We start from the raw sequence: 115,343 nt of genomic DNA on the forward strand, positions 1-115,343 counted from the left end.
CATAAAAAAATTCTTGTCCTTGGTTTAGCAAAAAGCGGGGTAACAGCTGCAACGCTCTTACATAAGCTTGGTGCGTTCGTAACCGTAAATGATAAAAAACCATTATCAGAAAATCCAGAGGCTCAAGGGTTATTAGAACAAGGTATTAAAGTGATTTGCGGTGAACATCCTGTAGAACTTCTTGATGAAGGTTTCGAACTTATTGTCAAAAATCCAGGTATTCCTTACCAAAACCCAATCATTGAAGGAGCAGTGGAGAAAGGGATTCCAGTATTAACAGAGGTCGAGCTTGCTTACCAAATATCAGAAGCTCCTTTCATTGGGATAACCGGAACAAATGGGAAAACAACTACGACAACACTTATTTATAAAATGTTGAATGAAGGCAAGAAGAACCCATTAATTGCGGGTAATATAGGAACCGTAGCCTCTGGAGTAGCGGAAGAAGCTGTTGCTGAAAATAATATTGTGATCGAATTATCTTCTTTTCAGTTAATGGGAATTCAAACGTTTAATCCAAAGATAGCCATTATAACAAATCTATATGATGCACATTTGGATTATCATGGCTCAAAAGAAGAGTATCACAAGGCTAAGGCGAATATTACTAAAAATCAGACTGAAGCAGAATATTTTATTTATAATGCAGAGCAGCAGGAAGTACGTGAAATTGCGGAACATTCTAAAGCGACTATTATTCCGTTCTCAACGAAGAGAATCCTGAGTGAAGGAGCCTATATTCGAGAGGGCTGGGTTTGTTTTAATGGAGAAAATGTTATGAAAGTGGCTGAAATTGCCCTTCCAGGTGTTCATAATCTTGAAAATATACTATCGGCAATAGCTGCAGCTAAATTGACAGGTGTTAGCAATGAAGCAATTCAGACTGTTCTTAGAACATTTACTGGGGTAAAACACAGACTTCAGTATGTGACAGAAATTGCTGACAGAAAGTTTTATAACGATTCAAAGGCCACGAATATTTTAGCGACGATAAATGCATTACAGGCATTCAAGGCTCCCATTATTCTATTAGCTGGGGGACTCGACCGTGGAAATGAATTTGATGAACTACTGCCATATTTGAAAAATGTAAAAGCATTAATTACCTTCGGTCAAACCTCTTCCAAAATTAACAGGGTTGGATCAGAAGCAGGAATAAAACAAATTAACAATGTCGATAATGTTGAAAAGGCCGTGCCGGTTGCATTTGAATTATCAGAACCAGGCGACGTTATTTTGTTATCTCCTGCATGTGCAAGCTGGGATCAATATAAAACTTTTGAAGTCAGGGGAGACATTTTTATCGAAGCGGTGCATAAGCTTAAGTAAGGGCAGCTTGTCCAACGAAAAGCGAAAGCTTCTATTCGCTTGAGCTGGACAACAACTGATGCCCTAAAACTTGCTACTCGAGGTGTTAGGTGTGCCGACAAAAAGAACAACTCCTGATTTTATATTATTAATTGTTACATTTACATTATTAGCAGTAGGACTTATTATGGTTTATAGTGCGAGTGCAGTCTGGGCGGAGTATAAATTCGATGACTCCTTCTTCTTCGCAAAAAGACAAACACTTTTTGCGGGAGTCGGGATTGCCGCCATGTTTTTTATTATGAACATTAATTATTGGACTTGGAGAGAGTGGTCAAAGGTCATATTAATAACCTGCTTTGTGTTACTTCTCTTAGTGCTCATTCCTGGGGTTGGAAATGTTAGAAATGGATCGCGAAGCTGGATTGGTGTCGGAGCATTTTCAATACAGCCATCAGAGTTTATGAAGCTCGCAATGATTGCCTTTTTAGCTAAATTTCTTTCTGAGAGGCAGAAATTAATCACTTCTTTTCGTCAAGGGCTGGTCCCTTCATTAGGTCTTGCTTTTGTAGCCTTTGCTCTAATTATGCTCCAGCCTGATCTAGGGACTGGAACAGTAATGATTGGAACGTGTGTGGTCATGATCTTTATTGCAGGAGCTCGTGTAGGACACTTTGCTTTATTAGGATTAGTAGGTTTGGCAGGCTTTGTGGGTTTGGTGGCTTCAGCACCATATAGAATGAAAAGGATCACTTCTTTTTTAGACCCTTGGCAGGACCCGTTAGGAAGTGGATTCCAAATTATCCAATCGCTTTATGCGATTGGTCCTGGTGGATTATTTGGTCTAGGTCTTGGCGAAAGCAGGCAAAAGTTTTTTTACTTACCTGAACCGCAGACAGATTTTATATTTGCGATTCTGTCTGAAGAACTAGGCTTTATTGGAGGATCCTTTATCATTCTTTTATTTGCCTTGTTATTATGGAGGGGAATACGTATTGCCCTTGGTGCTCCGGATTTATACGGCAGCTTTTTGGCGGTCGGTATTATATCAATGGTTGCCATACAAGTTATGATTAACATCGGCGTAGTTACTGGTTTAATGCCTGTTACCGGAATTACCCTGCCGTTTTTAAGTTATGGCGGTTCTTCTCTAACATTAATGTTAATGGCAATAGGTGTTCTCTTAAATATAAGCCGTTATTCTCGATACTAACATACCCTGTTCCTGAGCAGGGTCTTTTTATTTAATTCCTTGTTTTGTTTACAATTAGATAACATTCTTTTTTCAATCCTTAACTTCTGTTAATTTTATAGTAAGATAGGATAAGAAATTAGCGTAAAGCATTTTTTAGTTTGGGGTGGACATATGAAGATAGTAGTAAGCGGCGGTGGGACTGGGGGACATATTTATCCAGCTCTTGCTCTCATTAGGGAAATACAAAAAGAAAACAAAAATGCTGAGTTTTTATACATAGGAACAAAGAATGGGTTGGAAAGTACAATTGTTCCTCGTGAGAAGATACCATTTAAATCGATTCATATTACTGGATTCAAAAGAAAATTATCCTTAGATAATATTAAAACCGTTTTGAGATTTTTAAAAGGTGCCAGAGACAGTAAAAAAATGTTAAAAGAATTCAAACCTGATATTGTGATTGGAACTGGCGGTTATGTATGCGGTCCTGTTGTGTATGCTGCAGCAAAATTAAGGATTCCAACGATTGTCCATGAGCAGAATAGTGTACCAGGGCTGACAAATAAATTTTTAAGTCGGTATGTAGATAAGATTGCCATTTGTTTCGAGGAGGCAAAAGAATATTTTCCAAAGGATAAAGTGGTGTTTACTGGGAACCCGCGTGCATCGGAAGTGAATGGCAAAGATGGAATAAGAGGAAGATTATCAGCTGGATTGAGTACAACTATGCCGGCAGTATTAATTTTTGGCGGCAGCCGTGGTGCCAGACCTATAAATGATGCAGTTGTTAAGGCACTCTCGGAATTTGGTGAAAAGCCCTATCAAGTTCTGTATGTTACAGGTGATGTTCATTTTAAAGATGTGCAAAATGAAGTAGAACTTGTCGGGAATCCTAAAAATGTGGTCATTAAACCCTTTATTCATAACATGCCGGAGGTTTTATCGGGTATTGACTTGGTGGTCTCACGCGCAGGGGCAACAACCCTTGCGGAAATCACTTCATTAGGTATTCCAAGTATTCTTGTTCCAAGTCCGTATGTGACGAATAACCATCAAGAAAAAAATGCCCGATCACTCAGTGATCATGGTGCAGCAGAATTACTCTTAGAAAAAGACTTAAATAACAAAAGTCTCATACAGCAAATAGATAAAATATTGTTAGATAATGAGTACTTACAGACGATGAGGGCACGGGCGAAAAAATTAGGTGTACCTGACTCAGCCGGGCGATTATATAAACTAATGAAACAGCTTGTGCAAGAAAAACAAAAGTAGCCCAAACTCATTTTTTGCATAAACTGAAACTATACGTTTGTTTTGAAAGATAGGGTGATAGGAATGGACGGATTATTTACAGAAATTCAAGATTTAAATATTGGCAAGGTGAAGAGAAATGAACTGCTATCCCAGCATACGACCATGAAGATCGGAGGTCCTGCTGACATTTTTATTGAGCCATCTTCTTTGGAAAATATCCAAAAAGTAATGACTTTCCTTAAGGAGCGGCAAATCCCATGGAGGGCAATTGGCAGAGGGTCAAATTTACTTGTTTCTGATAAAGGGATGGAGGGTGTAGTAATTAAATTAGGTTCAGGATTAGATCATTTAACTATAAATGATTCTACAATTACAGTTGGTGGCGGTCATTCTTTAGTAAGCTTATCTACCATGATATCGAAAAAAGGGTTATCAGGACTTGAATTTGCCAGTGGTATCCCTGGGTCTGTCGGTGGAGCAGTATATATGAATGCAGGTGCACACGGTTCAGATATCAGTAAGATTTTAACCAAGGCGCACATACTATTTGAAGACGGCTCCATTGAATGGTTATCTAATAGTGAAATGGAGTTCACATATAGGACCTCCGTCCTTCAAAAGAAGCGTCCCGGAATTGTTTTAGAAGCAGAATTCCAACTGACAACAGGTGATAGGACTGCAATTGTTGCTCAAATGCAAAAAAACAAAGATTACCGTAAAGAGACGCAGCCATGGAACTTCCCGTGTGCAGGAAGCATTTTCCGAAATCCCCTTCCAAATTACGCAGGAAAACTTATAGAAGCTGCAGGACTAAAAGGTTTTCAAATGGGTGGTGCAAAAATATCTGAAATGCACGGGAATTTTATTGTGAATGCTGGTAATGCGACAGCTAAGGATGTTCTAGATTTAATTCAATATATAAAAGAGACGATAATGAATTTATATGGAATTAAAATGGAAACCGAGGTAGAAATTATTGGCCGCGAGTAAAAAGAAATAGTCGTACCAATTACAAATTTTGTGATATAATTACAAATTATAAATATGGGAAAAAACTGAGAAAATGAATGACGGCATGATTTTCGTGCCGTTGTTTTACTTTTAGTTAGAAAAAGCTGATAGTTTTTAATTGGTTTTCTTTTTGGACATGCAAAGCGTTATTCTTAATGGAGGGAAGTGTATGGATAAAGGTAAGATTGTCGCTCTTGAGGATCGAATTCCAAAGCTGAAAGAGCAAAGACGGCGTAAAGCTAACAAAAGGCTGATTATTCTCTTATTTTTGTTCTTTACTATGATTGCCGTTGTCGCATATGTACAGTCACCATTAAGTCATGTTAAAAAGATTACTATTATAGGAAATGAATTGTTGCCAACAGATGAGATTATTGAAATAACAAAACTATCAAAAACTACAAACATTTGGAGTGTAAAGAAAGATACAATTTCGTTAACTCTTGAAAAAATGAACGTTATTAAACAAGCAAAAGTGACCATAAAGTGGCCTAACACGGTATTAATTGAAATCGAAGAACGTAATAAAATTGCCTATTTAGCATCTGATGACTCCTATTACCCCGTCATGGAAAACGGAAAGGTTCTTAAGGATAGGAAATTTACTGAACTACCTGTAAATGCACCAATCCTCTTTAAATTTAAAGATGGTGCAGTTCTTAAAGAGATGGTTGCCTCACTCGATGAACTGCCTAATGAGGTTCTTAATGCTATCTCTGAAATTCACTATACTCCGAAAAAAACTGACCGATATCATATTTCTTTATATATGAATGATGGTTTTGAAGTAAGTGCTACTTTACGAAGCTTTTCGGAAAAAATGGAACATTATCCTTCAATCATAAGTCAATTAGATCCGACCATTAAGGGGGTTATCGATTTAGAGGTAGGTTCCTATTTTAAGGCCTTTGAATTGGAAGCGGACGAATCGGAGGAATTGGAAATTGAAGATGATAAAGGTGAAGGGTAAGCATGTTATTTTATCCCTAGTATGCCTTGTTCTTGGGTTTATGATTGCATTTTCCTATCATTATACTCAAAAAGAACTAGATAAAAAAAACACGAAATTATCCAGTGATCAATTTGACAAAACGATTAATCTTAGAAATCAACTTATTGAATTAGAAGAACTAAATCGTAAACTTCAAAAGGAATTAAACCAAAAGCAAGGTAAGGTTCAAGAGAACGAAAAAGATCTTTCAAAAGAAGCAGAAGCCTATTCCACCCTTGCTGAAGACGCCGAAAAATACCGAATGTTCCTAGGCAAGGTTAAGGTTAAGGGAAAAGGAGTAAGCGTTCAGCTTTCAGATGGTGCGTATGATCCTAATGAAGTTAATATAAATAACTATTTAGTACATGAACACCATGTATTTAAAGTTATTAATGAACTTTACATCTCAGGTGCAGCAGCGATTGCCATTAACGGTCAGAGATTAACTAGCCATTCCTATATTATTTGTAACGGACCCGTAATTACAGTTGATGGCATTCAACATCCAGCGCCATTTGTGATTACTGCAATTGGTGACCCAAAGGTATTAACTGCTGCCTTAAACCTTACTGGCGGTGTTAAAGACCAAATCGTTAATGATAATATTGTTTTTACATTAGAAGAAAAAAGCGAAATCATCCTAAATCCAATATTGGGACAGTCATAATAAATGTTGAATATGTCCACATGAAAAAATGAATATAAAAGGTAAGGTGAAAAGGGTGGACAAGCATAAAAAAAATTATAGCTTTATAGCTATCTCTGCAGTAATAGGTTTTATGATTGCCATCCAATTTCAAACAGTAAAAAAACCTGTTGAACGTGATACTCGTGATTTGTGGCAGCTTCGTGAGGCTATACTCCGAGAGAAAGAATTACAGTCTGGGTTATTAACTGAAATTCGATCAATTGAGGAAAAATTATTAGCCTATGAATCTAAGCAAAAACAGAGTAAAGAACAGGCATTACGTGATACCATTCAAGAGTTGAAAAATGAGGCAGGTATGACCAACGTTACAGCTCCAGGATTAATATTGGTCATTGAACCAATAATGGAGGAAATTCAAATTGGTGTAGAGATAACTAAGGCAGTGTCCCCTGAACTTCTAAAAAGATTATTAAATGAGTTGAATATGTACGACGCGAAATATGTATCGGTTGATGGACAGCGAATTATTAATACAACGGTCATTAGAGATATAAATAATGAAACAACAATTGATGGCCATGCATTATCAAGCTTACCGATTGAAGTTAAAATAGGCGTTGATAATATGGAAACTGCTGAAAAATTATACAATCAAATGAAGGTATCTAAGGCTGCGGAAGAATTCTTTATTGAAAACCTAAAATTAACTATAACGGAGCCAAATTCTGCAATTACGATTCCCGCATATGATAATCCTATCCGGATTCGATATTTAGAGCCGTTGAATACGAATGAAGGAGGGAATACCTAATGTGGCTTCCATTACTAGGTTTAATTGTCGGAATCCTTCTTGGTCTATTGACAGATATTAGGATTCCTGAGGAGTATTCAAATTATCTGTCGATTGCCGTTTTGGCAGCACTTGATACACTATTCGGCGGAATAAGGGCACACTTGCAGAATATTTACGATGAAAAAGTATTCGTTTCTGGATTCTTTTTTAATATTATACTTGCAGCAAGTTTAGCTTTTCTAGGCGTTCATCTTGGTGTAGACTTGTATTTAGCAGCCGTGTTTGCCTTTGGTGTCCGCTTATTTCAAAATATTGCAGTTATTAGGCGAATATTATTGACAAAATGGTCAAAGTCAAAAGAAAAGTTAGAAAAAAATTGATTTTTTTAAAGGGAATTATTTAGTTGTGACGAATAATTTTATAAGATATAGGTATGTAAGTACTTTTATATTATATCTTATAAAAAATAATTGTTGTTCGACTGAAGGAATTGCTAAGGAGGTGCCAAAGAATGAACAGCAATGAAATATATGTAAGTCTTGACATCGGTACATCCAGTGTAAAAGTAATCATTGGTGAAATTGTCAACGACTCGATAAATATAATTGGTGTTGGAAACGTTAAGTCTGAAGGACTTCGTAAAGGATCTATCATTGACATTAATGATACCGTTCATTCTATCAAACGTGCTATAGAAGAAGCTGAAAGAATGATAGGAATGGAAATAAGACAAGTGATAGTTGGAATTTCCGGCAATCAGGTTGCTCTTGAACCTTGTCGCGGAATTGTAGGAGTTTCCAGTCAAAATCGTGAAATTACAAATGAAGATGTTCGGCGTGTTATAGACGAGGCACAAGTTGTTTCTATTTCTCAGGATAGAGAAATTATTGGGGTTATCCGCAAACAATTCATCCTTGATGGCAAGGATGAAATTAATAACCCATGTGGTATGATAGGTGTCCGTTTAGAAGTAGAAGGAACTCTTATCACTGGTTCCAACGCTATCATTACAAATACATTGAGATGTGTTGAGCGTGCCGGTTTAGAAATTACTGATATTATTTTGCAGCCTCTTGCAGCTGGTGAATATGCACTTTCGAAAGACGAGAAAAACCTAGGCGTTGCTTTAATCGACCTAGGAGGCGGCTCAACAACCATTGCCTATTTTGAAGAAGGATTCTTGGCCGCAACAAGTGTAATACCAGTAGGCGGTGATCTTATTACAAATGACCTATCTAAAGTATTACATACTTCAACTGAGGATGCCGAAAAAATTAAAGTCAAATATGGACATGCTTTTTACGATGATGCCTCAGAAGATGAGTTCTTTAGTGTTCCAATTATCGGAAGCGATCAGCATCAGCAATTTAATCAATTATATGTGTCTGAAATTATAGAAGCGCGTATGGAAGAAATTTTTGAATTGATTGCTCATGAATTAAAACGAATGGGGATAAATGATTTACCTGGAGGGTTTGTATTTACAGGCGGTACCGCAAATATGCAAGGCATATTAGAATTAGCTCAAACGATTTTTCAAAGTCCAGTTCGCAAAGCCGTTCCCAACTATATTGGAGTAAGAGAGCCTCAGTATACAACTGCGGTTGGTTTAATTAAATATGCTTACAAGAATGCTAGATTACCAGGTGGAACATTCGTCGCTTCAGCACCTGTAACCGAACCAATCGAGAAGAAAGTACAAAAACAACAACAACAACAGCCAAAAGCAAAACCAGAAAAACATCCGGAAGATAAGATGTCAACAAAAGTAAAAAAATTCCTTGGTCTCTTTTTCGAATAGACAAATACGAAAAGGATTATCGACGAATTAGGAGGATTTGTCATGTTAGAGTTTGATACAAATTTAGATTCTCTTGCTACAATTAAAGTAATTGGGGTTGGCGGCGGTGGAAACAACGCAGTAAATCGTATGATCGAACATGGTGTTCAAGGAGTAGAATTTATCGCGGTAAATACCGATGCACAGGCATTAAACCTTTCAAAAGCAGAAGTAAAAATGCAAATTGGCTCAAAGTTAACAAGAGGACTTGGTGCTGGGGCTAATCCTGAAGTAGGGAAGAAAGCGGCAGAAGAAAGTAAAGAACAATTAGAAGACGCATTACGCGGTGCGGATATGGTGTTTGTAACTGCAGGTATGGGCGGAGGAACAGGAACAGGAGCTGCTCCTGTTATTGCACAAATTGCCCGAGATTTAGGTGCCTTAACTGTTGGGGTTGTAACTCGTCCATTTACATTTGAAGGTAAAAAGCGTTCTAACCAAGCTGCAGGTGGTATTGGTGCAATGAAAGAAGCAGTGGATACATTGATTGTGATCCCGAATGACCGTCTTCTTGAAATTGTAGATAAAAGTACTCCAATGCTCGAAGCTTTCCGTGAAGCTGACAATGTACTTCGTCAAGGGGTTCAGGGTATTTCTGACTTAATCGCGGTTCCGGGACTTATTAACTTAGACTTTGCTGACGTGAAGACGATTATGTCAAATAAAGGTTCTGCATTGATGGGAATCGGAATGGCAACCGGAGAAAATCGTGCAACTGAAGCAGCTAAAAAAGCGATAAGTTCTCCATTGTTAGAAACGTCTATTGACGGTGCACAAGGAGTTCTGATGAATATCACGGGCGGCAGTAATTTAAGTTTATATGAAGTTCAAGAAGCGGCGGATATCGTGGCGACTGCTTCTGACCAAGAAGTAAATATGATTTTTGGTTCTGTAATTAATGAAAACCATAAGGATGAAATTATTGTTACCGTTATTGCCACGGGTTTCAATGAAGAAGTCATCCAGCCAAAGGCAGCTCGTCCAGCGTTTGGACAAACAAAACCACAATTGAGTGCTGTAAAGCGAGAACCAAAGCGTGAAGAAACTCCACAAGAACCTGTTCGTCATAACAATGCTCCTCAAGAAGAAACACTAGATATACCAACCTTCCTACGCAACAGAAACCGTAGAAGATAATAACAAAAAAGACATGGTCCGAAAGGGCCATGTTTTTTTGTTTAAATTTTATTAGACAAAATACGTTGTTTATAGTGAAAATTTCTGTTTTTTTGATTACAGAAAGTGACACACTTTAGCCAATAAAGTAGGTTATACTTTTTTCTAAACAGAATAATAGAAAAGATTGGTAATACACCCTAATGTTAAATCCATGAGCTAGTAAATCGCTGGAGACATTAAAAGGGGGAAGCTGGTTGTCTGTATATTTAGATGTGATTTGGGCCCTTAATCTGTTATTTGATAGCCTTCTCCTGTATCTATCAGCCATTTTTTTAAAGAGACAAATTCGTATTTGGAGGATAATAGCAGGCGGTCTTATTGGTTCCTTAATTATATTATTGTCGTTTACTCCCATACATACCTACTCAAACCATCCGATTTCAAAGTTACTATTCTCGGTGGCTATGGTATTAGTTGTATTTGGTTATAAGCGACTAAGCTTTTTCATTAAGGCATTAATGACTCTTTACGTAACGACGTTTCTTATTGGAGGATCATTGATAGGAGCCCATTATTTTGTTCAATTTGATTCGGAAATGTCAACAAAAGTAATGATTGCAAGTGTTACTGGCTTTGGTGATCCAATCAGCTGGCTATTTGTTTTAGTAGGTTTTCCGGTTGCTTGGCATTTCTCTAAGCGGAATATAGAGAGCATGGAAATGACCAAGATTCAATTTGACCAGATTGTTAATGTCACCTTAATAATAAATAACGAATCTTTTACTTTTAAGGGGTTAGTCGACAGCGGTAATCAGCTTTATGACCCATTATCAAAACTTCCTGTTATGTTTGTCTCCATAAAGAATATGCTCGAAGGCATGGCCGAACCAATTATAAAAATGGCAGGTGATCCAGAATCTCTGATTCTAGGAAATCAAGAGTTTCCCGTTGATTGGCAAAATAAACTAAGGATTGTCCCCTGCCGGGTGGTAGGACAAGAGCACCAGCTTATCGTTGCTGTAAAGCCTGACTCAATTAATATTCATACAAAAGGAGAAAGCTACTTATGCGAAAAAGGCCTCGTGTCGTTTACTATGCAGCAATTATCTGCTGATGATGCTTTTCAATGCATCGTTCATCCAAAAATGCTCACCGGTCCTAAGCAGGATAATGGTTCGGTGAAAGTAAGCTAATATTACTATACTCAGAAAAAAGATATTTTAGAAGGAGGAACTTGCATGAAAAAATGGAGACTTCGCTTATCCTACTACTGGTATAAGATACTGATTAAATTAGGAATAAAAAGTGATGAAGTTTATTATATTGGCGGCAGCGAAGCCTTACCGCCTCCTTTAAGTAAGGATGAAGAAGAACTGCTTTTGAATAAGCTTCCTGGTGGTGATAAGGCTGCCAGATCGATTTTAATTGAACGTAATCTCAGGCTTGTTGTCTATATCGCCAGAAAGTTTGAAAATACCGGTATTAATATTGAGGATTTAATTAGTATTGGAACCATTGGTTTAATTAAAGCGGTGAATACTTTTAATCCGGAGAAAAAAATTAAACTTGCTACATATGCTTCTAGATGTATTGAAAATGAAATTCTAATGTACTTGCGCAGAAACAATAAAATTAGATCAGAAGTTTCCTTTGATGAACCATTAAATATCGATTGGGACGGTAATGAATTATTATTATCGGATGTTTTAGGGACTGAGGACGATATTATTACAAAAGATTTAGAAGCAAATGTTGATAGAAAATTACTAACCAAGGCGTTACACCAATTGTCAGATAGGGAAAAGCAAATTATGGAGCTGCGCTTTGGGTTAACCAATGGGGAAGAAAAGACACAAAAGGATGTAGCCGATATGCTAGGTATATCTCAATCCTATATATCACGCCTTGAAAAAAGGATTATTAAAAGACTGAGAAAAGAATTTAATAAAATGGTTTGATTTAACAAAAAAGAATTTTTTTCAATTAAAAAAAGTCCTTTGAAACTAAGGAAGTAATCGTATTTTTCGGCAATCTCAGGCCAATTCCTAAAAAAGTACAAGTGCATATTTTTCCTTTCCTAGGAGATACTGTTTTTTGTACAGCAACTCCTATGAGGAGGGAAAAGGGATTGACTCGAAATAAAGTTGAAATTTGTGGCGTAGATACATCAAAGCTTCCTGTATTAAAAAATGAAGAGATGAGATTACTCTTCAAGCAAATGCAAGAGGGCGATATTACAGCACGAGAAAAACTCGTCAATGGAAATTTACGACTCGTTCTTAGTGTCATTCAGCGGTTTAACAACCGCGGCGAGTTTGTTGATGATCTGTTTCAGGTTGGCTGTATTGGACTTATGAAATCGATTGATAACTTTGATTTAAGTCAAAACGTTAAGTTTTCCACTTATGCCGTACCAATGATTATTGGCGAAATACGCAGGTACCTGCGCGACAACAATCCTATTCGCGTCTCTAGGTCCTTAAGAGATATCGCCTATAAGGCTCTTCAAGTAAGGGAACGATTAATGAGTGAAACTTCACGGGAACCAACTGCTGAGGAGATTGCAAAGGTATTAGAAGTCCCCCACGAAGAGATAGTTTTCGCATTAGATGCGATTCAAGATCCAGTATCATTGTTTGAACCGATCTATAACGATGGTGGTGATCCTATCTATGTGATGGACCAATTAAGTGATGAAAGAAATAAAGATATTCACTGGATTGAAGAGATTGCCTTAAAAGAAGGAATGCGCCGTTTGAATGAGCGGGAAAAGTTAATTTTAAGAAAACGATTCTTCCAGGGAAAAACGCAAATGGAAGTGGCTGACGAGATTGGGATTTCACAAGCTCAGGTATCGCGTTTAGAAAAAGCCGCAATCAAACAAATGAATAAAAATATCCAGAGTTAAGCTGTCCAATGGGCGGCTTTTTTTCTGTTATTTACAGATATATTGATGAAACAAATCATATATATTCAATAGGATAAAAAGGCAGGAGTGAGAGATATGGTGAAAATTTCAGAATTTCAGATTAAAGATGTCGTGAATGTGGCAGATGGCAAAAAGTTGGGGAATATAGGTGATATCGAAATTAATCTTACAACAGGGAAAATTGAAGCAGTCATCGTCACCGGCAATGGCAAGGTTTTGGGCTTTTTTGGCAGAGAAGAAGATATCGTGATTCCTTGGAAAAATATAATTAAAATTGGTCAAGATGTAATTCTGGTACGATTCAAGGCTATTGAGGAAAGGCCTGCAGAAGAGATGGAAGTATAGATCTTAGCATTATCCACGGTGACCATTTAATCGTTTCATGGTAAACTAGATAAAAACAAATGAGGTTGAGTATGGAACCCTTTGCATATGAAAATCAATCATATTTTTCAATTAAAAATTGGATGGAACAATATCCCGGGCTTGTTGCTGGGTTAACAACCAAAAAAGGCGGCTGTAGTACAGGGATTTATGAAAGTTTTAATCTCGGCTTTCATGTTGGGGATCAGCTTGAAGCTGTTTGTTCTAACCGGAATCATTTAGCTAGCCTTATCCAATTTCCGCTCAATTCCTGGGTAGGTGCTGAACAGACTCATGATACGGTAATTAGAAGAATTACCTTGAATGACCGTGATAAAGGTTCAGATTCATACGACAATGCATTTAAAGGGACCGATGGATTTTATACCAATGAAGAGGGAATCTTATTAACCCTTTGCTATGCGGATTGTGTCCCTCTTTTTTTTATTTCCCCTAAACACAGAATGATTGGTGCAGCACATGCGGGGTGGAAGGGAACGGTCAACGAGATTGCACGGAAGATGGTAGAGAAATGGGGAGAGGAAGGAATACCTCCCGATCAAATATTTGCTGTAATGGGCCCATCTATCTGTAAAAAATGTTATATTGTTAATGATTATGTAATTAATTTTGTAGAAAAGACTCTAGTAGATGTCGAAAAAAAACCCTATAATACAATAAAAGACGGTCAATATACATTAGACTTGCGGGAACTAAATAAAATTATTCTTCTGAAGTCCGGTGTCCCGGAAAAAAATATTCAGGTGACTAATTTATGTTCTAGTTGTAATCAATCAGAATTTTTTTCTCACCGCCGTGATCAAGGTAAAACGGGAAGAATGTTAAGTTTTATTGGATGGAAGGAGACCTCTGAATGAAGGTTGCAGATAATCTCATACATATCAGTCAGCAAATTAGTAATGCATGTCATAAGGTAAATCGGACTCCTGATGAAGTGAAACTGATTGCCGTTACTAAATATGTCAGTATAAATAGAGCTAGTGAAGCATTAGAGGCTGGTATAATAAATCTAGGTGAAAACCGAGATGACGGGCTTCTAAAAAAGTGGGAAGTTTTAGGGGACAAGCCTAAATGGCATTTTATCGGGACCCTGCAGACGCGCAAAGTTAAAAATATTATCGATAAGGTAGAATATATTCACTCTTTAGATCGAATTTCTTTAGCAGAGGAAATTAACAAACGTGCAGTGAAAAAGATGAAATGCCTTGTCCAAGTGAATGTCTCTCAGGAAGAATCAAAGCACGGCTTAGACCCTGTGGCTGTATTAGATTTTATAAAAGACCTAAAAGGATATGAGAATCTTAGCATTGAAGGCTTAATGACAATGGCTCCTCTAACGGATGATGAAGAGCAGCTTCGTAACTGTTTTCGAAAGCTTAGAGAGCTCCGTGACCAAATAAAAAATTGTAATCTTAAATATGCCCCATGTAATGAGCTTTCCATGGGGATGTCAAATGATTTTGAAATTGCGATTGAAGAAGGAGCAACGATGATTAGAATCGGAACTGCACTGGTAGGTGCAGCTGGGGAGGAGGAATAAAATGACGATTAAATCGAAATTAAAAACATTTTTCTTTTTAGATGATGATTACGATGATAATAATCAAGATGACTATGAAAAGGTTGAACCTATAAAGCCTCAAAAACAGTCGACGAAACCCCAAAATGTTGTTAGTTTACAAAGTGTCCAAAAGTCTTCAAAAGTAATTTTAGTTGAACCGAGAGTATATGCAGAGGCACAGGATATCACCGACCATTTAAAAAACCGTCGTGCAGTTGTTGTAAATCTTCAACGGATTAACCATGAGGAAGGAAGGCAAATTGTCGATTTTTTAAGTGGAGCAGTCTATGCAATAGGTGGAGACATTCAGAAAATTGGATCGAGTATTTTTTTATGTACTCCTGATAATGTTGAAATTTCTGGTAATATTTCCGAATTAGTAAAGGATCAAGAACTTCAAGATACGAGGTGGTAAAAAGAGATGGATATTATCTTTAATGTTTTAATCCAATTACTTGGAATATATAAATGGATGCTGATTATCTATATCCTTTTATCATGGTTCCCTAATATGAGAGACTCTCAAATCGGAACAATCCTTGGGAAATTATGTGAGCCATTTCTAGAACCTTTTAGAAAAATCATTCCACCTTTTGGTATGATGGATCTTTCTCCTTTAGCGGCTTTCTTTGTTTTATCTTTTGCTCCGCATGGCTTAAGAGTACTGCAAAATTTAATTTCTTAATTTAACCTATCCGGTCTGAGGAGTTAAACATGAATATTTATCAGCATTTTCGCCTGGAGGAACGGGAATTTATTGATTTAGTATTACATTGGAAAGATTATGTTGATTCAAGCTATACAGCTAAGCTTACCGATTTTCTTGATCCACGAGAGCAGCATATTTTAAAGGTCTTAATAGGTGAGACTGGAACTATAAAGTATCAGCTTTTTGGCGGGATACCTGGAAGTGAAAGAAAAAGAGCATTAATCATGCCGGACTACTTGACTCCCAATGAAGAAGAATTTCAGATTAATCTCTTTGAAATCGACTATCCTATTAAATTTGTTACAATCGAACACCCCCAAGTTCTAGGTTCACTTATGTCCCTTGGATTAAAACGAGGGAAATTTGGCGACATCTTAATGAAAGATGGACAAGTTCAATTTTTCGCCGCAGCCGAAATTAGTGAGTATGTTAAAAACAACTTAGAATCTATTGGTAAAGCTTCTATCAGATTAAAAGGGCTGAAACTGGATGAAGCAATCACGACCAATGATTTATGGATGGAGCAGGTCACTACTGTTTCATCATTAAGGCTCGATACAATTATTTCTGGTATTCATAATATCTCAAGACAAAAATCACAGCTTTTTATTCAACAAGGATTAGTAAAAGTAAACTGGACATCCATCGAGAACGTCTCCTTTGAATGTGGAGAAGGTGATTTATTGTCAGTTAGAGGCTATGGCAGAGTGAAAATTTTGTCTATTGAAGGAAAAACAAAAAAAGACAAGTGGCGAATTGTTGTCGGAAAACAAAAATAATTTTTCTTCCTTGCAGGATTTCCGAAAACATTGTCGAATATTTGCTTTATACATTATATACATACAGAAGAAAGATTCTTGGAGGTGGCATCATGCCGTTAACGCCGTTAGATATTCACAATAAAGAATTTAATAAAGGTTTCCGTGGTTACGATGAAGACGAGGTAAATGAATTTTTAGATCAAGTGATTAAGGATTATGAATTAGTCCTCCGTGAAAAAAAAGAACTGGAAGAAAAAATAAATGAAATGAAGGACCGTCTAGGTCACTTTGTAAATATTGAAGAAACCTTAAATAAGTCAATTGTCATTGCTCAAGAGGCAGGAGAAGATGTAAAACGAAATGCACAAAAGGAAGCGAAACTCATCATTAAGGAAGCTGAAAAAAATGCTGACCGTATCGTAAACGAGTCGCTTTCAAAAGCTAGAAAAATTGCTCTTGAGATTGAGGATTTAAAAAAGCAATCAAAAGTGTTCCGTACACGTTTTAAAATGTTGATAGAAGCTCAGCTGGATATGCTTAATACAGATGACTGGGATCATTTATTAGAATATGAAGTGGATGCAACTGAATTAAAAATCCACGAAGAAGAAGATTCCTTAGCTTGACGAATTGATATTATTTCGCATATAATTTTTTAACAGATAAATAAAAAAATGGTAATGACAATGAGAGGGACAGTACAATTTTCATAAACTTTTGATAGCGAGCCGGGGAGGGTGGAAGCCTGGGAAAAGTGGGAAATTGGAAGATCACCCTTGAGTCCCAGGCTGAAACTCTTTTTAAAAGAAGAATAAGTTATGGCGGGTTATTCACGTTACGAATCTTAAAGAGGATAGTACGATTTACGTTCTATCTATCAGGGTGGTACCGCGGGAATAAAACCTTCTCGTCCCTTTTTTGGGATGAGAGGGTTTTTTTATTTGTCTATTGTCAATTCTGTTTATGATGAGTATTACAGGAGGAATAAGAAATGGAATATAAAGATACGTTATTAATGCCAAAGACTGAATTTCCAATGCGTGGAAATCTTCCTCAAAGAGAACCTGAAATACAGGCAAAGTGGGAAGAAATGAATATTTACAAAAAGGTTCAGGAGCGTACTGCAGGACGTCCAATGTTTGTGCTCCATGATGGACCTCCATATGCAAATGGCGATATTCATATGGGTCACGCCCTAAACAAAGTATTAAAGGACATGATTGTTCGCTTTAAATCGATGAGTGGCTTTAATGCACCATATGTTCCAGGCTGGGATACACATGGTTTGCCAATCGAGCAGGCTTTAACAAATAAGGGCGTAAAGCGCAAAGAGATGACTGTAGCTGAATTCCGTCAGCTCTGTACAAAATATGCGCTTGAACAAGTTAGTAATCAGCGTGAACAATTTAAACGCATCGGTGTACGTGGTGATTGGGAAAACCCATATATCACACTTAATCCGGAATATGAGGCACAGCAGATTAAAGTTTTTGGAGAAATGGCGAAAAAAGGCTATATATATAAAGGTCTTAAGCCTGTATATTGGTCCCCGTCCAGTGAATCAGCTCTTGCTGAAGCTGAAATTGAATATCAAGATAAAAAGTCACCTTCCATTTATGTAGGCTTTAAAGTAAAAGATGGAAAAGGTGTTCTTGATACGGACGTCCAAATTGTGATCTGGACGACTACACCTTGGACCATTCCGGCTAACTTAGGAATTTCAGTTCACCCAGACCTAACTTATGTAGTCGTTGAAACGAATGGAAACAAATACTTAGTTGCAGAAGCTCTTTTAGAAGCAGTAACAAAGGAAGTAGGCTGGGAAGATGTTTCTGTTGTTCAAAAAGTAAAAGGAAATGAACTAGAACATATCCTTGCAGCACATCCATTATATGGCCGTGACTCTTTAGTAATGCTAGGTGAGCATGTTACAACAGATGCTGGAACAGGCTGTGTTCATACAGCTCCTGGACACGGTGAGGATGACTTCCATGTTGGTCAAAAGTATGGACTTGAAGTACTTTGCCCAGTAGATGATAAAGGTGTAATGACTAGAGAAGCACAAGGTTTCGAAGGATTATTTTACGATACGGCAAATAAGCCTATTGCGCAAAGCTTAGAAGAAGCAGGAGCTCTCTTAAAGCTTTCATTTATTACACACTCTTACCCACATGATTGGAGAACAAAAAAGCCTGTAATTTTTAGAGCTACAGCGCAATGGTTCGCATCGATAAAGGACTTCAGAGACGACCTGCTCGAAGCAGTTAAAGAAACAAAGTGGGTACCAGCATGGGGTGAAACACGACTATTTAATATGGTTCGTGACCGCGGAGATTGGTGTATCTCACGCCAACGTGTATGGGGAGTTCCAATCCCAGTGTTTTATGCTGAAAATGGAGAAGAAATCATTACAGATGAAACAATTGAACACGTTTCAGGCTTGTTCCGTGAATTCGGTTCAAATATTTGGTTTGAGCGGGAAGCAAAAGACCTTCTGCCGGAAGGCTTTTCACATCCTGGAAGCCCTGATGGATTGTTTACGAAAGAAACAGATATCATGGATGTTTGGTTTGATTCAGGTTCATCTCACCAAGCTGTTCTCCTAGAAAGAGAAGACTTAGTACGACCAGCAGATTTATATCTTGAAGGTTCAGATCAATATCGCGGCTGGTTTAACTCTTCACTATCAACTGCTGTTGCAGTAACAGGGAAAGCTCCTTATAAAGGTGTACTCAGCCATGGATTTGCCCTGGATGGTGAAGGCAGGAAAATGAGTAAATCATTAGGAAACGTTGTTATTCCTGAGAAAGTAATGAAACAATTAGGAGCAGATATTCTAAGGCTTTGGGTGGCTTCTGTTGATTATCAATCAGATGTTCGTGTATCCGATGCTATCCTAAAGCAGGTTGCAGAGGTTTATCGAAAAATCCGGAATACCTTCCGTTTCTTGCTTGGTAACTTGGCGGACTTTAATCCTGCAAGTGATCGGGTTGAATATGAAAACCTTCGTGAAGTTGATCAATTTATGCTTGTAAAATTAAATAAGCTGATTAAATATTCTTTAAATGCTTATGAAAATTACGAGTTCGCAGGAATTTACCATGCAGTTAATAATTTCTGTACCCTTGATTTAAGTGCATTCTATCTTGATTTTGCTAAGGATGTTCTTTATATTGAGTCGGTTAACAATCCCGAGCGACGTGCGATTCAAACAGTTCTTTACGATTCGTTAGTTGCATTAACAAAGTTAGTTACTCCAATTCTTCCTCATACTGCAGACGAGGTTTGGACATTTATTCCTGCAGTAACTGAAGAAAGTGTACAATTAACGGATATGCCGGAATATCAGGAACTTAAGAATGCAGCTGCATTGGAAGAAAAATGGACTGCATTTATGAACCTTCGTGATGATGTATTAAAAGCGCTTGAAGAAGCTCGAAATCAAAAGGTTATTGGTAAATCATTAACTGCAAAGGTTTCATTATATGTGAATGAAAATACGAAAGCCTTATTAGACTCTATTCAAGAGAATGTACAGCAATTATTTATCATCTCTGGATTTGAAGTCGCAGGAAGCTATGATCAAGCACCAGAAAATGCAATTAAATTGGATACAGCTGCCATTGTTGTTACTAAAGCCGAAGGCGAAACGTGTGAACGCTGCTGGGTTGTAACACCTGAAGTTGGAAAAGACACTGAGCACCCTACACTTTGCCCGCGTTGTGCAGAAGTAGTGAAAGGAAACTATACGCACTTAGCTTAATAGCAATTCCCCATGATTAATTCATGGGGTTTTTTCATTTTTTAACCTATTCCGTTAATTGTTGTTTTGGTTGTCAAATGTTTTCCCGGGTCATCTCAATTTATAGAGAGATAATATAACAAATGACTTAACGGAGGTTACAACTATGAATGCAATGCAGGAAGAGCTGTTTTGGGAACTCCGTAAAACACAATTAGAAATTTTAAAATCATTGAAAAATAAACAGAAAAATGATTGGATTGTTACCGTTTTAGAGGAAGAATTGGCGGATATTACCTCTGCCATTCAAAAGCTTGAGGATGGTAATTTTGGACAGTGTGAATTTTCAGGTGAACCGATACCTGATAATCTTTTGAAAATTATGCCTACAATAAAAACAGCAAAGGATACTGAGATTTTGGAGCATTTTTGTCGGAAACCAATTAATTCCTCCATTTTCTAGCGTTACGTTGTTGTTTCTCTGAAGATTATGCTAAAATGCTAAGGAGTAAAGTCAACGCGTGAGATGGAGGTATTCCTTAGTGTTTTATTATTTAATCGCAATTTTTATTATTATACTAGACCAAGTCACAAAGTGGATGATTGTCACAAAAATGTATCTTGGTGAAAGTATCCCAATTATCGAGGATTTTTTGTATATTACTTCTCACCGAAATCGGGGAGCAGCATGGGGGATATTACAAGGACAGATGTGGTTCTTTTATGTGATTACCGCTATAGTAATCATTGCGATCATTTACTACATGCAAAAAGAAGCAAAAGGTAAGTGGCTGCTTGGTGTTTCCTTAGCATTTATGTTAGGCGGCGCTATAGGTAATTTTATCGACCGCTTGCTTCGCAAAGAAGTTGTTGATTTTATTCATACGTATATTTTGAATTATAACTTCCCAGTATTTAATATTGCCGATTCGGCTTTAGTCATTGGCGTAGTATTATTAATGATTCAGATGCTGCGTGATGAGCGTGAAACAAAGGAGAAATCATATGGAGAAAATGGTACACACCATTCTTGAACCTGAAAAGGGAGACCGAATTGATAAAGTTATTTCTACTTTAGATGAAGAATGGTCAAGAACTCAGGTTCAGCAATGGATTAAAGAAGGTAATGTCCTAGTAAATGGACAAAAAATCAAAACAAATTACAAATGTAATATCAATGATGAAATCGAGATTACGATCCCAGACCCAGAATTACTTGATGTAATTCCGGAAGAAATGGATTTAGATATTTATTTCGAAGATAAAGACGTTTTAGTGGTTAACAAACCAAGCGGGATGGTGGTTCATCCAGCACCTGGACATTTAACAGGAACACTTGTTAATGGATTAATGGCCCATTGCAAAGATTTATCCGGAATAAATGGTGTTTTAAGACCTGGTATCGTTCATCGTATCGATAAAGACACCTCTGGTCTTTTAATGGTCGCTAAAAATGATATGGCCCATGAAAAACTTGTTAACCAATTAGTGGAAAAGACCGTTACTCGGAAGTATAGAGCCGTTGTACATGGAGTAATTCCGCACGATTTTGGAACAATCGATGCACCGCTTGGAAGAGATACAAAAGATCGGCAAAGTATGACCGTGGTGGATAATGGGAAGCATGCAGTTACTCATTTCCATGTGATTGAGCGGTTTAAGGATTTTACGTTTGTGGAGTGTCAACTGGAGACAGGCAGGACTCACCAAATTCGTGTTCATATGAAATACATTGGCTATCCGCTTGCGGGTGACCCAAAGTATGGTCCAAAGAAAACATTGGACATTAATGGACAAGCATTGCATGCAGGAATCCTTGGATTTAACCACCCTAGAACAGACGAATACATGGAATTCGAAGCACCGCTGCCTAAAGAATTTGAAGAGGTATTAGAGCAATTACGAAATAATCATTGACATATTTGTCGAATTAAAGTACGATAACAACAGTTGAATATGCCTTTAAAACAGTCCAGTGAGGCTGAGAAGGAAACGGATAATTAGATGGGATACCTATGCCCATACTAACAAACTCGTCTACCTCTCACCTCAAGGTGAGAGGTTTTTTTATTAATAGCAGGCGGGTGAGATAAGTGAATCAAAAAGCAGTAGTATTAGACGCACAAGCGATCGGAAGAGCATTAACAAGGATTGCCCACCAAATCATTGAAAAAAATAAAGGGATTGAAAATTGTGTACTAGTAGGTATCCGGACCAGAGGAATATTCATTGCAGAAAGACTAGCTGCAAAAATTGAAGAAATTGAAGGTAAACCGATACCTGTAGGTGAATTGGACATAACCCTTTACCGTGACGATTTAACCAAAAAGACCGATGATCAGGAACCACTTGTAAAGGGTTCAGATATTCCGGTTGAATTAAAAGATAAAAAAGTAATACTTGTTGATGATGTCTTATATACGGGCAGAACCGTTAGAGCAGGACTGGACGCAGTAATGGACCTTGGCCGTCCCTCAACGATACAACTGGCTGTACTGGTTGACCGCGGACACCGCGAGCTGCCAATTCGAGCAGATTATGTTGGTAAAAACATTCCAACTTCCAGCAATGAAAAGGTCGTTGTTGAATTACAAGATGTCGATAAGGTTGACCAAGTAAGTATCTTTGAAAATTAAATAGTTACCCTTTTAATTGCAGTCCAGTGAGGCTGACAAAGGGGAAAATGCCATCATTAAAGCTAAACTGGCATTTCCATACCCTCTTTGTACACTCATGGACAAAGAGGGTTTTTTATTAGAAAACACAGGCATAATAATAGAAAAATTGTGGAGGAGAAAAAATTGAACAACAAACCCATCCTAGACATAAAACAAATACCAAATCCTGCGCAATGGCTTACTTTAAGCTTACAACATTTATTCGCAATGTTTGGAGCGACCATTCTAGTTCCATATCTTGTTGGGTTGAGTCCAGCAATTGCATTAATATCAAGTGGATTAGGAACACTCGCTTTCCTCATGATTACAAAATGGCAGGTTCCAGCATACCTTGGTTCCTCGTTTGCATTTATTGCTCCAGTGATTGCGGCAAAAGCAACAGCCGGTCCAGGGGGTGCCATGATTGGTTCATTCCTTGCGGGTCTTGTTTACGGAATTGTAGCGCTGATCATAAGTAAAGCAGGACATCGTTGGATTATGAATCTGCTGCCACCGATTGTAGTCGGTCCAGTTATAATCGTAATCGGTTTAGCGCTCGCAGGAACAGCAGTTAGTATGGCAATGAATAATCCTGCAGGAGAATATAGCTTGATTCATTTCTCCGCTGCTTTAGTAACTTTAGCGGCAACCATTATCTGTACCATATACATGCGCGGCATGTTAAGTATTATCCCGATCTTGGCAGGTATAGTGATAGGATACCTATACTCCTTTGCAATCGGCATAGTTGATTTTAAGCCAGTATTAGAAGCAAGTTGGTTTGAAATGCCTGAATTCATCATTCCGTTTGTAAGCTACGAAGTAAAAATAACATGGGACTTAGCGCTCCTAATGGTGCCAGTCGCAATCGTAACGCTTTCTGAACATATTGGCCACCAGCTTGTACTAAGTAAAGTGGTTGGACGAGATTATATTAAAGAACCTGGTTTACACCGCTCTATTTTGGGTGATGGAACAGCGACAATCATTTCAGCTTTGATCGGCGGACCTCCAAAAACAACGTACGGAGAGAATATCGGTGTCCTTGCAATCACTCGAGTTTACAGTGTGTATGTCATAGCAGGTGCAGCTGTTCTCGCAACGATCTTTGGATTTATCGGAAAAATAACAGCATTAATCAGTACAATCCCAACTCCTGTTATGGGAGGCGTCTCCATTCTACTTTTTGGAATCATTGCTTCATCCGGTTTACGTATGCTTGTTGACAGTAAAATTGATTTTGGTAACAATCGGAACTTGGTGATATCATCGGTCATTCTTGTCATGGGAATTGGCGGTGCCTTTATAAAAGTATCAGAATCCTTCCAGATTCAAGGTATGGCATTTGCTGCAATTGCCGGAGTTCTTTTACACCTAGTCCTGCCTGGTAAAGAACCAGTTAATGAAGATATGTTTGAACAGACTGTAGAAAAAGATAAACACAAAACTGCATAAGGATAATCAACCTTTTAAAAGTAGTTCAGAGAGGCTATAAGGGTGTAATACTGAGTCATCATAATGTGTCCACACATCATGAACTTGGTTAGTTTTATTGCACCCTGATCCATGATGGTCAGGGTCTTTTTTTACAAAAAAAAGAGATGGGGGAATAGCATGTTGAATCACTTGCTAACCACAAATGAGCTTAAAGTTGAAGAGATATATCAAATTTTAACAGAGGCACAGCAATTTGCTGATGGAATGAAGTGGAGTCCAGAAACACAAATGTTTTCTGCTAACTTATTTTTTGAGGCAAGTACAAGGACTAAATCGAGTTTTGAAGTGGCTGAGAGACGTTTAGGGCTAAAGGTCATTCCATTTGAAGTCCAAACTTCAAGTGTTCAAAAGGGAGAAACACTTTACGATACCGTAAAAACACTTGAATCAATTGGCGTTAATACCGTTGTTATTCGCCATGGGCAGGATCGTTACTTTGATGAACTCGTTGAAAAAGTAAATATCCCAATCATTAATGGAGGTGATGGCTGTGGTCATCATCCTACACAATCTCTTTTAGATCTCTTAACCATTTATCAGGAGTTTGGCACTTTTACCGGCTTGAAAATAGCCATCATTGGTGACATTAGGCACAGCCGAGTAGCACGTTCAAATGCCGATACCCTGACCAGATTAGGAGCAGAAGTTATTTTCTCAGGACCAATTGAATGGTTTGACCATCACAGTCTGAGTGCTCTAAGATTTAGACCAATTGATGAGGCAATAGAGGAGGCTGATGTGGTTATGCTCCTGCGCGTTCAGCATGAACGCCATCAAAAAAAGGGAAGCTACACAGCAGCAGATTATCATAGACAGTTTGGGCTTACATTAGAAAGAGAGAAGATGATGAAGTCTGACAGTATCATTATGCACCCTGCACCAGTAAATCGAAATGTTGAGATATCTGATAGCTTAGTAGAATGCAAACGATCAAGAATCTTCAAGCAAATGGAAAATGGTGTATTTGTAAGAATGGCTGTATTAAAGAGGTCACTAGAAACCTTAAAAGGAGTGTATGGAAATGAAACTACTTATTCAGAACGCCAGTTACATAGCATTTAATGGCGAAAAGAAACTGGCCGACATTTTAATAAAAGATGGAAAAATTGTAAAGATTGATAAAAAGATAGAAACAGCGGCAGATCGAACAATTAATGCGGAAGGAATGCTCGTTGCTCCAGGATTTATCGATTTGCACGTTCATCTTCGTGAGCCAGGAGGCGAGAAGAAAGAAACGATTGCAACCGGTACGCTCGCAGCAGCAAGAGGCGGCTATACCACACTTGCGGCAATGCCAAATACTAGACCTGTACCAGATTCAGTCGAACAAATGGAATGGGTGCAAAACAGAATTCAAGAAACGGCAAGCGTCCGTGTTTTGCCTTATGCTTCCATCACAGTCAGACAGCTTGGCAGGGATTTAACAGATTTTGAGGGATTAAAGAATGCTGGAGCTTTCGCGTTTACAGATGATGGTGTCGGTGTCCAATCTGCAGATATGATGTTAAAGGCAATGAAGAAGGCAGCGGCAGCTGGTATGGCTATTGTTGCCCATTGTGAAGAAGACACTCTTATCAATAAGGGCTGTGTGCATGAAGGTTCTTTTTCTGAAAAGAATGGATTAAATGGAATTCCATCTGTATGTGAGTCCGTCCAGATTGCAAGGGATGTGCTGCTTGCAGAGGCGGCAGGATGTCATTATCACGTTTGCCATGTCAGTACAAAAGAATCGGTTCGAGTGATTCGCGACGCAAAAAAAGCAGGGATTAAAGTCACTGCTGAAGTTACACCACACCATTTACTATTAACTCAAGATGATATCCCAGATAGCCTGGATCCAAATTATAAAATGAATCCACCGCTCCGTGATCATGCGGACCGAGAGGCATTACTTGAAGGACTATTGGACGGCACGATTGATTTTATTGCAACTGATCATGCACCACATACTAGTGAAGAAAAAAATGAGGGAATAGAGCTTGCTCCTTTCGGAATTGTCGGGTTAGAAACTGCTTTTCCGCTGCTTTATACACATTTTGTCTTAAAGAACATCATGACTCTTGAACAGTTAATTGGTTTTATGACTAAAAAACCTGCAGAAACATTTTCTCTTCCATTTGGAACCATTGAAGTGGGAGCACCTGCAGACATCGTATTATTAAATCTGGAAGAAGAAAGAGTAATTGATCCACAGGAATTTCTATCTAAAGGGAAAAACACACCATTTACTGGCTGGAATTGTAAGGGCTGGCCAGAAATGACGATTGCAAGCGGGCAAGTAGTTTGGGAAAAAGGACGTGTTATAGTATGAAAGCACAACTTATCTTAGAAGATGGAACAGTTTTTATCGGCGACGGTTTTGGAAGTCATATGGATACAATCGGAGAAGTCGTCTTTAATACAGGAATGACAGGCTATCAAGAAATACTTTCAGACCCATCTTATTGTGGGCAAATTGTTATGCTGACGTACCCGTTGATTGGAAACTACGGAATCAATCGAGACGATTTTGAGACCATTATCCCTGCAGTGAAAGGCTTTATTGTCAAGGAAGCTGCAGAATTCCCTTCCAATTGGAGAAGTGAATTTACGATTGATGAGTACTTTAAAATGAAAAATATCCCTGGAATTGCAGGTATAGATACACGTAAATTAACAAGAATTATTCGTCAATATGGAACATTAAAAGGAGCCATTTGCTCGATTGAAAGTGATCCAAGTGAAGTAATTAGTAAACTAAGACAGACGAAGCTGCCGATTGACCAAGTGAGAAGAGTCTCCACAAAAAATTCTTATCCAAGTCCAGGTAGAGGAAAAAGAATTGTGCTTGTTGATTTCGGAATGAAACACGGCATTTTACGAGAATTAAATAAACGCAATTGTGATGTCGTTGTGGTTCCATACCATACAACTGCGGATGAAATCCTGCAATTACGACCAGATGGAATTATGCTTTCCAACGGACCTGGGGATCCAAAGGATGTCCCAGAAGCGATTCATATGATTAAACAGCTATTAGGCTTAGTACCGATATTTGGTATCTGCCTTGGACACCAATTATTTGCATTAGCATGTGGGGCAAATACAGTCAAAATGAAATTCGGTCATCGAGGTTCTAACCATCCTGTTAAAGATTTAAAAACAGGGAAAATCGCAATTACAGCACAAAACCATGGATTTACGGTTGAAGAAAAGTCATTACAGAATACTAAACTGGCAGTTACCCATATCGCCTTAAATGATGGAACAGTCGAAGGTTTAAAGCATTTAGAATATCCTGCATTTACTGTTCAATACCACCCAGAAGCGTCACCAGGACCTGAAGACGCCAACCATTTATTCGATCAGTTTCTTGCGATGATTGAAGATCAAAAACAGGAGGTTTCCACAACATGCCAAAACGTACTGATATAAACTCCATTTTAGTGATTGGTTCAGGACCGATTGTTATCGGCCAGGCAGCAGAATTTGATTATGCAGGCACCCAGGCGTGTATTGCTCTTAAAGAAGAAGGCTATCGTGTTATTCTTGTAAACTCAAATCCGGCAACCATTATGACAGATACTGAGATTGCGGATGCTGTTTATATTGAACCATTAACAGAGGAATTTGTTAGCAGAATCATTCGAAAAGAACGCCCAGACGCCCTTCTTGCCACTCTTGGCGGTCAAACAGGTCTAAACTTAGCTGTTGAGTTATCAAAATCAGGAGTTTTAGAAGAGTGTGAAGTTGAGATCTTAGGAACAAAGTTATCCGCGATTGAACAAGCTGAGGACCGTGATTTATTCCGAACACTAATGAATGAACTTGGGGAACCTGTTCCAGACAGTGAAATCATCCATGAATTAGCCGAAGCCCATGCATTTGTTGATAAAATCGGATTTCCAGTGATTGTCCGCCCTGCTTACACGCTTGGTGGTACAGGCGGCGGTATCTGTCATAACCGAGAAGAGTTGGACGAAATTGTAACGAGCGGTTTAAAGCACAGCCCGGTAACTCAATGTTTACTTGAGAAAAGTATTGCCGGTTATAAAGAAATCGAATATGAAGTAATGCGTGATGGAAATGACAATGCTATTGTCGTCTGTAACATGGAAAACATCGATCCTGTTGGCGTACACACAGGTGACTCGATTGTCGTGGCACCAAGTCAAACGTTAAGCGATAGGGAATATCAGCTATTAAGAAATGTTTCTCTTAAAATTATTCGTGCGCTAGGAATAGAAGGCGGTTGTAATGTTCAGCTCGCACTCGACCCTTATAGCTTTAACTACTACATCATCGAAGTAAATCCAAGGGTCAGCCGTTCTTCTGCACTTGCTTCGAAAGCAACAGGTTATCCAATTGCTAAACTTGCAGCAAAAATTGCAGTAGGTTTAACACTGGACGAAATGCTTAATCCTGTAACAGGAAAAACTTATGCAAGCTTTGAACCGGCTCTAGACTACATCGTTACGAAAATTCCGAGGTGGCCATTTGATAAATTTGAATCAGGCAATCGTTCACTAGGAACGCAAATGAAAGCAACTGGCGAAGTAATGGCGATTGGAAGAACTTTTGAGGAATCATTATTAAAAGCAATCCGCTCGTTAGAAGCTGGTGTTTACCATTTCGAATTAAATGGAGCAGAAGAGATTAGTAATGAATTACTAGAAAAACGAATTTGTAAAGCCGGAGATGAGAGGCTGTTTTACATTGCAGAAGCACTGAAAAGAGGTATTACAGTAGAAACTATTCATCAATGGAGCCAAATTGACTTATTTTTCTTAAATAAGTTCCAGGGAATTATCGAATTAGAAGCAAAACTTGCTTCTAACCAAATGGATATGGATATTCTTAAGGAAGCCAAACAAAAGGGGTTCTCTGATAAAACAATTGCAAAACTATGGAATCAAAAAGAACAGGATATTTACCACCTACGCAAAGACTTTGGAATGGTTCCTGTTTATAAAATGGTAGATACGTGTGCCGCTGAATTTGAGTCAGAAACACCTTACTACTATGGAACATACGAGGAAGAAAATGAATCGATTGTAACTGACAGACAAAGTGTCATTGTTCTTGGTTCCGGTCCAATCCGTATCGGCCAAGGTATTGAATTTGATTACGCTACGGTTCATTCTGTTAAAGCGATAAAAGAAGCAGGCTATGAAGCCATTATTATTAACAATAATCCTGAAACGGTTTCAACTGATTTCAGTATCTCTGATAAGCTTTATTTTGAACCACTAACGATTGAGGATGTAATGAGTATTATTGATTTAGAAAAACCACTGGGTGTTGTCGTTCAATTTGGCGGGCAAACTGCCATTAACCTAGCTGCAAAATTACAGGAAAATGGGGTAAAGATTCTTGGAACAAGCCTAGAGGATTTGGATCGTGCAGAAAACAGGGATAAATTTGAGCAAGCACTTGTAGAGCTTGATATTCCAATGCCGCTCGGAAAAACTGCATTATCCGTTTCTGAAGCTGTTGGAATTGCAAATGAAATTGGCTACCCAGTCCTAGTGCGCCCTTCTTATGTACTCGGCGGCAGAGCAATGGAAATCGTCTATCGTCAAGAAGAACTGCTTCATTATATGGAAAATGCGGTTAAAATCAATCCAGAACATCCAGTTTTGATTGACCGCTACTTAACTGGAAAAGAAATCGAAGTAGACGCCATTTGCGACGGTGAAAATGTGTTAATACCTGGAATTATGGAACATATTGAACGTGCAGGGGTACATTCCGGGGATTCTATAGCAGTTTATCCGCCGCAGACACTTTCAGAAGGAATCAAAAAAACGCTGGTTGAATACACCGAAAAAATGGCTAAGGGCCTAAACATTGTTGGACTGTTGAATATTCAGTATGTAATCTCAAAGGATGAGGTATATGTCCTTGAAGTCAATCCACGTTCAAGTCGTACGGTTCCATTCTTAAGTAAAATCACGAATGTTCCAATGGCTAAAATTGCAACAAAAGCAATTTTAGGAGTATCCATTGTAGAACAAGGCTACTCACCTGGAATCGTCCCTGAGAAGAATGGAGTTTATGTAAAAGTTCCAGTTTTCTCGTTTGCAAAGTTGAGAAGCGTTGACATTACGCTTGGACCGGAAATGAAATCAACCGGTGAAGTAATGGGAAAAGATAGTACCCTTGAGAAAGCACTTTATAAAGGACTAATTGCCTCAGGTATGAATATCCAAAAATTCGGTACTGTATTGTTTACAGTCGCGGATAAAGATAAACAAGAATCATTAAAGCTTGCTAAACGATTTGCTGCAAATGGCTACCGTATTATGGCAACTAGCGGAACAGCTGCAGTTCTTCAATCTGCTGGCCTGCCGGTTAAGGTAATTGGAAAGATTGGCTCTGAAGGCAAGACACTGTTAGACGTTATTCATAATGGGGAAGCCCAACTGATTGTCAACACACTTACAAAAGGTAAACAGCCTGAACGTGATGGCTTTAGAATCCGCCGTGAAGCAGTTGAAAACGGAGTGCCGTGCTTAACATCATTAGATACAGCTGATGCCATTCTTAAAGTTATCGAATCAATGAATTTTTCAGCAGAAGCAATGGCAGCAGAAGAGAAGGAGGTTGTTTTTGCTTGATAAAAAAGGAATTATGCAAAATCATCTCCCAGAAAGAAATTGCAAAAGATATTTTTGAACTAACGGTGGAAGCAAATTTTGTGAATGAGATTCATGCACCTGGACAGTTCGTGCATATTCGAGTTGCGAAGGGATTAGATCCTCTATTGCGACGACCAATCAGTATCTCTTCATTTGATAAAAAGAATTCACAATTTACAATGATTTATCGCAAGGAAGGAAAAGGGACTACGTTGCTTGCTGAAAATGGTCCGGGAATGCTGCTAGACATTCTCGGTCCTTTAGGCAATGGATTTCCTGTCAATGAAGTCAATACAGGTCAAACCGCACTGCTTGTTGGCGGCGGGATCGGTGTTCCCCCTTTATATGAACTTTCTAAGCAGTTGACAGCTAGAGGAGTAAAGGTTATTCATGTTCTTGGTTTCCAGACAGAGTCTGCTGTTTTTTATGAAGATGAGTTTTTAGAATACGGAGATACTTATATTACAACTGTGGACGGTTCATACGGAAAAAAAGGTTTTGTTACGGATATTATTAAAGATTTACAGTTTGATTGCCTATATACATGCGGGCCTACTCCCATGCTGAAAGCAATTGAAAATGGGTATTCAAATAAAAAAGTGTTTCTATCATTAGAAGAGAGAATGGGCTGCGGGGTAGGAGCTTGCTTTGCTTGTGTTTGTAAAACAAGCAATGAGCATGAAGATGTCTCCTATAAAAAAGTCTGCAGTGATGGTCCAGTTTTCCGTGCCGGGGAGGTAGTAATATGAGCAAATTAAACATACAGTTGCCTGGTTTAAGCCTAAAAAACCCAATTATGCCTGCTTCGGGGTGCTTTGGATTTGGAAGAGAATATAGTCAATTTTATGACTTAAGTAAACTTGGTGCGATTATGATTAAAGCTACTACGGTGGAACCTCGATTTGGGAATCCAACACCGAGAGTGGCGGAAACATCCTCAGGAATGCTTAATGCAATTGGTCTGCAAAATCCTGGCTTGGAAAAAGTGTTAAGCAATGAGCTTCCATGGTTATCGCAGTATGATGTCCCGATTATTGCCAACGTTGCAGGATCATTGGAAGAAGATTACATCGAGGTGGCAGAACACATCTCGAAAGCTTCTAATGTTCATGCCTTAGAATTGAATATTTCCTGCCCAAATGTAAAAACAGGAGGAATCGCTTTCGGTACCATTCCAGAGGTCGCAAAGCAGTTAACTCGGAAAGTAAAAGAAGTCTCCGAAGTTCCGGTTTATGTCAAGCTTTCACCGAATGTAACCAATATTGTAGAAATGGCCAAAGCAGTTGAAGATGGTGGAGCGGATGGCTTAACGATGATCAACACGCTAGTTGGAATGCGATTGGATTTAAAAACAGGTAAGCCAATCTTAGCTAATCGTACTGGCGGTCTATCCGGACCTGCTATTAAACCAGTCGCTTTACGGATGATTTATGAAGTGAGTCAGGCAGTAAATATCCCAATCATTGGTATGGGTGGTATTGAGTCTGCAGAAGATGTAATTGAATTCTATTATGCCGGGGCAAGTGCCGTTGCGGTCGGTACAGCAAATTTTGTGGACCCATTTGTGTGTCCAACAATTATTGATGAATTGCCATTGTTATTAGACCAATTAGGCTATGAACACATCAGTGAATGCAGGGGAAGGAGCTGGCAGGAGCATGGACAACTCGCTTATCATCGCGCTTGATTTTGCGAATCGTAAAGAGGTAGAGCAGTTTTTACAGCCGTTTAATGGAGAGCAGCTGTTTGTAAAAGTGGGGATGGAGCTTTTTTATCAGGAAGGTCCTGAAATTGTACATTATTTAAAAGGAAATGGTCATCGTATTTTTCTAGATTTAAAGCTACATGACATTCCTAATACCGTAAAGAGTGCGATGAAGGGTCTTGCAAGGTTAGAATGTGACCTAGTTAACGTCCACGCTGCGGGAGGCAAAGAGATGATGCAAGCTGCGATCGAAGGATTGGATGAAGGAACTGCTGCGGGACGTAAGCGTCCAGCGTGTATAGCAGTTACGCAGCTTACCAGTACATCTGAAGAACAAATGAACAATGAACAGCTCATTTCTGGTTCACTTGAACAATCTGTTCTTCATTATGCCTCATTAGCAAAAGAAGCTGGTTTAGATGGAGTTGTTTGCTCGGCGTGGGAAGCTGTATCAATTCGTGAGACCCTCGGGAATAAATTTTACACAGTTACACCTGGAATACGGATGGCAGAAGATAGTACAGGAGACCAAAAACGGGTTGCCACACCTGAGTTCGCAAAAAATGCCGGAGTTACCTCAATTGTCGTAGGACGTTCAATTACAAGATCAACGGACCCAGTGAACAGCTATAAAAAATGGATGGAAGCATGGAGGAGTGTACAAGTATGAAAAAATTAATCGCAGAAAAATTATTAACCATCAATGCAGTTGCATTAAAACCAAACGAACCATTTACTTGGACATCTGGATTACGTTCGCCTATTTATTGCGACAACCGCTTAACGCTTTCGTATCCTGAAGTAAGAAGAGAGATTGCAAAAGGGCTGCAATCCATTATTCTAGATAAATTTCCTTCTGCAGATGTAATTGCTGGTACAGCAACAGCGGGTATTCCACATGCTGCTTGGGTTAGTGAGTTATTAAACTTACCCATGTGTTACGTTCGGTCAAGTGCAAAAGGTCATGGCAAGGGTAATCAAATCGAAGGTAATGTTGAAAAAGGTCAAAGGGTCGTCGTTGTTGAGGATTTAATATCTACTGGCGGCAGTGTAATAACAGCGGTTCAAGCATTAAGAGAGGCTGGTTGTGAAGTGCTAGGCGTTGTGTCCATTTTTACATATGGGCTTGATAAAGGAAAGGAAGCATTCGCACAAGAAGAGATTAATAGTGAATCACTTACAGATTTCACGAACCTAGTCGAGGTTGCCATTGAAAAGGGCTATATTAGTAAAAATGATCAAGAGAGTTTACTTTCTTGGAGTAAAGCCCCTTCAGAATGGAGCAAAAGGTTTGAATAATGAAAATAGCCCCGGAAATCCGGGACTTTTTTATTTTTTCTTAAGTTTAAGAACGAGTTCCTCTTGTGGTGTTACATACACTGTCTGTTGATTATCATAGATAACAAAACCCGGCTTTGCACCACTGGGTTTTTTTACATGCCGAACTTTTGTGAAATCAACGGGTACTGAGCTTGAGTTTCGAGCTTTACTATAATATGCAGCTAAGTTCGCGGCTTCATGGATAGTTTCTTCAGATGGTTCTTTGCTGCGAATCACAACATGTGATCCAGGTATGTCCTTTGTATGAAGCCAAATTTCATCTCTAGCTGCCAGTTTATTGGTTAAATAATCATTCTGTTTATTATTTTTACCTACAATCAACTCGGTACCATCAGAAGAAAGAAAATAGTCAAGAATAGGCTTGGCGTTGTTAACTTTCTTCGCATTTCGTCTTTGGCGGTCGCGGATATATCCCCCATCCACCAGTTCCTCGCGTATTTCCTGAATGTCCTTAGGAGAGGCTGATTGCACCTGCTGAAGTAAATTTTCAAAATAAAGGACTTCCTCCCGGGCCTTTTCAATTTGTTCGATTACAATGGAAATAGAGTTTTTCGCCTTCTGATATTTAGAAAAATATTTTTGCGCATTTTCCGATGGTGTTTTCCGCGGGTCCAATGGTATTGCAACGGTGCCGCCCATTTCATCGTAATAATTAACTACTAGGATTTCTTTCATCCCTTTTTTTGCAGCATAGAGATTTGCCGTTAACAGTTCACCGAAACGCTGGAGCTGGTCTGCTTTCTCAGCTTCTTTTAAAGTGCTCTCTAATTTATCGATTTTTTTCTCGTTTTTTTCTTTTTCATTAATAATTAACCTCTCAATATCATTTCCTTGCTGCTTTACCCTGTCTCGTTCAGCTTTGCCAAAATAAAAGCGGTCAAGCATCTCGCTCAAGGTGGAAAAGCTTTTCACTTCCCCTTTTATATGTTCAAGCGGGAAGAGGTAAAACACTTCCTTATTGCCTGTTGCCATGATAGAAGGAACTAGCTCTCCGCTCTTGATTCGCTGTATCATTTGAATAAATGCAGTTGGTAATGTTGCCCGGTTAGCAATGCCGCTTTGGAAAATAACTTCTTTCGCAAATAGTGGTGAGGTGCCAGCAAAGTGCTCAACAATTTGCTTATCAAGCTTTCCGCTATTAAAATCAATTTTCCTTAATATATCTTCAGTACTAGCCGCAAAGGGGTTTTGCTTATTTTGCGCAGGCGGGTAAATATATGTCTGCCCTGGAAGAATCGCTCTGTGACTGTTTACCGCAAACGACACGTGCTTAACACTATCGAGAATGATATTCCTTGTTTTATCAACGACTACAATATTACTGTGTCTTCCCATTATTTCAATGATTAACTGTTTATAGCTGACATCACCAATTTCATTTCTGCCTTTGACTTCGAAAATAATCATCCGATCATTTTCTACCTGATATACATCCTCTAATATATAGCCCTCAATATGCTTTCTAAGCAGCATACAGAACATTGGCGGTTCGCTGGGATTTTCGTATGCTTCATTAGTAAGTTGTACACGTGCGTAGCTGGGGTGAGCGGAAAATAATAATTTTTGGTTCACTCCATTAGCACGGATTGTGAGAATTACTTCATTTTTATAGGGCTGATGTACTTTGTTTATTCTTCCGCCTTTTAGAGTGCGCGTAAGTTCATCAACCATTGCTTTTGTAAATAAACCATCGAATGACATGGAAAACATCCTTTACTTCAAACATATTTGTTCCCTTAGTATAGCTCACAATGTTAGATTATGTCTCATATTAATATGTTCATATCGTAATCATAACTTGTCTAATTATCATAGCATTTTTTTGGACGAGGCTGAATAAGCTTTCTTTAGAGTAGTCTAAGAAAAATCAAGGGGGAAGTGAGATGGTCGGATGAAATTCCATGAGATGGAGATAAATCAAGTAGAAAAGGTCTTAGATACCGACTTTTCTTCTGGGTTATCACCAGAGGCAGTTAAGAAACGAATAGCTCAACATGGGCTTAATGAATTGCAGGAAGGGGAAAAGCAGTCTGCTTTACTCTTATTTTTTAGTCAGTTTAAAGACTTTATGGTCTTAGTGCTGCTCGCAGCCACGCTTTTATCAGGATTACTTGGTGAATATATTGATGCAATTGCCATTATTGCAATTGTCATTATTAATGGTTTCCTTGGATTTTTTCAAGAAAGAAGAGCAGAGAAATCATTGCAGGCGCTAAAGGAATTATCCGCACCGCAAGTTTCCGTATTACGTGAAGGAAAGTGGATAAAAATCCCATCAAAAGAAATTGTTCCAGGGGATATCATTAAATTTTCAAGCGGAGATAGAATAGGTGCTGATGTAAGGGTAATAGAATCGAAAAGCCTAGAAATCGAAGAGTCGGCCCTTACTGGGGAATCGGTACCAGTTTCTAAACATATAGATCGGTTAAAAACAGTAAACCCTGGGATTGGTGATATGGAAAATATCGCCTTCATGGGCACTATGATTACTAGGGGGAGCGGCGTAGGTGTTGTAATTGCAACAGGGATGAAAACAGCGATGGGGCAAATTGCCGATTTACTTCAAAATGCAGAGGCACAGGAAACACCACTGCAGCGCCGTTTAGAGCAGCTTGGTAAAATTTTGATTACAGTAGCTTTATTGTTAACTGTTCTTGTAGTTGCGATTGGTGTTTTACAGGGACATGAACTTTATACAATGTTTTTAGCAGGTGTATCCCTTGCAGTAGCCGCTATTCCTGAGGGGTTACCAGCAATTGTAACGGTTGCATTGTCTCTTGGAGTTCAAAAAATGATAAAGAAAAATGCAATCGTTAGAAAGCTGCCGGCAGTAGAAACCCTTGGCTGTGCGTCGGTTATTTGTTCGGACAAAACGGGAACCATGACTCAAAACAAAATGACCGTAACTCATTTATGGAGTGGTGGAAACACTTGGACAGTAGATGGTGTGGGATATCAACCTCGCGGTGATTTTTATCGTAATAATACTCGTGTACATCCTAAAGACGAGAAAGCCTTGCAGCAAATGCTTGTCTTTGGAATGATATGCAATCATTCAGAATTAGTCATCAAAGATGAAGATTATATTCTTGACGGAGATCCAACAGAGGGTGCATTGCTCGTTAGTGCCATGAAAGCGGGATTAGATCGTACAAATTTATTAGATGAATTTACGATAGTAAAGGAATTTCCGTTTGACTCGGCGAGAAAAATGATGAGTATGCATGTTAAAGACAAGCAAGGCAGAAATTTTATTGTAACAAAAGGAGCTCCCGATGTAATTATTGGTAAGAGTGAATCGATCCTCTGGGATGGGAAGACACAATACCTTGGACAAAACATTCAGAGCCAGGTCCAAGAAGCTATCAATAACCTGGCTTCAAAAGCACTTAGAACCATTGCGATTGCCTTTAAACCTATTCCGGCAAATACAGTTATCCTTAGTGAAAAGGAAGCAGAGAATAAATTAACCTTTATTGGTGTTCAAGGTATGATTGACCCGCCTAGACCAGAGGTTAAAGACGCCGTGAAGGAATGTAAAGAAGCAGGAATCAAAACAGTCATGATTACAGGAGACCATGTGATAACCGCTAAAGCGATTGCGGCACAGCTCGGGATCTTAGCAAAAAAGAGTTTAGTTCTAGATGGAAATGCTTTATCAAATATGTCCGTCGACGAGCTCGAGGAAGTAGTAGACGATGTATCTGTATTTGCCCGTGTCTCACCAGAACATAAATTAAAGATTGTTAAGGCTTTACAAAATAGAGGTCATATTGTGGCAATGACCGGTGATGGCGTAAATGACGCACCAGCTATTAAAGCAGCTGATATCGGTGTGGCTATGGGGATTACAGGAACGGATGTGGCGAAAGAAGCTTCTTCACTTGTTCTCTTAGATGATAATTTTGCAACGATCAAGTCAGCCATTGAAGAAGGAAGAAATATATATGAAAATATTCGAAAGTTTGTTCGATACTTATTGGCATCTAATGTAGGCGAGATTCTGGTAATGTTATTCGCAATGATCTTAGCACTGCCACTTCCATTAGTTCCAATTCAAATTCTTTGGGTAAACTTAGTAACCGATGGACTGCCGGCCATGGCACTAGGCTTGGACCGTCCTGAAGAGGATGTAATGAAGCGTAGACCACGCAGTCCAAATGAAGGTGTATTTGCTCGAGGGTTAGGCTGGAAAGTGGTTTCACGGGGTTTTCTCATTGGAACCGTCACCTTATTAGCCTTTATGATTGTTTATAAACAAAATCCTGAAAATCTACAATATGCACAAACGATTGCCTTCGCAACACTCGTGTTAGCTCAGCTTATTCATGTATTTGATTGTAGAAGTGAAAAGTCTGTATTATCTAGAAATCCTTTTGGGAACCAATACCTTGTATGGGCCGTTGTGTCATCCTTAGCCTTAATGATTGCGGTAATATATTACCCGCCATTCCAGCCGATTTTTCATACTCTCCCAATCTTAGCAAAAGACTGGCTGTTAATTATCGGTCTATCATCCATACCAACTTTTTTACTAGCTGGATCATTTTTGTTAAGAAAAACAAAATAAAGTGTGTTATAATCCAAAAGGTAGTAGAGAAGACTCTATTACCTTTTGTTAATTTCCGCAAAAATAAACGATATACTTTACATAGTAGGTTAACCGCTCATCTTCAGAAGATTGGAGTGTCCTTAATGGTTATAAGTATGACGGGCTTTGGGAGGAGCAGTATTTCCTCAGCCTCATTTTCAGTAAATGTGGAAGTAAAAACAGTCAACCATCGTTTTAGTGAAATAAATGTTCGGATGCCAAGACAATTATTAAAGGTAGAAGATAAGATTAAGAAAAAATTGAATCAGCACCTTCGACGCGGCAGAGCTGAAGTATATATCATGATAGAAGGGGAAGGTGCAGTTACTCGGAAAATTCAGGTTGATTGGAAGTTACTCGAAGAGTATTATCTGTTTATTAAAGAAGCACGTGATAAATTCAATATTGAAGGTAAAGTTTTACTTCAGGACTTATTGACACGTAACGAATTTTTACATATCGAAGAAACTGAAGCAGGAAATGAAGAATTGGAAGACTTAGTACTTAGTGCTACAGAAGAAGCAGTTTTACTATGTAAGCAAATGCGAGTAATAGAAGGAGAAGAACTGCAAAAAGATTTGCTCACCTCTTTACTACAATTAGATGAAAATATTGATCGGTTAAAGGAACACGCCCCTCTAGTTGTCTCAGCGTACAAAGAACGCTTATTGAAGAGAATTGAGGAATTAGTACAAGGACAAATTGACGAAAGCCGTGTATTAACTGAAGTGGCGATTTTTGCTGATAAAATTGATATTAATGAGGAATTAACAAGGTTAAATAGCCACGTACAGCAATTTAGGCAAACTTTAAATGAGATTGAGCCAATTGGAAGAAAACTTGATTTTCTCGTGCAGGAGATGAATAGGGAAGCAAACACAATCGGTTCAAAGGCAAATGATTCAACGATTACTAAAAAAGTAGTTGAAATAAAAAGTTTACTTGAGAAACTGAAGGAACAAGTTCAAAATATTGAATAAAAGGTTTAGAAAATGGTTGACTAGACCAAAATATATTATTGATGATTGGATGATAATCATGTCGATTAAATTGATTAATATTGGTTTTGGAAATATCGTATCTGCCAATCGGATAATTTCAATTGTAAGCCCTGAATCTGCTCCAATAAAAAGGATTATCCAAGATGCCCGTGATCGGGGTTCTTTGATTGACGCTACATATGGAAGACGTACACGTGCGGTAATTGTCATGGATAGTGACCATGTTATATTATCGGCCGTACAGCCTGAAACGGTTGCCCATCGTTTGAGCGACCGTGATGAAATTTTAGATGAAGGGTAGGATTTTAGAAAATGCAGGAAAAAGGATTACTTATCGTATTTTCTGGTCCATCCGGTGTCGGAAAAGGAACGGTTAGAAAAGAAATATTTTCTCATCCGGACACGGCCTTTGAATACTCCATATCTGCAACAACCCGTGCGCCTCGCCCAGGGGAAATAAATGGTGTTGATTATTTTTTTAAGTCACGGCAAGAATTCGAAGAATTAATTCAACAAGGTAAACTATTAGAGTATGCAGAGTTCGTTGGCAATTACTACGGCACACCTGTAGATTATGTTCGTGAAACCTTAGACGCTGGGAAAGATGTTTTCTTAGAAATTGAGGTTAAGGGAGCAAGACAGGTTAGAGAAAAGTTTCCAGAAGGATTATTTATTTTCTTAATGCCGCCTAGTCTTTCTGAATTAAAGAATCGGATTGTTACCAGAGGTACTGAAACAGAAGAGTTGATCAACAATCGGATGTTATCAGCGCGTGAAGAAATTGAAATGATGGAATTATATGATTATGTAGTAGAAAATGATCAGGTAGAATTAGCTTGTGAACGTGTAAAAGCAATTGTTGTGGCAGAGCATTGCCGCAGAGAACGCGTAGAACACCGATATAAAAAATTACTGGAGGTTGAATAAATGTTATATCCTTCGATTGATTCATTACTTAATAAAATTGACTCAAAATACTCACTCGTTTCTGTTGCAGCAAAGCGTGCTCGTTCTATGCAGCAAACACGTGACGAAAGATTACCTAAATATGTTTCTTATAAACATGTAGGAAAAGCATTAGAGGAAATCTACAGCGGTGAGCTGACATATCGAATTCCAAAAAAATCAGAAACAGGTGCTGTCTACGGTAAAGATAGCAATATAGGCAAGTAATAAATGAGAAGGTCTGACGGCAGGATGTCAGCCTTTTTTGTTTTTTGTCGAAATACGGTTGAAAAAGATGAAAAAATAAGGTGTTTCTAGCATAATAAAAGAATAGATACTTGTGGATTAGAAGTGAGGGATACGTTGATGTTGGATAAGAAGATTTTATTATGTGTGTCAGGTGGAATTGCGGTATATAAAGCAGCAGCGCTAACAAGCAAACTGGTCCAAGCTGGTGCTAAGGTCAAAGTAATACTTAGTGACTCTGCTATAAAATTTGTTTCTCCGTTAACTTTTCAAGCGTTATCCCGAAATGATGTGTATACCGATACATTTGATGAAAAAAATCCCAATGTGATTGCGCACATCGATTTAGCGGATTGGGCGGATTTAATACTTATTGCACCAGCAACAGCCAATACGATCGGAAAGCTGGCAAATGGAATTGCTGATAATATGATTACCACCACCTTACTTGCTGCAACTGCTCCAGTATGGATAGCACCTGCGATGAATGTACATATGTATGACCATCCAGCAGTGAACAAGAACATATCAAAATTGGCTGCATTTGGTTACCAATTTATTGAACCAAGTGAAGGCTATTTAGCTTGTGGGTATGTAGGCAAGGGCCGTTTAGAGGAACCAGAGAAAATGGTTGAACTAATTAAACTGCATTTTACAAACAAAAGCTCGCTGAAGTTAAAAGGGAAAACGGTACTAATTACTGCTGGCCCAACACGAGAAAAGATCGATCCTGTTCGTTTTATTACGAACCATTCTACAGGAAAAATGGGATACGCTCTTGCAGAAGCAGCGAAGAAAGAAGGCGCAAAAGTACTTTTAGTTTCTGGACCGGTCCATTTAACTCCTCCGCCAGGTGTGGATATAGTTAAGATTGAGAGTGCAAACGAGATGTATCATGCAGTCATGAATCACTTTGAGGAGGCTGATATTATTATAAAAACAGCTGCAGTAGCTGATTACACTCCTAAAGTCTCTTACGAGCATAAAATGAAAAAGCAGCCAGGGGACAAAGTGATTGAACTTGAAAGAACGAAAGATATTTTATTTGAGCTTGGCACAAAGAAAAAAAAGCAGATTCTAATAGGATTTGCTGCGGAAACAGAGAATGTCGAAGAATATGCAGTGAAAAAATTAAAAGCCAAAAATGCTGATATGATTGTAGCTAATAATGTTAAGTCAGAAGGTGCAGGGTTTGGCAGGGATACAAACATAGTGACACTTTTTAAGCGTGACGGAACCAAAATTGAATTACCTTTAATGTCAAAGCTTGAGGTTGCACACAAAATTATCGATGAAATAGTTGTATTGCCAAAGGATTTGGGATCAAATGAAAGTTGCTAGTGTTATTGTTGATGTACCCTCAAAACAAACCGATAGGGAGTTTGATTATTTAATACCAGCCCATTGGCTTGAGACTATTAAGCCTGGAATGAGGGTAATTGTCCCATTTGGTCCAAGGAACATTCAAGGGTTTGTTACCGAGATAAAAGCAGAATCAGAATTTAAGAAACTTCGTGAAATTAATGAACCGATGGATTTAGAACCTGTCCTAAATGAAGAATTACTTGATCTTGGTAATTGGCTGACTGAAAATACCTTGTGTTTTAAGATTTATGCCTTCCAGGCAATGCTCCCGGCTGCATTAAAAGCGAAATATGAGAAAAAGGTTATGCTTTCCGAAGGAGTTCACCTAAATCAATTACCTGTTCAACTTCAAGAGGCATTTAAACATGAAGAAGCTATTAATTGGGATGAGGCATTAAAGAATGGTCTTGTTCCCATCCTTCAAAGAGAAGCTGCTAATGGTTTGTTAGAAGTTATTTATGTAGTGAAAGAAAAACTAAAGAAAAAGCAATTAAAGTATGTTATCCCGAAGCTTTCCTCAGGAGAACTGGAAGCTGCCCATGATAGCCTGCCGCAAAAAGCAGACAAACAAAAAGTAGTATTAAAGTATTTTGTTGAGCACAGTGATCCGGTGGAATTAAGGCAATTGTTATCACAATTAAATATTTCCGCGTCAACAGTAAAAGCACTTGTTCAAAAGGGGTTTCTTGCCGAACAAGACATGGAAGTTTACCGTGATCCCTATGAAAATCGGACTTTTTCACGCACTGAACCGCTGCCCTTAACAGAGGACCAGCAGCGGGCAATGGTTCCTATACTAGATAGTATTGAAAAAAAACTCCATGAGGTTTTTCTGCTTTATGGGGTAACTGGCAGCGGGAAAACTGAAATTTATTTACAAACCATTCAGGATGTCATTGAAAAGGGGAGAGAAGCAATTGTACTTGTACCAGAAATTGCTTTAACTCCTCAAATGGTAAATCGCTTTAAAGGCCGTTTTGGGAATTTAGTGGCGGTATTACACAGCGGATTGTCAGCCGGTGAAAAATATGATGAATGGCGGAAGATACAACGTAAAGAGGTCAGAGTGGTTGTTGGTGCAAGGTCAGCGATCTTTGCTCCTTTTGAAAACTTGGGAATCATCATTATTGATGAGGAACATGAAACAAGCTATAAGCAGGAAGAAATGCCACGCTACCATGCTAGAGATGTGGCCATTGAAAGAGCCAAAAAAAATAACTGCCCGGTTGTGCTTGGCAGTGCAACTCCAGCCCTCGAGTCATTTGCTAGAGCACAAAAGGGGGTTTATACACTACTATCTCTGCCAAACCGAATGAATAAGAGAGCACTGCCAGCAGTAGAAATTATTGATATGCGTGAAGAACTGCGAGCGGGCAATCGCTCCATGTTCTCTAGAAAATTGTTTGAACTATTAAAAGAAAGAATTGATAGAAAAGAGCAGTCTGTTTTATTTTTAAACAAACGCGGTCACTCATCATTTGTTATGTGCAGGGATTGCGGGTATGTAATGAATTGTCCTAATTGCGATATCTCCTTGACTTATCATAAGGTTAAGGAACAAATGAAATGCCATTATTGCGGGTATGAAAGCTATGTACCAAGTCAGTGTCCAGAGTGTTCGAGTGATTACATTCGCTATTTTGGTACGGGAACACAAAAGGTTGAAGATGAACTCGGGAAAATACTTCCCGAAGCCAGAGTAATTCGCATGGACGTTGATACGACAGGACAAAAGGGAGCTCATGAAAGACTTTTAAAAGAATTTCATGAAGGAAAAGCAGATATCTTATTAGGTACGCAAATGATTGCCAAAGGACTCGATTTTCCAAATATTACGCTTGTGGGCGTGCTCTCCGCGGATACGATGCTCCATTTGCCTGACTTCCGTTCCTCTGAAAAAACCTTTCAGCTTTTAACTCAAGTTAGCGGCAGGGCAGGACGCCATGAATTACCAGGGGAAGTTATTATCCAAACTTACACTCCGGAGCACTATAGTGTAGAGCTGGCTGGGATACAAGATTATGATCGGTTTTACCACAGGGAAATGTTGATGAGAAAAGCTCATCATTACCCGCCATTTTATTATTTGGCCTTAATAACGATTAGTCATGAAAACTTGATGAATGTCGTTTCATCAACGGAAAAAATCGCTGCTTTTGTCAGGTCGCGCCTATCCAATCATGCAGTGGTTCTAGGGCCGGCTGCGTCACCTATTCCGCGGATTAATAACCGATACCGCTATCATTGCCTAATAAAATATAAGCGTGAACCGGAGCTTAACAAAACACTAAAAGCGATACTCGACCAATATCAAGCAGACCCGAAAAGCGGGTTACTCGTTTCAATAGACGTAAACCCATTTATTTTAATGTAAGACACACAAATATCACTGATATAGAAGGTTATGATATATTAATTTGGGTGAAAATGTTTAGTAATAAATATAGATAAGGCTGTGTTAAAGTAGACTGTTGCTTTTAGAATCTGTTGATTGGAGCGGAAGGCGCTCGACTCCTGCGGGATGTACGAGCTGAGTGAGACCCCGCAGGTCGGTACGACCGAGGAGGCTCACGGGCGAGCCCGCGGAAAGCGTAGCGCCTGGAGCGCAAATCAACAGCCTAGTCTAACACAGCCAAAGATAAAAATCGGACAACTACGATTTAGATGGAGGAACACCTTTGGCTATACGAAAGATTGTTATGTACCCTGCTGAGGTACTTGAGAAAAAATGCAGACCTGTAGAGAAATTTGACAAAAAACTCGCTAAATTACTTGATGATATGTATGACACCATGATTGAGCATGATGGCGTTGGTCTAGCTGCCCCACAAATTGGGATAGACGAACAAATTGCAATCGTTGATATTGATGATGAATCAGGTACGATTGAGATGATTAATCCTCGTATCATCAATATATCAGGAGAACAAACCGGTCCAGAAGGGTGTTTAAGCTTCCCAGACCTTTTTGGGGAAGTTACAAGACCCAATTATGTAAAAATCGAGGCATTTAACCGAAAAGGAAAAAAATACACGCTCGAAGCAGAGGAATTTCTTGCCCGGGCGATACAACATGAAATAGATCATTTAAACGGGGTATTATTCACATCTAAAGTAAGCCGATATCTCGAAGAAGATGAGTTAAAAGGAGTAGAAAGTGAATGACGAGAATCGTTTTTATGGGTACCCCAGACTTTTCTGTACCCGTGTTGCAAAGAATTATAGATGACGGATATGAGGTTATTGGTGTGGTGACACAGCCAGATCGACCTGTTGGCAGAAAAAAAGTACTAACACCTCCGCCTGTTAAAGTCGAAGCATTAAAGCATGGAATTCCGGTCTATCAACCTGAAAAAATTCGTCAAACAGAAGAATTGGAAAAAATCCTTTCTTTAAAGCCCGATTTAATAATTACAGCCGCTTTTGGACAAATATTACCGAAAGAAATATTAAATGCACCAGAACATGGCTGTATTAACGTCCATGCCTCGCTGCTTCCAGAACTTCGAGGAGGTGCCCCCATACATTATGCCTTAATCCAAGGTAAAAAGAAAACAGGGATCACCATTATGTATATGGTTGAAAAGCTGGACGCAGGGGACATATTAACTCAAGTAGAAGTAGATATTTCAGAAGAAGATAATGTAGGCAGCCTTCATACAAAACTAAGCAAGGCTGGGGCAGACTTATTATCGGAAACACTCCCAAAATTACTTAAAAAAAAATTAACACCTATTCCACAGGATAATGAGAAAGCCACATTTGCTTATAATATTAAGCGAGAACAGGAAAAGATTGACTGGTCCAAAACTGGAGCAGAAATCTATAATCATATTCGCGGCCTAAACCCTTGGCCAGTTGCTTTTACAACTCTCAACGGTCAAATATTAAAAATCTGGAGTTCGGAAAAGGTCACTGATTCAAAAAGTGAGGTGCCGGGAACGATCTTAAAAAACGAACCTGATGGTATAACGGTATCCACAGGTGATGAAACAGCTATTAAGATTAAAGAATTGCAGCCTTCTGGAAAAACAAAAATGACATGCGAAGAGTTTTACAGAGGCGCAGGAGCGAAAATCTTAGTAGGCCGCAGACTAGGAGATTAAAATGAAGAATAAAAAGAAAAATGTACGTGAAGCGGCAGTTGAGTTACTCGAAACCATTGAAAAGAACCAATCCTACAGTAACCTGCTGCTGAATAGTACCATTGAAAAAAATAATATTCCCTCTATCGATATCGGTCTGTTAACAGAGTTAACATATGGAACATTACAGAGAAGGATGGCATTAGATTACTATTTAAAGCCCTTTATAAAAAATAGTAAAAAGTTGGAGAATTGGGTGAGCCAGCTATTAAGGATAACACTCTATCAAATGGTATACCTTGATAAAATTCCAGATAGAGCTGCTATTTTTGAAGCAGTAGAAATCGCCAAAAAGCGTGGTCATAAAGGTATTGCCGGGATGGTTAATGGTGTACTTAGAAGTATTCAGCGTGAGGGACTTCCATCTTTAGATGAAGTGAATAATCCAATTGAAAAGCTATCTATTGAAACCAGCCACCCAGAATGGCTCGTAAAGAGGTGGGTTAATCAATTTGGTTTTGATCGAACGAAAGAAATGTGTGAGGTCAATCTAACCGCTCCACTGCAGACAGCGAGAGTAAATCTAACAAAAACGACTGTCCGTGAAGTAATTGAAGATCTTGACGAAGAAGGGTTTCTAGTTGAAAAAAGTCCTATTATTCCTGAAGCAATCAGGGCGTTAAGAGGAAATTTAGCTTTATCCAGTGCATTTAAAAAGGGCAAGATTACGATACAAGACGAAAGTTCTATGCTGACTGCCTATGCATTAGCTCCGCGTGAAAATGAATTAATTTTAGATGCCTGTGCTGCTCCAGGAGGGAAAACCACGCATATCGCTGAAACAATGAAATTAACTGGCGGTGTCATTTCCATTGATTTACATGAACATAAAGTAAAGTTAATCAATGAAAATGCTAAAAGGTTAGGTTTGGGCAATATAAGGACAATCGCAATGGATTCACGCAATGCGGGAGAACAATTTCAGGATGAATATTTTGACAGGATTCTCCTCGACGCTCCATGTTCAGGACTTGGTGTTATGAGAAGGAAACCGGACATGAAGTATACCAAGAAAGAACAAGATCTTTATCAATTAAGTACCATTCAACAAAATTTACTAAACTCCGTATCATCTTTGGTGAAAAAAGGTGGAATTCTTGTCTACAGTACGTGTACAGTAGATAAAGAAGAAAATGAAGGTACTGTCCTAAAATTTTTACAAGAGCATCCTGAATTTGAGACAGATGCTTCATTAAAAAATCGAATGCCTGAGGCAATCCAGTCTCTGGTAACAGATGGTTTTTTACAAATACTTCCCCAAGACATAGGCTCCGACGGTTTCTTTATCGCAGCTTTAAGAAAGAAGGTGTAACAGTTGGAACAATTAAATACAACTGAGAACAATACAACATTGGATATGAAAAAAACTTCAATTTATTCCCTGCAGCTTCATGAGCTAAAGGATTGGCTGACAAACAATGGTGAAAAGCCTTTCAGGGCAGAGCAAATCTATGACTGGCTGTATAAAAAAAGAATAACTTCGTTTGAAGATATGAATAATTTATCAAAAAGTTTACGTGAAAAGCTTTCTGAGAGTTTTCAAATCACCACATTAAAAACGGTAATTAAACAATCTTCCTCGGATGGTACCATTAAGTTTCTGTTTGAACTGCACGATGGATACTCTATAGAAACAGTCTTAATGCGCCATGATTATGGTAATTCGGTGTGTGTAACCACACAAGTCGGCTGTCGAATCGGGTGTACCTTTTGTGCCTCTACTCTTGGCGGGCTAAAGCGCCATTTAGAAGCTGGTGAGATTGTTGCACAGGTAGTAACCGTACAGCAGGCTCTTGACGAAACAGAAGAACGTGTCAGTTCAGTAGTTATTATGGGTATTGGTGAACCTTTTGATAATTATGATAATATGATGTCGTTTCTAAAAATTATTAATCATGAAAAAGGATTAACGATTGGTGCGCGTCATATAACAGTATCTACTAGCGGTATCGTTCCAAAAATTTATCAGTTCGCAGATGAAAATATGCAAATTAATTTTGCGATTTCACTTCATGCACCTAACACTGAATTAAGGTCTCGATTAATGCCTATCAACAGAGCATATAAACTAGATGAATTAATGAAATCTGTACGGTACTATATCGATAAGACGGGACGTCGAATTAGTTTTGAATATGGTCTTTTTGGCGGCGTTAACGATTCTGTTGAACATGCGGAAGAATTAGCCTCCTTGTTAAAAGGTCTAAAATGCCATGTTAATCTAATTCCTGTTAATTATGTTCCAGAAAGGGACTATGTACGTACCCCTAAGGATAAGATTTTTGCCTTCGAAAAAACACTTAAAAATCGCGGGATTAATGTAACCATTCGCCGGGAGCAAGGTCACGACATTGACGCAGCATGTGGACAACTTCGTGCAAAGGAGCGAAAAGAAGAGACGAGGTGACAGCGTTGAAAGCTGTGTATAAGACGGATGTAGGGAGAATTCGAAAGAATAACGAAGATAGTGTTGGTATATTCTTAAATCGGGACGGGCAGCGCCTTGCCATTGTAGCTGATGGTATGGGCGGTCACCGTGCTGGTGACGTTGCTAGTACAATGACATTAACTTCTTTAAAAGAGATGTGGGAGGAAACTGAAAGGATTCATACGGCAGAACAGGCAGAAGAATGGTTAAAAACAAAAATTATTCAAGTGAATAGGATTCTATTTGACCATTCCAACACCCATGATGAATGTGATGGAATGGGTACAACAATTGAAGCTGTGATAGCAACTAATCTTTTTGCTACCATTGCACATGTTGGAGACAGCCGTTGTTATATATTAAATGAATCGGGCTTTCAGCAACTAACTGAAGATCATACTCTAGTCAATGAATTAGTTCGCACAGGGCAAATTTCTAAAGAGGACGCCGAACATCATCCTAGAAAGAATGTTATCATGCGGGCTCTTGGAACTGAACTGAATGTCTCTATAGATTTTAAAACCATTACATTTGAAGAAGGAGACAGCCTCTTATTATGCTCTGACGGACTTTCGAACAAAGTAAGTAATGGAGAAATGGCTGAGATCCTAAAAAATGAAGATGATTTAGAGAAAAAAGCAAATTTGCTCATCTCGATTGCGAATGATCGTGGCGGCGAGGATAATATTTCACTGGCGATTGTAGAGTTTTCTGATACCGGCGAGGGTGATTTATAATGTTGATTGGAAAACGTTTAAGCGGTCGATATAAAGTGTTAGAAATGATTGGCGGCGGCGGGATGGCAAATGTCTATTTAGCCCACGACATGATTCTTGACCGGGATGTAGCCGTGAAAATGCTTCGCCTCGATTTTGCTAACGATGAAGAATTTATTCGCAGGTTTCGCAGGGAAGCACAATCTGCGACAAGTTTAGCTCACCCTAGTATTGTAAGTATTTATGATGTTGGAGAAGAAAATGATCTTTATTATATAGTAATGGAATATGTTGAAGGCCAAACACTTAAACAATACATACAACAGAATTCACCGTTACAAGTTGCAGAAACGATTGAAATTATGAAACAATTGACATCTGCTATTTCTCACGCTCATCAAAACCATATTATCCATAGGGACATCAAGCCTCAAAACATTCTTATAGATCGTTTTGGAAATGTAAAAATAACCGATTTTGGAATTGCGATGGCACTTAGTGCCACAAGTATCACTCAAACAAATTCTGTTTTGGGCTCTGTACACTATCTGTCACCTGAACAAGCGCGTGGAGGCATGGCAAATAAAAAATCTGATATTTATTCCCTAGGAATTGTCATGTTTGAATTGTTAACTGGCAGACTTCCTTTTTCTGGTGAATCTGCAGTCTCAATTGCATTAAAACATTTGCAATCAGAAACTCCCTCTGTAAGAAGGTGGAATCCGAACATTCCACAAAGTGTTGAAAATATTGTGTTAAAGGCGACAGCCAAGGATTCCTTTCATCGGTATAACAGTGTAGATGAAATGGAGGACGATTTAAGAACGGCTCTTGACTCGGAGAGACTAAATGAAGCAAAATTTAATATTCCAATTGATGATGATGCAACGAAAGCAATCCCAGTAATCACAAATGAACGTCCATTTCAAAATCTTGATGAGACATTAATACATAGTCAGGATAAAAATAATGGAAATGTTGCTTCCGCTCATAACGGGAAAGAACACAAAAAACAGAAAAAACGTAAAAAGTGGTCTATTATATTAATTTCTACATTTATCATATTAGCACTATTAGGGCTATTTACTGTCACCGTACTGCCAGAATTAATGGCACCTAAAGATATTACCATCCCTGATGTTAGCGGTATGGAATTAGAAGATGCGATCGCTGAAATAGAAGCTGCTGGTCTTCAGGTGGATGAAGAAATTGAGAGCACTCATGATGAAATAGAAGAGGGAAGAGTAATAAAAACCGATCCCGAAGAAGGAAGTACCGTAAAGGAAAATTCCTCAATCGCTGTATATGTGAGTATTGGGAAAGAAAAATTTGAATTGTTGGATTACACTAATCGTAAATATGATGATGTGATTCGCATATTAGAAAATAAGAACTTTATGGATATTGAAATAACTGAGGTTTTTGATGATAGTGAACCAGGTACCATTCTAAGTCAAAGTCCAGCGAGCGGAGAAGAAGTAGTCCCCGAAGAAACTGTCTTAGAATTTAAGGTTAGTAAGGGACAGGAAAAAATCACTCTAAAAGACTTAAAACAATCTAATACTAAAGGTGCACAGGCTTATGTTGAATCAGTCGGTCTAAATCTCGCTATCTCTGAAGAGAGGTATGATGATACTATTCCTGCTGGAAATATTATTTCTCAGTCACCTGAGGCCGGAACAGAGATGAAAAAGGGTGAAACTGTTTCAGTTGTTATTTCAAAAGGAAAAGAAGAAAAACCTCCTAAGCCAGTTTCTGTTGATATTACCATTCAGTATACAGGTACGGAACCTAATCAAAAGCAAAATGTGCTTATATACATTCAAGATGTAAATCGCGATATCAATACTCCAGCATATAACTTTACGATTGAGGTAACGACCAAAACAACAATAGAACTATTAGTTCCATTTGAAGGCGAAGCAAGGTACCTGGTTAATGTTGATGGATCAGTAGTGGAGGAAAAGTCTGTAAATTATCCAGAGTCTTAATACAAAAATTGTAATGCTAAGAAAAGGCAAGGAGTGTGGCTATGCCTGAAGGGAAAATAGTAAAAGCATTAAGTGGTTTTTATTACGTACTGCATGATGGAGTGATGATTCAATGCCGGGGAAGAGGTGTGTTTCGTAAAAACAAAATTACACCACTTGTCGGTGATGAAGTCGTATTTCAGGCCGAAAATGAACGTGATGGTTATATTATGGAAGTTAAGGAAAGGAAGAATGAACTGGTTCGTCCGCCAATTGCAAATGTCGACCAGGCCATACTTGTTTTTTCCGCTGTCGAACCTGAATTTAGTACCGTTCTATTAGACCGTTTCCTTGTCCTTGTGGAATATAATCATATTAAACCTCTTATTTGCATAACCAAGATGGATTTAACAAATGACAACGAAAAGCTGGCCATTAATGAATATGCTGAACAATACAGAAATATTGGGTATGAAGTATTACTTACTTCTTCTGAAACAGAAGCTGGCATAGAAGGTTTAACTCCGCATGTTGAAGATAAAATATCCGTTTTTGCTGGTCAATCAGGTGTTGGAAAATCCTCACTTTTAAATGTGTTACGACCTGAACTTGACCTGAAAACCAACGATATTTCCTCACATTTAGGCCGAGGTAAGCACACTACACGTCATGTTGAATTAATTAGTGTTGGTAATGGTCTAATTGCGGATACACCGGGATTTAGTTCGTTGGAATTTACCGAGATCGAAGCTGAGGAGTTAACTCATTGCTTTCCGGAGATTGCACGTGAAAGTGAAAATTGTAAATTTCGAGCCTGTTTACATATTAGTGAACCTAAATGTGCAGTAAAAGACGCAGTTGAGTCACAAACCATTACAAAATATCGTTATCAACATTATGTTGATTTCCTTCAAGAAATAAAAGATAGAAAGCCGAGGTATTAAAATGTTGAAAATTGCACCTTCCATCCTTTCTGCTGATTTTGCCAAATTAGGTGAAGAAATCGCTGCAGTTGAAAGGGCTGGGGCCGACTATATCCATGTTGATGTGATGGATGGTCATTTCGTACCAAACATTACAATCGGACCATTAGTTGTGGAAGCAATCAGACCTGTTACAAAGCTTCCACTGGATGTTCATTTAATGATTGATAATCCTGATCAATATATTGAAAATTTTGCTAAAGCAGGAGCAGACTATATTACAATACATGTTGAAGCATGCCGGCACCTTCACCGTACAATTCATCATATTAAATCATTTGGAGTTAAAGCAGGCGTGGTATTGAATCCAGCAACTCCTGTTGATACCATTCAGCATATTATTAAAGATATTGATATGGTGTTGTTAATGTCTGTTAATCCAGGTTTCGGCGGTCAAAAATTTATACCTGAAGTCCTGCCAAAAATAAAGAAGGTAAAGGAATTGGCAGACTCAATTGGAAAAGAAATTGAAATCGAAATAGATGGTGGAGTAAACCCTGAAACTGCAAAACTATGTGTCGAGGCAGGCGCAAATGTTCTTGTAGCTGGATCAGCTATTTATGATCAAGAGGACTACGCGGAAGCGATCTCATTATTAAGAGGATAAAAATGTACAAAGCCGGCTAAATGCTGGCTTTTTGCATAGCAGAAAAGGGGGATACTAGGTGAATATAAATATCTTAGCAGGTGGTCCTGAAGAACTTCTTCCTGATTTACATGAATATTCTACTGAACATGACATTTGGGTTGGAGTCGACCGAGGGGTATACACACTTATAAAGAAGAATATTAACCCTGTTATAGCTTTTGGAGACTTTGATTCAGTTACCAATCAAGAAATGACGATAATTGAAGGTAATGTAAAGGAAATGAAGAGGTATAAGCCCGAAAAAAATGAAACAGATATGGAGCTCGCTTTAAATTGGGCCTTAAGACAAGAAGCTTTTTTAATTCGAATATTTGGAGCCACTGGAGGGAGATTAGACCATCTCTTTGCAAATGTTCACTTAATGGTCAAACCAGTATTGGAAAAAAAACATATAAATATTGTACTTATTGATAATCAAAATATTTTATCATTAAAAGGGCCCGGAAGTTATAAAATTGAAAAGAGGGCAGATAAAAGGTATATTTCTTTTGTTCCTCTAACCCTTGACGTAGCGGGTCTCACCCTCGAGGGTTTTAAATATCCGTTAAATAACCGTCATATTTCAATCGGATCGACATTATGTATTAGTAACGAACTTATTAGTGATTATGGTACTTTTTCATTTTCGCAAGGCATATTATTAGTGATAAGAAGTAATGATTAATTCCTAATTAAGAGGTACTGATTTCGTCCGTTTGAATAAAATAGTAAGGGCGTACGAGAGAAGTTAGATGTGTGAGATGGTGAGGAGGGACATAATGAAGTTTTATACAATTAAACTGCCAAAGTTTTTAGGTGGACTTGTCCGAGCGATGATTGGTGCATTTAAAAAGAATGAATAGAGTATGCTTTAAGCACCTATTTTATGGGTGCTTTTTTATTTTGGAGAAATGAGTGAAAGATAGTAAGAAAGGGCACCCTTATAAGGATGCCCTGACATATTAAACGCGTTCTACTTTACCAGCTCTTAACGCTCTTGTAGAAACCCAAACACGCTTAGGCTTTCCATCAACAAGAATACGTACTTTTTGTAGGTTAGCACCCCATGTACGCTTGTTAGCGTTCATAGCGTGAGAACGTGCGTTACCAGTTGTAGTTTTCTTTCCAGTTACAACACATTTACGTGGCATAATGATTCCCTCCTTAATACCCAAAGCTTTATACAGCATTTACGTTATTGTCTAAAGATACTTTAATAATTTATCATACAACCAGTTTGAATGCAAGAGTGATTAACAAACGTTTCAAGAAAAATACCTTGACATGCATCATAGTTGTTTGTAAATACTATAAGAAGAAAGTATCGCTTTCAAATTTTTCTTTACTATAGTAAAATGACTTTAGTCAAGGAGCAATTTCCAAAAGGGGGAACGATTCATGTCCATCGAATTAAAAACTAAGTACGGACAAATTGATATTTCAAATGAAGTAATCGCTACCATCGCTGGAGGTGCCGCTATCGATTGTTATGGAATTGTCGGTATGGCATCAAAGAGCCAAATAAAAGACGGTCTTACAGAAATTTTAAGAAAAGAAAATTTTACTCGTGGAGTTATTGTTCGCCAAGAAAATGAGCAAGTACATATTGATATGTATATAATTGTCAGCTATGGTACAAAGATTTCCGAGGTTGCTCATAACGTGCAATCAAAGGTGAAATACACACTTGATAAGACCGTTGGACTTGCCGTTGACTCGGTAAATATTTACGTTCAGGGAGTTCGTGTGACGAACCCGTAAGTGGTGTAACGAACCGCTAGTAGAGGAGGAAAGTTTGTGTCTATAACAGCTTTAGATGGAAAACGTTTTGCAGAGATGGTGATTCAAGGTGCGAATCATCTAGGTGCCAATGCAAAAATGGTGGATGCATTAAACGTTTTTCCTGTGCCCGATGGTGATACTGGAACTAATATGAACTTATCAATGACCTCTGGGGCAAAGGAAGTAAAGAATAATGTTCAGGAACATATAGGCAAAGTAGGAATGGCTCTTTCAAAGGGGTTGCTTATGGGGGCTAGAGGTAACTCCGGGGTTATCCTTTCCCAATTATTTCGTGGATTTTCAAAAGCAATTGAAAGCAAAGCAGCCATCTCTGGTAAAGAATTTGCATCTGCGTTAGAATCTGGTGTAGAAACTGCCTATAAAGCAGTAATGAAACCGGTAGAGGGAACGATTTTAACAGTTGCAAAGGATTCGGCAAAAAGAGGTCTTCAGGCTTCTCAAAAATCGAACGATATCATCGAAATTATGGAAGAAGTTTTAAAAGAAGCGAAGGCATCACTTAAGCGTACACCAGACCTGCTTCCGGTACTTAAAGAAGTTGGAGTTGTCGATAGCGGTGGACAGGGGCTTGTTTTTGTATATGAAGGATTCCTTGCTGAACTGAAAGGTGAGAAACTGCCGGATTCACCTGAAGCCTATCCTTCAATGGACGAAATGATCAGCGCGGAACACCATAAAAGTGTTCAAGGCCATATAAATACGGAAGATATAGTCTTTGGCTATTGTACAGAATTTATGGTGAAGTTTGAAGATGCCAAGTTGGCAAAACATCCATTTGACGAACAGGTTTACCGGAATGATCTCAGTAAACTTGGTGATTCTTTATTAGTTATAGCTGATGACGAGGTTGTCAAGGTACATATTCACTCTGAACAGCCTGGTGATTGTCTAAGCTACGGGCAGAAGTACGGAAGCTTAATCAATATTAAGATTGAGAACATGAGACAGCAACATTCCAATATTGTTGGAGAAACACAAACACCGTTAGTTTCAGATAAACCTCAAGTTCATAAAGAACAGCAGGAGTACGGAATTGTTACTGTGTCGATGGGTTCTGGAATTGCTGAATTATTCAAAAGTATCGGTGCACATGCGGTAATTGAGGGCGGGCAAACGATGAATCCAAGTACAGAAGACATTGTCAAAGCCGTTAAAGAAGTGAATGCGAAAAAAGTATTTATTCTTCCTAATAATAAAAACATTATTATGGCTGCGCAGCAAGCAGCTGATGTATCAGATGAAGAAATTTATGTAATCCCTTCTAAAACAGTCCCTCAAGGTTTATCTGCACTTTTAGCATTTAATCCAGCTGGAGATGTGAAAGCAAATGAGGCTGCTATGACAGATGCAATGCAGCATGTAAAAACGGGCCAAATTACCTTTGCCGTTCGTGATACCCAAATCGATGGGCTAGAAATTGAGAAAGATGATTTCATGGGAATTGCAGAAGGTAAAATTGTTGTCAAAAATAAAGATAAAAGAAAAGCTGCGGAAGATTTGCTTGCTGCGATGGTAGATGAGGATTCGGAAATTTTAACCATCATTTATGGTGAAGACGTAACCGAGGATGAAGTAAATGCACTAACAGCGTTTGTCGAAGAGAAATTCGAAGACGTAGAGGTTGAACTTCATAATGGAAAACAACCATTATATTCATTTATCTTTGCCATTGAATAAGTGATAAAATAAGAAGGGGAAACCCTTCTTTTTTCTGTGTTATAAATATAGATGGATAACCATAATAGATTATTTGTCCTAGGGGGAGAAGACGGATGAAATATAGAAGCGTGTTTGACATAATTGGACCAGTGATGATTGGGCCATCTAGCTCGCATACTGCTGGTGCTGCAAGAATTGGCAGAGTTGCCAGGAGTTTATTTGGCAGGGAACCAAAATGGGCAAATATATCTTTATACGGCTCGTTTGCTAAGACGTATAAAGGGCATGGTACGGATGTTGCGATAATTGGCGGTTTGTTAGATTTTGATACGGATGACCAAAGAATAATCAAGGCAATTGATATAGCGAAGGAACGGGGTATTAAACTTCGATTTATTGAAGAAGAGGCCATTACGGATCATCCAAATACAGCCAGAGTAATTATCGGCGACGATAAAGGTGAATTAGAGCTGGTCGGAATCTCAATCGGCGGCGGTAAAATCGAAATAACTGAATTAAATGGTTTTGAATTGAAATTATCAGGAAATCATCCGGCAATTTTAGTCGTTCATAATGATCGTTTCGGTGCTATTGCAAGTGTTTCAAATGTGCTGGCTAAATACGAAATTAATATAGGACATATGGAAGTTTCAAGAAAAGAAATAGGAAAGCTTGCTCTTATGACCATTGAAGTAGACCAAAACATTGAAAATAAAATACTTCAAGAACTAGAACAATTACCAAACATACTGAAAGTAACGAAGATAGTGGACTAATATAGAAACACCGAGGGGGAAGGCAATTGTTTCGAAATGTTGCAGAATTAGTTGAGCTTGCTATAAGTAAAAATAAAAAAATCTCAGAAATTATGATTGAGCAGGAAATGGACGTCACCGGACGTACCCGGGAAGAAGTAATTGCTTTTATGGACCGCAATTTAAGAGTCATGGAAGAAGCAGTTGAACGGGGGATAAAAGGAGTTAAATCACACTCTGGTTTAACCGGCGGTGACGCGGTTCTATTACAAAAATATATTGAAAAAGGCAACTTCTTATCAGGCAAAACGGTACTTGACGCAGTAAGCAAAGCCGTAGCAACAAATGAAGTTAATGCAGCGATGGGAACCATTTGTGCTACACCAACTGCTGGTTCAGCAGGAGTGGTGCCTGGCACGTTATTTGCTGTGAAAGAAAAATTAAATCCAACTAGAGAGGAAATGGTGGCATTTCTATTTACAGCAGGAGCTTTTGGTTTTGTTGTAGCAAACAATGCTTCGATTTCAGGTGCAGCAGGCGGCTGTCAAGCGGAGGTGGGTTCTGCTTCAGGAATGGCTGCAGCTGCTATTGTTGAAATGGCAGGTGGAACTCCAGAACAATGTGCGGAAGCAATGGCAATTACATTAAAAAATATGCTTGGTCTTGTCTGTGACCCTGTTGCCGGTCTTGTCGAAGTGCCATGTGTAAAAAGAAATGCTATGGGAGCAGCCAATGCGATGGTAGCTGCAGACATGGCTTTAGCAGGTATAACTAGCAGAATACCTTGTGATGAAGTTATTGATGCCATGTACAAAATAGGACAAACAATGCCGACAGCATTAAAAGAAACAGCACAGGGAGGGTTGGCGGCAACTCCGACAGGTCGTGAACTCGAAGCTAAGATCTTCGGTATTCCGCGCGTATAAAGTGAATCAATATTTAAAACAGCCAGTTACAGTGTTAAAGGGAATTGGTGAAGAAACGGCTGAGAGCTTAGCAGAAATGAAAATCTTTACGGTTTTAGATTTATTAGAGTATTTTCCATACCGTTATGAAGATTATCGGCTGCGTGAACTTTCAGAGGTAAAGCATGATGAGAAAATTACTGTAGAAGGGAAGGTTCATAGCGAGCCTTCTCTTACATATTTTGGCCGTAAGAAATCAAAGTTGATGATTCGAATGTTTGTTGGACAATATCTAATTAAGGTTGTGTTTTTTAATCAGCCTTATTTAAAGTCAAAAATTGTTATGAATGAAACCATTACAGTTACGGGTAAATGGGACGCGCACCGGCAAACGATTACAGCTAATGAAATGCAGGTTGGACAAAATACTAAAACAAAAGATTTTGAACCTGTATACTCACTGAAAGGTAAAATCACCACGAAGGGAATGCGGAAGTTTATTTCGATTGCCTTTCAACAATTCGGTCAATTTATCGAGGAATGTTTACCCTTAACTCTTGTCAAAAAGTATCGCCTGCTAGACCGTAACGAAGCTTTACGAGCAATGCATTTTCCCGTTAATCAGGAGGATGTAAAACAGGCTCGCCGCCGCTTAGTTTATGAGGAATTTTTGTTATTTCAGTTAAAAATGCAGGCATTACGGAAATTTGAACGAGAGCATTCACCTGGAATTGCGCAAAATTATCAAGAGACGAAGGTAGAGAAATTTATTCAGTCATTGCCTTTCCCTTTGACCAATGCACAGAGTCGTGTCGTTTCGGAAATTCTTAACGACCTAAAATCCCCTATGAGAATGAACCGACTGCTGCAAGGGGATGTCGGTTCTGGAAAAACGGTGGTTGCAGCCATTGGGTTATATGCGAGTGTTACGGCAGGCTTTCAAGGAGCATTGATGGTACCAACGGAAATTCTAGCAGAACAGCATGCTCAGTCACTTAGTGGTTTATTAGAACCTTTTGGTCTTAAGAGTGAATTATTAACAAGCTCGGTTAAAGGGAAAAGAAGAAGAGAAATTCTTCAAAATGTATCTGAAGGAACAGTAGATATATTAATTGGGACTCATGCCCTTATACAAGATGAGGTGACTTTCAAAAAACTAGGATTTGTCATAACCGACGAGCAGCATCGGTTTGGGGTGGAACAACGGAGGGTTTTACGGGAAAAAGGCGAAAATCCTGATGTCCTGTTCATGACGGCTACACCGATACCTAGAACGCTTGCGATAACCGTTTTTGGTGAGATGGATGTATCAATCATTGATGAAATGCCTGCTGGCAGAAAAGCGATAGAAACTTACTGGGCAAAACCGGAAATGTTGGGACGAGTCCTTTCTTTTATAGAAAAGGAACTAATAAAGGGTCATCAAGCCTATGTGATTTGCCCGTTGATTGAAGAATCTGACAAGCTGGATGTTCAAAATGCCATTGACGTTCACACTACTCTATCCCATCACTTTCAAAATCGGTATAAGGTTGGACTGATGCATGGGCGGTTAGGCTCAGAAGAAAAAGATATGATTATGAAAGAGTTTAGTTTCAATGAAGTACAGGTATTAGTTTCAACCACAGTAGTTGAGGTAGGCGTGAATGTTCCGAATGCTACGATGATGGTCATTTATGATGCTGAAAGATTTGGGCTTTCCCAGCTCCACCAGCTTCGCGGAAGGGTAGGCAGAGGCAGTGACCAATCATATTGTATCTTATTAGCAGATCCAAAGTCAGAAGTTGGTCAAGAGAGAATGCGAATCATGACCGAAACAAATGACGGTTTTGTTCTGAGTGAAAAGGATCTTGAACTACGAGGACCCGGGGACTTCTTTGGAAAAAAACAAAGCGGGGTCCCTGAATTTAAACTTGCAGACATGGTTCATGATTACCGTACACTCGAAACCGCCAGAAATGACGCAGCTCTAATGATCCAATCCAAAACCTTCTGGACCGCAAAAGAATACGAATACCTAAGAAACCAGCTAGAAGACACAGGTGTGTTAGAAGGAGAAAAACTGGATTAATTTATAGGCTGTGTTAATGCTAATTTTTAATATGCACCCTGTTGATTGGAACGGAAGGCACGAAGACTCCTCGAAAATGCTAACGCATTTTCTTCGTGCGTGGGCGAATTCGAGGAAGAAATTCAATGTCCTGCGGGAGTACGGGGCTGGGGAGACCCCACAGGCGCTGTAGCGCCGAGGAGGCTCCCCGGCACGCCCGCGGAAAGCGAAGTGCCTGGAGTGGAAATCAACAGGAATATATAACACAGCCATTTATAAAACTATAGGGAGCAGATTGCAAGAATAAAAAACTTATTCTTGCAATCTGCTTTTTCTAATTTTATACTACTATTAGTACCTAGTCATAAGATCTCGGACGGTGTGTGATATGAGAAGAACAAAAAAAGACCGGCAGCAACTGTTAAAAGAGACAATTAAAGAAAATCCATTTATTACCGACGAAGACCTTGCAGAAAAATTTCAAGTTAGTGTGCAAACCATTCGCCTTGATCGGTTGGAATTATCAATTCCAGAATTACGGGAAAGGATAAAATATGTTGCAGAGAAAAAATTTGAAGATGAGGTTCGTTCCTTACCGCTAGAAGAAGTAATTGGAGAAATCATTGATATTGATTTAGATCAGAGTGCTATTTCAATCTTTGATGTCAGAGAAGAGCATGTCTTTATTCGGAACAAGATTGCTCGCGGACACCATGTTTTCGCACAGGCAAATTCGCTGGCAGTAGCGGTCATAAATGATGAATTGGCATTAACAGCAAAAGCGAATATACAATTTAAGCGCTCAGTAAAGCAAGGTGAGCGGGTGATTGCCAAAGCAAAAGTTGTTAAAATAGATGATGGCATTGGCAGGACAATTGTTGAAGTAACAAGTTATGTTAATAACGAGCTTGTGTTTAAAGGCGAATTCGAAATGTACCGTTCAGAAAAATCATTAAAGGATGAGAAAAGATGAAAATAGCGATCGACGCAATGGGCGGCGACCATGCTCCTAAAGAAATCGTAATCGGTGCAATGAAAGCTATAGAAGCATTTTCAGATATACATATAACCCTAGTCGGGGATGAAACCAAAATTAAAGAATACTTAACGAAGCAAGAACGTATTAGCATTTTACATACATCCGAGGTGATCCTTGGAACAGATGAACCAGTGAGGGCAGTCCGCCGAAAGAAAAATGCTTCGATGGTACTTGCTGCACAGCAAGTAGCCGATGGAAACGCAGACGCGTGTATATCAGCAGGAAATACAGGTGCATTAATGGCTGCTGGATTATTTGTAGTTGGCAGGATTGAAGGCATTGACCGTCCGGCGCTTACTCCTACTTTGCCAACTATTGGCGGAGAGGGTTTCCTATTATTAGATGTTGGTGCGAATGTAGACGCCAAGCCTGAGCATTTGTTGCAATATGCTATCATGGGGTCTATTTATAGTGAAAAGGTTAGAGGGATAGCTAAGCCGCGAGTTGGTCTTCTAAATATCGGAACGGAAGAAAAGAAAGGGACTGACCTAACAAAACAGGCATTTGAACTTTTAAAAAATGCAAACGTAAATTTTGTAGGCAATGTAGAGGCCAGGGATTTGCTCGACGGTGCAGCAGATGTCGTTGTAACGGATGGATTCACTGGCAATATGGTGCTAAAAACAGTTGAGGGTACAGCACTATCCATGTTTAAAATGCTAAAATCGACATTAATGAGCAGCTTTAAAAGTAAACTTGCTGCAGCCGTGTTAAAGCCAGAATTCAAAGTCTTAAAAAACACATTGGACTATTCAGAGTATGGCGGTGCTGGCCTATTTGGCTTAAAGGCGCCAGTAATTAAAGCACATGGTTCTTCTAACGGACAAGCTATCTTTAGTGCAATTCGTCAAACAAGGGAAATGGTTGAAAAGGATGTAGTGGGTCTCATCAAAAAGTCGATCGAAAACGAGAAAACATCTAAAATAGAAGTTTAAAAAGGGGTGCGGAAATGGGAAAGATTGCGTTTGTATTTCCAGGACAGGGCTCACAAACAGTTGGAATGGGACAGCAGCTTGCTGAGCAGTATCCTGAGGTATTGCAATATTTTAAAAAAGCAGATGAAAAACTTTCAGTTGAATTAAGTAAGCTGATTTTCGAAGGACCTCAAGAAGAATTGACAAAAACAGTAAATACGCAGCCAGCTTTATTAACAACCAGTTTGGCCATTCTAGAAAGATTTCAAAAGGCGGCGATTAAGCCTGATTATGTTGCTGGACATAGTCTTGGTGAGTATACAGCTCTTGTAGCTGTTGGTGCATTAACCTTTGAAGATGGTGTCTATGTTGTGAGAAAAAGAGGGGAATTTATGGAGGGAGCTGTTCCAAATGGTGAAGGGACAATGGCAGCCATTTTAGGGCTTGACCGTGAACCTCTTTCTAAAGTAACAGCTGAAGTTAGTGACTCTGGCTTCCCAGTTTCCCTGGCAAACTTAAATTGTCCTGGTCAAATTGTTATCTCGGGTTCTAGAAAAGGCGTTGAACTTGCAAGTGCAAGAGCAAAAGAAACCGGTGCAAAAAGAGCGATTCCTTTGGAGGTCAGCGGACCATTCCATTCCTCATTAATGAAGCCCGCAGCTAGCGAATTACGTGAGGTTTTAAATGGAATTGATTTGAAAGATGCGAATATCCCTGTGATTGCTAATGTGTCTGCAAATCCAATGACTACGGCAGATGAAATAAAAGAAAATTTAATTGAGCAGCTTTATTCCCCTGTGTTATGGGAAGATTCTGTTGTAAAGATGATAGATTTAGGTGTAGATACATTTATAGAAATTGGTCCCGGAAAAGTACTTTCAGGGTTAATTAAAAAAATTAATCGTAGTGTCAAAACATATTCGATTTCGGATGAGGAAAGCTGTCAATCTGTAATCGAGGCATTGAAGGAGGAGAATCTATGACATTAGTGGGGAAAGTTGCCTTAGTCACAGGTGCGTCAAGAGGGATTGGGAGAGAAATTGCTCTCGAATTAGCAAGGCAGGGAGCTAATGTCGCAGTCAATTATGCTGGCAGTGAAGGCAAAGCGAATGAAGTAGTAGATGAGATAAAAGCTCTAGGGAAAGAAGCATTTGCTATTAAATGTGACGTATCCAATACTGAAGAAGTAGCAGCAATGGTTAAAGAGACTGTAGAACGTTTTGGTAAATTGGATATACTTGTCAATAATGCAGGTATTACAAAAGACAATTTATTAATGAGAATGAAAGAAGAAGAATGGGATGATGTTATTAACATCAATCTAAAGGGAGTTTTTCTCTGTACAAAAGCGGTAACCCGCCAAATGATGAAGCAGCGTGTTGGCAGAATTATCAATATTACTTCTGTTGTGGGAGTAAGTGGAAATCCAGGGCAGGCAAACTATGTTGCAGCTAAATCAGGTGTTATTGGTTTAACAAAAACGACAGCGAAAGAGCTTGCTTCTCGTAATATTACAGTAAATGCAATTGCTCCAGGATTCATTACAACCGATATGACAGATAAATTATCGGATGAAGTAAAAGACGAGATGTTAAAACAGATTCCACTGGCACGACTAGGAGAGCCTAAGGACATTGCTAAAATGACAGCATTCTTGGCTTCCGATGACGCTTCGTACATTACAGGACAAACCCTTCACATTAATGGCGGTATGGTCATGTAATTTTTTATCAAAGTATGTGTATTATTTTTTTGATATACTTTATAATAGCTTGAGGGGAGGTGAACTAGAATGGCAGAGGTATTAGAGCGTGTAACAAAAATCATCGTTGACCGTTTAGGCGTAGATGAGTCACAAGTTAAACTTGAAGCTTCATTCAAAGATGATCTTGGTGCTGATTCCCTTGACGTAGTTGAACTAGTTATGGAATTAGAAGATGAATTTGATATGGAAATTTCTGACGATGATGCTGAGAAAATCGGCACAGTTGGTGATGCTGTGAATTACATAAATAGCAAGCAATAATTCGTTGGATTTTCTTCAAAAGCTCCGTTTTCAAACGGAGCTTCTTTCTGTATTATAGAACTTGGCAATTTGAAAAAATACTGCCAGGTTTCTTTGCGTTTTGATTTAATTTTACTTAAACTATTGATAGGTATGTGTAAAAAATATGCAAGGTGGAGACTTTAATGCGCAGAAAAGGTAAAGAAAAAGAAATGAACAATCGCGCAAAGGAAAATCAATTTAAGGATTTTCAGGACAAGATCGGTATTCATTTTGAAAATGAAAAACTATTAAAACAAGCTTTTACTCATTCATCCTATGTGAATGAGCATCGCAGAAAGCCTTATGAAGATAATGAAAGGCTAGAATTTTTAGGGGATGCAGTACTAGAGCTAACTGTTTCAAAATTTCTGTTCCTAAAATATCCAATGATGAGTGAGGGAGAACTGACAAAGCTCCGCGCTGCTATCGTGTGTGAGCCTTCACTTGTAACCTTGGCTAACGAACTTAGTTTTGGCAAGTTGATTTTGTTGGGTAAGGGTGAAGAAATGACAGGGGGCAGGGAGCGCCCGGCTCTGTTAGCGGATGTATTTGAAGCATTTATTGGTGCACTTTACTTGGATAAAGGACTTGAGGTAGTAAACGAATTTCTAGCTAAAGTGGTTTTCCCTAAAATTAATGAGGGTGCTTTTTCTCATGTGATGGATTTCAAGAGCCAGCTTCAAGAACTAATTCAAAGAGATGGGACCGGATTAATTGAATATAAGGTATTAATTGAAAAGGGTCCTGCCCATAGCAAAGAATTTGTTTCTAGAGTCTCTTTAAATGGTGAAGAATTAGGTATCGGTACTGGTAAATCGAAAAAAGAAGCTGAACAGCATGCCGCCCAAATGGCATTGGAGGTCTTAAAGGCTAAAACATCATAGGTAAACAACAGGAAAAGATTCCGGCCAAGCTCTAGGGAGGAAAAGGATATGTTTTTAAAACGGTTGGACATCATTGGCTTTAAATCTTTTGCAGATCGTATCGGGGTGGATTTTGTTCAAGGAGTCACTGCAGTAGTTGGTCCAAACGGAAGTGGAAAAAGTAATATAACAGATGCTATCCGCTGGGTTTTAGGTGAGCAGTCTGCAAAATCACTTAGAGGCTCTAAAATGGAAGATATCATTTTTGCGGGAAGCGATTCAAGAAAGCCGTTGAATTTTGCGGAAGTGACCTTAACGCTGGATAATCAGGATGAAGGATTAGCCATTGATTACAATGAAGTAAGCGTAACAAGAAGGGTCACCCGTGCAGGAGATAGTGAATATTTAATTAATAAGCAACCCTGCAGACTTAAAGATATTATTGATTTGTTTATGGATTCTGGTCTTGGCCGAGAGGCTTTCTCCATTATCAGCCAAGGGAAAGTGGAAGAAATACTGAATAGTAAGGCAGAAGACCGAAGAACCATTTTTGAAGAAGCTGCTGGCGTTTTAAAATATAAAAATCGTAAGAAAAAAGCAGAAGTTAAATTAATAGAAACACAAGATAATTTAAATCGAGTCCATGATATTCTCCATGAACTCGAGGGACAAGTTGAACCGTTAAAGATTCAGGCCTCCATAGCGAAAGATTATTTAGAGAAAAAGGAAGAACTTGAAAAAATTGAAGTATCCTTAACGGTTTACGATATTGAAGATTTACACCAAAAGTGGACTCAGTTATCCAGTCAGCTTGCTGAACATCAGCAGGAAGAAATTAAGCTTTCTGCCCAGCTGCAGGTAAAAGAAGCAAAGATAGAAGAAACTAGGGACCATATTGCGGCACTTGATGAATCGATTACTGATTTGCAAAATGTCCTCCTCCATGCAACTGAGGAATTAGAAAAATTAGAAGGCAGGAAAGAGGTACTTAAAGAACGCAAGAAAAATGCCTCTCAAAATAGAGCACAGCTCGAGAAGGGTATTGCGGAGCTGACGGATAAAATTGCACAATTAAATCGTAACAAAGATACTCAATCAGCTTTAGTGCATAGCCTGAATGAACAGGTAAATAACCTCCAAACTCAGTTAAAAGACAAACAGAGTAAACTGGCGTTGTTTACTGAAAATATTGAAGAAAAAATTGAATCCTTAAAAAGTGAATATATTGAACTTTTAAATGATCAGGCTGGTGCGAAAAACGAGCTGAAGTTTATCGACCAGCAGCTTGAACAGCATGAAACAAAGAGCTCACGACTTGACTCTGAAAATGTTAAATTCCTTGATGAAAGACAACAAGCCCAAAAAAGGATGTCACAAGTTCAAACAGCACTGGAAGAGGTGCAATCGAAACTTTCGAATCAGGTTACAAGTTTCAGGGAGAAGCAGCGTAAGCTTGAGAATGTGCAAAATAACTATCAAAAGCAAGAAAAAACGTTATACCAAGCATATCAAATTCTTCAACAGGCAAAATCAAGAAAAGAAATGCTCGAGGAAATGGAAGAAGACTTTTCTGGATTTTTTCAAGGTGTTAAAGAAGTATTAAAAGCAAGGGGAAAAAAACTGCATGGTATTGAAGGAGCAGTCGCCGAGCTTGTAACGGTGCCAAAGGATTACGAAATAGCAATTGAAACGGCATTAGGCGGTGCTTTGCAGCACATAGTGGTGGATACTGAACAAAATGCTCGTATGGCAATTCAATTCTTGAAACAAAATTCATACGGACGAGCTACCTTTTTACCGTTAAGCGTTATTAAAGGCAGATTATTGTCGTCCTCACAACTTTCATCGATTCAAAATCATCCTTCATTGGTAGGTAGTGCAGTAGATCTAGTAAGTTTTGATCCTAAATACTCTGAGGTGATAAGTAACCTGCTTGGTAATGTGATCATAACAAAGGATTTAAAGGGTGCGAACGAACTGGCAAAAGTTCTCCAATATCGCTGTCGAATGGTTACTTTAGATGGAGATATTGTGAACCCAGGGGGTTCGATGACTGGAGGAGCACAAAAGCAAAAGACTAGTTCTTTATTAACAAGAAAAGGCGAGCTAGAAGAGCTGAAAGAAAAGCTTCTCATCATGAGTGAAAAAACTACAAGTTTAGAAGGTCATGTAAAGTCATTAAAAGAGGATCTCAAAACACATGAATTAGAGCTAGCGACAATGCGGACGTTTGGTGAAGAATTAAGGCACCAGGAGCAAACATTAAAAGGTGATCTTCGTGAAGCTGAATTTGAAGTAAAGAATATTAATGACAGGTTGAGTATTTATGACCTGGAAAAAGGTCAGCTGCTTGAGGAACAGGAAGCTTTAACGATACGGGCAGCTCAACTGAAGGAAACGATTGCTGGCTTTAAAGAAAAGATTGCTTTCCTTGATATTCAAATCACTAAGCTTACAGAACAAAAGAGCAATGACATTTCATCAAAAGAAACGCTGGGGAAGGAAATAACGGATCTAAAAGTAGAATTTGCTGCCAAGAATCAGCAATTTGTAAACGCAAAAGAACGTTTAGCGATGAATATTGAAGAATTAAACGAAAGTCAAGAGCGGTGTACGCTTTACAAAGAGGATCTTATGCTGCTGGCGTCAGAAATGGAGGGAAGCACCTCCGGTGAAGAACAGTTAGAGGCTGCTGCAAAACGTAAGCAGCAGGACAAGGAAGAAACCATTTCACTTATTTCTTCAAGAAGGCAGGAACGGCTCCAAATGCATGCGGCACTTGAAGATGCCGAGATCGAAGCGAAAGAAATCAAAAGACTTCATAAAGGTATGGTTGAAGTTTTAAAAGATGAAGAAGTAAAAATTAACCGTTTAGATGTGGAACTTGAAACAAAACTTGCGCATCTAAGAGAGGAATATTTACTATCTTTTGAGGGAGCGAAAGAGCAGTATCCGCTAGTTTTGCCGGTTGAGGAAGCTAGGAAAAAAGTCAAACTGATTAAACTAGCGATCGATGAACTTGGCAGTGTTAATATTGGAGCCATTGACGAATACGAGCGAGTTTCGGAGCGTTATGAGTTTTTAAATGAGCAAAAGAACGACCTTCAAGAGGCAAAGGATACACTTTACCAGGTTATTGACGAAATGGATATTGAAATGAAAAAACGTTTTGAACAGACGTTTTATGGAATTCGTGAGCAATTTGAGCCTGTGTTCCGAGCGTTGTTTGGCGGCGGAAGGGCAGATTTAAGACTTACACATCCAGAGGATTTATTAAATACAGGTGTAGAAATCGTCGCACAGCCTCCGGGGAAGAAGCTGCAAAACCTTGGGTTATTATCAGGGGGAGAAAGAGCATTAACAGCGATTGCACTGCTATTTTCAATTTTAAAAATTAGGCCGGTACCGTTTTGTATTTTGGATGAGGTAGAAGCAGCATTAGATGAGGCAAACGTTTTTCGCTTTAGTCAATATTTAAAGAGATTTAGCTCTGAAACACAGTTTATTGTTATCACCCACAGAAAAGGGACCATGGAAGAAGCGGATGTATTATACGGTGTAACCATGCAGGAATCAGGTGTCTCAAAGCTCGTTTCTGTCCGGCTCGAGGATACGAAAGAGCTAGTTGAAACTTAAATCATAGGAAGTGAAACAGAATGAGTTTTTTTAAAAAATTAAAAGAGAAAATTACGAAACAAACGGAGGCAGTGACGGAAAAATTCAAAGACGGCCTCACGAAAACTAGAAATAATTTCTCCGGTAAGGTAAATGACCTTGTAGCTAGATACCGTAAAGTAGACGAAGATTTCTTCGAGGAATTAGAGGAAATCTTAATACAGGCAGATGTAGGCTTTGATACGGTTATGAAGCTCATCGAAGAGTTAAAGTTGGAAGTAAAACGCCGAAATATCCAGGATCCACAGGAAGTTCAAAGTGTTATCTCCGAAAAATTAGTCGATATTTATAATGCGGGAGAGGAACAATCTTCACAATTGAATATCCAAGAAGATGGACTTACGGTTATTTTATTTGTGGGTGTTAACGGTGTGGGAAAAACAACCACCATCGGCAAACTTGGCCATAAGTTTAAAAGTGAAGGGAAATCTGTTTTACTAGCAGCAGGTGACACTTTCCGTGCCGGTGCAATTGAGCAGTTAGAAGTTTGGGGAGAAAGAGTTGGCGTAGATGTTATTAAACAGGCAGAAGGCTCTGACCCAGCTGCTGTTATGTACGATGCGATTAAAGCAGCTAAATCACGGAAAGTAGACATTTTGATTTGTGACACTGCCGGACGCTTACAAAATAAAGTTAACTTAATGAAAGAGCTTGAAAAGGTAAAACGGGTAATTGAGCGGGAGGTACCTGGTGCACCGCATGAAGTTCTGCTTGTGCTAGATGCAACAACTGGTCAAAATGCACTAATCCAAGCAAAGACTTTTAAAGAAGTAACGAATGTGAGCGGGATTGTTCTTTCTAAATTAGATGGTACGGCAAAAGGCGGTATTGTATTGGCTATTCGGAATGAATTGAAAATTCCTGTAAAATACGTCGGTCTTGGTGAAAAAATGGATGATCTGCAGGAATTTAACGCAGAGCAATATGTTTATGGTCTATTCGCCGACCAAGTGGATCAGGCTGAAAGTTGATGTAAAGATATTTTCTTGACAGACTTGGAATGACTGTGTAAACTACATTTGTAAAGGCTTTTCACTTAACAAAGGGAGGTATAAGCATGCTTGAAAAAACAACGCGAATGAATTATCTTTATGATTTCTATTATTCGTTGTTAACACCAAAGCAGCAAAGCTATATGTCTCTCTATTATTTAGATGATTACTCACTTGGAGAAATCGCTGAAGAGTACGATGTTAGCCGTCAGGCTGTATATGATAATATAAAACGTACGGAAGCTATGCTTGAGGAGTATGAAGAAAAGCTATTACTATTTCAGAAATTTCAACAGCGCTGCAAACTATTAAAGCATGTAAAAGAAATGCTAAATGAAGAACACCCATCAAAGCAGGCAATGCTGGTAGTGGTTGCCGAGCTTGAGAAATTAGATTAGGAGGCGGCATAAATGGCATTTGAAGGATTAGCCGACCGACTGCAGAATACGATTCAAAAAATCCGTGGAAAAGGCAAGGTAACGGAAGCGGATGTAAAAGAAATGATGCGTGAAGTCCGTCTCGCACTGCTCGAGGCCGACGTTAATTTTAAGGTAGTTAAAGATTTTGTTAAAAAGGTCAGCGAACGTGCAGTAGGACAAGAAGTACTAAAAAGCTTAACCCCAGGACAGCAGATTATTAAAATTGTTAATGAAGAATTAACAGAATTAATGGGCGGGGAGCAAAGTAAGATTGCGGCTTCTAATCGTCCTCCTACAGTGATTATGATGGTTGGATTACAGGGTGCTGGTAAAACCACTACAACAGGTAAACTTGCCAACCTGCTTCGTAAGAAGTATAACCGTAAGCCAATGCTTGTAGCAGCTGATATTTATCGACCTGCTGCCATTAAGCAGCTTCAAACCCTTGGGAAGCAATTAGATATGCCGGTATTCTCTCTTGGTGATCAAGTAAGCCCAGTAGAAATTGCCAAGCAAGCCATTGCCCAGGCGAAAGAAGAACATCATGATTATGTTCTTATTGATACTGCTGGTCGTTTACATGTTGATGAAAACCTAATGGGTGAGTTGAAGGACATTAAAGAACTTGCCAAACCAGATGAAATCTTTCTCGTCGTTGATGCAATGACAGGTCAAGATGCCGTTAACGTAGCACAAAGCTTTAACGAACAGCTCGGGTTGACTGGCGTTGTTTTAACAAAGCTTGACGGTGACACGCGAGGCGGTGCTGCGTTGTCCATCCGTGCCGTAACACAAACACCGATTAAGTTTGTCGGTCTAGGGGAAAAAATGGATGCGATTGAACCGTTTCATCCTGAACGGATGGCTTCTAGGATTCTCGGTATGGGTGATGTGCTCACACTTATTGAAAAGGCGCAGGCTAATGTTGATGAGGCAAAGGCAAAAGAGCTTGAGCAGAAAATGCGGACAGCATCTTTTACGCTCGATGACTTTTTAGAGCAGCTTGGACAAGTCCGCAATTTAGGGCCACTTGATGAGCTTTTGAAGATGATGCCTGGTGCAAACAAAATTAAAGGTTTGAATAATATTCAAATTGAAGAGAAACAAATTGCACATGTTGAAGCCATTATTCGGTCCATGACCACAGAAGAAAAGACTCATCCTGAGATTTTGAATTCAAATCGTAAAAGAAGGATTGCTAAAGGAAGCGGCAGAACCGTTCCTGAAGTTAACCGTTTATTAAAGCAGTTTGAAGATATGAAAAAGATGATGAAGCAAATGTCAGGAATGCAGCAAAAAGGCAAGAAAAAAGGCGGATTTAAATTTCCGTTTAAACCTTTTTAACATGTTTTAACTTGTATGAAATTGGCAATAATGGTGTAAAGAAAAAACACTTTACAAATGAATTAATAATTGATAATATACTATCTTGTGTGAAACTATTCGGAGGTGCTTATTTAAAATGGCAGTAAAAATTCGTTTAAAGCGTATGGGAGCTAAAAAGACTCCTTTCTATCGTATCGTAGCAGCAGATTCTCGTTCTCCTCGTGACGGACGTTACATTGAAGTGATTGGAACTTACAATCCAGTAGCTCAGCCAGCTGCAATTCAAATCAACGAAGAATTAGCTCTTAAGTGGTTACAAGATGGTGCGAAACCATCTGATACAGTTCGTAACCTTTTCTCAAGCCAAGGCATCATGGAAAAATTCCATAATGCTAAGTTAAGCAAGTAATTGCTATGAAGCAATTAATTGAAAGTATTGTAAAGCCCCTTGTTGATTTCCCTGAAGACGTTCATGTTAATGTCAACGAAGAAGATCAACGAATCACATATTACCTCACTGTCAATAAGACAGACATGGGAAAGGTGATAGGCAAGCAAGGGCGTGTTGCAAAGGCCATAAGGACTGTTGTTTACGCAGCAGGATCTTCACAACAAAAGAAAATTTTTCTAGAAATTGGTGAATAGCTTTTTGCATCTAGATTAAAGGGGGGAATGAAATTCCTCCCTTTTTTGCTATCAGAAAAACAGAAGATTGGAAGAGGGGGCAATAGTATGCAACTTATTCAAACTGTTATCGTAAAGCAAATCTTAACGGAAGAAAGCAAACAAAAGCTGCTTGAAAAGTATTTTGCAGGCAAGCTTCAAATGCAAAAAGAATATGAGCAACTTCAATTTGAGTTAAAAAAATTAGAAAAGGCGAAGAAATATCAATCAAGCGCGCTTAAAACTCACTTTGAAAAAGAACTGAAAAAACGCCATGACAAAGAAAAGCTTTATGAGTTTCAAATCGAACAACTACATATGCTACCATTAGGCAGTGAATTAAAGGAAAAAGAAGTGCAGGCCCTTGTTGAGGTAAATGTTGGTGACAAATGGGATGAAGTAACGGGGCAGCGGACCATAATAATTAAAAACGGTATGATCGACGAAATAAGATAGAGGTGACACATAGAATGGAAAAATGGTTCAATGTTGGAAAAATCGTCAATACACACGGAATTAGAGGTGAGGTCAGGGTTATTTCTAAAACTGACTTCCCGGAGAAGCGCTACAAAGTGGGGAATGTCTTGTTTTTATTTATGCCAGGCTCAAAAACACCAATTGAATTAACCGTAAAAACCCACCGTACTCATAAAAATTTTAATCTTTTAACCTTTGAAGGGTTTGAGAATATCAATGAAGTTGAAAAGTTTAGAGATGGTATCCTTAAGGTTCCAGAATCACAGCTAGGTAATCTTGAAGAAGATGAGTATTATTACCACGAGATTATTGGGTGTCTGGTGGCAACAACTAGAGGTGAAGAACTTGGCAAAGTTACCGAGATTTTATCACCTGGAGCAAATGATGTATGGGTAATTAAATCACCAGCAGGCAAGGAAATATTGATTCCTTATATTGAGGATGTTGTGAAAAAAGTAGATGTTAAAGAAAAGGTCATTTTAATTGAACCGATGGAAGGGCTGCTTTCATGATGAAAATAGATGTACTTACGTTATTTCCTGAGATGTTTTCAGGTGTATTGGGACATTCCATTTTACATAAAGCAGCTGAAAAATCAGCTGTTCAATACAATGTTGTCAATTTCCGTGACTATGCTGACAATAAACATCAGACTGTTGATGATTATCCATATGGCGGTGGTGCAGGAATGGTATTAAAGCCACAGCCGCTATTCGATGCGGTTGCAGCATTAAAGGAACAAGCAGAAAGTAATCGAACAAGAGTGATTCTCCTTTGCCCTCAAGGAAAACGGTATGACCAAAAAACAGCTGAAGAATTGGCGAAGGAAGAACATTTAATATTCGTGTGCGGTCATTATGAAGGTTATGATGAAAGAATTCGTGAACATGTGGTAACCGATGAAATCTCAATAGGTGATTATGTTCTAACTGGCGGCGAGCTTGGAGCTATGGTAGTGATTGATAGTGTTGTCCGCCTGTTACCTGAGGTCTTAGGGAATCAAGAATCACATATGAAAGATTCTTTTAGTACAGGTCTATTAGAGCATCCTCATTATACACGACCTTCTGATTTTCGCGGCATGAAGGTCCCAGAAGTCCTGCTGCAAGGTAATCATAAATTAATTGAAGAATGGCGTAACAAAGAGGCATTACGACGAACATACTTAAGAAGACCTGACTTATTAGAAAAAATAGAATTAACGAAGGAACAAGAAAAATGGCTTAATGAAATAAAAAAAGAATACGAGTAGTTATTGCATGGAGTTGTCTTTTATGTTATTATACTTCTTGTGACTTGAGCTGAATTGCTTATTCAGTAGAGTCTTATAAAGATGTTCCGCTGCAATGGATAAGGATAGTAGATATGCATGAGCGTCTGTTGGAAGGAGTTGAAAACGATGCAAAAATTGATTGAAGAAATCACAAAAGAACAACTTCGTTCTGATCTACCTTCGTTCCGTCCTGGTGATACTGTACGTGTACACGTTAAGGTTGTCGAGGGTACTCGCGAGCGTATTCAGTTATTCGAAGGTGTTGTGATTAAGCGTCGTGGTGGTGGAATTAGCGAAACTTTCACAGTTCGTAAGGTTTCTTACGGAGTAGGCGTTGAGCGTACTTTCCCTGTACACACACCTAAAATTGCGAAGCTTGAAGTATTGCGCCGCGGTAAAGTTCGCCGTGCTAAGCTATACTACTTACGTAAGCTACGTGGTAAAAAAGCTCGTATTAAAGAAATTCGATAATAAAAGAAAGAGCTTGCTCTGCAAGCTCTTTTTTCGTACATAATATTAAAGTTTGATTAAAAAGTACAGCCCCCACGTGTTTAATATACAATTTTTATGTAAAATAAGAGGATAGCAAACATTTTTTTTGTGATTGGCGGGGAACAAGACATGATAAAAAAGAAGAATGAACTTTGGGAATGGACGAAGGCGCTTTTAATTGCTGTCGCACTAGCAGCAGTTATTCGTTACTTTCTTTTTGCTCCAATTGTAGTAGACGGGCTCTCTATGATGCCGACACTGCAGCACCAAGACCGTATGATTGTAAACAAGCTAAGTTATAATATAGGTGAGCCAAAACGTTTTGACATTATCGTCTTTCACGCGCCTGAACAGAAGGATTATATTAAAAGAGTAATTGGACTTCCGGGAGATCGTATCGAATATAAAGATGATACATTGTATGTAAACGGCAAGCCTTATCCAGAACCATATTTAAATGAATACAAGAAAAAGGTAGAAGGACCGCTTACTGATCCTTTCACACTTGAGGAAACACCAGTAGGTACTCAAACCGTACCAGAAGGTGAATTGTTCGTAATGGGTGACAATCGTCGTTTCAGCAAAGACAGCAGGCATATTGGAACTATCCCATTGGACAAAATAATCGGAAAGACAAGTATTGTATACTGGCCTTTAAAAGATGCACACATCGTGAAATAGACCTAGGAGGTGACAGCTTTGACAATCCAATGGTTTCCAGGTCATATGGCAAAAGCTCGAAGAGAGGTCACGGAAAAATTAAAACTAGTAGATATTATCTATGAATTAGTGGATGCAAGAATACCTTATTCATCCCGCAATCCAATGATTGATGAAATTATTCAGCATAAACCAAGGCTGGTTCTGTTAAATAAGGCGGATATGGCGGATAAAGCAGCTACAAAAGAATGGATTGCCTATTTTGCTCAAAAAGGAATAAAAGCAATAGCGATTAATGCTCAAGCTGGAGAGGGAATGAAGGAAATTGTCCAAGCCTCTCATGAAATCCTAAAAGAAAAATTCGATCGTTTAAGGGCAAAGGGTGTAGTGAAGCCAAGAGCAATCCGTGCTATGATAGTTGGGATTCCTAATGCCGGAAAATCAACATTAATTAATCGGCTCGCAAAGAAAAATATTGCAAAGACAGGGAATATGCCAGGAGTTACAAAAGCCCAGCAGTGGATTAAAGTCGGCAAAGAACTGGAGTTACTAGATACCCCGGGAATTCTTTGGCCAAAGTTTGAAGATCAAGAGGTTGGCAAGAAACTGGCTGTAACAGGGGCGATTAAAGATACTCTCCTGAATTTGCAGGACTTAGTTGTATTTTCAATTAAGTTTTTATCAGAGCATTATCCAGAGAGACTTAAGGAGCGGTATAAGCTTGATTCGGTACCTGAAAATGTAGTCGAAATGTTTGACCAAATCGGTGAACTTAGAGGTGCTCTCGGAGCTGGCGGGGTAGTTGATTATGATAAAGTATCAGAACTTGTCATTCGCGACATAAGAACGGAAAAATTTGGACCGCTGACATTCGAAAAGCCAAATGAAATAATCGAAAAAACTGAAAATAAGTAAACACTAAAAAACTCTTGCTCATTGCAGAGTTTTTTTGTTTATTTTTGGGCATTGTAATTAATCGCTGAGAAAGGTAGAATTACAACGGGTGAAGAAAAGGTGAAGAAAATGAAGGCAGCAACAATAGCAGAAATAGAACAACAGCTTAATAACATATCAGATGAGAGTGACCCTTTATTTAAAACATTTCAGCAGGATGAACGTAAAGGGGTACAACAACTAATACATAGATGGCAAAAGAAAGTGGAACAGGAAAGACAGCTTCAGGAAAAATTTAAAGAAATGAAAGTTTACGAGGACAAATGGCATGCACAAGGGTATAAAAATATCGCAGGTGTAGATGAGGTGGGCAGGGGTCCGCTTGCTGGACCTGTAGTGGCTGCAGCCGTAATTCTGCCGATGGATTTTTACTTGCCGGGAATTGATGATTCAAAAAAAATCTCCGAAAAGAAGCGAAATGAATATGATGAAATTATTAGAAGAGAAGCACTAGCTGTTAGTGTGTCAATAATAGACGCGGCTGAAATTGACAGCGTCAATATTTATGAGGCCACAAAAAAGGCGATGATGGCTGCAATTGCTTCTTTAGACCTCCAACCGGAAGTTTTGCTGATTGATGCCATAAAGCTGGAAACACCTTTTATGGTTGAGTCTATCATTAAAGGAGATGCAAAAAGTGTATCAATAGCTGCGGCCTCCATCATAGCCAAAGTTGCAAGAGATCGACTAATGGTTGAAATATCAACACAATATCCTCAATATGGTTTTCAACAAAACATGGGGTATGGCACAAAAGAACATATTCAGGCTATTCAAATGTATGGCATTACCCCCTACCATCGAAAGAGCTTTGCGCCAGTAAAAGAGTGGGTATTAGGTGAATAACAAAACAAGCAGATTTGTGCTTGTTTTGTTATTTTTAGAAAGTAATTAGTGGAAATAAATTGGTTGAAGTGTAAATGAAAGCGCTTTATTTACGAGATTTAACAATTCATAATATTATGTGGAATATAATTTTTTTGTGCATAACTGTGGACAAGGTTTCCCTCATTATATAAAATGAAAACGGAGTCAATTTTTTGAAGAGTTTGATAGGAGGATGGGAAATGAATATCCATGAGTATCAGGGGAAAGAAATCCTCAGAAAATACGGGGTAAGTGTTCCTAACGGGAAAGTGGCATTCACGGTTGAAGAAGCTGTTGAAGCTGCAAAGGAATTAGGCACACAGGTATGTGTAGTAAAGGCACAGATCCACGCTGGCGGCCGGGGTAAAGCCGGCGGAGTTAAAGTTGCTAAAAACCTTGATGAAGTGCGTACATACGCTAGTGAAATACTTGGGAAAACATTGGTTACACACCAAACTGGTCCTGAAGGTAAAGAAGTAAAGCGTCTATTAATTGAAGAAGGCTGCGACATTAAAAAAGAATACTACGTTGGTCTTGTCTTAGATCGGGCTACTTCAAGAGTTGTACTCATGGCTTCTGAAGAAGGCGGAACAGAAATTGAAGAAGTAGCTGAGAAAACGCCGGAGAAAATCTTCAAAGAAGAAATTGATCCAGTTCTTGGTTTAATGCCTTATCAGGCACGCCGAATTGCATTCAATATCAACATTCCAAAAGAGCTTGTCAACCAAGCTGTTAAATTCATGATGGGCTTATACAATGCTTACATCGAAAAGGATTGCTCAATTGCTGAAATCAATCCATTGGTTGTAACGGGTGATGGAAAAGTAATGGCGCTTGATGCAAAGTTAAACTTTGACTCAAATGCTTTATATCGTCAAAAAGATGTGTTAGCTTACCGAGATCTTGAAGAAGAAGATCCAAAAGAAATCGAAGCGTCAAAATATGATTTAAGCTATATTTCTTTAGATGGAAATATCGGCTGTATGGTAAATGGTGCCGGACTAGCTATGGCAACAATGGATATTGTTAAGCATTATGGCGGGGACCCAGCAAACTTCCTTGATGTTGGGGGCGGCGCTACAGCTGAGAAGGTAACAGAAGCATTCAAAATTATCCTTTCTGATCCAAACGTAAAAGGTATTTTTGTTAATATCTTTGGCGGAATCATGAAATGTGATGTCATTGCTGAGGGTGTAGTAGAAGCTGCTAAGCAGGTTCAACTAAGCGTACCTCTTGTGGTTAGACTTGAGGGAACAAACGTTGATTTAGGTAAGAAAATCCTTGCTGAGTCTGGTTTAGCCATCACTCCTGCAGAATCAATGGCTGACGGTGCACAAAAAATCGTTTCACTTGTGAAATAGGATCGAAAGAAAGGGGAATTAACGTGAGCGTTTTTATTAATAAAGATACGAAGGTTATTGTTCAAGGGATTACAGGTTCAACTGCCCTTTTTCATACAAAACAAATGTTAGAGTACGGAACACAAATCGTTGGTGGAACCACTCCTGGTAAAGGCGGCATGGAAGTAGAAGGTGTACCTGTATTTAATACAGTGAAAGAAGCTGTTGAGGCTACAGGCGCAACTGCTTCTGTAATCTATGTTCCTGCTCCATTTGCAGCGGATGCCATTATTGAAGCTGTTGATGCAGAATTAGAATTAGCTATCTGTATTACGGAGCATATCCCAGTATTGGATATGGTAAAGGTAAAACGTTATATGGAAGGCAAGAAGACTCGCTTAGTTGGTCCGAACTGCCCAGGTGTTATTACAGCTGATGAGTGTAAAATTGGGATCATGCCTGGTTACATTCATACAAAAGGTCATGTTGGGGTTGTTTCTCGTTCTGGAACACTAACATATGAAGCGGTTCATCAGTTAACACAAGCAGGGATTGGTCAAACTACTGCTGTTGGAATTGGCGGAGACCCTGTTAATGGTACAAACTTCATCGATGTATTAAAAGCATTTAATGAAGATCCAGAAACTTATGCAGTTATTATGATTGGCGAAATCGGCGGTACTGCTGAAGAAGAAGCTGCTGAATGGGTTAAAGCGAATATGACTAAACCAGTTGTTGGATTTATTGGCGGGCGTACTGCTCCTCCTGGAAAGCGTATGGGCCATGCTGGTGCGATTATTTCAGGTGGTAAAGGAACCGCTGATGAAAAAATTCGTGTAATGAATGAATGCGGAATTAAAGTTGCAGCTACACCATCTGTTATGGGTGAAACTTTAATTGAAGTTCTAAAAGAACAAGGTTTATACGATAAGTGTAAAACACATTAAGAATAGTAGAAATAGTCCCTTTCTGTGGAGGGACTATTTCTCATTTATTTCTTTACTAATGGAGGTATTAAATGGATGATTTCAGAAAAAAACTTATAGCTCTGATACACCATGCCGGTTTGTCCTGGAATACAGTTTATCAATATATGAAAAAAGACTTGGCTGTACATGGTGAATTACCATTCAACCAATATAATTTATTCCCTTCTTCGACCAGCACCATCACTAGTAACGACCCTTCCCTAACATCCATTCATCTTGAACACATATCCCGACTAATCGAACAATATGAAAAAAACGGTATTAAGGTTATTACGATCTTTGATCAAAATTATCCCGCTTTGTTGAAGGAAATATATCAGCCGCCATGGGTATTATTTGTGAAAGGCGATTTATCTTTGCTGGAGAAACAGCCCAAGCTCGCGGTCGTAGGTTCGCGGCAGGCAACTCAGTATGGAAGGAATGCAATCGGTTTAATGTTCCCTCCATTAGTGGAAAAAGGTGTAGTGATTGTCAGTGGTTTAGCGAAAGGTATAGATGCGCTTGCCCATGAGTATGCAATCAATAGTGGAGGCAAAACAATTGCAGTTATAGCAGGAGGATTGTATCATATCTATCCAAGGGAGAATGCTGAAATAGCAAAGGAAATGATGAAATCCCAGTTGGTCATTTCCGAGTATCCACCAGATACGAAGCCATTACGATGGCATTTCCCAGCACGCAATCGAATCATAAGCGGTTTATCAAATGGTACATTTATAATAGAAGCAAAACGAAAAAGCGGCTCTCTTATAACGGCTAACTATGCAGTAAATGAGGGTCGTGAAGTTTTTTCATTGCCAGGAAGTATCTTTAATCACAATTCATTAGGTACAAATGATCTCATTAAGCAAGGTGCAAAGCTAGTCATGTGCAGTGAGGATATTTTAGAAGAACTCCGGTTATAAAAATTACCAATAAATATTGTGTAATTTGAAGGTTTTTTCTAAAGAAATAGAGAATGATTCTAAAAAAGCTTGAAATTATTTCTAATTTGTTATACATTTTCCAACAGATATTCGAAAAAAAGAATGTGTAAATAGGAATAATTTGGCGTATGATTAACATTAACTAGTTGTAAACGGTTTCGATATCATTGACATCAATACGTATTTGTTTAAAAATAAGAGGTATTCATGAGTATACACTATTCACTTTTCTAAAGAATGATTATATAAATAATTTTAGGGATAAGGCATTTTTGTAAAGTATTTTCACAGTCCGAATTGTGAAATTTGGAATTTAGGAAAACTTCTCAAATTGTAAGCACTGCTAAATTGGGCAGAGTGCTTTCACACTTCCAATGTCCCCTTGAGGAGGATTATTTGCATGGCAGAGTTTCTTGTAATTGTAGAATCACCAGCAAAAGCGAAAACAATAGAACGCTATCTTGGGAATAAATATAAAGTAAAAGCATCTATGGGACATATACGTGACCTGCCGCGAAGTCAAATGGGAGTCTCTAAAGAAAATAACTTTGAACCCAAATACATTACGATTCGCGGCAAAGGGCCAGTTCTAAAAGAATTAAAAAATGCAGCCAAAAAAGCAAAAAAAGTTTATCTCGCAGCTGACCCGGATCGCGAAGGAGAGGCAATTGCTTGGCATTTAGCCCATAGTTTAGATGTTGATATCAAATCGGATTGCCGTGTTGTCTTTAATGAGATAACAAAGGATGCAATAAAAGAGTCCTTTAAACATCCTCGTCCAATAAATATGGATTTAGTTGATGCGCAGCAGGCAAGAAGGGTATTAGATCGTCTAGTCGGTTATAACATTAGTCCGCTTCTATGGAAAAAGGTAAAAAAAGGGTTAAGTGCGGGACGAGTTCAATCGATAGCAGTCCGTTTAATAATTGATCGTGAAAAAGAAATTAAGTCGTTTGAGCCTGAAGAATATTGGACAATTGACAGTGAATTACTAAAAGGGAAAGATCACTTTAGTGCCTCCTTCCATGCGCTAGCCAATAAAGAAAAAGTAGAACTAAAATCGGAACAAGATGTTGAGGCTATCTTGAAACAAATGGAGGGAGATAAGTTTAAAGTTGTTGCTGTTTCCAAGAAGGAAAGAAAACGGAATCCATCACCGGCCTTTATTACTTCTTCACTGCAGCAGGAAGCGGCAAGGAAACTTAATTTTCGTGCTAAAAAGACCATGATGTTAGCCCAACAATTATATGAGGGAATCGAGTTAGGAGCAGAGGGGACAGTCGGTCTCATTACTTATATGAGAACGGACTCAACACGAATTTCAGAAGTTGCTCAGAAAGAAGCTGCAGAATACATCCAGAAAGAATTCGGTGAAAACTTCTTAAAGGAAGACGTGCGAAAAGAAAAAAAACAAAACACCAATACTCAAGACGCCCACGAAGCAATTCGTCCAACAAGCACTTTTCGAGATCCAAACAGTCTAAAACAATACTTATCAAGGGACCAATTAAGGCTTTATAAACTAATTTGGGAAAGATTCTTGGCAAGTCAAATGGCTCAGGCGGTTATGGATACCATGAGTGTAGACCTACAAAATGGCAATGTGCTTTTCCGGGCAAATGGATCTAAGATTAAGTTTCCTGGGTTTATGAAGATTTACGTTGAGGGTACGGATGATCAAGTGGAGGAAAAAAATAAAATGCTGCCGGACCTTAAAGAAGGCGATGAGGTTTTCAAAAAAGATATAGAGCCGAAACAGCATTTTACTCAGCCGCCGCCAAGATATACGGAAGCTAGGTTGGTTAAAACACTTGAGGAACTAGGGATTGGCAGACCATCTACTTATGCACCAACATTAGATACCATACAGAAACGCGGGTATGTGTCTTTAGATAATAAAAGGTTCGTTCCTACCGAGTTAGGGGAAATCTGTAATGAATTAATGCAAGAATTTTTCCCTGATATCCTGGATGTTGACTTTACTGCCAAAATGGAACAGGATCTAGATAATGTGGAGGAAGGTAAAGTCCGCTGGGTTGAAATCATTGATGGTTTTTATCAGGATTTTGAAAAACATTTGGCCAAAGCAGAAGAGGAAATGCAGTCGGTAGAGATTAAAGATGAGCCAGCAGGCGAGGATTGTGAATTGTGCTCCAACCCAATGGTGTTTAAAATGGGCAGATATGGGAAATTCATGGCTTGTAGTAATTTTCCTGATTGCAGAAATACAAAAGCCATTGTAAAAGAGATTGGTGTAACTTGTCCAAATTGTAAGAAAGGTAATATCATCGAGCGTAAAAGTAAGAAAAAGAGAATCTTTTACGGCTGCGACAGGTTTCCTGAATGTGATTTTATCTCTTGGGATAAACCGTTAGCAAGACCATGTCCTAAATGTGAAGGTCCACTTGTAGAAAAGAAATTGAAAAAAGGCGTTCAAGTTCAATGTACAAAGTGTGATTACAAGGAAGAACCACAAAGTTAAGGGTGAGCATAGCTCACTCTTTTATCTTTTCTATTCCCGCTTCATGAGATTATGCTTCGGAAGCGATTCATTGTTTTATATACAAGACATAAAACTTTTTTGTTTTTGATTCGTATAGTACAATGCAAGATGGGCTAAAAAGAGGGAACAGTAAACATAGTGAAAAGGAAAACTAGAGTAACAATGTATCAGCTTTGAAAATCAGGAGGTAAACATATGAACGATGTAACAATAAATGTAATTGGTGCTGGTCTGGCTGGAAGTGAAGCCGCATGGCAAATTGCTAAACGTGGTGTTAAAGTCCGCCTATATGAGATGAGACCAGTGAAGCAAACACCCGCACACCATACCGATAAGTTCGCGGAGTTGGTATGTAGTAATTCACTAAGGGCAAATACCTTAACAAATGCAGTAGGTGTGTTGAAGGAAGAAATGAGATTGCTTGATTCTGTTATTATTGCTGCTGCGGATGCATGCTCAGTCCCTGCAGGAGGTGCTTTGGCAGTGGACCGTCATGAATTTGCAGCTAAAGTGACGGAAATGGTAAAAAATCATGAAAATGTCACGGTAATCAATGAAGAAGTAACAGATATACCGGAGGGAATAACGATAATTGCAACTGGGCCGTTAACAAGTCCTGAACTATCGGCTAAATTAAAATCTCTAACAGGCGAGGATTACCTTTATTTTTATGACGCAGCTGCACCTATCCTTGAAAAGGATAGCATTAATATGGATAAGGTTTATTTAAAATCACGATATGATAAAGGTGAAGCTGCCTACTTAAATTGTCCAATGACCGAAGAAGAGTTTAACACTTTTTATGAGGCGCTTGTTGCTGCGGAAACAGTACCTTTAAAGGAATTTGAAAAAGAAATCTTCTTTGAAGGCTGTATGCCAATCGAAGTTATGGCACAAAGAGGTAAGAAAACAATGTTGTTTGGTCCGCTGAAGCCAGTTGGTTTAGAAGATCCAAAGACAGGGAAAAGACCTTATGCAGTTGTACAATTGCGTCAAGACGATGCAGCAGGAACCCTTTATAATATTGTCGGTTTCCAAACACATTTAAAATGGGGACCGCAAAAAGAGGTACTTCAGTTAATTCCAGGCCTTGAAAATGCCGAAATTGTTCGTTACGGAGTTATGCACCGAAATACTTTTATCAATTCACCAAAGGTCCTAAAAGCGTCTTATCAATTTAGAGAACGTGAAAATCTGTTTTTTGCAGGGCAGATGACAGGTGTAGAAGGATATGTGGAATCGGCTGCCAGCGGACTAGCTGCTGGAATAAATGCTGCTAGATTAGCGCTGGGGAATGAACCGGTAGAGTTTCCTGTTGAAACCGCAATTGGAAGCATGGCGAGGTATATTACTACAGCAAACGCAAAGAATTTTCAGCCAATGAATGCTAATTTTGGGTTGTTTCCAGAACTGCCTGAAAAAATCAAGGGAAAACAGGAACGCAATATGCAGCATGCAAACAGAGCGTTGGAAACAATTCAGAACTTTGTGAAAGTTTTGTAAAATTTATTGCAAGGGATTAAGAAGTGTGTTACGATTTAGTAGCCTTTGTGAGGTTGACATAGTTATAAATGTGACTTTTTTATTAACGTTATGTAAAAACCATTTACAGTTGGTGCAAACTTAATCACAATATACAATTGGACAACCCAATTTGCTCAATGTAATTTCCTTTTGTTCATGGGTGAACAAGTGAATAGGATCAATTGTAACGTATATGCCCGTATATAAAAGGGAATAAATGAATAAAGTTTTCATACTATTCTAGTGTAATGCACTTGTCTACTTAAGACAATCTCTTGTTACATAGGTTTTGCTGATGAAAATGCAAGAGGAGGAGAAATGATGAACGAATTTCATGCCACGACGATATTTGCAGTCCATCATAACGGTCAATGTTCCATGTCTGGTGATGGTCAAGTCACATTTGGTAATGCAGTAGTGATGAAGCACACTGCAAAAAAGGTTAGAAAGATATTTAATGGAAGAGTATTAGCTGGTTTTGCTGGGTCTGTAGCAGATGCTTTCACTCTATTTGAAATGTTTGAAGGCAAGTTAGAAGAATATAATGGAAACCTCCAACGAGCTGCTGTTGAACTTGCTAAACAGTGGAGAAGTGATAAGGTTCTTAGAAAGCTAGAAGCTATGTTAATTGTCATGAATAAAGAAGATTTACTCCTTGTATCAGGAACTGGTGAAGTCATTGAGCCTGACGATGGAATTCTGGCAATCGGTTCAGGTGGAAATTATGCGCTTGCAGCTGGACGTTCTCTAAAGAAATATGCAGGTGACCATCTTACTGCAAAAGAAATTGCAAAGGCTTCTTTAGAGATAGCTGCAGAAATTTGTGTATATACAAACCACAACATTATCGTGGAAGAGCTCTAACGGGAGGGAACCTACAATGGCTAAAACTGATAACCTAACACCGCGTCAAATTGTTGAGAGACTTGACCAATTTATAATAGGTCAGAAGGACGCAAAAAAAGCAGTGGCGGTTGCGTTGAGAAATCGATATAGACGTGGTTTGTTAAATGAAAAACTCCGCGAAGAAATTATTCCTAAAAATATCTTAATGATTGGTCCAACAGGTGTGGGTAAAACAGAAATTGCTCGGAGAATTGCTAAACTAGTTGGTGCGCCGTTCGTTAAAGTAGAGGCTACGAAGTTTACAGAAGTCGGCTATGTCGGCCGTGATGTTGAATCTATGGTTCGAGACCTTGTTGAAACCTCTGTCAGATTGGTAAAAGAGGACAGAATGTTAGCTGTGAAGGAACGTGCTGAGGAAAATGCAAATGCCAGGCTGGTAGATTTACTAGTTCCATCTGCAAAGAAAGCGCAAAATTATAAAAATCCGCTTGAAATGTTATTTGGCGGCGGCAATCCCACTGCTGAGCAGGATACCCAGCAAGAAGATTACTCGGTAACTGAAAAACGTAAAATTGTCAGGGAAAAGCTCGCACTGGGTCAATTAGAAGAAGAAATCGTAACCGTAGAAGTTGAAGAGCAAACACCGTCCATGTTTGATATGCTTCAAGGTTCAGGGATGGAACAAATGGGTATGAATATGCAAGACGCCCTAAGTAGCTTTATGCCAAAGAAACGGAAGAAAAGAAAATTAACAGTCCGTGAGGCCAGAAAAGTTTTAACAAATGAAGAAGCTGCAAGATTGATTGATATGGATGAGGTTACAACCGAAGCAGTTTATCGTGCTGAACAAACAGGTATCATCTTTATTGATGAAATTGATAAAATTGCTAGCAGAAACTCAGGTGGTTCTTCTGCAGATGTGTCTCGTGAAGGTGTACAGCGAGATATTTTACCTATCGTTGAAGGTTCAACCATTGTAACTAAATATGGATCCATAAGAACGGATTATATTTTATTTATTGCTGCTGGTGCTTTTCATATGTCAAAACCATCAGATTTAATCCCAGAATTACAAGGGCGGTTACCAATTCGTGTTGAATTAACGAAATTAACCGTAGACGATTTCTTCAGGATTTTAATAGAACCTGATAATGCTTTAATTAAACAATATCAGGCATTATTAGAAACAGAAGGTATACAAATTGAATTTTCTGACGATGCTATTCGTAGAATAGCTGAAGTTGCTTTTGAAGTGAATCAAAATACAGATAATATTGGGGCGAGAAGACTTCACACCATTTTAGAAAAACTACTAGAAGACTTGTCGTTTGAGGCACCTGATATTTTGATGGAGAAGATTACCATTACACCACAATATGTAGATGATAAACTTGGAGCAATATCAAAGAACAAAGATTTAAGCCAATTTATCTTGTAATTATATAACAATAAAACTTAATAATGTTCGCAGTTAATTAGGAGGAAGAAACAAATGGATTTACTTTCTAAAACAAGAAAAATTAATGTGTTATTACAAAAAGCAGCAGGAAAACCTGTAAACTTTAAAGAGATGTCTGAAACCCTAAGTGAAGTGATTGAAGCGAATATTTTCGTTGTCAGCCGCAGAGGTAAGCTTTTAGGCTTTGCGATAAATCAACAAATTGAAAATGAACGTATGAAGAAAATGTTGGAAGATAGACAATTCCCGGAGGAATATACTAACGGTCTTTTTAACATTCAAGAAACATCTTCAAACCTTGACGTTGACAGTGCATATACTGCATTCCCCGTTGAAAACAGAGATTTATTCCGTGAAGGATTAACTACAATTGTACCAATCATCGGCGGAGGGGAACGTCTTGGAACATTAATCCTTGCAAGATTGCAAGAGAAGTTCCACGATGATGATCTTATTCTTGCTGAATACGGTGCAACAGTTGTTGGTATGGAAATCTTACGTGAAAAGTCAGAAGAAATCGAAGAAGAAGCTAGAAGCAAGGCTGTTGTTCAAATGGCCATCAGTTCATTATCTTATAGTGAGCTTGAAGCTATCGAACATATTTTTGAAGAATTAAATGGCCACGAAGGCTTGCTGGTAGCTTCAAAAATTGCAGATCGTGTTGGGATTACACGTTCCGTAATCGTTAATGCTTTAAGAAAGCTTGAAAGTGCCGGAGTAATTGAATCGCGTTCACTTGGAATGAAGGGTACATATATCAAAGTCCTTAATGACAAATTCCTTGTTGAATTAGATAAATTAAGATCTAACTAATTTAGTGTTTAATAAATCTCCAGATATACTGGAGGTTTATTTTTTTACAAGATAACTTGATTGTTACCTTCACATATGCTATATTATTTAACGGTGTTATTACACACGCTTGTTGATTTGAGCAGCCGGTGCTGTATTTTACAGTTGCTGTTTAAAAATGAGACAAGCGGAGGAAAACGAAACCATAGGAGGAAAATAACATGTCAGTAATTTCAATGAAGCAATTGCTTGAAGCTGGTGTACACTTCGGACACCAAACTCGCCGTTGGAACCCTAAGATGAAGAAATATATCTTCACAGAGCGTAACGGTATCTACATCATCGACCTACAAAAAACAGTTAAGAAAGTTGAAGAAGCTTATAACTGGGTGAAAGATCTTGCTGCTAATGGCGGAACGATCCTTTTTGTTGGTACTAAGAAACAAGCTCAAGATTCTGTTAAAGAAGAAGCAGCTCGTTCAGGTATGTACTTTGTTAACCAACGTTGGTTAGGTGGTACATTAACAAACTTTGAAACAATCCAAAAGCGTATTGGCCGCTTAAAAGATATTGAAAGAATGTCTGAAGACGGTACTTTCGAAGTATTACCTAAAAAAGAAGTTGTTCAATTAAAGAAAGAACAAGAACGTCTTGAAAAGTTCTTAGGCGGAATTAAAGATATGAAGCAGCTCCCAGATGCACTTTTCATTATCGATCCTCGTAAAGAGCGTATCGCAGTAGCTGAAGCTAAAAAGTTAAACATTCCTATCGTAGGTATTGTTGATACTAACTGTGATCCAGACGAAATCGATGTTGTTATTCCAGCTAACGATGACGCAATCCGCGCTGTTAAACTATTAACTGGTAAAATGGCAGATGCGATTCTTGAAGCTAAACAAGGTGAAGAAGTAGCACAAGAAGCGTAAGATATCGACTTATTCAAAAAGGTGATAAGAGGGAGACCCTTTATCACCTTTTTTTAAGAAATGTTTATCTTAGCTTGGAATGGCTAAGATAGTAGTATAATACATAGTTTAAGGAGGAATTTACAATGGCAGTTACTGCTCAAATGGTAAAAGAACTACGCGAAAAAACAGGCGCAGGCATGATGGATTGTAAAAAAGCATTAACAGAAACAAATGGTGATATGGAAAAGGCAATTGATTTCTTACGTGAAAAAGGGATTGCTTCAGCTGCGAAAAAAGGTGACCGTATTGCTGCAGAAGGTTTAACATATGTTGTTGCTGAAGGAAACAATGCAGTTATTTTAGAAGTAAACTCTGAGACTGATTTCGTTGCAAAAAACGAAGCATTCCAAAGCCTTGTAAAAGAATTAGCTGCACACTTGCTTGCTAACAAGCCAGCAACAGTTGAGGAAGCTTCTGCACAAACGATTAATGGAGTAACGGTTGCAGACTATATCAATGCTGCTATTGCTAAAATTGGTGAAAAACTATCTCTTCGTCGTTTTACTGTAGTATCAAAAACTGACAATGACGCTTTTGGTGCGTATCTTCATATGGGTGGCCGAATTAGTGTATTAACAGTTCTTGAAGGTACAACTGATGGAGATGCAGCGAAAGATGTTTCTATGCACATTGCTGCTCTAAGACCATTATATGTTTCTCGTGACCAAGTTTCTCAAGAAGAAGTTGAGCGTGAGCGTCAAGTGTTAACTACACAAGCACTTAACGAAGGAAAGCCAGAAAATATCGTAGCAAAAATGGTTGAAGGCCGTCTTGGAAAATATTTTGAAGATGTATGCTTACTTGACCAAACTTTCGTTAAAAACCCTGATCAAAAGGTTCGTCAGTTTGTTGAATCTAAGGGTGCTACTGTTCGTGAATTCGTTCGTTACGAAGTAGGAGAAGGTATTGAAAAGCGTGAAGATAACTTCGCAGAAGAAGTTATGAACCAAGTTAACAAAAAGTAATTTGGATAAAGGGCACGTTTTCAGGAATATGTTTTGAATAGGGAACACGATGTGTTCCCTATTTTTAAAGGCTTTTTTATAATAATATACATAATAAGGAGGTTCTCATGAGCGGTCCTAAGTACAAACGCGTAGTACTAAAATTAAGCGGAGAAGCACTTGCAGGAGAATCGAGCTTCGGTATTAAACCATCCGTTATTAAGTCAATCGCTGGACAAGTAAAAGAAATTGCAGAACTTGGAGTTGAGGTCGCAGTTGTTGTTGGCGGCGGTAATATTTGGCGTGGTAAAATAGGCAGTGAAATGGGAATGGACAGAGCAACTGCTGATTACATGGGGATGCTGGCTACAGTTATGAACTCGCTGGCACTTCAAGATAGTTTAGAACACCTTGGGATTGAATCTCGTGTTCAAACTTCCATTGAAATGCGTCAAGTTGCAGAACCATACATTAGACGTCGTGCAATGAGACATTTAGAAAAGAAACGAGTAGTTATTTTTGCTGCTGGTACGGGAAATCCGTACTTCTCAACTGATACAACAGCGGCACTGCGAGCTGCTGAAATAGACGCAGAAGTCATATTAATGGCAAAGAATAATGTAGATGGAGTTTATTCTGCTGATCCTCGTATTGATCCGAATGCAACAAAGTATGATGACCTTTCTTTCTTGGATGTAATAAAAGAAGGATTGGCGGTAATGGATTCAACGGCTTCTTCGCTATGTATGGATAATGATATTCCGCTAATTGTTTTCTCTATTATGGAGCAGGGCAATATTAAACGTGCTGTTATGGGCGAAAAAATTGGAACAATTGTTAGGGGGAAAAATTAATGCCAAAACAAGTGATTTCAACAGTAAAAGATAAAATGACAAAAGCTATCCAAGCTTATACTCGTGAGCTTGCTAGTATTCGTGCAGGGAGAGCAAGTGCTTCTTTATTAGATAGAATTACCATTGATTATTATGGAGCACCAACACCTGTGAATCAAATGGCTGGTATATCAACTCCAGAAGCTAGACTTCTTGTGATTCAGCCTTATGATAAATCTGTTCTAGGTGATATTGAAAAAGCCATCCTTAAATCAGATTTAGGTTTGAATCCATCAAATGATGGTCAAGTGATTCGTCTTGCGATTCCTCAATTGACAGAAGAGCGCCGAAAAGAACTCGTAAAAGTAGTTAAGAAAGAATCTGAAGAGGCTAAAGTAGCTATTCGTAATATCCGTCGTGATGGTAACGATGATTTGAAAAAGCTGGAGAAAAACGGAGAAATAACTGAAGACGCACTTCGCGGCTATTCTGATGATATTCAAAAACTTACAGATGAGCATATCAGTAAAATTGACCAAATAACGAAAGACAAAGAAAAAGAAATCTTGGAAGTTTAATCATTTTGAAGAACCCTCTTTTCAGGGGGTTTTTTCACTATTTTGTCCTTAAAATATTTTAAAGGAGAAAATAAAACCTCATTCTTATTTCTTGGACTTATACATAAATTAATTAGAAGAAGATATATTTTTACTTTTTTGGTATGATAAAAGCATGCGAAAATCAGCATTCTTCATATATATCAACACAGGCTCTGTGGGCATGATCTATTATCGGAGGAAATGATTATCTTAATTTGGAGGAGCAATGTTATGTTTAATAAAATTAGGCTTTGGAAGAATGAAAATAATAACTCTTCCACACTCCGAGAAACTATAGAAAAGGTTAAAAAACTCCCGGTACCGGAACATGTTGCGATTATTATGGACGGCAATGGGCGTTGGGCAAAGAAAAGAGCATTGCCGCGAATTGCCGGTCATTATGAAGGTATGAAGGTCGTGCGTAAAATAACAAAGTTAGCAAACACCCTGGGAATCAAAACGCTGACATTATATGCTTTTTCAACAGAAAATTGGAAACGGCCAAAAAATGAAGTAGACTATCTTATGAAGCTCCCAGAGGAATTTTTAGGGACCTTCCTGCCTGAATTAGTTGAAGAAAATGTTAAAGTAGCAATGATGGGCTATAAAGACCAACTGCCGGTACATACATTACATGCAATTGAAAAAGCGATTGAAGATACAAAAGATAATGATGGTCTTGTATTAAATTTTGCGCTTAACTATGGGAGCAGATCCGAAATTATTGATGCTGCCAAAAAAGTCTTAAATGATTATAAAAGTGGAATACTGAAAGAGAGCGAATTAAACGAAGAGGTTTTCTCCTCATATCTTATGACTTCCGACCACAAAGACCCGGATTTATTGATTCGGACGAGCGGTGAAATTCGGCTGAGTAATTTTATGTTATGGCAATTAGCTTATACGGAATTTTGGTTTACGGATGTTTTATGGCCAGATTTTAGAGAAAAACATTTACTTGAAGCTATTGAAGCATTTCAGAATCGTCAGCGTCGATTTGGTGGTATTTAAGAACTCTCTCTCAAGTCCTATAAAGGTGTTGAAATCTTAGATGAAGCAAAGAATCATTACAGGAGTCGTAGCAGCTGCTTTATTTCTGCCTATAGTTTTTTACGGTGGACTACCTTTTGTATTATTAACGTACTTCTTGGCAACAGTGGGTTTGTATGAATTATTAAAAATGAAAAAACTTAGTATTTTTTCTGTTCATGGACTGTTATCCCTTTTATTTCTATGGGTTATTCTTTATCCAGAGCAGTACAGTGATATAGCCAATACTTTTTATTATACAAAAACAGAATTAGGCATAGCTTTGATTCTTTTATTATTAGGATATACGGTGTTAACAAAAAATCGCTTTACCTTTGAAGATGTCGGTTTTTCAATATTATCTGCCATTTATGTAGGTATCGGTTTTTATTTCTTTATTGAAACGCGTGATGCAGGTCTAGTTTATATTTTTTACTCTTTATTTATGATTTGGGCAACTGATTCAGGTGCATATTTTGTAGGTAAAGCTACGGGCAAAACGAAACTCTGGCCTGAAATTAGCCCGAATAAAACGGTAGAAGGTTCGCTTGGCGGTGTGGTTTGTGCCCTCATCGTTGCTGTTCTTTTTTCTTTCATGACGGATATCAACGCAAACCTTCTTTCTTTACTCGCCATAACTGCTGTCCTTTCAATCTTTGGACAAATTGGGGACCTAGTCCAATCTGCGTTTAAACGTCACTTTGGCGTTAAGGATTCGGGAAATATACTGCCGGGACATGGCGGGATCCTTGACCGTTTTGATAGTCTTTTATTCGTTCTACCATTATTACACTTTTTCCACTTATGGTAGATTACTGTCTAGCTGTTGCGCCTAGGGGCGCGAGGCATAAGCCAATCGCTTCGGAAGGCAAAAACCACGCCTTCTGTCAGCGCTCGTCTTATGCTTGTCGTCCCTGAGCAAGGCGCATCCGCTTTTCTATTAGGAGTTGAAACATAATTGAAAAAAATTAGTATTTTGGGTGCTACTGGCTCAATTGGGACCCAAACTTTAGATATTCTGCGTGAACACCCAACCGAATTTAAATTAGTGGCATTCTCTGTCGGAAAAAACTTAGAATTAGCTAGAAAAATGATTACTGAATTTCAACCAGAGCTTGTTTCTGTACAAGAGTACCATGATTGTAATACATTAAAATCAGAATTTCCCAAAACTAAATTTGCTTTTGGTGACGAGGGACTTGTAGAAGCGGCTGTCTATCCTTCCGCTGATATCCTTGTAAATGCAGTTATCGGAAGTGTTGGTTTAAATCCAACTTTACAAGCAATTGAAAGTGGAAAAACCATTGCGATTGCTAACAAAGAGACATTGGTAACAGCTGGTCATCTAGTCATGGAAGCTGCCAAAAAGAATGGGGTGGCACTGCTTCCAGTAGATAGTGAACATTCGGCTATTTTTCAATGCCTGCAAGGTGAACAAGATAAGACAATAGAAAGATTGATCTTAACTGCTTCAGGCGGCAGTTTCCGTGACCGTACCCGGAATGAGCTTGAAGGTGTAACAGTAAAAGAGGCCCTAAATCATCCTAATTGGTCAATGGGAGCAAAAATAACCATAGACTCAGCGACGATGATGAATAAAGGGCTTGAAGTGATTGAGGCACATTGGCTATATAATATGCCATATGAAAAAATTGATGTCCTTCTTCATAAAGAAAGCATTATACATTCGATGGTTGAATTCCATGACAGCAGCATTATAGCACAGCTAGGAACACCAGACATGCGGGTACCTATTCAATATGCGCTTTCTTACCCTGAACGGTTACCATTAACTTCTTCACAACGGTTAAACTTAGCACAAATAGGTACATTGCATTTTCAAGAAATGGATGATAATCGTTTTCGCTGTATGAAATTTGCTTATGAGGCTGGAAAAAAAGGCGGAACACTTCCAACTGTATTGAATGCGGCAAATGAAGTTGCAGTAGCTGCTTTTTTAAATGAAAAGATTACTTTTCTACAAATTGAGGATTTGATTGAGAAGGCTTTATGCAAGCATGATGTAATCACAAATCCTGACTTATCCATTATTCATGAAGTGGACAAAGAAACAAGACAATATGTATCTTCACTTCTATAAAGGCTGTTATCGTAAAGATAGTTGTTAAAATCTTAAAGCCGATTTTAACGTGGAAATAGCTATTTTGCGCTTTTGAATTTATTTTGCAGGCTCTTTTCTTAATAAATTTTGTTCTAAGAAGAAACATAGTTTAAGAAAAGAGCCTCTATAAAAAAGGTGGTTTTTTAGTTTGAGTACAGTTATTGCCTTTATTGTTATCTTTGGAGCTCTAGTCTTCTTCCATGAATTAGGCCATTTAATTTTTGCAAAAAGGGCAGGGATTTTATGCCGCGAATTTGCAATTGGATTTGGTCCTAAAGTTTTCTCTGCTAAAAAAGGAGAAACAACGTATACCATTAGGTTACTGCCAATAGGTGGTTTTGTCCGCATGGCAGGTGAAGATCCTGAAATTGTCGAAATAAAACCAGGTTACAGAATTGGGCTTTTATTTGACAAAGATAATACGGTTAATAAAATCATATTGAACAATAAAGAAAAGTATCCTGATTGCCGGATTGTTGAAGTAGAATATGCAGATATTGAACACAAGCTAGTTATCAAGGGCTATCCGGAGGATGAAGAAGAAAGCTTGCAAACCTTCCATGTAAGCCCGACTGCTGTTACGGTTGAAAATGGGATAGAAACTCAATTAGCTCCATATGATCGTCAGTTTGCCTCCAAAACCCTGCCACAGAGAACAATGGCCATTTTTGCAGGACCGATGATGAATTTTGTCCTAGCTTTCTTTTTGTTCATTATAATTGCGTTTTTACAAGGTGTTCCAACAAACGAACCAAAACTAGGAGAAATTACGCCCGATGGAGCAGCCAATGCTGCAGGTCTTCTGCAAGGAGACATTGTCAACAGTATTAACGGAGCGGAAATTTCAAGCTGGTCTGACGTGGTTGAAATTATCAGGGAGAATCCTAATGAGGAACTTGATTTTTTAATTACACGTGATGGGGAAGAACAAGAGATCACTGTTACGCCAAAAGAACAAAGTGTTGAGGGTGAAAAAATTGGTCTAATAGGAGTTTATAGTCCGATTGAGAAATCGCCATTAAAATCAATTACTGCTGGTTTTACTGAGACCTACTTTTGGACAAAGCAAATTTTTGTGATGCTTGGCCAGTTAGTAACCGGTCAATTTTCTATTGATATGCTCTCAGGTCCGGTTGGTATATATGCCTCAACGGATACAGTTGTCCAATCGGGTATTTACTATGTCATGAAGTGGGCGGCTATTTTGAGCATTAACCTGGGGATCATGAACCTCCTGCCTATTCCTGCACTTGACGGCGGAAGACTAATGTTCTTTGCTGTAGAAGCAGTAAGAGGAAAACCGATTGATCGTCACAAGGAAGGTATGGTCCACTTTATTGGGTTCGCATTGCTAATGCTCCTCATGCTAGTTGTTACCTGGAATGATATCCAAAGGTTTTTCCTATAAGATTTTAGATAAAGGTTCCTTAGTGGACCTTTTTTTATTTACTGATTTGGTTTTATTTTTCTGTCGAAATAAGCCGAATGATAAGGTATCATATGATATAATTATTTTTTGATAAAAGATAAAATAGAAAACTTTATATAGATGGGAGAGGGAATGATGAGCGAACATGCCTCTGGCAATAAAGAGCGATTCTTACTCTTGCTCCAGCAACTAGAATTAATCGAAGACGCTGTGGTAGCACAATTTCAAAATGCACAAATAGAGAGATTTATAGTTGAAAAAAAGGCAAGAAAATGGCATTTTCAATTTTTATTAGAAAAAATTCTTCCTTATAGTCTGTATCTTCGTTTTACTACTCAACTGGAAAGAAAATTCTCAAATATAGCCAATATTACCTATGATTTAAAAGTAGAAGATCAAAGCTTTCAACCTGAATTACTTCTAGAGTATTGGAATCATAGTATTCAACAAATCGATGGTATTTCTCCGCCACTGCTAAAATTATTGAATCAACAAATACCGGCTGTTAGTGGTAATAAGCTAACGATCTCCGTACGCAATGAGATGGAAGGGATGACGTTAAAAAAGAAATATGGGTCAATGATTACCAGCCTCTATCAATCGTTTGGATTTCCAACTTTAACGATTGAAACGGACATCAAGAGTACTGAAAAAAATGATGAATATCAACAATTCTTATTAGCAAAACAGAAAGAAGATCAAGAACGCGGACTCATGGCTTTAGCTGATTTACAAAAGAAAGAAGCGGAGAAGGATGCAGGAGGCGCGGTTACTGAGGGTCCTCTATCTATCGGTCTTACCATAAAAGATGATTCAGACCTGCGCAACATGATAGATATAGTTGATGAGGAAAGAAGAGTCACCGTCGAAGGGTTTATTTTTGACGCGGAGACCAGAGAATTGAGAAGCGGCCGTACTCTATTAACCTTTAAAATTACTGATTACACAAGCTCTCTTATGGTTAAAATGTTTTCGCGGGATAAAGAAGACGCGGCCCTTTACAAATTGGTCAAAAAAGGTATGTGGGTTAGAGTACGAGGCAGCATTCAAAATGACACCTTTGTACGTGATTTAGTCATGATTGGAAACGATATAAACGAAATTAAACCAGAGGGGCGTAAAGATACAGCTCCGGAGGACCAAAAACGTGTTGAGCTTCATCTTCATACCCCTATGAGTTCAATGGATGCAGTCACTCCTGTAGGGATGCTTATTGCTCAAGCTAAGAAGTGGGGACATAAGGCAATTGCGGTTACAGATCATGCTGTTGCCCAATCCTTCCCTGAGGCATATGGTGCAGGAAAGAAAAACGATATTAAAATTCTATACGGTGTAGAAGTAAATCTTGTGGATGATGGTGTGCCAATTGCCTATAATGACGCCCATCGTTTATTAGCAGAAGATACATTTATTGTTTTTGACGTTGAGACGACAGGTCTCTCCGCAGTGTACGATACAATTATTGAATTAGCTGCAGTTAAAATTAGGAACGGCGAAATTATTGACCGATTTGAATCATTCGCGAATCCGCATCATCGATTATCAGCAACCACTATTAACTTAACGGGAATTACTGATGATATGGTACAAAATGCTCCTGAAGTTGCAGAAGTAATACAAAGATTTCATGAGTGGGTAGGAGACGGAGTCCTTGTCGCTCATAATGCCTCTTTTGATATGGGGTTCCTTAATGTTGGGTATAAAAATATAGGCCTTGAAAAGGCAAAAAATCCCGTTATAGATACCCTAGAGCTAGGTAGATTCCTGTATCCTGAAATGAAAAATCATCGTTTAAATACATTAGCCAAGAAATTTGATATCGAGTTAACGCAGCACCATAGAGCGATTTATGACGCTGAAGCAACTGGTTATTTACTTTTAAAAATGCTGAAGGATGCGACAGAAAAAGGAATTGAGTACCATGACCAATTTAACGATAACATGGGAAAGGGAAATGCCTATCAACGGGCACGACCTTATCATTGTACGTTACTCGCGCAAACGGAAGTTGGGTTAAAGAACTTATTTAAACTTGTATCGATTTCACATATTGAATACTTTTATAGAGTTCCGAGACTGCCACGGTCCGTTCTCCAAAAATACAGAGAAGGAATTCTTGTTGGTTCCGGCTGTAATAAAGGTGAAGTTTTTGAAGGAATGATGCAAAAATCTCCTGATGAAGTAGAAGCGGCTGCACAATTCTATGACTACCTTGAGGTTATGCCGAAGGAAGTAAATGCTCCATTAATTGAAATGGAACTAGTTCGTGATGAAAAGGCACTTGAAGATATCATTGGAAATATTGTAAAGCTTGGTGATAAATTAGGCATTCCCGTCGTCGCAACGGGTAATGTTCATTATTTAAATGAGAACGATAAGATTTATCGAAAAATATTAGTTAATTCGCAAGGTGGAGCAAACCCGCTAAATCGTCACAAATTGCCAGATGTCCATTTTAGGACAACAAATGAAATGCTTGCTGCTTTCTCATTCTTAGGAGGAGAAAAAGCAAAAGAAATTGTTATTACTAATACAAACAAAATAGCTGATATGATTGATGTCATTAAGCCGATTAAAGACGACCTATTTACGCCTAGAATTGAAGGCGCAGATGAAGAAATGCGGGAAATGAGTTATTCAATGGCAAGGAAGATTTACGGAGACCCACTTCCAGAAATCGTTGAGGCCCGCCTTGAAAAAGAATTGAAGAGTATCATCGGCCACGGTTTCGCCGTTATTTACTTGATTTCACATAAACTAGTAAAAAAATCCTTAGATGATGGATATCTTGTTGGGTCACGTGGATCGGTAGGTTCATCTTTTGTAGCAACGATGACGGAAATTACCGAAGTAAATCCATTGCCGCCTCATTACGTCTGTCCAACATGTAAGCATTCAGAATTCTTCAATGATGGTTCTGTTGGTTCAGGCTTTGATTTACCGGATAAGGACTGCCCACAATGTGGCGATAAATACAGAAAAGACGGACATGACATTCCCTTTGAAACCTTCCTAGGCTTCAAAGGGGACAAGGTTCCCGACATCGACTTGAACTTCTCGGGCGAGTATCAGCCTCGTGCTCATAACTATACGAAGGTTCTTTTTGGAGAGGACAATGTATATCGTGCGGGTACGATTGGAACAGTCGCAGATAAAACAGCTTTCGGTTATGTGAAGGCGTACCAGCAGGACAATAATTTAACATTACGCGGAGCAGAAGTAGAACGACTTGCTTCAGGCTGTACAGGTGTAAAAAGAACAACAGGTCAGCACCCTGGGGGGATCATTGTTATCCCTGATTACATGGATGTATATGACTTTACACCGATTCAGTTTCCTGCAGATGATCGAAACTCTGAATGGAAAACGACTCATTTTGATTTCCATTCCATACACGATAACGTATTAAAGCTTGATATACTTGGGCACGACGATCCAACCGTAATCAGAATGCTGCAAGACCTTAGTGGAATGGATCCAAAAACGATTCCAACAGACGATCCAGAAGTAATGAAAATTTTTAGTGGGACCGAATCATTAGGTGTAACCGAACAGCAAATTATGTGTAAAACAGGTACCCTTGGGATTCCTGAATTTGGTACACGATTTGTCCGTCAAATGTTAGAAGATACAAAACCTACGACTTTTTCTGAACTTGTCCAAATTTCCGGTCTGTCACATGGAACAGATGTATGGCTGGGTAATGCACAAGAATTAATTCATAACAACATCTGTAATCTTAGTGAAGTTATTGGCTGTCGTGATGATATCATGGTCTACCTTATTTACCAGGGACTAGAACCATCGTTCGCTTTTAAAATTATGGAGTCGGTTCGTAAAGGGAAAGGACTTTCAGAAGAAATGGAAGCGGAAATGCGTCGTAATGAAGTACCGGAATGGTATATTGATTCTTGTAAAAAGATTAAATATATGTTCCCAAAGGCTCACGCCGCTGCCTATGTATTGATGGCAGTTAGAATTGCTTATTTTAAGGTTCATTTGCCGCTTTTATATTACGCTGCCTATTTTACCGTTCGTGCAGAAGATTTTGATTTAGAAGTAATGACAAGAGGTTCTGAATCCATTCGGGCAAAAATTGAGGAAATCAATGCAAAAGGACTTGAAGCATCAAATAAGGAAAAAAACCTATTAACCGTTCTTGAGCTGGCCCTTGAAATGGTCGAAAGGGGCTTTTCTTTCCAAAACTATGATTTATATAAATCCGATGCGTCTGAGTTTATCATTGAAGGAAATTCTTTAATCCCTCCATTTAATTCAATACCAGGGCTCGGAACAAATGCCGCTTATAACATTGTAAAGGCGAGAAAAGATGGAGAATTTCTTTCTAAAGAGGATTTACAGCAACGTGGTAAAGTGTCAAAAACTATTCTAGAATATTTAGATAAACAAGGCTGCTTAGGTTCATTACCGGATCAAAATCAGCTTTCCCTATTCTAAATAGTAAAAAGCTTGATATAATGCGTTTCGGTTTGCATATAAAATTTGGTTATGGTATAGTTTTATTGGAAATACTAAGAAATACTCTCGTGTTAAAGAGTGGGGAAACCCGCTCTTTCGTTTTTGTATTGGATAATTTTACAGAGTTATTGATAAAACTTTCCGTGAAATACGTATAATATGGGTGAAAATGTCGGTAAAGGAGGTTAAACATGAGCAAAGTAACGGAAGTAGTAGAAGAGCTAACGCAGCCAATTTTGCAAGAATTAGAATTAGAATTGGTGGAAATTGAGTTTGTCAAAGAAGGTAAAAACTGGTTTCTTCGCGTATATATTGATAAAGAAAACGGTGTTGATATTGAGGACTGTGGTATTGTCAGTGAACGGCTTAGTGAAAAACTCGATGAGCTTGACCCGATAACCCAAAATTATTTTCTTGAGGTTTCCTCTCCTGGTGCAGAAAGACCGCTGAAAAAGGCGAAGGACTTTGAAAAAGCAATCGGTAAGAATGTGTTCATTAAAACATACGAGCCCATTGACGGTGAAAAAGGATTTGAAGGAAAGTTACTTGATTATGATGGGCAGACAGTAAAAGTCGAAATCAAAATCAAAACCCGTAAAAAAGTCATCGAGATTCCTTTTGAAAAAGTGGCTAGTGCAAGGCTAGCAGTTATTTTTTCATAATAAAAGATAAACATATATGAAAGATAGGGGGATATGATCAAATGAGCAGCGAATTATTAGATGCTCTTACAATACTAGAAAGAGAAAAGGGCATTTCTAGAGATGTATTAATCGATGCGATTGAAGCCGCACTTATCTCGGCATATCGACGTAATTTCAATCAAGCCCAAAATGTTCGAATTGACTTGAATCTGGGAACAGGCTCCATGCGTGTGTTTGCCAGAAAAGAAGTAGTAGATGAAGTGTTTGACCCTCGTCTTGAAATATCATTAGCTGATGCCAGAAACATTAACCCGAATTATGCTGTTGAAGATGTAGTGGAAATGGAAGTAACACCTAAGGACTTCGGCAGAATTGCAGCTCAAACAGCAAAACAAGTTGTTACCCAAAGAGTTAGAGAAGCTGAAAGAGGCATTATTTATTCCGAATTTATCGATCGTGAAGAAGATATTATGACCGGAATCGTTCAAAGACTTGATTCAAAGTTTATTTATGTGAGTCTTGGAAAAATCGAAGCTCTTCTTCCTGTAAATGAACAAATGCCAAATGAGCGTTATAAACCTCATGATCGTATAAAAGTTTTTATTACGAAGGTTGAGAAGACAACGAAAGGTCCTCAAATTTTCGTATCTCGTACCCATCCTGGATTATTGAAAAGATTGTTTGAGATTGAAGTTCCAGAAATATATGATGGCACCGTTGAGATTAAATCTGTTGCTCGTGAAGCAGGCGACCGCTCAAAAATTTCAGTTCATTCGGATAACAATGAGGTTGACCCAGTTGGATCTTGCGTAGGTCCAAAAGGTACCAGAGTTCAAGCCGTTGTGAATGAATTAAAAGGTGAAAAAATTGATATTGTTAAATGGTCCGACGATCCTGTCATCTTTGTTGCTAATTCTTTAAGCCCGTCAAAGGTATTAGATGTTATGGTGAATGAACCTGAAAAAGCAACCACTGTGGTTGTACCAGATTATCAACTTTCACTGGCGATTGGAAAGCGTGGACAAAATGCCCGATTGGCTGCAAAGTTAACAGGTTGGAAAATAGATATTAAATCAGAAACAGAAGCACGTGAACTAGGAATCTATCCACGGGAAGAAATGATTCGACTTTTTGACGATCAAGTGGATGTTGACTTTAATGATGAAGAAGAAGAAAAGGAATAAGAAGTGAGGTGAATGATCGTGAACAATCGTAAAAAAGTTCCTATGCGGAAGTGTGTCGCAACCGGTGAAATGAAGCCGAAAAAAGAACTCGTTCGCATCGTTCGCTCAAAAGAAGGGGAAGTATCTATCGACTTAACAGGAAAAAAGTCAGGTCGAGGTGCATACCTTTCAAAGGACAAGGAAGCGGTCCTACTAGCCAAGAAAAAAAATATCCTATCTAATCATTTAGAAGTTTCAATCAGTGAAACCTTATACGAGGAACTTTTAGAATTGATAGAAAAGGATAACAGGCAATCCATATGAGAGCAAATCAATGGATGTCGTTACTTGGTTTAGCCAATCGAGCACGGAAAATCATATCGGGTGAGGAGCTTTCTGTGAAGGAGATACGTAGCGGAAAAGCAAAACTCGTACTTTTATCGGCAGATGCATCTGCAAATACGACAAAGAAAATTACAGATAAATGTAAGTCATACGAAGTTCCATATAAACTAGTGGAAGATCGCCACCTTCTAGGCCAAGCGATTGGGAAAGAAGCCCGCGTTGTTGTAGCTGTACTGGATGATGGATTTGCAAAGAAATTGATTTCGTTGCTCGATTAATTTTAGCGGGGGTGAAAATATGAGTAAAATTCGTGTTTATGAGTATGCAAAAAAACACAATATTTCAAGTAAAGATGTAATTACCAAATTAAAAGAAATGAATATAGAAGTTTCAAATCATATGGCAACAATTGAGGACGCTGCAGTTGTAAAGCTAGACGCAACCTATAATAAAAGTGAAAACAAACCACAACAACAAAAGCAAGCTAGACCGCAACAGCAAAATCGCCAGAATCAGAAACCACAGCAGGGAGTTAAACCACAAGTGCAAAGTAAAACAAGCCCAAAAGCTTTTGAGGATGACGACTCAAAGACCACAACTCCTAGTAAGGTAAAAGTGGCATCACCACCAAAAACGGTTGAAAGTAAAAAGCATAACCAACAATTCCAATCTAAGGAAAATAAAGTGTTCAGTGCTGGAAAAGGGAATAAAAAACCTTTTAATAATAATAATCAAAATCGCAATAATAATAACAACCGGAAAAAGAACCACACACCGGTTCAGCAAACACAGCCTCAGGTAAAGAAGGTAAAAGAGCTTCCAGCTAAAATTACTTTTAGTGAATCTCTCACTGTTGGCGAACTTGCTAAAAAAATCTACCGCGAACCTTCCGAAATCATTAAGAAACTCTTTTTACTAGGCGTCATGGCAACAATTAATCAGGTATTAGACAAAGATGCCATCGAATTAATCGCTAGTGAATATGGAGTTGAGGTTGAAGAAGAGGTAAAAATTGATGCAACTGACCTTGAAGTGTATTTTACAGAAGATGCACCAGAGGACTTAGTAGAAAGACCATCAGTTGTAACGATTATGGGTCACGTTGACCATGGTAAAACAACATTGCTTGATTCCATTCGAAACACAAAAGTAACAGAAGGTGAAGCGGGTGGAATCACCCAGCATATTGGTGCTTACCAAGTTGTTGAAAATGGGAAAAAGATAACATTCCTTGATACACCGGGACACGCTGCTTTTACAACAATGCGTGCACGTGGTGCGAAAATTACAGATATCACAATCCTTGTAGTAGCAGCCGATGACGGTGTAATGCCGCAAACAGTTGAAGCTATTAACCATGCAAAAGCTGCAGAAGTTCCAATTATCGTTGCTGTTAATAAAATGGATAAAGAGGCTGCCAACGCCGATCGTGTTATGCAGGAACTTACCGAGCATGGATTAGTTTCTGAAGCTTGGGGCGGAGATACAATCTTTGTTCCACTTTCCGCGAAGACAGGAGAAGGAATCGATAACCTGTTGGAAATGATTCTTCTTGTTAGTGAAGTGGAAGAATGGAAAGCAAACCCTAATCGTAAAGCAGTTGGAACAGTAATTGAAGCACAATTAGATAAAGGCCGCGGGTCAGTTGCTACGTTACTCGTTCAGAACGGTACTCTGAAGATCGGTGATCCTATTGTTGTAGGAAACACATTCGGCCGTGTTCGTGCAATGGTAAATGACCTAGGACGCCGTGTGAAAGAAGCTGGACCGTCTACACCTGTTGAGATCACAGGTTTAAGTGATGTTCCACAAGCTGGTGACCGTTTTGTCGTATTTGACGATGAGAAAACAGCTCGTCAAGTTGGAGAAGCACGTGCGCAACAAGCACTGGCAGCTCAACGTGGTGAAAAATCGATTGTCAGCCTAGATAATTTATTTGAACAGTTAAAGCAAGGCGAGATGAAGGATTTAAACATCATCCTCAAAGCTGACGTTCAAGGTTCGGCTGAAGCCGTTGCAGCTTCCCTGCAAAAAATTGACGTTGAAGGTGTAAATATCAGAATTATTCATAGTGGTGCAGGTGCCATCAATGAGTCGGATATTACACTTGCCTCTGCTTCTAATGCGATAGTGATTGGCTTTAACGTTCGTCCTGATGTAAATGCGAAACGCGCAGCTGAGCAAGAAAAGGTCGACGTTCGCCTTCACAGCATTATTTACAAGGTTATTGAAGAAATTGAATCTGCTATGAAAGGTATGCTTGATCCTGAATTTAAAGAAAAAGTAATTGGGCAAGCGGAAATTCGTCAAACCTTTAAAGTTTCAAAGGTTGGAACCATTGCTGGTTCTTATGTGACAGACGGGAAAATTACTCGTGATAGCGGAATTCGTTTAATTCGTAATGGTGTTGTCATCTTTGAAGGAAATATCGATGCATTAAAACGTTTTAAAGATGATGCCAAAGAGGTTTCACAAGGGTATGAATGTGGTATTACAATTAAAAACTTCAATGATGTTAAAGAAGGAGATATTATTGAAGCATACGTAATGGAAGAAATTGAGCGTAAATGATTGTAGGTATCGCCGTGTGTGAATGTATCATTTATGATGCACATTCATTAAAAGACAAACGTGCGGTTTTGCAGCGAGTTCTTACCAGGTTAAAACAAAAATTTAATGTATCGGTTTCAGAGGTCGACTATCAGGATGTTTGGCAAAGGACGAAAATAGCCATTGCTGCGGTAACATCCAACCGGGTAATGACTGAACTAGAACTGCAAAATGCACTTAAATTTATTGATTCTTTTCCTGAAATAGAAAGAACAATCACCGATGTAGAATGGCTTTAAGTTAAGAGGTGAAGTGATGAGCCACAGAGCAAATCGTGTTGGAGAACAAATGAAGAAAGAACTAAGTGACATCATCGGTCGAAAGATTAAAGATCCCCGGATCGGCTTTGTTACTGTTACAGATGTTCAAGTATCGGGAGATCTTCAACAAGCAAAAGTATATATTTCTGTTTTGGGCGATGAAGAGCAAAAGGAAAACACTCTTAAAGGTCTAGCGAAGGCGAAAGGTTTTATCCGAACTGAAATTGGACATCGTATTCGTTTGCGCAAGACACCGGAGATCGTTTTTGAATGGGATGAATCAATGGATTATGGAAATCGAATCAATTCTCTCATTCATCAATTGCACCATGAAGAAAGAAGTATGGAAAAAAATGAAGAAGAATAAATGGATAGACAATTGTCTATCCATTTTTTTCGATAAAAAATAGAAATGGAGTGACCAAAGGTGGAGGGAATCTTACCTTTATATAAACCCGCTGGGCTGACGTCGCATGATTGTGTGTTTAGATTAAGGAAAATTTTAAAAACAAAAAAGGTCGGACATACTGGCACGCTGGATCCAGATGTAACCGGAGTTCTTCCTATTTGTATAGGAAAGGCAACTAAAGTTGCAGAATTCATAACGGATGCAGGAAAAAGTTACGAGGGTGAAGTATTAATCGGCTATTCCACAACGACCGAGGATGCTTCTGGAGAAAAAGTGGAAGAGAAGAAAATTGAAGGTACCATCAGCAGGAAAGAAATTCTTCATGTCCTTGAGGCTTTAACAGGCGAGATAGAACAGACTCCTCCGATGTATTCAGCAGTCAAAGTTGGGGGAACTCGTTTATATGAATATGCCCGTAAAGGGATTGAAGTAGAACGACCAACTAGAAGGGTAAACATTTATTCAATAGAGCTGCTTGATGATCGAGAAAATTTTTCAGGAGAGACCATTTCATTTCGGTTTAGAGTCAGCTGCAGTAAAGGTACCTATATCAGAACATTAGCAGTTATGATTGGTGAAAGTCTCGGTTATCCTGCCCATATGTCAAATTTAGTTAGAGTTCAATCTGCTGCATTTACGATTGATGATTGTCTAACATTTGAGCAAATTGAAAAGTTAATGGAGATGGGGACTATTTCTTCAAGTTTACGGCCCTTAGAATTGGCACTTTCTCATTTGCCGAAATACATAATAAATGATAAAGTAGCAGAGAAAGTGAAAAATGGCGCACTTTTACCCATACCAGAGTATTTAAAAAATAGTAACGGACCTATTAGCGCTGAAACGGAAGAAGGCATAGCTCTTGCCATTTATTCGGTACACCCGAACAAACCAGGGCTGTTGAAACCGGTTAAAGTTTTGCGTAATGATCAAGGTTAAAAAGGTTACGGTCAAGAAAAGGTGAGTTTCATTGGAAGTAATAAATCTAGGATTTCCATTAAATATAGATAGAACTGAAATACCTCCATTATCGATGGCACTTGGTTATTTTGACGGTGTTCATCTTGGTCATCAAAAGGTGATCATTGAAGCTAAAAAACAAGCCGGCCAAAAAGGACTCCGTTCAGCAGTTATGACTTTTGACCCTCATCCTTCGGTCGTGCTAGGCAAGAATGAGAAGCATGTTCATTATATAACACCTTTGGCTGATAAAATTAGTTTAATCGAAGAACTAGGTATTGATTATCTTTTTATTGTCCAATTTACTTCAGAATTTGCAAATCTTCTTCCACAAGAATTTATCGACCAGTATGTGATTGATTTAAATGTAAAACATGTCGTTGCCGGATTCGATTTTTCATATGGCCGTATGGGAAAAGGAACTATGGAAATTTTACCTTTCCATTCAAGAGAAAAGTTCACATTCACCATTGTTGAAAAATACACCAGTGGGGATGAAAAAGTAAGTTCAACGCGAATCCGTCAATATATAAAAAACGGCAAAACAGCTGAACTGCCAGAATTACTTGGAAGATTCCACCAGACAACCGGCATTGTCGTCCACGGAGATAAAAGAGGCCGGACAATTGGATTTCCAACTGCAAATGTCGATACAAAAGATGAATATATTTTACCACCTACAGGTGTCTACGCGGTAAAAATTAAAATCGATGAAAACTGGTACGAAGGTGTATGTAATGTTGGCTATAAACCAACATTTAACAAAGATGAATTAAAAATCTCAGTGGAAGTCCATATCTTTAACTTCGAAAAAAATATATACGGTGCCGAAGTAACCATTGAATGGCACCAATACCTGCGAAAAGAACAAAAATTCTCAGGAATCCAAGAACTAGTCGCCCAAATCGAAAAAGATAAACAAAATGCAATTAAATACTTTAATAAATAGCTTTTTCTATCGATAGAACTTGCATTTTGTCATAAAACGTTGTATTCTTATTAACGTATTAAAAATAACCTTTGCTTGGCAAGTCGAGTCACCGACGCTTGCTCAGTAACAGGGGATAGTAAATTTAGGAGGTGAATAGGATGGCAATCACTCAAGAACGTAAAAACGAACTAATCAATGAGTACAAAACTCATGAAAACGATACTGGATCTGCAGAGGTTCAAATCGCTGTCCTTACTGAATCAATCAACAATTTGAATGAGCACTTACGTACTCATAAGAAGGACCACCACTCACGTCGCGGTCTGTTGAAAATGGTTGGTAAGCGTCGTAATCTTTTAACGTACCTACGTAATAAAGATGTTCAACGTTACCGTGAATTAATCAATAAGCTAGGACTTCGTCGATAATCAAAAGAAGCGGGATTTTTCCCGCTTTTTTGTTAGCTTTAAAAAAGATAGCCGCAAGTAAGATAAATATATTATATACATATTTTAAGTCGCAAAAATTTGAGCATACTATAAGTATATTTGTATTGATAACATAAGCTTAAACGCTTTTTTTATATTAGATGATTAGAGCGATATTATTTCGCATTATCCTCTAAAGTGATTTAGATAGAGAGGGGTAACAATATGGAACAAACGAAACATGAATATTCCATGGATTGGGCTGGTCGTAAATTAACCGTTGAAATTGGACAACTAGCCAAACAAGCAAATGGAGCGGTAATGGTCCGTTATGGAGATACGGCAGTTCTAAGTACTGCTACTGCTTCAAAAGAACCAAAAAACTTAGACTTTTTTCCATTAACATGTAACTATGAAGAACGATTATATGCGGTGGGGAAAATACCTGGCGGATTTATTAAGCGTGAGGGACGTCCGAGTGAAAAGGCAATTTTAGCTAGCCGATTAATCGATCGTCCGATTCGTCCACTTTTTGCAGAAGGTTTCCGTAACGATGTGCAAGTAATCAGCATTGTTATGAGTGTGGATCAAGATTGCTCATCAGAAATGGCAGCAATGTTTGGATCATCATTAGCCCTATGTACATCTGACATTCCATTTGAGGGACCAATTGCTGGTGTTGTCGTTGGCAGAGTCGGTGGAGAGTTTGTAATTAATCCAACAGTAGAACAAGCTGAAAAGAGCGACATTCATTTAACTGTTGCAGGTACTAAAGATGCGATTAATATGGTTGAAGCGGGTGCTGATGAAGTTTCAGAGGAAGTAATGCTTGAAGCCATCATGTTTGGACATGAAGAGATTAAACGCCTTATTGAATTCCAAGAAAAGATAATGGCTGAAACTGGCAAGGAAAAAAGAGAAATTATTCTTTATGAACTTGATAAAGATTTAGAAGCTGAAGTAAGAGAAATGTGCGAAGAAGATATGGTCACAGCTATTCAGGTTCAAGAAAAGCATGCCCGTGAGGATGCGATTAAAGAAGTAAAGAATCGTGTAATCGCTAAGTTCGAGGAGAACGAGGCAACAGACGATGACATGAAACAAGTTAAACAAATTTTAGATAAAATTGTTAAAGGTGAAGTTCGTCGTTTAATAACCGTTGAAAAGATTCGTCCAGATGGCCGGAAAATTGATGAAATTCGTCCACTTTCTTCACAGATAGGTATTTTACCAAGAACACACGGATCAGGGTTATTTACTCGTGGACAAACTCAAGCATTAAGTATCTGTACATTAGGAGCAATGGGTGATGTGCAAATTCTAGATGGTTTGGGAATTGAAGAAGAGAAGCGTTTTATGCACCATTACAATTTCCCTTCCTTTAGTGTTGGTGAAACTGGACCAATCCGTGGACCAGGCCGTCGTGAAATCGGACATGGTGCTCTTGGTGAGCGTGCATTAGAACCAATTGTACCTTCTGAAAAGGATTTCCCATACACGATTCGCCTTGTTTCGGAAGTCCTTGAATCTAATGGTTCTACTTCTCAAGCGAGTATCTGTGCAAGTACACTTGCTATGATGGATGCGGGTGTTCCGATTAAAGCTCCAGTTGCTGGAATTGCAATGGGACTAGTAAAATCTGGTGAACATTACACTGTTTTATCAGATATTCAAGGTATGGAAGACCACCTAGGTGATATGGATTTCAAAGTAGCAGGAACGGCTAAGGGTGTAACTGCACTTCAGATGGATATTAAAATTAAAGGACTTTCTCGTGAAATCCTTGAAGAAGCACTTCAGCAGGCTAAAAAGGGTAGAATGCATATTCTAGATTCTATGCTGGCGACGATTTCTGAGCCACGGACTGAGCTTTCAAAATTTGCACCAAAAATCTTAACAATGAAAATTAACCCAGATAAAATTCGCGACGTTATTGGACCAAGTGGTAAGCAAATCAATAAAATCATTGAAGAAACTGGTGTTAAGATTGATATCGAACAAGATGGTACTGTATTTATTGCCTCAACCGACCAAGCAATGAATCAAAAGGCAAAGAAAATCATTGAAGACATCGTACGCGAAGTTGAAGTTGGTCAAATGTACCTTGGTAAGGTTAAACGAATTGAAAAATTCGGTGCTTTTGTTGAAATCTTTGCAGGAAAAGATGGACTTGTTCATATTTCTGAATTAGCCGAGGAACGAGTTGGCAAGGTGGAAGACGTCGTTGCAATCGGTGATGAAATTTTAGTAAAAGTAACTGAAATCGATAAACAAGGACGTGTAAACTTATCACGAAAGGCGATACTAAAGGAACAACGTGAGAAGGCTGAAAAAGCGGCGGAAAAGCAATAAAACTGCCTGCAAGCAATTATAAGGTCAGGGGGAACCCTGACTTTTTCCATGTTAGTTCTATCCAGCTCCGGCGCCTGCGCTTTTAGTTCTACCTTGTCCCCTTATTTCATATATTTTGTATGAAGGGGGAAGGTAAATGAAGAAGTTAAGTTTGATCGCTTGTTTATTAATCGTAGCATGGGTTTCTGTTAACAATTCTCTTGTTGATACATATGTAGCGTCACTTAAAGAGAATGCAGTTCCTGTAGGAAAGCAAGAAAATCCGCTATATCAAAGTATTATTAAAAATGCTTCTACATATGAAATACCGCCTTCCAATGCTAAAATTGATCAAGTATGGAAAGCAATTCCCGGCTATAATGGGTTAACCGTAGATATTGAAGCTTCGTATAAGAATATGAAGAAAACCGGGACATTCGATGAAAAAAAATTAGTATATAAACAAACAAAACCAGCGGTACATCTTGAGGATTTGTCTCCATCTCCGATTTATCGCGGGCATCCTGATAAACCAATGGTCAGCTTCATTATTAATGTCGCTTGGGGAAATGAATATTTACCAGAAATGCTTGCAGCATTAAAGAATCACCAAGTCAAAGCAAGCTTTTTCCTCGAGGGTAGATGGGTAAAAAATAATCCCGACTTGGCAAAAATGATTGCGAGTGCAGGTCACGAAGTAGGGAACCATTCGTATACACATCCTGATATGAGCAGAATTACTGCAGGACAGACAAGAGAGCAATTGATAAAAACAAATGAAGTGATTGAGGCAGCTACAGGAAATAAAAGCATTTGGTTTGCTCCGCCCAGCGGCAGTTACAGGGATGAAACTGTTAAAATAGCTTCAGAATTAAAAATGAAGACTGTTATGTGGACAGTAGATACTATCGATTGGCAAAAGCCTACGCCTGATGTGTTAATCAATCGTGTTATTTCAAAGATTGATAAAGGGTATATGGTCCTCATGCACCCAACAGAATCTACTGCAAAATCATTAGATCGTTTGATTACACTTATTGAGGAAAAAGGGTTAAAAATAGGTACTGTAAGCGATCTAATGAGCGAAGAAAGAATTATGAAATAAATACACCAAAGAATCCAGATAATAAAGGAAAAAGAGCAATGTTTCCGCTTTTCTATAGATTAGGAGGATTTTGATGATTAACAAATATTCTTGCAAAAATGGAGTAAGAATTGTATTAGAAAATATTCCAACAGTGAGATCAGTGGCAATTGGAGTATGGATTGGCACTGGCTCAAGGAATGAAAATCCCCAAACAAATGGAATCTCGCACTTTTTAGAGCATATGTTTTTCAAAGGTACTACAACCAGATCTGCGAAAGAAATAGCTGAATCCTTTGATAGTATTGGTGGGCAAGTCAATGCTTTTACTTCAAAGGAATACACATGTTACTACGCCAAGGTACTCGACACACATGCGCAATTCGCTTTAGATGTTTTAGCTGATATGTTCTTCAATTCCACGTTTGTTGAAGAAGAGTTAAATAAAGAACGAAATGTTGTATTAGAAGAAATTAAAATGTATGATGACACTCCAGATGATATTGTCCATGATTTACTCAGCAGGGCTATTTATGGCGACCATCCACTAGGTTACCCAATATTAGGTACAGAGGAAACGTTAAATACGTTTACTGGGGATACGCTTAAAGAATACATTCACAATCATTACATCCCCGAAAATGTGGTAATATCAATAGCTGGTAATGTTTCCGAGAGTTTTATTAAGGAAGTTGAAAAGTATTTTGGATCGTATCAAGGCGGTAAAAGTACGATTATTGAAAACATTCCTACATTCCAATCTAATAGGTTATCCCGCCAGAAAGAAACAGAGCAAGCACACCTATGTCTTGGTTTCGAAGGGTTAAAGATTGGCCATGATGATGTCTACAGCTTAATTATATTAAATAACATTCTAGGCGGCAGCATGAGCAGCAGATTGTTTCAGGAGGTTCGGGAACAGCGGGGGTTAGCGTATTCCGTATTCTCATACCATTCAGCCTACCAGGATAACGGTGTTGTAACCATCTACGGAGGAACTGGTGCTAAGCAGCTGGATGTGTTATTTGAAACCATTCAAGAAACTTTGGATAAATTAAAACAAGATGGAATTACCGAAAAAGAATTAATTAATAGTAAAGAGCAGTTAAAAGGAAGTTTAATGTTAAGTTTAGAAAGTACAAATAGCAGGATGAGCCGAAACGGGAAAAACGAATTATTATTAAAACGCCATCGCTCACTAGATGAGATTATCGAGCAAATAGACCAAGTAACAAAGCAAAGCGTAGATGGAATGGCGACATCTGTCTTTACAAACAATTATTCCGCTTCTTTAATCAGTCCTGACGGTGAATTACCGAAAAATTTAAGATAAAAGAAAAACAGTTCCCTCGAGAACTGTTTTTTCTTTTTAGTCTAAATTAGGACTTCCATCGATAACATATAGTAAAGAATGTTTAGAGAGGAGTTCATTCAATATGCGGTTAAGTGAATTAAGCGGGAAAGAAATTGTTGATGTCAAAAAGGCTGAGCGTTTGGGAGTTCTGGGTCAAACAGATCTTGAAATTAATGAAAATACTGGACAAATACAGGCATTGCTGATTCCATCATCATTAAAATGGTTTGGATTTAGAAAACAAGGCGGAGAAATTAGAGTTCCATGGCGGCATATAAAAAAAATAGGCTCCGATATGATTATTATTGATGTACAGGAAGAAGGCTAGCAGAAAAAAATGAAAACGGCCTATAAGCCCAAGCAAAGTAAATTTTGCTTGGGCTTTTTTATTTATCTATTAATGGAAAACTCACAGATTTATTCATTCTTACATAAGATGTTGAAGTGATAAGAGTAAAAAGACTTACTGCTTGGATTTTTTTGAAAAGAAGGTGAATGATTTCATGCTGACAGGGATGCAGATAGCAGTGATCGGTGGAGATGCAAGGCAGTTGGAAATTATCCGGAAGTTAACCGAATTAGACGCTAGATTATCATTAATTGGTTTCGAGCAGCTTGACCACGCGTTCACAGGCGCTGTTAAGGAAAAGTTGGATGAAGTCGATTTTTCAAATATGGATGCCATAATCTTACCAGTACCCGGTACAAATTTAGAAGGCCATGTGGAAACAATTTTTTCAAATGAAAAGGTAATTTTAACAGCGGAAATGCTTATGAAAACACCTGATCATTGTACCGTATACTCCGGAATTAGTAATGCTTATTTAAATGGGATTACAAAAGAAGCGAAGCGTCAACTTGTGCAGCTTTTTGAGAGGGATGATGTAGCAATATACAATTCAATTCCGACAGTAGAAGGAACAATCATGATGGCCATCCAACATACTGATTTCACGATTCATGGCTCAAATATTACAGTATTAGGGTTAGGAAGATGTGGGATGAGTGTCGCAAGAACCTTCCATGCCCTAGGAGCAAAAGTAAAAGTTGGCGCAAGGAAGAGTGAACATCTTGCTAGAATTACAGAAATGGGTTTAACACCTTTTCATCTAAACGACTTAGAAAAAGAAGTTAAAGATACCGATATTTTAATCAATACAATACCTCTATTAATTGTAAGTGCTTCTGTTATTTCAAAAATGCCAGCTCATACGCTGATTATTGATTTAGCCTCAAAACCTGGTGGAACTGATTTTAGATATGCAGAAAAAAGAGGGATAAAAGCACTTCTTGCACCAGGATTACCTGGCATTGTCGCGCCAAAAACAGCTGGTCAAATACTGGCAAATGTTCTGGCCCAATTGCTTCAAGATGATGTAAGCAAGCGAAAGGGGAATATAAAATGAGTTTAAAAGGGAAAAAAATAGGTTTTGGGTTAACAGGATCTCATTGTACGTATGACGCTGTATTCCCAGAAATTGAGAAATTAGTTCAGGCTGGTGCAGAAGTACTGCCAGTAGTGACAGCTACAGTGAAAAATACCGAAACCCGTTTTGGAAAAGGGGAGGACTGGATTCAAAGGATTGAGGATTTAACAGGAAACAGAGCGATCGATTCAATCGTTAAAGCTGAGCCATTAGGTCCCAAAATCCCGCTAGATTGTATGGTTATCGCACCTTTGACAGGTGTATCAATGAGTAAATTTGCCAATGCAATGAATGACAGCCCTGTTTTAATGGCTGCAAAAGCGACATTAAGAAATTTAAAACCAGTTGTCCTTGGAATTTCTACAAATGATGCTTTGGGCTTAAATGGAGTTAACTTGATGAGATTAATGGCGACAAAAAATATATATTTTATCCCATACGGGCAAGATGATCCAATCAAGAAGCCAAACTCCATGGTAGCAAGGATGCCTATGTTGATGGAAACGGTTGAAGCAGCTATTGAAGGCCGGCAAATCCAGCCTGTATTAGTGGAAAGATATAAGGATACAGAGTAATTCATACTCCTTTCATCAAATATGGTTATTTCTTTGAAGGAATATGTTAATATATTTATAATTCAACCATCAGTGAGATTATTTATCTCACTGATGAGAATTTATATTAACCTTTTCTGATTCATTTTCCGTGAAACAGAATGGACCAATAAATAGTCGATGAAAGATTGAAAGGGGTACTAAAAATGAATCAACATAATGGTTATCATGTTGCTGTAGTAGGCGCAACAGGAGCGGTGGGTCAGCAAATGATCGCAACGTTAGTGAAAGAAAAATTCCCAATTAGACAACTAACTCTATTATCTTCCGCACGTTCAGCAGGTAAAATAGTGACGGTTGATGGTGTTGAGTATACGGTTCAGGAAGCTAAACCAGAAAGCTTTACTGGTGTGGATATTGCTTTATTCTCCGCTGGAGGTAATATTTCTAAAGAGCTTGCTCCTGAAGCAGTAAAGCACGGAGCGATTGTAGTAGACAATACTAGTGCTTTCCGAATGGATCAAGATATTCCGTTAGTCGTTCCTGAGGTAAATGAACATGATTTGCATCAGCATAATGGGATCATTGCTAACCCAAATTGTTCTACTATCCAAATGGTAGTAGCGTTAGAACCAATTAGACAAAAATTTGGACTTAAAAAGGTTATTGTTTCAACCTATCAGGCAGTTTCAGGTGCAGGAGCTGTTGCAATTGAAGAATTACAGAGCCAGACAAAAGCTATTCTTAATGGTGAAACAGTGGAACCTAAGATTTTACCAGTAAAAGGTGACAAGAACCACTATCAAATCGCCTTTAACGCTATACCGCAAATTGATAAGTTCCAAGACAACGGCTATACATTTGAAGAAATGAAAATGATAAACGAAACAAAGAAAATTATGCATTTACCAGAGCTGCCTGTTGCTGCGACTTGCGTACGTTTACCGGTAGCAGTCGGTCACTCTGAATCTGTTTATTTTGAAATTGAAGAAGATGGCGTAAGTGCAAATGAAATAAAAGAGTTATTAAAGACAGCTCCGGGCGTGGTGTTACAAGATGACCCAGAGAATCAGGTATATCCAATGCCTGCGAATTGTGTAGGAAGTAATGATGTGTTTGTAGGTCGGATTCGTAATGACCTT

Annotated in this window: 111 protein-coding genes and 1 other annotated feature (2 of these 112 only partly in view); of the genes, 109 read left to right on the forward strand and 2 right to left on the reverse strand. The window is 38.6% G+C overall.

The window, feature by feature from the left end:
• From murD to pyrE, 34 genes are all read left to right on the forward strand, one after another.
• Window positions 1-1,329 carry the 3' portion of a UDP-N-acetylmuramoyl-L-alanine--D-glutamate ligase gene (gene murD / locus QNH29_RS08705; protein ID WP_283864408.1) on the forward strand. 24 nt of this gene lie to the left of the window's left edge, so 1,329 of the gene's 1,353 nt are visible here — the last part of the coding sequence; its start codon lies beyond the left edge, outside the window; it ends in the stop codon at window positions 1,327-1,329.
• A gap of 91 nt (window positions 1,330-1,420) precedes the next feature.
• A complete protein-coding gene (spoVE, locus tag QNH29_RS08710) occupies window positions 1,421-2,521 on the forward strand; it encodes a stage V sporulation protein E (protein WP_283864409.1) in 1,101 nt (366 codons plus the stop codon).
• Window positions 2,522-2,674: 153 nt separating this feature from the next.
• A complete protein-coding gene (murG, locus tag QNH29_RS08715; RefSeq protein WP_283864410.1) occupies window positions 2,675-3,778 on the forward strand; it encodes an undecaprenyldiphospho-muramoylpentapeptide beta-N-acetylglucosaminyltransferase in 1,104 nt (367 codons plus the stop codon).
• 63 nt (window positions 3,779-3,841) lie between these two features.
• Window positions 3,842-4,750: a UDP-N-acetylmuramate dehydrogenase gene (murB, locus tag QNH29_RS08720; RefSeq protein WP_283864411.1), complete on the forward strand. Its 909-nt coding sequence runs from the start codon at window positions 3,842-3,844 to the stop codon at window positions 4,748-4,750.
• Between the two features lie 190 nt (window positions 4,751-4,940).
• On the forward strand, window positions 4,941-5,741 hold the full coding sequence (locus QNH29_RS08725) for a cell division protein FtsQ/DivIB (RefSeq protein WP_283864412.1): 801 nt from the start codon (window positions 4,941-4,943) through the stop codon (window positions 5,739-5,741).
• The gene (locus tag QNH29_RS08730) at window positions 5,722-6,429 is read left to right on the forward strand and encodes a DUF881 domain-containing protein (protein WP_283865567.1); all 708 of its coding nucleotides are present in this window, start codon (window positions 5,722-5,724) and stop codon (window positions 6,427-6,429) included. Before QNH29_RS08725 ends, QNH29_RS08730 begins: the two co-directional genes overlap by 20 nt.
• A 55-nt stretch (window positions 6,430-6,484) precedes the next feature.
• Entirely contained in the window at window positions 6,485-7,222 is a 738-nt protein-coding gene (locus tag QNH29_RS08735; protein WP_283864413.1) for a DUF881 domain-containing protein, read from the forward strand.
• Entirely contained in the window at window positions 7,222-7,584 is a 363-nt protein-coding gene (locus QNH29_RS08740; protein ID WP_283864414.1) for a small basic family protein, read from the forward strand. Before QNH29_RS08735 ends, QNH29_RS08740 begins: the two co-directional genes overlap by 1 nt.
• Before the next feature lie 131 nt (window positions 7,585-7,715).
• Window positions 7,716-9,005, forward strand: a complete 1,290-nt coding sequence (gene ftsA / locus QNH29_RS08745) for a cell division protein FtsA (RefSeq protein ID WP_283864415.1) — start codon at window positions 7,716-7,718, stop codon at window positions 9,003-9,005.
• 42 nt (window positions 9,006-9,047) lie between these two features.
• Window positions 9,048-10,181: a cell division protein FtsZ gene (ftsZ, locus tag QNH29_RS08750; RefSeq protein WP_283864416.1), complete on the forward strand. Its 1,134-nt coding sequence runs from the start codon at window positions 9,048-9,050 to the stop codon at window positions 10,179-10,181.
• Window positions 10,182-10,417: 236 nt separating this feature from the next.
• Window positions 10,418-11,356: a sigma-E processing peptidase SpoIIGA gene (gene spoIIGA, locus QNH29_RS08755; protein WP_283864417.1), complete on the forward strand. Its 939-nt coding sequence runs from the start codon at window positions 10,418-10,420 to the stop codon at window positions 11,354-11,356.
• Window positions 11,357-11,401: 45 nt separating this feature from the next.
• Window positions 11,402-12,121, forward strand: coding sequence for an RNA polymerase sporulation sigma factor SigE (gene sigE / locus QNH29_RS08760; protein ID WP_283864418.1), 720 nt, complete (start codon window positions 11,402-11,404; stop codon window positions 12,119-12,121).
• A gap of 170 nt (window positions 12,122-12,291) precedes the next feature.
• On the forward strand, window positions 12,292-13,071 hold the full coding sequence (gene sigG, locus QNH29_RS08765) for an RNA polymerase sporulation sigma factor SigG (RefSeq protein WP_045515367.1): 780 nt from the start codon (window positions 12,292-12,294) through the stop codon (window positions 13,069-13,071).
• Window positions 13,072-13,167: 96 nt separating this feature from the next.
• Window positions 13,168-13,437: a YlmC/YmxH family sporulation protein gene (locus QNH29_RS08770; protein ID WP_179597304.1), complete on the forward strand. Its 270-nt coding sequence runs from the start codon at window positions 13,168-13,170 to the stop codon at window positions 13,435-13,437.
• A gap of 71 nt (window positions 13,438-13,508) precedes the next feature.
• Complete coding sequence (pgeF, locus tag QNH29_RS08775; protein WP_283864419.1) at window positions 13,509-14,333, forward strand: peptidoglycan editing factor PgeF; 825 nt, start codon at window positions 13,509-13,511, stop codon at window positions 14,331-14,333.
• Window positions 14,330-15,016, forward strand: a complete 687-nt coding sequence (locus tag QNH29_RS08780) for a YggS family pyridoxal phosphate-dependent enzyme (protein WP_283864420.1) — start codon at window positions 14,330-14,332, stop codon at window positions 15,014-15,016. Before pgeF ends, QNH29_RS08780 begins: the two co-directional genes overlap by 4 nt.
• 1 nt (window position 15,017) lies before the next feature.
• A complete protein-coding gene (locus QNH29_RS08785; protein WP_283864421.1) occupies window positions 15,018-15,452 on the forward strand; it encodes a cell division protein SepF in 435 nt (144 codons plus the stop codon).
• A 6-nt stretch (window positions 15,453-15,458) separates the two neighbouring features.
• Window positions 15,459-15,722, forward strand: a complete 264-nt coding sequence (locus tag QNH29_RS08790; RefSeq protein WP_283864422.1) for a YggT family protein — start codon at window positions 15,459-15,461, stop codon at window positions 15,720-15,722.
• Window positions 15,723-15,751: 29 nt separating this feature from the next.
• Window positions 15,752-16,525: a YlmH family RNA-binding protein gene (locus QNH29_RS08795; protein WP_283864423.1), complete on the forward strand. Its 774-nt coding sequence runs from the start codon at window positions 15,752-15,754 to the stop codon at window positions 16,523-16,525.
• 92 nt (window positions 16,526-16,617) lie between these two features.
• Window positions 16,618-17,133 (forward strand): DivIVA domain-containing protein, encoded by a 516-nt coding sequence (locus QNH29_RS08800; RefSeq protein WP_283864424.1) that lies wholly within the window; start codon window positions 16,618-16,620, stop codon window positions 17,131-17,133.
• A gap of 51 nt (window positions 17,134-17,184) precedes the next feature.
• Window positions 17,185-17,425, forward strand: a binding site (T-box leader).
• A 73-nt stretch (window positions 17,426-17,498) separates the two neighbouring features.
• On the forward strand, window positions 17,499-20,270 hold the full coding sequence (ileS, locus tag QNH29_RS08805; RefSeq protein WP_283864425.1) for an isoleucine--tRNA ligase: 2,772 nt from the start codon (window positions 17,499-17,501) through the stop codon (window positions 20,268-20,270).
• Window positions 20,271-20,415: 145 nt separating this feature from the next.
• A complete protein-coding gene (locus QNH29_RS08810; protein ID WP_283864426.1) occupies window positions 20,416-20,712 on the forward strand; it encodes a hypothetical protein in 297 nt (98 codons plus the stop codon).
• A gap of 79 nt (window positions 20,713-20,791) precedes the next feature.
• The gene (gene lspA, locus QNH29_RS08815; RefSeq protein ID WP_283864427.1) at window positions 20,792-21,283 is read left to right on the forward strand and encodes a signal peptidase II; all 492 of its coding nucleotides are present in this window, start codon (window positions 20,792-20,794) and stop codon (window positions 21,281-21,283) included.
• Window positions 21,255-22,166, forward strand: coding sequence for an RluA family pseudouridine synthase (locus tag QNH29_RS08820; RefSeq protein ID WP_283864428.1), 912 nt, complete (start codon window positions 21,255-21,257; stop codon window positions 22,164-22,166). The genes lspA and QNH29_RS08820 overlap by 29 nt, the downstream gene beginning before the upstream one ends.
• A gap of 176 nt (window positions 22,167-22,342) precedes the next feature.
• Window positions 22,343-22,885: a bifunctional pyr operon transcriptional regulator/uracil phosphoribosyltransferase PyrR gene (pyrR, locus tag QNH29_RS08825; RefSeq protein WP_283864429.1), complete on the forward strand. Its 543-nt coding sequence runs from the start codon at window positions 22,343-22,345 to the stop codon at window positions 22,883-22,885.
• Between the two features lie 165 nt (window positions 22,886-23,050).
• Window positions 23,051-24,361: a solute carrier family 23 protein gene (locus QNH29_RS08830; RefSeq protein ID WP_283864430.1), complete on the forward strand. Its 1,311-nt coding sequence runs from the start codon at window positions 23,051-23,053 to the stop codon at window positions 24,359-24,361.
• Between the two features lie 162 nt (window positions 24,362-24,523).
• On the forward strand, window positions 24,524-25,465 hold the full coding sequence (locus QNH29_RS08835) for an aspartate carbamoyltransferase catalytic subunit (RefSeq protein WP_283865568.1): 942 nt from the start codon (window positions 24,524-24,526) through the stop codon (window positions 25,463-25,465).
• Window positions 25,425-26,714 carry a dihydroorotase gene (locus tag QNH29_RS08840; RefSeq protein WP_283864431.1) on the forward strand — a complete coding sequence of 430 codons (1,290 nt, stop codon included), beginning with the start codon at window positions 25,425-25,427 and terminating at the stop codon, window positions 26,712-26,714. The genes QNH29_RS08835 and QNH29_RS08840 overlap by 41 nt, the downstream gene beginning before the upstream one ends.
• A complete protein-coding gene (locus QNH29_RS08845) occupies window positions 26,711-27,817 on the forward strand; it encodes a carbamoyl phosphate synthase small subunit (RefSeq protein ID WP_283864432.1) in 1,107 nt (368 codons plus the stop codon). Before QNH29_RS08840 ends, QNH29_RS08845 begins: the two co-directional genes overlap by 4 nt.
• Window positions 27,796-31,002, forward strand: coding sequence for a carbamoyl-phosphate synthase large subunit (gene carB / locus QNH29_RS08850; RefSeq protein WP_283864433.1), 3,207 nt, complete (start codon window positions 27,796-27,798; stop codon window positions 31,000-31,002). Before QNH29_RS08845 ends, carB begins: the two co-directional genes overlap by 22 nt.
• Window positions 30,999-31,772: a dihydroorotate dehydrogenase electron transfer subunit gene (locus tag QNH29_RS08855; protein WP_283864434.1), complete on the forward strand. Its 774-nt coding sequence runs from the start codon at window positions 30,999-31,001 to the stop codon at window positions 31,770-31,772. Before carB ends, QNH29_RS08855 begins: the two co-directional genes overlap by 4 nt.
• A complete protein-coding gene (locus QNH29_RS08860) occupies window positions 31,769-32,710 on the forward strand; it encodes a dihydroorotate dehydrogenase (RefSeq protein WP_283864435.1) in 942 nt (313 codons plus the stop codon). The genes QNH29_RS08855 and QNH29_RS08860 overlap by 4 nt, the downstream gene beginning before the upstream one ends.
• The gene (gene pyrF / locus QNH29_RS08865) at window positions 32,682-33,398 is read left to right on the forward strand and encodes an orotidine-5'-phosphate decarboxylase (RefSeq protein WP_283864436.1); all 717 of its coding nucleotides are present in this window, start codon (window positions 32,682-32,684) and stop codon (window positions 33,396-33,398) included. The genes QNH29_RS08860 and pyrF overlap by 29 nt, the downstream gene beginning before the upstream one ends.
• Entirely contained in the window at window positions 33,395-34,027 is a 633-nt protein-coding gene (gene pyrE / locus QNH29_RS08870; RefSeq protein ID WP_283864437.1) for an orotate phosphoribosyltransferase, read from the forward strand. Before pyrF ends, pyrE begins: the two co-directional genes overlap by 4 nt.
• Before the next feature lie 30 nt (window positions 34,028-34,057).
• Here pyrE and QNH29_RS08875 read toward each other — a convergent pair whose 3' ends face one another.
• Window positions 34,058-35,770 (reverse strand): Rqc2 family fibronectin-binding protein, encoded by a 1,713-nt coding sequence (locus QNH29_RS08875; protein ID WP_283864438.1) that lies wholly within the window; start codon window positions 35,768-35,770, stop codon window positions 34,058-34,060.
• A gap of 190 nt (window positions 35,771-35,960) precedes the next feature.
• Between QNH29_RS08875 and QNH29_RS08880 the strand changes: the two genes are divergently transcribed.
• From QNH29_RS08880 to spoVM, 17 genes are all read left to right on the forward strand, one after another.
• On the forward strand, window positions 35,961-38,639 hold the full coding sequence (locus QNH29_RS08880) for a calcium-translocating P-type ATPase, SERCA-type (RefSeq protein ID WP_283864439.1): 2,679 nt from the start codon (window positions 35,961-35,963) through the stop codon (window positions 38,637-38,639).
• A gap of 125 nt (window positions 38,640-38,764) precedes the next feature.
• Window positions 38,765-39,640 (forward strand): YicC/YloC family endoribonuclease, encoded by an 876-nt coding sequence (locus tag QNH29_RS08885; RefSeq protein ID WP_283864440.1) that lies wholly within the window; start codon window positions 38,765-38,767, stop codon window positions 39,638-39,640.
• A gap of 58 nt (window positions 39,641-39,698) precedes the next feature.
• A complete protein-coding gene (gene remA, locus QNH29_RS08890; RefSeq protein WP_283865569.1) occupies window positions 39,699-39,962 on the forward strand; it encodes an extracellular matrix/biofilm regulator RemA in 264 nt (87 codons plus the stop codon).
• An 11-nt stretch (window positions 39,963-39,973) separates the two neighbouring features.
• A complete protein-coding gene (gmk, locus tag QNH29_RS08895; protein WP_283864441.1) occupies window positions 39,974-40,588 on the forward strand; it encodes a guanylate kinase in 615 nt (204 codons plus the stop codon).
• Window positions 40,589-40,834: a DNA-directed RNA polymerase subunit omega gene (gene rpoZ, locus QNH29_RS08900; protein ID WP_283864442.1), complete on the forward strand. Its 246-nt coding sequence runs from the start codon at window positions 40,589-40,591 to the stop codon at window positions 40,832-40,834.
• A 135-nt stretch (window positions 40,835-40,969) separates the two neighbouring features.
• Window positions 40,970-42,193, forward strand: a complete 1,224-nt coding sequence (gene coaBC / locus QNH29_RS08905) for a bifunctional phosphopantothenoylcysteine decarboxylase/phosphopantothenate--cysteine ligase CoaBC (RefSeq protein WP_283864443.1) — start codon at window positions 40,970-40,972, stop codon at window positions 42,191-42,193.
• Window positions 42,180-44,591 (forward strand): primosomal protein N', encoded by a 2,412-nt coding sequence (gene priA / locus QNH29_RS08910; protein WP_283864444.1) that lies wholly within the window; start codon window positions 42,180-42,182, stop codon window positions 44,589-44,591. The genes coaBC and priA overlap by 14 nt, the downstream gene beginning before the upstream one ends.
• A gap of 304 nt (window positions 44,592-44,895) precedes the next feature.
• The gene (def, locus tag QNH29_RS08915) at window positions 44,896-45,381 is read left to right on the forward strand and encodes a peptide deformylase (protein WP_283864445.1); all 486 of its coding nucleotides are present in this window, start codon (window positions 44,896-44,898) and stop codon (window positions 45,379-45,381) included.
• Window positions 45,378-46,322, forward strand: coding sequence for a methionyl-tRNA formyltransferase (fmt, locus tag QNH29_RS08920; RefSeq protein ID WP_283864446.1), 945 nt, complete (start codon window positions 45,378-45,380; stop codon window positions 46,320-46,322). Before def ends, fmt begins: the two co-directional genes overlap by 4 nt.
• A gap of 1 nt (window position 46,323) precedes the next feature.
• Window positions 46,324-47,673, forward strand: coding sequence for a 16S rRNA (cytosine(967)-C(5))-methyltransferase RsmB (rsmB, locus tag QNH29_RS08925; RefSeq protein ID WP_283864447.1), 1,350 nt, complete (start codon window positions 46,324-46,326; stop codon window positions 47,671-47,673).
• Window positions 47,674-47,676: 3 nt separating this feature from the next.
• The gene (gene rlmN, locus QNH29_RS08930; RefSeq protein WP_481858786.1) at window positions 47,677-48,768 is read left to right on the forward strand and encodes a dual-specificity RNA methyltransferase RlmN; all 1,092 of its coding nucleotides are present in this window, start codon (window positions 47,677-47,679) and stop codon (window positions 48,766-48,768) included.
• Between the two features lie 5 nt (window positions 48,769-48,773).
• Window positions 48,774-49,526 (forward strand): Stp1/IreP family PP2C-type Ser/Thr phosphatase, encoded by a 753-nt coding sequence (locus tag QNH29_RS08935; RefSeq protein WP_283864448.1) that lies wholly within the window; start codon window positions 48,774-48,776, stop codon window positions 49,524-49,526.
• Window positions 49,526-51,496: a Stk1 family PASTA domain-containing Ser/Thr kinase gene (gene pknB / locus QNH29_RS08940; protein ID WP_283864449.1), complete on the forward strand. Its 1,971-nt coding sequence runs from the start codon at window positions 49,526-49,528 to the stop codon at window positions 51,494-51,496. The genes QNH29_RS08935 and pknB overlap by 1 nt, the downstream gene beginning before the upstream one ends.
• Before the next feature lie 41 nt (window positions 51,497-51,537).
• A complete protein-coding gene (gene rsgA, locus QNH29_RS08945) occupies window positions 51,538-52,419 on the forward strand; it encodes a ribosome small subunit-dependent GTPase A (RefSeq protein ID WP_283864450.1) in 882 nt (293 codons plus the stop codon).
• 1 nt (window position 52,420) lies between these two features.
• Complete coding sequence (rpe, locus tag QNH29_RS08950; RefSeq protein ID WP_283864451.1) at window positions 52,421-53,065, forward strand: ribulose-phosphate 3-epimerase; 645 nt, start codon at window positions 52,421-52,423, stop codon at window positions 53,063-53,065.
• 58 nt (window positions 53,066-53,123) lie between these two features.
• A complete protein-coding gene (locus QNH29_RS08955) occupies window positions 53,124-53,771 on the forward strand; it encodes a thiamine diphosphokinase (RefSeq protein ID WP_283864452.1) in 648 nt (215 codons plus the stop codon).
• 94 nt (window positions 53,772-53,865) lie between these two features.
• Window positions 53,866-53,949: a stage V sporulation protein SpoVM gene (spoVM, locus tag QNH29_RS08960; RefSeq protein ID WP_035445740.1), complete on the forward strand. Its 84-nt coding sequence runs from the start codon at window positions 53,866-53,868 to the stop codon at window positions 53,947-53,949.
• Window positions 53,950-54,048: 99 nt separating this feature from the next.
• On the opposite strand, the gene rpmB is transcribed toward spoVM, so the two are convergent.
• On the reverse strand, window positions 54,049-54,237 hold the full coding sequence (gene rpmB / locus QNH29_RS08965) for a 50S ribosomal protein L28 (RefSeq protein ID WP_045515302.1): 189 nt from the start codon (window positions 54,235-54,237) through the stop codon (window positions 54,049-54,051).
• Between the two features lie 247 nt (window positions 54,238-54,484).
• On the opposite strand from rpmB, the gene QNH29_RS08970 reads away from it, so the two are divergent.
• The 58 genes from QNH29_RS08970 to asd all read left to right on the forward strand — a co-directional run.
• Window positions 54,485-54,847 carry an Asp23/Gls24 family envelope stress response protein gene (locus QNH29_RS08970; RefSeq protein WP_283864453.1) on the forward strand — a complete coding sequence of 121 codons (363 nt, stop codon included), beginning with the start codon at window positions 54,485-54,487 and terminating at the stop codon, window positions 54,845-54,847.
• 36 nt (window positions 54,848-54,883) lie between these two features.
• Entirely contained in the window at window positions 54,884-56,566 is a 1,683-nt protein-coding gene (locus QNH29_RS08975) for a DAK2 domain-containing protein (protein ID WP_283864454.1), read from the forward strand.
• A 95-nt stretch (window positions 56,567-56,661) separates the two neighbouring features.
• Window positions 56,662-57,324, forward strand: a complete 663-nt coding sequence (gene sdaAB / locus QNH29_RS08980; protein ID WP_283864455.1) for an L-serine ammonia-lyase, iron-sulfur-dependent subunit beta — start codon at window positions 56,662-56,664, stop codon at window positions 57,322-57,324.
• Window positions 57,325-57,350: 26 nt separating this feature from the next.
• Complete coding sequence (gene sdaAA, locus QNH29_RS08985; RefSeq protein WP_283864456.1) at window positions 57,351-58,229, forward strand: L-serine ammonia-lyase, iron-sulfur-dependent, subunit alpha; 879 nt, start codon at window positions 57,351-57,353, stop codon at window positions 58,227-58,229.
• A gap of 1 nt (window position 58,230) precedes the next feature.
• Window positions 58,231-60,279 (forward strand): ATP-dependent DNA helicase RecG, encoded by a 2,049-nt coding sequence (gene recG, locus QNH29_RS08990; protein ID WP_283865571.1) that lies wholly within the window; start codon window positions 58,231-58,233, stop codon window positions 60,277-60,279.
• Between the two features lie 367 nt (window positions 60,280-60,646).
• Window positions 60,647-61,231 carry a transcription factor FapR gene (gene fapR, locus QNH29_RS08995; RefSeq protein WP_283864457.1) on the forward strand — a complete coding sequence of 195 codons (585 nt, stop codon included), beginning with the start codon at window positions 60,647-60,649 and terminating at the stop codon, window positions 61,229-61,231.
• On the forward strand, window positions 61,228-62,232 hold the full coding sequence (gene plsX, locus QNH29_RS09000) for a phosphate acyltransferase PlsX (RefSeq protein ID WP_283864458.1): 1,005 nt from the start codon (window positions 61,228-61,230) through the stop codon (window positions 62,230-62,232). Before fapR ends, plsX begins: the two co-directional genes overlap by 4 nt.
• A 14-nt stretch (window positions 62,233-62,246) precedes the next feature.
• Window positions 62,247-63,194: an ACP S-malonyltransferase gene (gene fabD, locus QNH29_RS09005; protein ID WP_283864459.1), complete on the forward strand. Its 948-nt coding sequence runs from the start codon at window positions 62,247-62,249 to the stop codon at window positions 63,192-63,194.
• Window positions 63,191-63,934, forward strand: a complete 744-nt coding sequence (gene fabG, locus QNH29_RS09010) for a 3-oxoacyl-[acyl-carrier-protein] reductase (protein ID WP_283864460.1) — start codon at window positions 63,191-63,193, stop codon at window positions 63,932-63,934. The genes fabD and fabG overlap by 4 nt, the downstream gene beginning before the upstream one ends.
• Window positions 63,935-64,003: 69 nt before the next feature.
• Entirely contained in the window at window positions 64,004-64,237 is a 234-nt protein-coding gene (gene acpP / locus QNH29_RS09015; RefSeq protein WP_179597216.1) for an acyl carrier protein, read from the forward strand.
• Between the two features lie 164 nt (window positions 64,238-64,401).
• Window positions 64,402-65,142, forward strand: coding sequence for a ribonuclease III (gene rnc, locus QNH29_RS09020; RefSeq protein ID WP_283864461.1), 741 nt, complete (start codon window positions 64,402-64,404; stop codon window positions 65,140-65,142).
• 48 nt (window positions 65,143-65,190) lie between these two features.
• Complete coding sequence (smc, locus tag QNH29_RS09025) at window positions 65,191-68,757, forward strand: chromosome segregation protein SMC (protein ID WP_283864462.1); 3,567 nt, start codon at window positions 65,191-65,193, stop codon at window positions 68,755-68,757.
• A 20-nt stretch (window positions 68,758-68,777) separates the two neighbouring features.
• A complete protein-coding gene (gene ftsY / locus QNH29_RS09030) occupies window positions 68,778-69,767 on the forward strand; it encodes a signal recognition particle-docking protein FtsY (RefSeq protein WP_283864463.1) in 990 nt (329 codons plus the stop codon).
• A gap of 86 nt (window positions 69,768-69,853) precedes the next feature.
• Window positions 69,854-70,186 (forward strand): putative DNA-binding protein, encoded by a 333-nt coding sequence (locus tag QNH29_RS09035; RefSeq protein WP_283864464.1) that lies wholly within the window; start codon window positions 69,854-69,856, stop codon window positions 70,184-70,186.
• A 12-nt stretch (window positions 70,187-70,198) separates the two neighbouring features.
• Complete coding sequence (gene ffh / locus QNH29_RS09040; RefSeq protein WP_283864465.1) at window positions 70,199-71,551, forward strand: signal recognition particle protein; 1,353 nt, start codon at window positions 70,199-70,201, stop codon at window positions 71,549-71,551.
• A 118-nt stretch (window positions 71,552-71,669) separates the two neighbouring features.
• Window positions 71,670-71,942: a 30S ribosomal protein S16 gene (gene rpsP / locus QNH29_RS09045; protein ID WP_283864466.1), complete on the forward strand. Its 273-nt coding sequence runs from the start codon at window positions 71,670-71,672 to the stop codon at window positions 71,940-71,942.
• 5 nt (window positions 71,943-71,947) lie between these two features.
• Window positions 71,948-72,178 carry a KH domain-containing protein gene (locus QNH29_RS09050; RefSeq protein WP_283864467.1) on the forward strand — a complete coding sequence of 77 codons (231 nt, stop codon included), beginning with the start codon at window positions 71,948-71,950 and terminating at the stop codon, window positions 72,176-72,178.
• Between the two features lie 87 nt (window positions 72,179-72,265).
• A complete protein-coding gene (locus QNH29_RS09055) occupies window positions 72,266-72,652 on the forward strand; it encodes a YlqD family protein (protein WP_283864468.1) in 387 nt (128 codons plus the stop codon).
• 14 nt (window positions 72,653-72,666) lie between these two features.
• A complete protein-coding gene (rimM, locus tag QNH29_RS09060) occupies window positions 72,667-73,185 on the forward strand; it encodes a ribosome maturation factor RimM (RefSeq protein ID WP_283864469.1) in 519 nt (172 codons plus the stop codon).
• Entirely contained in the window at window positions 73,185-73,925 is a 741-nt protein-coding gene (gene trmD, locus QNH29_RS09065) for a tRNA (guanosine(37)-N1)-methyltransferase TrmD (protein ID WP_283865572.1), read from the forward strand. The genes rimM and trmD overlap by 1 nt, the downstream gene beginning before the upstream one ends.
• A gap of 147 nt (window positions 73,926-74,072) precedes the next feature.
• Complete coding sequence (gene rplS, locus QNH29_RS09070) at window positions 74,073-74,417, forward strand: 50S ribosomal protein L19 (RefSeq protein ID WP_283865573.1); 345 nt, start codon at window positions 74,073-74,075, stop codon at window positions 74,415-74,417.
• Between the two features lie 150 nt (window positions 74,418-74,567).
• Window positions 74,568-75,119 carry a signal peptidase I gene (gene lepB, locus QNH29_RS09075; RefSeq protein ID WP_283864470.1) on the forward strand — a complete coding sequence of 184 codons (552 nt, stop codon included), beginning with the start codon at window positions 74,568-74,570 and terminating at the stop codon, window positions 75,117-75,119.
• Between the two features lie 18 nt (window positions 75,120-75,137).
• A complete protein-coding gene (gene ylqF / locus QNH29_RS09080) occupies window positions 75,138-76,013 on the forward strand; it encodes a ribosome biogenesis GTPase YlqF (RefSeq protein ID WP_283864471.1) in 876 nt (291 codons plus the stop codon).
• Window positions 76,014-76,121: 108 nt separating this feature from the next.
• Entirely contained in the window at window positions 76,122-76,898 is a 777-nt protein-coding gene (locus QNH29_RS09085) for a ribonuclease HII (protein WP_283865574.1), read from the forward strand.
• Window positions 76,899-77,119: 221 nt separating this feature from the next.
• Window positions 77,120-78,280, forward strand: coding sequence for an ADP-forming succinate--CoA ligase subunit beta (gene sucC, locus QNH29_RS09090; protein ID WP_283864472.1), 1,161 nt, complete (start codon window positions 77,120-77,122; stop codon window positions 78,278-78,280).
• A 23-nt stretch (window positions 78,281-78,303) separates the two neighbouring features.
• On the forward strand, window positions 78,304-79,206 hold the full coding sequence (sucD, locus tag QNH29_RS09095) for a succinate--CoA ligase subunit alpha (protein ID WP_283864473.1): 903 nt from the start codon (window positions 78,304-78,306) through the stop codon (window positions 79,204-79,206).
• Window positions 79,207-79,277: 71 nt separating this feature from the next.
• Complete coding sequence (dprA, locus tag QNH29_RS09100; protein ID WP_283864474.1) at window positions 79,278-80,153, forward strand: DNA-processing protein DprA; 876 nt, start codon at window positions 79,278-79,280, stop codon at window positions 80,151-80,153.
• Between the two features lie 421 nt (window positions 80,154-80,574).
• Complete coding sequence (topA, locus tag QNH29_RS09105; protein ID WP_283864475.1) at window positions 80,575-82,656, forward strand: type I DNA topoisomerase; 2,082 nt, start codon at window positions 80,575-80,577, stop codon at window positions 82,654-82,656.
• Window positions 82,657-82,872: 216 nt separating this feature from the next.
• Window positions 82,873-84,180, forward strand: coding sequence for an FADH(2)-oxidizing methylenetetrahydrofolate--tRNA-(uracil(54)-C(5))-methyltransferase TrmFO (gene trmFO, locus QNH29_RS09110; RefSeq protein WP_283864476.1), 1,308 nt, complete (start codon window positions 82,873-82,875; stop codon window positions 84,178-84,180).
• A 342-nt stretch (window positions 84,181-84,522) separates the two neighbouring features.
• Window positions 84,523-85,065 (forward strand): ATP-dependent protease subunit HslV, encoded by a 543-nt coding sequence (hslV, locus tag QNH29_RS09115; protein WP_179597183.1) that lies wholly within the window; start codon window positions 84,523-84,525, stop codon window positions 85,063-85,065.
• Between the two features lie 16 nt (window positions 85,066-85,081).
• A complete protein-coding gene (gene hslU, locus QNH29_RS09120) occupies window positions 85,082-86,485 on the forward strand; it encodes an ATP-dependent protease ATPase subunit HslU (RefSeq protein WP_283864477.1) in 1,404 nt (467 codons plus the stop codon).
• A gap of 54 nt (window positions 86,486-86,539) precedes the next feature.
• A complete protein-coding gene (codY, locus tag QNH29_RS09125) occupies window positions 86,540-87,319 on the forward strand; it encodes a GTP-sensing pleiotropic transcriptional regulator CodY (protein ID WP_283864478.1) in 780 nt (259 codons plus the stop codon).
• Window positions 87,320-87,519: 200 nt separating this feature from the next.
• Entirely contained in the window at window positions 87,520-88,224 is a 705-nt protein-coding gene (gene rpsB, locus QNH29_RS09130; protein ID WP_034677043.1) for a 30S ribosomal protein S2, read from the forward strand.
• Between the two features lie 125 nt (window positions 88,225-88,349).
• Entirely contained in the window at window positions 88,350-89,231 is an 882-nt protein-coding gene (gene tsf, locus QNH29_RS09135) for a translation elongation factor Ts (protein ID WP_283864479.1), read from the forward strand.
• Between the two features lie 107 nt (window positions 89,232-89,338).
• A complete protein-coding gene (gene pyrH, locus QNH29_RS09140; protein ID WP_283864480.1) occupies window positions 89,339-90,064 on the forward strand; it encodes a UMP kinase in 726 nt (241 codons plus the stop codon).
• The gene (frr, locus tag QNH29_RS09145) at window positions 90,064-90,621 is read left to right on the forward strand and encodes a ribosome recycling factor (protein WP_283864481.1); all 558 of its coding nucleotides are present in this window, start codon (window positions 90,064-90,066) and stop codon (window positions 90,619-90,621) included. The genes pyrH and frr overlap by 1 nt, the downstream gene beginning before the upstream one ends.
• Window positions 90,622-90,873: 252 nt before the next feature.
• Window positions 90,874-91,653: an undecaprenyl pyrophosphate synthase gene (locus tag QNH29_RS09150; RefSeq protein WP_283864482.1), complete on the forward strand. Its 780-nt coding sequence runs from the start codon at window positions 90,874-90,876 to the stop codon at window positions 91,651-91,653.
• 40 nt (window positions 91,654-91,693) lie between these two features.
• The gene (locus QNH29_RS09155; protein ID WP_283864483.1) at window positions 91,694-92,482 is read left to right on the forward strand and encodes a phosphatidate cytidylyltransferase; all 789 of its coding nucleotides are present in this window, start codon (window positions 91,694-91,696) and stop codon (window positions 92,480-92,482) included.
• Window positions 92,483-92,629: 147 nt separating this feature from the next.
• Entirely contained in the window at window positions 92,630-93,772 is a 1,143-nt protein-coding gene (gene dxr / locus QNH29_RS09160) for a 1-deoxy-D-xylulose-5-phosphate reductoisomerase (RefSeq protein WP_283864484.1), read from the forward strand.
• Window positions 93,773-93,941: 169 nt separating this feature from the next.
• Complete coding sequence (gene rseP / locus QNH29_RS09165; RefSeq protein ID WP_283864485.1) at window positions 93,942-95,201, forward strand: RIP metalloprotease RseP; 1,260 nt, start codon at window positions 93,942-93,944, stop codon at window positions 95,199-95,201.
• A 156-nt stretch (window positions 95,202-95,357) separates the two neighbouring features.
• Window positions 95,358-99,680: a PolC-type DNA polymerase III gene (locus QNH29_RS09170; protein WP_283865575.1), complete on the forward strand. Its 4,323-nt coding sequence runs from the start codon at window positions 95,358-95,360 to the stop codon at window positions 99,678-99,680.
• Window positions 99,681-99,892: 212 nt separating this feature from the next.
• Window positions 99,893-100,363, forward strand: a complete 471-nt coding sequence (gene rimP / locus QNH29_RS09175; RefSeq protein ID WP_283864486.1) for a ribosome maturation factor RimP — start codon at window positions 99,893-99,895, stop codon at window positions 100,361-100,363.
• Between the two features lie 41 nt (window positions 100,364-100,404).
• Entirely contained in the window at window positions 100,405-101,529 is a 1,125-nt protein-coding gene (gene nusA / locus QNH29_RS09180) for a transcription termination factor NusA (protein ID WP_283864487.1), read from the forward strand.
• A gap of 18 nt (window positions 101,530-101,547) precedes the next feature.
• Window positions 101,548-101,832, forward strand: a complete 285-nt coding sequence (rnpM, locus tag QNH29_RS09185) for an RNase P modulator RnpM (protein ID WP_063254333.1) — start codon at window positions 101,548-101,550, stop codon at window positions 101,830-101,832.
• Window positions 101,829-102,131 carry a YlxQ family RNA-binding protein gene (locus QNH29_RS09190; protein ID WP_283864488.1) on the forward strand — a complete coding sequence of 101 codons (303 nt, stop codon included), beginning with the start codon at window positions 101,829-101,831 and terminating at the stop codon, window positions 102,129-102,131. The genes rnpM and QNH29_RS09190 overlap by 4 nt, the downstream gene beginning before the upstream one ends.
• A gap of 19 nt (window positions 102,132-102,150) precedes the next feature.
• Window positions 102,151-104,424: a translation initiation factor IF-2 gene (gene infB, locus QNH29_RS09195; RefSeq protein ID WP_283864489.1), complete on the forward strand. Its 2,274-nt coding sequence runs from the start codon at window positions 102,151-102,153 to the stop codon at window positions 104,422-104,424.
• Window positions 104,421-104,702: a DUF503 domain-containing protein gene (locus QNH29_RS09200; protein WP_283864490.1), complete on the forward strand. Its 282-nt coding sequence runs from the start codon at window positions 104,421-104,423 to the stop codon at window positions 104,700-104,702. The genes infB and QNH29_RS09200 overlap by 4 nt, the downstream gene beginning before the upstream one ends.
• A gap of 16 nt (window positions 104,703-104,718) precedes the next feature.
• Entirely contained in the window at window positions 104,719-105,090 is a 372-nt protein-coding gene (gene rbfA, locus QNH29_RS09205; protein ID WP_283864491.1) for a 30S ribosome-binding factor RbfA, read from the forward strand.
• 60 nt (window positions 105,091-105,150) lie between these two features.
• Window positions 105,151-106,071 carry a tRNA pseudouridine(55) synthase TruB gene (gene truB, locus QNH29_RS09210; RefSeq protein ID WP_283864492.1) on the forward strand — a complete coding sequence of 307 codons (921 nt, stop codon included), beginning with the start codon at window positions 105,151-105,153 and terminating at the stop codon, window positions 106,069-106,071.
• A gap of 31 nt (window positions 106,072-106,102) precedes the next feature.
• Entirely contained in the window at window positions 106,103-107,041 is a 939-nt protein-coding gene (gene ribF, locus QNH29_RS09215) for a bifunctional riboflavin kinase/FAD synthetase (RefSeq protein ID WP_283864493.1), read from the forward strand.
• Between the two features lie 140 nt (window positions 107,042-107,181).
• The gene (gene rpsO, locus QNH29_RS09220) at window positions 107,182-107,451 is read left to right on the forward strand and encodes a 30S ribosomal protein S15 (RefSeq protein WP_223588488.1); all 270 of its coding nucleotides are present in this window, start codon (window positions 107,182-107,184) and stop codon (window positions 107,449-107,451) included.
• A 225-nt stretch (window positions 107,452-107,676) separates the two neighbouring features.
• The gene (pnp, locus tag QNH29_RS09225; protein WP_283864494.1) at window positions 107,677-109,803 is read left to right on the forward strand and encodes a polyribonucleotide nucleotidyltransferase; all 2,127 of its coding nucleotides are present in this window, start codon (window positions 107,677-107,679) and stop codon (window positions 109,801-109,803) included.
• A 136-nt stretch (window positions 109,804-109,939) separates the two neighbouring features.
• Window positions 109,940-110,887, forward strand: coding sequence for a polysaccharide deacetylase family protein (locus tag QNH29_RS09230; protein ID WP_283864495.1), 948 nt, complete (start codon window positions 109,940-109,942; stop codon window positions 110,885-110,887).
• A 73-nt stretch (window positions 110,888-110,960) separates the two neighbouring features.
• Window positions 110,961-112,199: a M16 family metallopeptidase gene (locus QNH29_RS09235; protein WP_283864496.1), complete on the forward strand. Its 1,239-nt coding sequence runs from the start codon at window positions 110,961-110,963 to the stop codon at window positions 112,197-112,199.
• A gap of 103 nt (window positions 112,200-112,302) precedes the next feature.
• A complete protein-coding gene (locus tag QNH29_RS09240) occupies window positions 112,303-112,548 on the forward strand; it encodes a YlmC/YmxH family sporulation protein (RefSeq protein ID WP_283864497.1) in 246 nt (81 codons plus the stop codon).
• A 175-nt stretch (window positions 112,549-112,723) separates the two neighbouring features.
• A complete protein-coding gene (dpaA, locus tag QNH29_RS09245) occupies window positions 112,724-113,626 on the forward strand; it encodes a dipicolinic acid synthetase subunit A (protein ID WP_283864498.1) in 903 nt (300 codons plus the stop codon).
• Window positions 113,623-114,222 (forward strand): dipicolinate synthase subunit B, encoded by a 600-nt coding sequence (gene dpaB, locus QNH29_RS09250; RefSeq protein ID WP_283864499.1) that lies wholly within the window; start codon window positions 113,623-113,625, stop codon window positions 114,220-114,222. Before dpaA ends, dpaB begins: the two co-directional genes overlap by 4 nt.
• Window positions 114,223-114,407: 185 nt before the next feature.
• Window positions 114,408-115,343: the 5' portion of an aspartate-semialdehyde dehydrogenase gene (gene asd, locus QNH29_RS09255; protein WP_283864500.1), read on the forward strand. Its footprint extends 123 nt past the window's final position; 936 of the gene's 1,059 nt are visible here — the first part of the coding sequence; the start codon lies at window positions 114,408-114,410; its stop codon lies off the right edge, out of view.

It is taken from the genome of Neobacillus sp. DY30 (assembly GCF_030123065.1).
Taxonomy (GTDB): Bacteria; Bacillota; Bacilli; order Bacillales; family Cytobacillaceae; genus Neobacillus.

Coding starts and splice junctions, on each gene's coding strand:
- murG (WP_283864410.1), top strand. CDS start 2,675: ATGAAGATAGTAGTAAGCGGCGGTGGGACTGGGGGACATATTTATCCA.
- murB (WP_283864411.1), top strand. CDS start 3,842: ATGGACGGATTATTTACAGAAATTCAAGATTTAAATATTGGCAAGGTG.
- QNH29_RS08725 (WP_283864412.1), top strand. CDS start 4,941: ATGGATAAAGGTAAGATTGTCGCTCTTGAGGATCGAATTCCAAAGCTG.
- QNH29_RS08730 (WP_283865567.1), top strand. CDS start 5,722: ATGATAAAGGTGAAGGGTAAGCATGTTATTTTATCCCTAGTATGCCTT.
- QNH29_RS08740 (WP_283864414.1), top strand. CDS start 7,222: ATGTGGCTTCCATTACTAGGTTTAATTGTCGGAATCCTTCTTGGTCTA.
- ftsA (WP_283864415.1), top strand. CDS start 7,716: ATGAACAGCAATGAAATATATGTAAGTCTTGACATCGGTACATCCAGT.
- ftsZ (WP_283864416.1), top strand. CDS start 9,048: ATGTTAGAGTTTGATACAAATTTAGATTCTCTTGCTACAATTAAAGTA.
- sigE (WP_283864418.1), top strand. CDS start 11,402: ATGAAAAAATGGAGACTTCGCTTATCCTACTACTGGTATAAGATACTG.
- QNH29_RS08770 (WP_179597304.1), top strand. CDS start 13,168: ATGGTGAAAATTTCAGAATTTCAGATTAAAGATGTCGTGAATGTGGCA.
- pgeF (WP_283864419.1), top strand. CDS start 13,509: ATGGAACCCTTTGCATATGAAAATCAATCATATTTTTCAATTAAAAAT.
- QNH29_RS08780 (WP_283864420.1), top strand. CDS start 14,330: ATGAAGGTTGCAGATAATCTCATACATATCAGTCAGCAAATTAGTAAT.
- QNH29_RS08785 (WP_283864421.1), top strand. CDS start 15,018: ATGACGATTAAATCGAAATTAAAAACATTTTTCTTTTTAGATGATGAT.
- QNH29_RS08790 (WP_283864422.1), top strand. CDS start 15,459: ATGGATATTATCTTTAATGTTTTAATCCAATTACTTGGAATATATAAA.
- QNH29_RS08795 (WP_283864423.1), top strand. CDS start 15,752: ATGAATATTTATCAGCATTTTCGCCTGGAGGAACGGGAATTTATTGAT.
- QNH29_RS08800 (WP_283864424.1), top strand. CDS start 16,618: ATGCCGTTAACGCCGTTAGATATTCACAATAAAGAATTTAATAAAGGT.
- ileS (WP_283864425.1), top strand. CDS start 17,499: ATGGAATATAAAGATACGTTATTAATGCCAAAGACTGAATTTCCAATG.
- QNH29_RS08810 (WP_283864426.1), top strand. CDS start 20,416: ATGAATGCAATGCAGGAAGAGCTGTTTTGGGAACTCCGTAAAACACAA.
- QNH29_RS08820 (WP_283864428.1), top strand. CDS start 21,255: ATGGAGAAAATGGTACACACCATTCTTGAACCTGAAAAGGGAGACCGA.
- QNH29_RS08840 (WP_283864431.1), top strand. CDS start 25,425: ATGAAACTACTTATTCAGAACGCCAGTTACATAGCATTTAATGGCGAA.
- QNH29_RS08845 (WP_283864432.1), top strand. CDS start 26,711: ATGAAAGCACAACTTATCTTAGAAGATGGAACAGTTTTTATCGGCGAC.
- carB (WP_283864433.1), top strand. CDS start 27,796: ATGCCAAAACGTACTGATATAAACTCCATTTTAGTGATTGGTTCAGGA.
- QNH29_RS08860 (WP_283864435.1), top strand. CDS start 31,769: ATGAGCAAATTAAACATACAGTTGCCTGGTTTAAGCCTAAAAAACCCA.
- pyrF (WP_283864436.1), top strand. CDS start 32,682: ATGGACAACTCGCTTATCATCGCGCTTGATTTTGCGAATCGTAAAGAG.
- pyrE (WP_283864437.1), top strand. CDS start 33,395: ATGAAAAAATTAATCGCAGAAAAATTATTAACCATCAATGCAGTTGCA.
- QNH29_RS08875 (WP_283864438.1), bottom strand. CDS start 35,770: ATGTCATTCGATGGTTTATTTACAAAAGCAATGGTTGATGAACTTACG.
- QNH29_RS08880 (WP_283864439.1), top strand. CDS start 35,961: ATGAAATTCCATGAGATGGAGATAAATCAAGTAGAAAAGGTCTTAGAT.
- QNH29_RS08885 (WP_283864440.1), top strand. CDS start 38,765: ATGGTTATAAGTATGACGGGCTTTGGGAGGAGCAGTATTTCCTCAGCC.
- remA (WP_283865569.1), top strand. CDS start 39,699: ATGTCGATTAAATTGATTAATATTGGTTTTGGAAATATCGTATCTGCC.
- gmk (WP_283864441.1), top strand. CDS start 39,974: ATGCAGGAAAAAGGATTACTTATCGTATTTTCTGGTCCATCCGGTGTC.
- rpoZ (WP_283864442.1), top strand. CDS start 40,589: ATGTTATATCCTTCGATTGATTCATTACTTAATAAAATTGACTCAAAA.
- priA (WP_283864444.1), top strand. CDS start 42,180: ATGAAAGTTGCTAGTGTTATTGTTGATGTACCCTCAAAACAAACCGAT.
- fmt (WP_283864446.1), top strand. CDS start 45,378: ATGACGAGAATCGTTTTTATGGGTACCCCAGACTTTTCTGTACCCGTG.
- rsmB (WP_283864447.1), top strand. CDS start 46,324: ATGAAGAATAAAAAGAAAAATGTACGTGAAGCGGCAGTTGAGTTACTC.
- pknB (WP_283864449.1), top strand. CDS start 49,526: ATGTTGATTGGAAAACGTTTAAGCGGTCGATATAAAGTGTTAGAAATG.
- rsgA (WP_283864450.1), top strand. CDS start 51,538: ATGCCTGAAGGGAAAATAGTAAAAGCATTAAGTGGTTTTTATTACGTA.
- rpe (WP_283864451.1), top strand. CDS start 52,421: ATGTTGAAAATTGCACCTTCCATCCTTTCTGCTGATTTTGCCAAATTA.
- spoVM (WP_035445740.1), top strand. CDS start 53,866: ATGAAGTTTTATACAATTAAACTGCCAAAGTTTTTAGGTGGACTTGTC.
- rpmB (WP_045515302.1), bottom strand. CDS start 54,237: ATGCCACGTAAATGTGTTGTAACTGGAAAGAAAACTACAACTGGTAAC.
- QNH29_RS08970 (WP_283864453.1), top strand. CDS start 54,485: ATGTCCATCGAATTAAAAACTAAGTACGGACAAATTGATATTTCAAAT.
- sdaAB (WP_283864455.1), top strand. CDS start 56,662: ATGAAATATAGAAGCGTGTTTGACATAATTGGACCAGTGATGATTGGG.
- fapR (WP_283864457.1), top strand. CDS start 60,647: ATGAGAAGAACAAAAAAAGACCGGCAGCAACTGTTAAAAGAGACAATT.
- plsX (WP_283864458.1), top strand. CDS start 61,228: ATGAAAATAGCGATCGACGCAATGGGCGGCGACCATGCTCCTAAAGAA.
- fabD (WP_283864459.1), top strand. CDS start 62,247: ATGGGAAAGATTGCGTTTGTATTTCCAGGACAGGGCTCACAAACAGTT.
- fabG (WP_283864460.1), top strand. CDS start 63,191: ATGACATTAGTGGGGAAAGTTGCCTTAGTCACAGGTGCGTCAAGAGGG.
- acpP (WP_179597216.1), top strand. CDS start 64,004: ATGGCAGAGGTATTAGAGCGTGTAACAAAAATCATCGTTGACCGTTTA.
- rnc (WP_283864461.1), top strand. CDS start 64,402: ATGCGCAGAAAAGGTAAAGAAAAAGAAATGAACAATCGCGCAAAGGAA.
- smc (WP_283864462.1), top strand. CDS start 65,191: ATGTTTTTAAAACGGTTGGACATCATTGGCTTTAAATCTTTTGCAGAT.
- ftsY (WP_283864463.1), top strand. CDS start 68,778: ATGAGTTTTTTTAAAAAATTAAAAGAGAAAATTACGAAACAAACGGAG.
- QNH29_RS09035 (WP_283864464.1), top strand. CDS start 69,854: ATGCTTGAAAAAACAACGCGAATGAATTATCTTTATGATTTCTATTAT.
- ffh (WP_283864465.1), top strand. CDS start 70,199: ATGGCATTTGAAGGATTAGCCGACCGACTGCAGAATACGATTCAAAAA.
- rpsP (WP_283864466.1), top strand. CDS start 71,670: ATGGCAGTAAAAATTCGTTTAAAGCGTATGGGAGCTAAAAAGACTCCT.
- QNH29_RS09050 (WP_283864467.1), top strand. CDS start 71,948: ATGAAGCAATTAATTGAAAGTATTGTAAAGCCCCTTGTTGATTTCCCT.
- QNH29_RS09055 (WP_283864468.1), top strand. CDS start 72,266: ATGCAACTTATTCAAACTGTTATCGTAAAGCAAATCTTAACGGAAGAA.
- rimM (WP_283864469.1), top strand. CDS start 72,667: ATGGAAAAATGGTTCAATGTTGGAAAAATCGTCAATACACACGGAATT.
- trmD (WP_283865572.1), top strand. CDS start 73,185: ATGAAAATAGATGTACTTACGTTATTTCCTGAGATGTTTTCAGGTGTA.
- rplS (WP_283865573.1), top strand. CDS start 74,073: ATGCAAAAATTGATTGAAGAAATCACAAAAGAACAACTTCGTTCTGAT.
- lepB (WP_283864470.1), top strand. CDS start 74,568: ATGATAAAAAAGAAGAATGAACTTTGGGAATGGACGAAGGCGCTTTTA.
- QNH29_RS09085 (WP_283865574.1), top strand. CDS start 76,122: ATGAAGGCAGCAACAATAGCAGAAATAGAACAACAGCTTAATAACATA.
- sucC (WP_283864472.1), top strand. CDS start 77,120: ATGAATATCCATGAGTATCAGGGGAAAGAAATCCTCAGAAAATACGGG.
- dprA (WP_283864474.1), top strand. CDS start 79,278: ATGGATGATTTCAGAAAAAAACTTATAGCTCTGATACACCATGCCGGT.
- topA (WP_283864475.1), top strand. CDS start 80,575: ATGGCAGAGTTTCTTGTAATTGTAGAATCACCAGCAAAAGCGAAAACA.
- trmFO (WP_283864476.1), top strand. CDS start 82,873: ATGAACGATGTAACAATAAATGTAATTGGTGCTGGTCTGGCTGGAAGT.
- hslV (WP_179597183.1), top strand. CDS start 84,523: ATGAACGAATTTCATGCCACGACGATATTTGCAGTCCATCATAACGGT.
- hslU (WP_283864477.1), top strand. CDS start 85,082: ATGGCTAAAACTGATAACCTAACACCGCGTCAAATTGTTGAGAGACTT.
- codY (WP_283864478.1), top strand. CDS start 86,540: ATGGATTTACTTTCTAAAACAAGAAAAATTAATGTGTTATTACAAAAA.
- rpsB (WP_034677043.1), top strand. CDS start 87,520: ATGTCAGTAATTTCAATGAAGCAATTGCTTGAAGCTGGTGTACACTTC.
- tsf (WP_283864479.1), top strand. CDS start 88,350: ATGGCAGTTACTGCTCAAATGGTAAAAGAACTACGCGAAAAAACAGGC.
- pyrH (WP_283864480.1), top strand. CDS start 89,339: ATGAGCGGTCCTAAGTACAAACGCGTAGTACTAAAATTAAGCGGAGAA.
- frr (WP_283864481.1), top strand. CDS start 90,064: ATGCCAAAACAAGTGATTTCAACAGTAAAAGATAAAATGACAAAAGCT.
- QNH29_RS09150 (WP_283864482.1), top strand. CDS start 90,874: ATGTTTAATAAAATTAGGCTTTGGAAGAATGAAAATAATAACTCTTCC.
- QNH29_RS09155 (WP_283864483.1), top strand. CDS start 91,694: ATGAAGCAAAGAATCATTACAGGAGTCGTAGCAGCTGCTTTATTTCTG.
- QNH29_RS09170 (WP_283865575.1), top strand. CDS start 95,358: ATGAGCGAACATGCCTCTGGCAATAAAGAGCGATTCTTACTCTTGCTC.
- rimP (WP_283864486.1), top strand. CDS start 99,893: ATGAGCAAAGTAACGGAAGTAGTAGAAGAGCTAACGCAGCCAATTTTG.
- nusA (WP_283864487.1), top strand. CDS start 100,405: ATGAGCAGCGAATTATTAGATGCTCTTACAATACTAGAAAGAGAAAAG.
- QNH29_RS09190 (WP_283864488.1), top strand. CDS start 101,829: ATGAGAGCAAATCAATGGATGTCGTTACTTGGTTTAGCCAATCGAGCA.
- infB (WP_283864489.1), top strand. CDS start 102,151: ATGAGTAAAATTCGTGTTTATGAGTATGCAAAAAAACACAATATTTCA.
- QNH29_RS09200 (WP_283864490.1), top strand. CDS start 104,421: ATGATTGTAGGTATCGCCGTGTGTGAATGTATCATTTATGATGCACAT.
- rbfA (WP_283864491.1), top strand. CDS start 104,719: ATGAGCCACAGAGCAAATCGTGTTGGAGAACAAATGAAGAAAGAACTA.
- rpsO (WP_223588488.1), top strand. CDS start 107,182: ATGGCAATCACTCAAGAACGTAAAAACGAACTAATCAATGAGTACAAA.
- pnp (WP_283864494.1), top strand. CDS start 107,677: ATGGAACAAACGAAACATGAATATTCCATGGATTGGGCTGGTCGTAAA.
- QNH29_RS09230 (WP_283864495.1), top strand. CDS start 109,940: ATGAAGAAGTTAAGTTTGATCGCTTGTTTATTAATCGTAGCATGGGTT.
- QNH29_RS09235 (WP_283864496.1), top strand. CDS start 110,961: ATGATTAACAAATATTCTTGCAAAAATGGAGTAAGAATTGTATTAGAA.
- QNH29_RS09240 (WP_283864497.1), top strand. CDS start 112,303: ATGCGGTTAAGTGAATTAAGCGGGAAAGAAATTGTTGATGTCAAAAAG.
- dpaA (WP_283864498.1), top strand. CDS start 112,724: ATGCTGACAGGGATGCAGATAGCAGTGATCGGTGGAGATGCAAGGCAG.
- dpaB (WP_283864499.1), top strand. CDS start 113,623: ATGAGTTTAAAAGGGAAAAAAATAGGTTTTGGGTTAACAGGATCTCAT.